This window comes from Halorhabdus sp. CUG00001, assembly GCF_009797925.1.
GTDB lineage: Archaea > Halobacteriota > Halobacteria > Halobacteriales > Haloarculaceae > Halorhabdus.
Map to the genome: position 1 here is coordinate 1,244,319 of NZ_VOLB01000001.1, position 115,343 is coordinate 1,359,661.

The window sequence follows — 115,343 nt, forward strand, 5'->3', positions numbered from 1 at the left end:
CTTTACAGCCTGTCCGATCGGCCCCGGGTCGATTCAGGCGAAGTCCTGCCGGTAGCTAAGGAATTCCGCCCGGTGGGCCTGTTCGTCCGCGAGCAGTTCCGTTGCCAGGTCCTCTGTAACGGGGTCGTTGGCTGCTTCGGCGGCCTCGATCAGTGCTTCGTAGGTCTCGATGGCATCTTCCTCGGCTTCGATAACGCCGTCGATGACCGTCAGGACGTCGCTCCCTTCGGCCGGGGGCTGAAGGGAGTCCTGGTTGGCCTCGAAATCGGCCGATGCCGGCGGCACTTCGCCGTAGTATCGGAGCCGGTAGCCGAGTTCTTCGGCGTGATGGAGTTCCTCTTCGACGTCCTCTTTGAGCGATTCGGCGACGATCTCACCACGGACCGTCTCGAGATAGGTCCCGTTGGCCAGGTAGTTCATCGCGGTCTCGATCTCGTCTACGTACGCTTTTCGCAGCAGGTCGACAACGTCGTCTGACATACAGGTAGAAAACAGGTCGAGCACATATAAATGGAAAGCGTCCGCTCCCAGCGACTGGGAACGACGAGGGCGGCGACAGAACACGTTCGGCCGCGGGGCCGACGGTCGAATCGACCGATAGCTCAGGGTGCGAATGCGATCAACGCCGAAAGTGTGATCGCCGAGGCCACTGTCGTGAGAAAGACGTTCACCGAAGCCAGACGACGATCACCACCCATCTCAGTGACGTAAATGAACGTCGAGACGGCCGTCGGCGCACCGAACATGACGACTACCGTCCGGAGTGTGGCAGGTGTGGCCCCGACGGCGAGCAAGACCAACCAAGCGACGGCAGGCATGGCGAGCAGTTTCAGCGCCAAGACGCGCCCGACGATCGAGCGATCGAAGTCGATCGATTCGAGTTCGATCGAGCCCCCGACACAGAGGAGCGCGATGGGCAGGGCCGCCTCGGCAACCAACGCGATACCCGCGGCAGGCCGGCCAGTGACGGCGAAGGGTGCTTGCGAGACTGCGAGTCCGACGAGCAACGCGATCAAGACTGGGTTCGTTACCAGTCGCCCGAGTTCATCCCGGACGTTCGTCCCAGCGCCAGTGATCCGGACGAGGAGCATGACCGTCAGCGGAATCTGGACCAGGGCACCGATCCCGAGGACGACACTGCCGATAGCCGCCGCCCGCTCGCCAAGCGCACTCGCCACGACCGGGAGGCCAATGTAGCCCAAATTGGTGTGATAGGACTGGACTGTGGCCGCCGCTCGTGCGGATGGCGAATCGAGTCGTCGATGGACCACCATCGCAATCACCGCCGTCACCGCCACGAGGGCGACCACGCCGACTAGCAGTCGCACCGAGATGATTTCGCCCAGGGGTTCGTCGTGGGTCGAATCGAACACCAGCGCTGGGAGGACGACGTAGAAAGCGACACTGTTGAGCCACCCGACGCGTCTCGCGGTCAAAATGTCACCTGTTCGCAATCCCACACCGACTGCAAGCAGCCCGATCATCACGACGAGCCGGGTCAGCACGTCCATCGAACAGCACTCGACGACGAAGACGCTTGGGCCTTGCCAGTTAGAGGCGACGTAAGTCGCACCACAGACCCGTCGCTGGCCGTTTGGCCCCTCACTCGGGGGGCCAGGCGTCGTAGCAGTCGTGGTCGAGGTCGAAGCGTTCGAGGACCTTCCCGACGACGTGATCGAGGAAGTCGGCTGGCTCCTGTGGATCGAAGTAAAATCCCAACACGGGGGGCACGACGTCGACGCCAAGCTCCGCGAGTTTCGTCAGGTTCTCCAGATGGCGCTGGCTCAGCGGCGTCTCCCGAGGCACGACGACGAGTCGACGGCGTTCCTTCAGCGTCACGTCGGCCGCCCGTGTCACCAGCGAGTCCGAACGACCGGTCGCGACGGCCGCGACAGTGTTCATCGAGGCCGGGACGACCACCATCCCGTCGGTATCGAACGAGCCCGAAGCGATCGGCGCCCCCACTTCGCTCTCCCCGTAGAGTTGCTCCGAGGCCGCTCGCAGCCGCCCCATCGTCGCCTCGCGGGACCCCGACTCCTGAGCCATCACCGACTCGGCAGCCTCGGTCACGACGGTGTGAACCGCGCCGTGTTCAGCCAGAGCCTCGACGGTCCGGACGGCGATCGGGATGCCCGAAGCACCCGTCACGCCGACGACGAAGCGCGTCTCGGTCATTGTCGACGTATCTCGCCCGCATCGGCGTCGACCTCGACTGTCTCGTCGTCTTCGAGCGTTTCGAGGGCCACCTCAGGCGAGTCCAGACAGGGAATCTCCCCGAGGATCGCGCCCGTGGCGACGATGGTCTCGGTCTCCTCGTTGACGATCGCAGCGGGCGCACAGCCGTTGTTCGCCAGCCCGTAGAGGACGTAGGAGCCGACCGTCGAACCCTTTCCGCGCGGGAAGACCAGCACTTTCCCCGCAATGTTCTCACCCTCAAGCGGGTGGCCATCCTCGATGAACTCACCGGTGTCGGGTTCGACCGCGCCGTAGAAACTGATCGGGACGGGCGAACGGAGGACTTCACCACGGCCGATTCCTTCAGTGATCGGTTCGGCGTCGATCGCACCGTCTGCCGTCTCGTTGGTCGATTCTGCTGTCATCACTCGGTCACCTCCGCGAGCAGCGTCTCCTTGTCGTTGAACGCTACGTCCTGGTTGCAAAAGCCGGGCAGATACGTCGCGGCCTTCGCGGAGTCGGTTGCGCTGGATTCATAGCCCAGTTCCTCGATCGGCGAGACGACGTTGCAGGTGTCGGCAAGCACTTTCCCACCGGCCGCTTCGATCGTCTCGGTCAGCCCATTCCGGTCGGCCCAGGTCTTGACCGAGGCGCTCGTACAGACCCACAGATCGCTCGTGAGGCTCTTGCCCTCGACGGTCGCCGCGACGTCCTGAATCTCCTCGGGCGAGCAGTGTGGACACCCGATGACCACAAGCTCCGGATCGTCCGCGGTCGTGAGTTCCGCGTACTCCTCGGTGAGTTCGCCCTCGCCGAAGGTCACTGTCTCGACGTTCTCCGGGGGCTCCATTTCGGTCGTCACGCCCTCGAGGAAGTGCAGCGCGACCGCGCCGGTGGCGGCCATCGCCGCACCCAGGGCCTTCAGATCGTCCGTCCCGCCCGAATCGACCCCAGTGAAGTACGGCTTGCCGTCCTCGACGAGTCGGCCCGTCCAGGAGCCAAGCGCTGCGAAGTCGGCCTGGCTCTCGATGTCGGCCTCGACATCGATGCGATAAGTCGGCTGGCGATTGTCTTCCAGGTGCAGACCGTACTTCGGTGTCCGCCCGGTGATCGCCGCGGCCAGCGCCGAGGGACCGCCCTCGCGGTTGGTTTTGGCGCCCACGACGCTGTTGACGAAGGAGACGGCCGAGGATTCGGCCCACGCGACGTGCTGGCCGCGCCGCGGGAGGTTGCCCGCGAGATACGGCGTACACGTAAACGAGAGGACGATCCCCATCTCCTTGAGGGCGTCACGAATACGCTGCTGTTTGTCGGCGAAAGCCTCGTCGATGCCCAGTTCCTCCCAGCGCTCGAAGTCCATCCCGGCGGGGTTGGCGAACGTCGGGACCGACGTTTCGGCACCCTCCTCGGCGAATCCCTCCAGAAACTCGACACCGGGGTCGCCGATCGACTTGTAGGAGATGCCCGAGGCCTGGGCGGACTCGATCTCGATCATCCCCTCGGCGCCGTAGATATCCCCGAGTTTGACGAGCAGTTCCATCGCCTTCCGGACGGCGTCGTTGTCCGATTCGAGTAAGTCTTCCTCGTGCTGTGTCAGATGCATGATTGTGTTGTCCGGTAGGTCACTGATAGTCGGCGAGATCGATCTCCTCAGCGCCAGGGACCGTCACCTCGGCGAAGTCCGCCCGGTCACGATTGCCTGGCACCGTCGCGTCGACGATCCACTTCGCAAGCGTTCCGCGATCGTAGTCCTGTGACGGATCGAGCGACGATCCCTTGGCGTTCTCGATCACGGTGATGTCCTCGTCGGGCTGCATCCGGGTCGCAGTCGCCCACTCGACGGCTGCCGGATCGGCCGGATCGATATCGCTGTCGACGACCGTGACCTTCTTCATCGAGGGGTGGGCCGCAAGCGCGGCCATCCCCGCGTTCTTTGGATCCCCCTCGCTGCGCTTTTCGAGCTGGACGACCCCGTGCAGCCACGAACACCCACCGGGCGTCAACACGACGTTCTGGACCGTCGGGACGGTGTTCTCGACGATCCGGTAGATCCGGGGCTCCTGTGGGATACCCATGAGGTGAGCATGCTCAGTTCGGCCGGGGACGATGATCCGCGCGTAGGGGTCGGGCCGCATGTAGAGGTCCGCGACCGTCACGACAGGTTGAGAGCGCGTGCGATCCCACGTCCGGGAGAGATCCACGAACGGCCCTTCCTCGGCCCGCTCGTCGGTGATCGTCGCCCGCATGACGATCTCGGCGTCGGCCGGCACTTCGATCCCGTCGACCGCAGCGGTCGCCAGGTCGCCATCGAGCAGGCGATTGGCCAGCGCGAGTTCGCTCTTCTCGGGCGCAAACGACGTGGCGGCCGCCAACTCGACCGCCGGATGGACACCCATCACGACCGCGACGTCGAGCCCGCCCTCGGTTCGGGAGTAGATGTCGTGGAGGTGGCGCTCGACCAGGCGCATGACGAGTCGATTCCCTTCCTCGAACATCATTCGGTGGAACGAGCAGTTGGTGACACCAGTCTCGGGATCCTCGCTGATCACGACCGAGGAGGCGAAGTACTGGCGTTCGTGCTCGTCGTAGAACACCGGAATCGGCACGTGTTCGTCGATGGTCGGCTCGCTCGCGACGTGCTCGAACGAGGGGGCGGCCGTCTCCTCGATGGAGAGCGGATCGTCCATCGCCGAGCCCATCGCGTCGACGATTGCCGAGGGCTCGACGTCGAGCGCCCGGCCGATCATCTCACGGGAAGCAAGCGTGTTGGCCACCGCGCGGACGTTCTGATACCCCTCGACGTCATCGAAGACGGTCGGCTGGGATTCCTCCTGGACAGCCAGCGCCGGGAGTTCGAACCGTGGATCGACTTGCTCAGTGAGGGTCGTCCGCTCTTCGTCGTTCAGAAAGGCTCGTAAACCCATAGTGAGCGGGCGTTGCATGCCAGCCTATTCATGTCCCCGGGCGCACTCCCGCAAAGTGAGAACGGGCCTAGACGACCGATGGGAGACTTACCCGCGGGAACGTTTGTAGGTTGGCCTCCCGAAGCAGGCCGTCTGACCGACCTGCGCTACTTGCCGGATACAGACGACATGACGGCACTCGAGGCGACGGTCGTCGATGTCCTGAAGGACCACAGCGACAGTCACCACGGGATCGACTTCGAGCCCGCTGACTTCGACATGTGTCCCTGTGGCGAGACTCATGTCGACCGGACGGCCGAGAACGGCCCGATCGAGAGAACGAACCGCTTGTCGAAGAGGGTTGACGTGGAGCGAATCGAGTTCGAGCTATGTGAGGTGTGACGAGCGTCAATCGGGGGCCAACCGCAAAACGACTAGCCGCTCGAAAGGGAAGGAGTCCTCGGCGACGATCGACGAGCCAAGGCCCTGCTCTCTAGCAAAATCGCGAACCTCCTCGATCCCGGTGAGGCTGCTGACGAGCAGGAACGCCCGTCCACCCTCCCGAAGCACCCGTGCGACATCTGTAAGGAATGGATCGACCACGGCACGCCCGTCTTCACCACCCGAGAGCGCCGTTTGCATCCAGTCGCCCCAGTCCGTGTCGGGGTCGGCCGGCAGATACGGCGGGTTGAACGCCACCACATCCACCGCATCGGCGGGGATCGGATCGAGCAGGTTCGCGCGCGCGACCGGAATCCCCACTTCGCGTGCCTGCTGACAGGCTGCCGGGTTCAGGTCCGTGCCAGCCACGTCGACGCCAGCCTCGGCGAGTGCAGCGGCGACATAGCCCGAGCCAGTCCCCACATCCAGAGCGCGCTCGCCCGCTTCGACCGCCTCGACGACGGCCTCCGCGAGCAGGTGGGAGTCCTCGCTTGCCCCGTAAACCGAATCGACGCTGCGCTGTTCGGCCAGGGCCGGGCGATCGTCGTCCCGTTCGGTCGACGCCTCGTCGTCAGTCATCGTTAAGGCCGACATCGTACGCCAGGGTTGCCAACTGGGCGAACTCGGCAGGCGGGAGCTTGCCGGCCCGTTTGCTCAGCAGTTCCTCGTCGGCGGCCTCGACGACCGCGCCGGGATCGTCCAACCCGGAAATGTGGGCCGTATTCCGGATCCCGTTCCGGACGGTCTTGCGTCGCTGGGTGAACACCGCCTTCACGAAGTCCAGGAAGAATGCGTCGTCGGGAACGGTGTAGTCGGGCTCGCCCGGGAGTGCCCGAACGATCGCGCTGTCGACGGCTGGTGGCGGCGAGAATGCTTCTGGCGGGACCGGCTCGACGAGTTCGACGTCGGCGTAGTGGCCCGCCGTCACCGACAGTCGGCCGTACTCGTCGGTTCCCGGCGCGGCGGCCATCCGCTCTCCGAACTCCTGTTGGACCATCGCGATCAGTGGGTTGCCGTCCGGGAGCAGCCTGAAGAGGATCTCACTGGAGGCACCGTAGGGCAGATTCGAGATCGACGCAGTGTATGCGGGCAGTTCGACCTCGAGGGCGTCGCCTTCGATGACCGTCAGCCGACCCTCGCCGATCGCGTCGGCGAACTCCTCGCGGAGAAACGCCGCCAGATCGGGGTCGCGCTCGATTGCCGTCACACGATCGGCGACGGCGAGTAGTCGATCGGTAAGTGCGCCATTCCCGGCGCCGATCTCCAGCACGTGCGAGCAATCGACAGCGGCCTCCCTCGCGTAGGTCGGAATCCGGTCGAGGACCCGATCGTCGACGAGGAAGTGCTGGTCGCGGTCGGGATTGCCAGCGGCCCCGGCGCGGGCGAGCAGCGCGTCCGGATCTCGGTGTCCGCTTGCCGCCGGATCGCTCTCGGTACCGTCGTTCATTCCTCGCGACGGGCGAACGTCCGATATTTGAGGTCTTCTTCACGAATCTCGTCCATGATCCGGTCAGCAAGTACCTCCTGTGGGTTGTGCAGACCGCCAACGCGGTCTGCCAGTTCCGCGAAGCTCTCGAATGGCTTGCGCTTTCGTTCATCGAGGATCGTGTTCCGGAGTTTCTTGCCGATCCCCGGCAGGAGGTTCAGCGCGTGAAGGCGGGTCGTGATCGGCTGGGCGTCGTTGAAGAAATCGACGAAGCGCTGCTCGTTGTCCTCGATGATCTCCTCGATGGCGTAGTCCAGTTCTGACTGTGCACCACCCGAGAGATCCTCGTACTCGACGTCCCGCATGACGTCGATCATATCCGTCTCGATGGAAATTCGGTCGCCGATCGAGAGGCTCGCGTCTGCGAGCAAGGTCAACTCGACCAGCCGGAAGTTCTCGGTAGTTACCGCGTAGGCGAGGGGTTGTTTCTGGTATTGGGGGCGGTCGTCTTCCGAACGACCGTGTGGGAGATGATCGAGAATCACGGCCCGGCCAGGATCCGAGTCGCTTCCGTCGGTACTCATGTCCCATCGCTACGGTGAGGGGGCACTTAAAATCACGCGGGCCTGCCGGGCATCGCGACGGCCGGATCCCGTTGCCGGCAGGGAATCAGACGTACTTTGCGACCACGTCGAGAATCGCGTCGAGTTCGTCGCCGTCCAGCGTGTATCGCTCTTGGGCGTAGATCGCACGGAGTTCGTCCCGGTCGCGTGGCTGGAGGTTGACGATCTTGTAGGCGGTCGGCTCGTCGACTTTCTCTAGGTCGAGCAACTCCTCGGCGAACTCTCGGGACTCCTCGGGATCGAGTGTCGCAAAGCGGTTGACGTGCTCGATCGCGCGGGTCAGCTCGTAGCGCATCTCCCGGTCTTCGTCGGCCGCACGCTCGTGCTCGATGTCTACGAGGAGTTCTTTCGCCTCGGCGAAGGTGAGAAACTCCTCGTTGAGCTTCTCCTTGAAGATCGTCATCCCTCAGTCCTCGGTCTGTGCGCGCAGGTGTGCGGGCTTGACGATGATGGTCTTGTCCTTGCCGCCGTCGTTGATCTGCACCTTGTAGGCTTTCCCCTGTTCACCGGTAACTTCGCCGGTATGGCCCGAGAATCGCGGGTTGAATCGGCCGTCAGCGACGCTGGGGTCGATCGCCAGGTGGACTTTCTGGCCGATGTCGAACGATTCGACAGCCTGGTCCGGCGGCGAGGTGCCGCGCTCTCGCGGGTCGTTTTTGAGCTTGTTACGCGTGCCTTCGAGTGGTCCGTTCGAACTGGGCATTCTTGGAGTTCGATAATCCGGTTGGACTTATAAAACGTGCGTTCCGGCCCTACAGGCGGCCGACGTCCTCGACGGAGACACTCTCGACGTCTTCGACGTCAGAGAAGGCCTCCTCGACGGCCTCGGTCCCGCCAGCGTCGTCAGGGACGACGACCGTCGGGATGAGCGCGACGAGGCCGAACGCGACGTCGTCGCGGTCGAACCCGTTGATCTTTGCGCCTTCGGGGAGGGACTGTTCGAGGCGGTCCTCGAGGGCGTCCAAATCGATTTCGGGACTTTCCGGCATCACCTTGATCGCGGCTGCTACTTTTCCCATGGGTATGACTTGCGGTAGGTAGTTATGTGCGTGTCGTTACGGGCCCGTGAACCCGCATTCGGGACATTCGTACAGCGTACTCTGCTTGCGACAGGTCGGACACCGGTAGATGCGGCGTCCGCAGTCGGGACAGTCGAACGCAGCGGCGTTGGTCCCCGAGATGTTGATCCCGCAGGAGACACACTTCTGCGTCCGTTTCTGTTGGCTCTCGCTCATACCGTCCTGTTTCCGGTCCCGACGTTTAACCCTTACCAAGCCGTCTCGATCCCCTGGAAGGCTCTCCCGGGCCGTCGAACCGCCCGCATCGGGTCAGCATTCGGTCCTGTAGCGTAACGTTGATGCGCGCGAGGCCGTAGGTTCGGGCATGGAACTACGGGTCATCGAAAAGGGCGACACCTCCCTATCGATCGAGGTCGCAGGCGAGGATCACACCTTCATGAACGTACTGAAAGGCGCGTTGCTCGAAACCGACGGCGTTGCCGCCGCGACCTACGACATGAATCCCGAGCAGTCCGGTGGACAGACCGATCCCATTCTCACGATCAAGACCGACGACGACACCGATGCCCTGGACGCCCTCGAGACGGGGGCCGAACGCGTCGTCGAGAAAGCCGACGCCCTCGAAACGGCCTACGACACTGCAGCGTAATTCAATTGTCGTCGACGTTCGGCTGGACGTCGGCTACTGACGGCCCAGCAGATTCTCCGGCGTGTTCTTGGAATCGAATCTGCCAGCCAGTCAGGCCCATCACGATCAACACGAGCGGTGAGAGAAAGCCGAGCAGATAGTACGGCGCGTATTCGAGCGTCGGGACGCCGAGCACGCCAGCCATATAGATACCCCCGGTCGTCCACGGGATCAGTGCGCTGGTCGTCGTGCCGGCCGCCTCGATCGCCCGGGAGAGGTTCGAACTGTCCAAGTTGTACTCGTCGTAGAGGTTTCGCAGCGTCAATCCCGGGACGACGATACTCATGTACTGTTCGGCCGCCAGCACGTTCATCGAGAACGCAGAGACGGCCGTCCCGATCGTGAGGCTCCCGACCCCGCGGATCGTTCGTGCGAGCCCGTGGGCGAGGACTGCCAAGATGCCGGTCCGTTCGAAGATGCCACCCAGCGACAGTGCAATCATCACCAGTGAAATGACCCACATCGCCCCCGAGAGGCCGTCAACTGCGAGCCGCTTGTCGATCGACTCGACGCCGGTCGCGGGCTCAGTCCCGAAGTGGATCGTCTGCCAGGCCTCGACCGGCGCGAGTCCCTGCACGACCACGGCCGTCCCAGCACCGACGAAGACACCAGCCAACAGCGCGGGGATCGCCGGATAGCCACGCAATGCGAGTGCAAACGCGACGACGAAGGGGACGAACGTCAGCGCAGAAATCGTATACGAGCCTTCGAGTCCCGTGATGATCGTCTCGAGTTGCCCGACTGGGATCTCACCCCCTGCTTGCAGGCCCAGCACGGCATAAGCGAGTACCGAGAGGCCGAATGCGACCCCGGTCCCGACACGCATCGCGCTGACGTGGTCCATGAGATCGGTGTTAGTTACGGCCGCCGCGAGGTTCGTCGTATCCGACAGCGGCGAAATCTTATCGCCAGTGTAGGCCCCACTGAGAACGGCCCCAGCCGTCATCGGTTCCGGGATACCCAGCCCGGTCCCGATCCCGATGAAGGCCACCCCGAGTGTCCCAGCGGTCGTCCAAGACGAGCCGACCGTAAACGCAGTTCCGAAGGCCAGCACGGCCGCGACAGGCAAAAACACCGACGGAGTGAGCACTTCTAACCCGTAGACGATCAGTGTCGGGATCGTCCCCGCTGCGATCCAGGATGCGATGAGCATGTAGACGATCATCAGGATCAAGATTGCCTGCATACCCATCTGGAGGCCGTCGATGATCCCCTCGTAGAGTTCCTCCCAACTGCGGTCGAACCAGTACCACCCGATCAGGCCAGTAAACGTGCCACTCCACAGCAGCGGCATGTGCGGACTGGGCTCTTCGATCGGGAGGAAAACCATCCACAGCGTGAGTAATCCCAGCATGACGCCGATCGGGACGAGCGCCTGGGTGAGAGTGGGTCGTCGATCGGGCGACAGTTCCTCGTACGTGACCGGTTCGTAAGATAACGACGGCATTCAGGCAACGTTTTCCGAAGTATTGTATGGATGTTTCTATTCGTTTGCACTCGGTCAGCCGATTGACCAGTTATATGTATTGCTAGTTTTTGCGTGTGACTTCGATGACTGGTTAACAGATAACCTGGGTAACGAAGAGCGTGCCATCCGGCGCGCGATGCATGTCGATACCCGTCCGACTCGCTGTTCGCTGGACGGTGCCAGCTTCATCTACCAGTCGGTCGGTAGCCAGCGTTTCACCGAGTGCTGCCGGCGAATCGACGGACGTCCAGTTCGGTTGGACCGGTCCGAGGGAGTAGATGCTTGCCCGACACTGGACAGCGAAGTTTGCCTCGAGTTCGTCACGTGCGGGTAGCGTGCCGTCCCCGTAGACGGACTTGACCCGGTGCTGGTTGTAGTACGTGGCGACCGCATCGAGCGTCGCGGCCCGCTCGAGCGGGGTACTCCCAGCGGCCCCACGGCGGTCGTTGAGTCCCGCCAGATACGCAGTCTCGACGTCCCCCAGAGACAGTCCGTCAGCCGCAGTGGCGTTGCCGGGTACGTTCTCGACGGTCGGCGGCCCCTGGGGCGTGAGTCCGGGCACCGTTACGACTCCGGTGATCGCAAGCGCGCCGACGGCGAGTAATCCGATCAGCACGCCAATGGCTGCTAGTTCCACCCGGCCGATCAGATCGAGGTAGCCACGCGTCGACAGATCGATCTCCTCGGCTTCGAGGGGCTGTTTCTCGAATATCCCGTGTCCACAGCGGGCACACGGTGGGTTGTTACGCTGGTGCTGTCGGCCACATTCCGCACAGACCCAGACAAACGATTCCCGGTCGCTGTTCGGTGCCTCGGGGACCACGGCCCGCTCGAAATTGTGATGTCCGCAGTTATCACACGGCGGATCGTTCCGCTCGTGTGGTTTGCCACACTGCGGACAGCGCCACTTCATGTCCGTACGGCCGACTTACACGTACAAAACTCTCGTGACTTCCACCCCAGCACCACCCTGTCTGTCGAGCCACTCGTTCACAGCCGGACCGGTACCTCGTGCTCGTCGAGGTACTGTTTGGTTTCCTCGATCGAGTATTCGCCAAAGTGAAAGATCGAAGCCGCGAGTCCCGCATCTGCGCCGGCCTCAGTGAATACCTCGTACATGTCTTCGGGTCCACCACAGCCCGAAGACGCGATCACCGGCGTGTCGACGGCGTCACAGACCGCCTGCGTCAGCGGGATGTCGTAGCCGTCCTTGGTCCCATCGGCGTCGATCGAGTTGACGAATAGCTCACCTGCACCGCGTTGTTCGGCTTCCCTGGCCCACTCGATAACATCGATTCCCGTCCCCTCGCGGCCGCCCTTGACAGTGGCCTCGAACCAGACGGACTCCCCATCGACTCGCTCGTAGTGTTCGCCCTGTTCGTCGTAGCGCCGCCTGGCATCGACGGAGATGACGATGCACTGGTTGCCAAAAGCGGTCGCCCCTTCCTCGATGAGACCCGGGTTCTCGATCGCACCGGTGTTGATCGATACCTTGTCCGCGCCGGCCCGCAGCGTCTCTTTGATGTCCCCACGAGTCCGAATCCCTCCGCCGACGGTCAAGGGGATGAACACTTCGTCGGCGACGTGCTCGACGGTTTCGAGCATCGTCGCCCGCCCCTCGGCACTGGCGGTGATGTCCAGAAAGACGAACTCGTCGGCACCCGCCTCGTTGTACCGCTTGGCCATCTCGACGGGATCGCCCGTATACTGGAGGTCTTCGAAGTTCACACCCGTATAGACGGCTGCATTGCCGTCCTCGTCGAGGTCGACATCGATACACGGGATGATCCGTTTGGTGAGCGTCATCTGGCTCGTGTTATACGGGGCACGGTCAAAAGTAATCCGCACGAACGCCCTCAGCTCGGTCTGAATAGGTTCACACGACATCCGATTGCTCACGACGAAGAAACCATCCCGACGTTGCTCGTTCCGGTAAGTCGAAGTGCTCGCTACGCGAAGGCAAACGTATGGCCGACGACCACGACGGAGACCGCCCGGCGTACGACCCGAACAACCCCACGCCCCCGGCACAAGAGCCACCGTACAGGAGTACTGCCCCCCAGAGTGCGTACACGACGAGCCAGGTCGCAATGGGATGGGCAGTCGCTATCGTCGGCCTCGTGTTGACGATCGGTCTCCCTGTGCTGGCCGCCTAAAGAGCACGGACGGTCTCGCTTGGGCCACTCCTCGGTAGTGTTAGATTCGATGCAACTGTTCAGTCTCCAGCGTATCGACGAACCCAACCGAATTCCCATCAGCGATAAGCGACCTGGAAACTGTCGATTCGCGGCAATGCCACCATTTACCGTCCACTTGGCCTCATCCCACTCGCATCATCGGAGATGAACGTCCAACTCCGCTCAGTAATGCTTCGCGGCCGATATACAACGATAGGCAATCTTGGGTGCCTTCTGTAGACGAAGCTGGTCGATTAGAGAAGGTATCCGACTTCGGGAGCAGTGGCGCTGATTGGGATAACTCCGTCGTTCGCTAGGTAAACCGACCACAATAGTTCGCCAGGATGAAAGGGCGTCATGGACTCGCCGGGATTTGAACCCGGGGCCTCTTCCTTGCGAAGGAAGCGATCTGCCACTGATCTACGAGCCCGCACTGAGAGTTCGCGGACGGGGATAGTTGAATGCGACGATCCCGCGTACGCGTGAGAGCGATTGACGTCCTCAAGACGGGCCGACTACGCCGATGGTGCCGGATCGCAGTCAGTCTTCGAGGACGATCTCGATGCTGACGTCGTTGGGGACCTGAATACGCATCAGCTGACGGAGTGCGCGCTCGTCGGCGTCGATGTCGATCAGCCGTTTGTGGACGCGCATCTCCCAGTGCTCCCACGTCGCAGTCCCCTCGCCGTCAGGTGACTTCCGCGCGGGAACCTCAAGCGTCTTCGTCGGTAGCGGGACGGGACCGGACAGCTCGACGCCAGTCTTGTTCGCGATTTCGCCAACTTCATCGCAGATGGCATCGAGATCCTCGGGACTCGTCCCCGCCAGACGGACGCGTGCCTGCTGCATTATTCGCGCTCGTCGACGCTGAGCACTTTGCCAGCCGCGATGGTCTGGCCCATGTCACGGATGGCGAAGCTGCCGAGCTCGGGAATCTCGCTCGACGGCTCGATGCTGAGTGGCTTTTGCGGTCGAACAGTGACGACCGCCGCATCACCCGACTGGATGAAGTCGGGGTTCTCCTCGGCGACTTCGCCGGAGGAGGGATCGATCTTCTTGTCGATAGACTCGATCGTACAAGCAACCTGTGCCGTGTGAGCGTGGAAGACCGGCGTATAGCCGGCGGTAATCACGCTCGGGTGCTGCATGACGACGACCTGCGCCTGGAAGGTCTCGGCGACCGACGGCGGCTCCTCAGCCGGGCCACAGACGTCGCCGCGACGGATGTCGTCCTTACCGATGCCACGAACGTTGAATCCGACGTTGTCGCCGGGGCCCGCACTGTCGACTTCCTCGTGGTGCATCTCGACGGTCTTGACCTCGCCGCCCACGTCGCTGGGCTGGAAGGTCACGTCGTCACCGGGGAACATCTCGCCGGTCTCGATTCGACCGACCGGGACAGTCCCGATGCCCGAGATGGTGTAGACGTCCTGGATCGGCAGCCGCAGCGGCGCATCCGTCGGCGGCTGGGGTTCGGGGAGGTCGTTGAGGGACTCCAGAATCGTCGGCCCGTCGTACCACGGCGTATTGTCGCTGAGGGTCTCGACGTTGTCGCCCTCGAAAGCCGACGTCGGGATGAAGCTGGCGTTGTCCGTGTTGAACTGGACCTGCTTGAGCAGCTGCGTGACCTCTTCGACGGTCTCCCGGTAGCGGGATTCCTCGTAGTCGACGAGGTCCATCTTGTTGACGGCGACGATGAGCTCGTCGATACCCAGCGTACGGGCCAGGAAGACGTGCTCCTGGGTCTGGGGCTGGACGCCGTCGTCGGCGGCGACCACGAGCACGGCGTTGTCGGCCTGGGACGCGCCCGTGATCATGTTCTTCACGAAGTCCCGGTGGCCGGGACAGTCGACGATCGTGAAGTTGTACTTGTCAGTGTCGAACTCTTGGTGGGCGATGTCGATGGTGACCCCGCGCTCGCGCTCCTCGGCGAGGTTGTCCATCACGTAGGCGAACTCGAAGCCGCCTTTGCCCTTCTCTTCGGCTTCTTCTCGATGCTGCTCGATGACGTGCTCCGGAACACTGCCGGTCTCGAACAGGAGGCGACCGACGAGAGTGGACTTCCCGTGGTCGACGTGTCCGATGATGGCGAGGTTCTGGTGCGCTATGTCCTCACTCATTGTAATCTCACGCGCAGAGGCGCTGTGTCGCAATCGTTCGGCAGAAGTAATTAAAACGGTTTCGATACGCCACAAATCGCGACCCGATTGTGTCGGGTAGTTTGCGAACGCGTCCCACGGTACGGGCCACAGTCGTTGGTCTGTTCGAGCCGGTGGCCCCGTCTGAAGCAAATGAGTGTCTTCTGATAATATCGATGATCGTCCTCTATCGAGCGTGTTCACTCGAGCCGGCCGACGTCCGAGAGAATGGCAGTCGCTGTCTCGGGACCGCCCGCGCCACGGCCCGAGAGGTTGAGCCGGCCTGCGTTTTCGGTCTCGAGTTGGACGATATTCGTCGTGCCCGTCACCGCGAGTTCGCTGTGCTCTGGGACGAGTCGCGGGCCAACGCGGACCTCGCCGTCGGCCACTTCGCCGACGAGCCGGATCGTCCGGCCGTCCTCGCGGGCGAGTTCGAGCGCGCTCCCTGGGACGTCTTTGATACCCTCGACAGTTGCATCCTCGAGCGTGTACGCTCGGTCGCCCTGCGCGAGGACGTTCGCCAGGATCACGCACTTCAGCGCGGCGTCAGTCCCCTCGACGTCGAAGGAAGGGTCCGTCTCGGCGACGCCAAGATCTTGGGCCTCGGCGAGGACGTGCTCGTAGTCCAGCCCCTCGGCGGCCATCCGCGAGAGGATGAAGTTCGCCGTTCCGTTGAGGATCCCCCGGACGGCCGTCATCGTGCCCGGCCCGTAATCCTCGATAGTCGAGAGGACGGGGATCGCGCCGGCGACGGTCGCCTCGAAGCGGACGCTGCCCGCGCTTTGCCGTTCGAGGGCGCGCACGTCGGCGTACCGTTCGGCCATCGGCCCCTTGTTGGCCAGCACGACGTGGTTGTCCTGCTCGAGAGCGGCTTCGACGTGGCTAAATCCGGGTTCGGCGTCGCCTAGCGTGACAGGCGTCACCTCGATCAGGGCGTCGTACTCGGCCGCCAGCAGCTCGTCGGGATCGCCCTCGCCAAGGTGGGCCATCCCATCGGTCCGCTGGCGATCGAGTGCCGCGGTGACGTCCACGCCGTCGGGGTCGATGGTTGCGGCATCGACGTTGGCCATCGCAGTGACCGTGTGGCCGTACTCGGCGGCGAGTTCGGCGACGGAACTACCGACCGTGCCGGTCCCCATAATCGCGAGGTCCATCAGGCCTCACCCCCGGGTGCGAGGGGCTCGACGACGCGCAAATCCTTCTCCTCGGCGACGGATCGCACCGCATTGAGGGTATCCTCGACAGCCCCCTGTTCGGTCTGTAACCGGAGTCGCGCGCTCGAAGCTTCCTCGACGCCCTCCGGCGCGGACAGCGAGAGGTCGGCCACGGCACCGTTCTCAGCCCGGAGTTGGGAGAGCGTATCTGAGAGGTCGGTGTCGACGAGGTGACCGACCAACAGGACCGTCAGTTCCTCGCTGTAACGCTCTTGGCCGGCCTCGATAACGTTCACACCGGCGTCCCGCAGAGCATCGACGATCCCGTCGAACCGATCGGGCGTCGCTTCCAGATCGACCTCGACGGGGATATGCCCACGCGGGGTGAGGTTCCCGCGCTCGTGGTAGATGCTGAGGAGATTCCCGCCGTGTTCGGCGATGGGCGACAGCGCCCGGAGGAGTTCTCCGGGTTCGTCGACGAGTTCGAGCCGAACTGTGTACGCCCGGACTTCGTCCTGGGGATCGCTCATCTGAGACTCACCTCGACTGGCGAAGACGCGTGTCTGGGCGCGTACATCGTATCCGATTCACAGGCGGGGAGGTATAAGTATCTCTTGAACACGACTGCTCGATCACGTTCACGGTGACTCTTTCGGTTCATCGACAGAATTTACACATATGACATCGAATAAACACTGTGGCAGACGACGAACAGACCGTCGAAGTGCCGGCAGAAACCCCCCACAGCGGCGACTCTACCTCCGCAACTACGGTCGACAGTGCTACTACCGAACGAACGGAATTCGAAAGCCCGACCAGCCCCACGAAAGGCGAGTCAGAAGCTGATGATGCCATTTCACGCTTCCACGAGTTGGACGAACATTTCGAGCGCCCACCTGGCGGCTCGTCTGACGAACCGCGACGCGCAGTCGTTACCGACGCAAAGCACGTCGAGGCCGGGGAGGTTCCCGAGACATACCCCCTCGAAGGCGACCCGTCAAAGGCAATCGCACTGACGCTGGACTTCGGGATGGAAACAGCCACCGCCTATCTTGCCTGGCCCACCGGCGATAGCGAGACAGGGCTGTCCAGGTTGCTCGACACACTCGACATCGAGTTACCGAACCTCTATGGCGAGACAGTCTTTGTCGAACGACAGGGCGTTCACGCTGTGGTTGTCACACCCGAGGAGACGCCCCGCGGGAGTGATCGCCGAGCGGAGATACTCGGTGGGATCGGCATCATTACCGGGTGCATCGGAATCCTGGCGACCGTCCCGAATGTGGAAACGATAGCCTGGCCGCTTTTCGTCCTCATGACGATCGGAATCTTTCCGTATTTCGTCTATACGGATGCTCGATACGTCAAGACTCACAGCGACTGGGACGGCGTGCCGTCAGTGTGGGCAACCTTGTCCGCCCTTCCGTTCTACAATCTGGGTATCGTGGGGGCCTACCTGTGGCGCCGTTCCCGAGCACAGTTTTTCAGCGAACAGCGCTCGCTGAGAGGTTCAATTGCCGCAAAAGTACGCTCGTTGCTGTGATCCGGTTTCATCCAGCCGCTTGGTCACTCGTGGCCGAACACCGGCACCGGCTCGTACGGCTCTTCGAGGTATTCGATATCTGAGTCACTCAGCGTAATGTCTAAGGCCTCAACTGCGTCTTCGAGATGGTCGATGCTGGAGACGCCGACGATCGGCGCGTCGACGTACTCGTTCTGGAACTGCCACGCCAGGGCGATCTGGGCCATCGAGACGCCCTTCTCGTCGGCAAGCTCCTCGACGCGGTTGTTGATCTCCTCGCTGCCCGGGCCTTCGTGATAGGGCGTTCCGTAATCGATCTCGTGCTCGCCGCGCGCGGTCTCGGTAAACTCGTCGTGCGGACGGGTGAGATACCCGGCTGCGAGTGGCGACCAGGGAATGACCCCGATGTTCTCGCGGTTCGTGATCGGGTACATCTCGCGTTCTTCCTCCCGATAGGTCAGATGATAGAGATCCTGCATCGTCTCGAAGCGAGCCAGCCCTTCACGGTCTGAGATATGGAGCGCGCGCTGGAACTGGTGGGCCCACATCGAGGAGGCCCCGATGTGTCGAATCTGCCCCCGTCGGACCGCATCGTCCAGTGCCCGCAGCGTCGTTTCGATGGGTGTGTCGTAATCCCAGCGGTGGATCTGATAGAGGTCGACGGTATCCATACCCAGCCGATCCAGCGAGTGGTCTAACTCCTGCTCGATGGTCTTCCGAGAGAGTCCCGCCGCATTCCGGTGGTCTTTGGCTCCAGAGAACCGGACCTTCGTTGCGACGACCTGTTCGTCACGGTCGTAATCAGCAAGGACGTCACCGAGAATCTCCTCACTCTCGCCCGACGAGTAGGTGTTTGCGGTATCGAAGAAGTTGATGCCCAGGTCGATCGCCCGCTCGACGAGTTCCCTGCCCTCTTCCGCATCCAGCATCCAGTCGTCCTGGCTGCCGAAACTCATACAGCCCAGCGCGATCTTTGAAACCTCCATCCCGGTCGAACCGAGTGTCGTGTACTCCATGCCATACGACACACGACGTCCGATGAAATATATCTACTGGCGTGAAAGGCGAGACAGGGACAGACAGTGGGGGTAGGGTCGAGTTTCAGCTTAATGGACGAAATGGCTGTCCTCAAGCATACGACGGCGCTTGCGCCGTCGTTTCGGCGAGCGCCTTCGGCGCTCGGAAGTTTTTGGTCCAGATTTTTGCGAGGTGGGTTCGCGCAGCGAACCCACCGAAGTAAAAAGGTGGAAACCAGGTGGTCTCTAGAAGTAGTTGATCGCTTCGGGCAGTTCGGTCTTCATGCCCTTGCGCTCGCGGATCTCGGTGATCTTCTCGGGCTGGAGATTGTCGGCCATGACGCGGAAACCGGCGTTCTCCGTGTTCCAGGAGGCCCGACCCTCGGTCGCGCTCCGAATGTCTGAGGAGAAGCCGATCATCTCCTCGACGGGTGCGATACCCTCGACGACCATCAGATCGCCTTCCTGGTACATATCGTCGACGCGGCCACGCCGACCCTGGACCTCGCCACTCGCCGCGCCCATGTGCTCGTTGGGCACGTCGATGCGGACGTCCTGAATCGGTTCGAGCAGCCGGATTTCGGCGTCGATCAGGGAATTGTGGATGGCCTGGCGGACTGCCGGGATGACTTGGGCCGGGCCGCGGTGGATGGCGTCCTCGTGGAGACGCGCGTCGTGGAGACGGATGAGCGTGCCCTGGACCGGCTCGGCCGCGAGTGGCCCGTCGTTGAGGGCGTCTTCCATCCCTTCGAGGACGAGTTCCATCGTCTCGTTCAAGTGCTGGATCCCCTTCGTGTCGTCGATGATCACGTTCGTGCCGTGGATGTGCTCGACGTTCTGGGACGTATCCTTGTCCATGCCGGCTTCCTGCAGGGCTTCACGGCGTTCGAGCTCGGGCATGTCCATGGAAGCCTCGCCGAGCTGGATCGCATCGACGATGTCCTCATCGAGCGGGTGAACCGTGATGTAGAAGCGGTTGTGGCGGTTCGGCGAGATGCCTTCGACCTCGCGGCTCTCCTCCTGGGGCGCTTCCCGGAAGACGACGATCGGTTCGCCGGTCGTGATCGGGATACCCTGGTTGCGCTCGATACGCTGGGTGACGACTTCGAGGTGGAGTTCGCCCTGCCCGGAGATGAGGTGCTCGCCAGTGTCCTCGTTGATCTCGATCTCGATCGTCGGGTCCTCCTTGCTGACCTGCTGGAGTGTCTCGATGAGCTTCGGCAGGTCGTCCATGCGCTGGGCCTCGACGCTCTTGGTGATGACCGGCTCGGAGATGTGCTCGATCGACTCGAAGGGCGTCATCTCCGTGCTGGAAACTGTCGAGCCAGCGATAGCGTCTTTTAGGCCCGTCACGGCGGCGATGTTGCCGGCGGGAACTTCCTCAACTTCCTCGCGCTCCCCGCCCATGTAGACCCCGACGCTCTGGACGCGGTTCTTGCCAACCGTCCCGGAGACGTACAGCTCTTGGCCTTCCTCGATCGTCCCGGAGAAGACACGACCCGCGGCGACCTCGCCAGCGTGGGGGTCGACACCGATGTCGGTGACCATCAGGACGACGTCGCCGTCCTCGTCGACTAACTGCATCTGCTCGGCAACCTCGCTGTCGGCGTCACCACGCCAGATCCGGGGGATACGACGGGGTTGGGCGTCGACGGGATTCGGGAAGTGCTCACACACCATGTCGAGCACGACGTTCGAGAGGGGCGTCCGTTCGTGGAGTTCCTGGCGGTTGTCGGCCCGTTCGAGTTCCATAATCTCGCCGAAGTCCATGCCGGTGCGCTGCATCGAGGGCATCGAGACACCCCACTTGTAGAGTGCGGATCCGAAGCCGACAGTCCCCTCCTCGACGGAGACCGTCCAGTCCTCGTCGATGTCGTCCATCTCCTCGGTCATCCCGCGGATGAGTTCGTTGACGTCCCGGATAACGCCCAGCAGACGCTCTTGCATCTCTTCGGGACCTTCCTGCAGTTCGGAAATGAGGCGGTCGACCTTGTTGATGAACAGGGTCGGCTTGACGCCCTCCCGGAGTGCCTGCCGGAGGACGGTCTCGGTCTGGGGCATCGCGCCCTCGACGGCGTCGACGACCACCAGTGCACCGTCGACGGCCCGCATCGCGCGGGTGACGTCCCCGCCGAAGTCGACGTGGCCCGGCGTGTCGATGAGATTGATGAGGTGGTTGGTTCCCTCGTACTCGTGGGTCATCGAGACGTTTGCCGCGTCGATGGTGATCCCACGTTCCTGCTCGTCCTCTTCGGTGTCCATCGCGAGCTGTTCGCCGGCCGTCTCGTCGGAGATCATGCCCGCGCCAGCGAGGAGATTGTCAGTGAGTGTCGTCTTCCCGTGGTCAACGTGAGCCGCGATGGCGATGTTCCGGATGTGCTCCGGTTTGTCCATCAGCGTCTCACATTCCTGTACGATTTTCTTGCGTCGGCCCATGATATCGGTCTCTACCGGTAGGTGCGGTAAAAGGGTAGTGTTTCCGTGTGAGCGTGCGAATAACAGACGAACACGGACGCTCGATAGACGACGACCGGTAAAGACCTTCCAACGGGATTTCGGCCGATAGCATATCGAAGACGCGCGAACGGCGAAACAGAGGAAATACCGACCGTAACAACAGTGCCAGGACATCAGAGTGAATCGGTGAGCGGTACGGAACTCGCTACCGGCCGCTGCCGGAGCCAGAAGAGTCATACGCCGCAAAAACATGTGAACAATACACATGGAATTGGTGGTCGAAGGTCCCGGCCCAGCCGAACCGTTCTACGGGGCGCGAGACATCTTTGAGAGCGAATACGGCCTCAACCAGCCCGTGTCCGTGTCGATTCACCGAGATCCCGACGAGCGGACGCGCGTCAGTCACGGTTCGGATGGCCACATCCTGAGTATCTCCCAGCAGGCAGCGACCAGTGTGATGGCACGGGAGCTGACGCTACACGAGTTTGCCCACATGCACCAACACGAGCAGCGACATCCATCACATACGCTTTCGACGGACGAAATCATCTTCCTCGCGCTTGCGGGTCGAAGCGTCGAGCGACGAACGCTCACCCAGTGCTATCAGATCATCAATCACGCCCGAGACATCTACGCTGACGACGTGTGGATCGACGTATCGCCGACAGCGAAGCTAGCGAGGTTCTTCGAATCCGGGCTTGCGGGGGCACTAATCGACCGGCCCAGCGAGCCTGTCGGGTGGGAACGGTCGAGCGGTAGCGACGATCCCGAGATCACCGCTGTCAACGCAGCGTTTGCGGTCGCACTGGTCGAGCGTCACGGACTGGCCGACCCGGACCATCGGATCTACGATTTGGCACAGGCGGCCGCCACAGATGCGCCAAACCTCGGGTTCGAGTACTTTCGAGAGCAATTTCGAGACCTCTCGACTGATCCGACTGAGAGTGAGTTTCGGTCTGCCCTGGTCGAATTGACACAAACGTACGTCACACAGGTGCGGTGCCGGCCGGATCAATCCGCTGGCGCTGACTGAGACGTACCCAACACAGTACCGAAGCGTGGCAGCGGAACGATCAGTGGGCTCGTTAGCCAGTCTCGAATACATTTATACTTCTACGACGCGATCCATGTGTACACTACCAATGAATCGCCGGGGGCTGATAGCGTCGAATGTGGGTGCAGATCGGGGTGTGTCCGAGTTACTCGGCTACGTCCTGTTGGTCGGCATCGTCATGACTGGGGCCGTTGCGATCGTGATATTTGGGGCGTCTGCAATCGGCGGGCTGCAGGAACAACAGGATGCGGAGGCGACCCAGACGATGATGCAGGAGGTCGACTCCCGGTTGGCAACGCTCTCGACCGCAAGCGAATCGCGCGCGGTCGGCTTTTCGTTCGCCGAAACAGACCAGACGGTCCAGCGATCGCCCGATCTGGTGCAAGACCAGGGATACGTCAATGTCACCGTCAACGGCAACGCGACGTGTTCGGCAAATATCTCACTCGATTCGATCCGGCTGGAAAACGAGGCTGGAGCGGTCATCGTCTACGAAGCGGGTGGTGTCTGGCGACTCTCTGAGGATGGGGCTGCCTCGATCGTCACGCCGCCGACCGTCTCGATCCAGGACGGACAGGTTAGCCTGTCGCTGACGAACATGACAGGCAGCGTCGCCGCCGAAGACAACCAGGCGATCTTGAACGCGACTTCGTCGGCGGCCGACTCGACTGCGGCGATGAATAAACTGTTACAGGGCTCTTGCATGCGCCCCGATAACGTCACGGTGCAGGTCCAGAGCGACATGTATCAGGCGTGGGGCGAACACCTGGCAGGCGAGACGGGATTGGATGTCCGCCCGTCGCCGCCGGCCGGGAATGGGAGTTACCTCGTCGTCGACGATAGTACGGAAACGGCAACGGTCTATCTCAACCAGAGCGCGTTGCCCGAGCGGACGAACGACGCCGAGAACAACGTCGTCGACGTGACTGGAGCCAGCTACATGGACGACGTGATGGTGACCAGTGACGGAATCTCCGTCAGCAAGGACGCGAACAATACATATACTGTCTACGCGGAACCGGTCGCAGACGACATCGAGATCGGGTCCGTCCAACGCATCGCGCAGGCAGACAACGTGACGCGGCCACCGCTCGACGTGGTGTTCGTCGTCGACGAGTCCGGGTCGATGGGGGATGATGGCCCCTCTGGACAAGAAAAACGAGAATCTGTTAAGGGATCTGCACGAAATTTCATTACATATTTGGATAGTGATATGGATCGCGTTGGACTAGTCGGATTTCAGGAAGTCCCGGACGTGTATGATGAGGATAATCCCTCTTCAACAGGGCGATTCCCCTATCCCCATCCTAACTTCGGACGCATCTATCGAACTAACGATTTGATGTTGACTAGCGACTTTAGTGCTTTCAATGACACGTCTGGAGGCACGTTGGAGCGTCTTCAAGCGGAGGGATGGACGTACTCTGCGGGGGGAATGAAGAAAGCCTACTCGCTACTAGATCTCAAAAGCAATGAGAATAGGAATAGAATCATCGTTCTGCTATCTGATGGTAAAAATAAGCATAATCACTACGAAGATTGGTGGGTCAGCGGCACGAAATACGAATCTTACCGATCGTATTTCTATAACGGTCATTTATACGATGGGGATGAAGCAGGAACAGACGCCGCTACTATCAAAGTCGCGCAGCTGGCCAGTAATTCGGGAATAACGAGCTATACAGTCGGATTTGGAAACAGTGCGAAGATTGACGAAGATCTCCTCTCAGATGTCGCAAAAGCCGGCACTGGTAAATACTACTATGCTAAAAACGCTTCTGCTCTTGAGGAGGCATTTTCTTCAATTGCTGAACGCGTTTCCAGCACCAAACAAGTCGGTCGTCTCCCGATGTCGACGAACCTCTCGGCGAATGGCTCTACCCATCCGCCCCAGATTACCGGTGACGTCACTCGAATAGCGAACGTGACCCAGGGCGGTGAGACGTTCCTCAACGTCAACGACCCGTTCGCGCCGTCGACGTTCAGTCACGCCTTCACCGTCTCCGACGGCGAGATGGTGAACTTCAGCGCGACGGTCTACGGGTGTGACCGGTGGGTGGCGACGAGTCAGACTGAGACGATCAACGGAAGCCAGTACCCTGTGACGCGCTGTGCGGCGATGAACAAGTCCGACGGCACCACTGTCGAAGACAACAACGTCAGCGTCTACACGAACGACGATTCCGCGGCGTTTACGTCGGATCTATCGGGGTGGGAGACGGCCGAGTGGCAGACGAATCTGACCGACGCACTCAACGAGAGCAACCTATACAATACGACGACGGATCAGCTCAACCTCGAAAGCAATCAGGTCCTCGTCGCATATGACTTCCCCCAACAGAGCGGGTCAGAGACCGACAACATCATGCTCATGCGCTATACGATCGGTCTAAGCGAGGAGAACGCCCGACCGAGCGGTATCATCGACGTCGACATCAACAACGTCAGAATCGAAAGCTGAGGGTGAGTGGAGCGGTGTATGAGGGCGCGTCGCGGTCGTCACCTGCCAAATTCGATCGTGATGTTCTGTCGACGGACGAAGGCCCGTTCGATCGGATCTGATGGACTGCCACACTGTGCTGTTGATCCAGACACGGTCCAGTTCTCTGCTCGGTCGAAGTGATCGAGCCATGCATCCTCACGTGGTGAGGTGAACGAGACGCTGATCCAATCGACGTCACTGACGCTCCCCTGGCCGGATTGATTGACTGGGTATAGCAGGTCCGTTCCGTTCGCACTCGCGGTCACTTCCAAGGCCCCGCCGCCGCCCGTGGACGTTTCCGGCGATTGAATCGTCACGAACGACAAGACAGCTACGTCGTCTGTACAGACGAGGCCCGGCTTGTGCTTGATTGTGCCGCCATTTTCCCGGCCGCGAAAGGTAGCCCCACTTTCATAGGAGATATTCGTTGCATCTTTCGAGTACACCAATGCGTTCAGTGGGACTGAGAACGATCTATCGGGGCTACTCGATCGATGGATCGTCACCGTAGCCGTGGACGATCGTTCGACCTCGATGGTACCTTGATACAGGTCCAGCGATTCCTGGCGGCTGATTGCGCCTCCTTCTTCAATCGAGTCGAAAGAGTTGGCGAAAATCTCGAACGCACTTTCGGCATTGTCGAGTTGTTGGTTTGTCTTGAAATCGTCGAGTTGCGCGAACCCGACCGTCGAAACCAGCACAACCGACGCCATGATGATCGAAAACGTGAGGATGAAACCGATCAGGTCGGAGACGGCCCGATCGTTGGTACGAATCTGAATCTGTGTCGGTAGTTGGTTTCCTGAATCGTTGTTTGATTGAGCGATCGAATTTGCCTCTGAGCGGGTATTTGTCCCCGATAACGCTATTTCGTTGTGACCCCTCATCTGGTCTTCTCTTTCCATCATGGGTCAGTCCCTTCGAACATTGTCCGGTGTGACTCTCCGTTAAGCCAATACCGAATCCCGATGACTACCGGGCTAGGATTTCCGTTCATCCCGTTGAACGTTACAGTAACACTCTCACCCGAGGGAATCTCAACCTGGCTGGGGTCTTCAATCGCGATTATCTTCCCGTCTGGTTTATCTTTGTCTTTGAAACTAATTTCACGATATTCCTCGTAGTATCCAGAATCCCACTGAACGACTACCTCTGGATACTTGTTCGAATCGATTTTCACTTCACCGCTTTTCGAAAACTCAGGGTTTACGAGGATGTGGCTGACGATGATTTCATCGGACCAAGTGTTCTCATAGGAGAACGAGACTGTCTTACCCCCACCACCACCTCCAGTGGCAACTGTGTAGTCCGAATTGTACTCCAATCCTGAAACTGAGACATTCCGCGTCACCCGCGCCGTCGCGTCGTCATCGTCGACGACTTTGAGTGTCACATTGTGTTCGCCCGGCGAGAGCGTTGTCTGGTAGGTCTCGCTGTCGACGCCGACGTCAATCCCGTCGACGAACCAGATATACTTTTCAATCGACCCGTCTGGATCGCGGCTCGCTGAGGCGTTAAATTTGACTGGCTCGTCACTGACAGGATACTCGGTTTCGACTTCGAACTTGGCAATCGGTGGTCGATTCGTCGGCCCAGAAGCGTTTCCGTAGTTGATTCGGCGCACATCTGCCCCCACGCCCACTCGCAAATCCTGCTCGACCGGGACGACGGCAGCATCAGTCGTCACGCCTGTTGTTCTGGTGGCCGATACGCCGAACGTGGATTGATCGACGCGATCGATCGAGAGCCGGACGTCAGAGCGATTTTGAACCGGAAATTCACGGACCGTGTTCTCCCCACTTCGGGTAATCTCCACCACCAGACACGCATTCGCCGCCATGCCGAGCGTGCACTCACCTGGCGATCGTAGCTCCACGGAGTAGGCGTTCGAGACGATATCTCGTGGCTGACTGACCTGCAACGAGGCTTGCTGGCTATTGCGGGCCAGTCTGCCGACGGTTTCCAGTTCCGTCGCCAGTTCAGTGCCGACACTCTCGATCACGGTATCGGCAGCATACTGCTTTTGGTCTGCCAGATAGCCGTTGGCGGCGATCAACAACCCCACGACGAGTACTGTCGTGATCCCGAGGGAGAGAGTGTGCGTGATCGGTGTCGAAAGTGCTCTGTCAGTATCCAGGCGGTGATGGCGGTTCGAATCTGATCGGTGCGATATCTGTGTGTCTTGCTGGTGGTCGTTCATGAGGTCCCCCCGTAGACGCTGACGTTACGTTGCTGGCTGAGTTGGACAGTCTCACTCAAATAAGTGAGATCGATCGAACCTTGCCAGACCGCTGGTGTGAGACATCGTTCTCCCCCAGGAGGAGTACACGTCGGAAGACCGTTCCAGGGAGTCCCGTCCCAGGTTCGATTGGTCACGATCGCGTACTGGCCAGTGATTTCAGTCCCGTTGTGGACATCGACGGTCATGGGCGCGTTGAGCGTCTCCTCGATGCCAGGGAACGTACACTCGCCGGTTGGGCTCGACCCACCATAGAGATCTACAAGAGCGCGCCCCCCGGACGACTGGCACGACACAGCGTCCAGCACGGATCCGGAGCCGTCAGTCACAATGACACTGAGATTATCATTGGCTGATTGGTTCAGTGTGTAGTTGAGCGTCTCACTCCCGTGAGTGACAGAAATCGTCGACTCGGTCGTCGACGTGTCTCGAACGTTCACGTTCAGTAGGAACCAACCGATGTCGCTCGTTGAACCGGGTACAACTCCCCAGTCCCCATTGGTCGGGTTACCTGGTTCCGAAAAGTTCCGGTCTTGCCACTGGACGATTCGCGTGCCATTTACCACAGTTCCACTGTAGGTAACGTTCGCGTAGACTGTTCCCGTCGTCGCGAACGAACGAGACAGGCCGTCGCTGTACTCCATGAGAGCCCGTGTCGTGTTGGCGTTGACGTCTGAGATCGACCGGTTGCGCTGGACGTGGTTCACCCGGAGCATGATCGAGCGAGCATTGCGGGTGGCTTCGTAGGTGAATTCGTCGACGTCGTTGATCTGGGTCGCTTCCTGCGCTGAGCCGACGTTTGCAGTGTACAGTACAGTGTTGATGACCAGTGCCAGGGCGACGATCGTGACGGCGATAAGCACTGCGCCGATCAAGAGCATCTGCCCACGGCTGGCCGCCTCGAAGCGCTCGCCCCGTGGCCCGATTCGATCAGTCACCATACGATCAGTCGCACCTCCAAAACGTTGTAGACAGGACCGTCGACGGCATTGGGCACCGGGTAGTACCCACTCTTGTTGCCCGGGTTACGCGTCGGGTGGGTATCGTACTCCCACAATTCCGCCGCTCCAGCCGACGGCGACGTAAGAGTCATATTGTCATAGAGGACGACCCGATGGGTCGCTACGACGGCACTCTCGGAGGGCGTTCCCTGTGAGGCGATCGTGACCGTTCCCGTTCCGTTCGACGGGTTCGACTCCAGATACGACATTTCGACGTTGTACAGCCGTCCCCGGGTAGCAAACGTATCGACCAAGAGGTCGCCAAACGGTCCCGGTATGCGTTGGGTCCCATAGCCGACGTCCGGATTGACAGCGCCTGCGAAAGTCCGACTTTGCTGTGACCAGTTTCGGACGAGCGTCGACAGACGCTCCCGTTCGGACTGTGAAGCCACCATCAACGTGTCATCGGCTTGCTGGCGGAGGTCTGCCCGGACTGCCGGGTCGACAGTGCCGCCAGTCGTCGGCGTGATGATGACGACCTGCATCGCGTACCACAGCGCCGTCAGAATGAGAATTGCACCGACGAGCCCTTCGAGTGTAAATGCCTGTCCGCGGTCATCGTCCCCCGTTCCCAATGTACGCGTTCGTTCCTGTCTCATGTTACCACGTCCGTACGACGAGTCGACAACCCGGATCACAGCCAGAGAACCCGGCATCGACAATCCGCACCGAGATGGCAGTCCGATCGTTCGTGACTGGATTGCCGGACGCGTTGAGATGTGCCATCCCATCCAGTCGCTGTAATGTTATGTTGAGTCCTGTATCACTCGGGAGTCCAAATTGCGACTTGAGGTCCGCAACCGACCGAGAATCGTTGAATACCGTCTGGTTCAGTCGTGTGGCGTTCAGGACGTTTGGCTCGGCGGGCTTCGAGAAGTTCGACACCATCTCCTCGGTGACGCGATCGGCTGCGGCCTCAGTATTGCCGTCAAGCGACGATTCAAACGGCGTCAACAACCCCGGAAACAGCGCCAACACGAACATGAAGCCAATCATGAAGATGCTAATTCCCAGAACGAAATCTTGCATCGTCTGGGCACGGTCCTGCTGGTCGGCCTCTCGCCAACCCTTCTCGTTCGCGTCCTTCGAATCCCGACGTATCATTGGCTCAACTCACAACGATCCAGACACTGAGCGTCACTGTCAACAATGCAACGGCATATTTGAGGCCGGCAACGAGACTCACGTTCCGAATGTAGCCGGCAATGATGGCCGAGGAGATGGCCTGCAGTGTCACGGCGTGCAGGAACAGCATCGAGAGGAGATCGGGACCGGGCATGTCAGAGCCGATACTCTGGACGGAACTGCCCCCGTCCGCACTCGAGGCCTGCTGAGAGAGTCCAGCCATCGTCTCGAAGAACTGCACTTTCAGCATCGCGATCACACCCAACAGCGTCAGGAACGTCATAATCACGATCACGACTTGCATCCGCGTCCGGGATTTCCGGTCGCGATCGATGTCGTCCTGATTTTCGCTTGCCTGTGCGGCCGTCGAGAGGACGTCCTGAATCTGGTTCGAGGCTTCCTGAGCCTCGCTGACAAGCTTGACTGTCCGGGCGAGTCGCGGAACGTGATACTTGTTGTTGAACTCCCGAAGCGCCTGTTTGAGACTCGTGCCGTACTGGACTTTCCGGTTCATGATCGTGAACTCATCGGCCAGTCGGCCCGACGAGGTGTTGGCGACGACTTTCAACGATTCGAGCAGCGTCATCCCAGTCTCGTTGGCACTAGAGAGTTTCCGGAGGTTCTCGGAGAGTTTGCCGATGATCGCCTTCCGATGACGGACGTTCCACTCGTGGAAGATCGCAAGCGGAATGAAATTGATGTAGGCCGGAACGTACAGCCAGAAGAACGTTCCCTGTAGTGGATCGCTCATCATCCCTTCTAGGGACGTCGGTGCCCACCCCATCAGGACGGAGATCACCAGGGCCGTCAGTGTCGCCGGGACAGTCAACGCGAGCACGTACAGTGGGTTGTCCCGGAAGAAGATGTGCGGAGACCGCATGATCTCGAGGGCTTGATGGGTCCCTTCACGGTCGTTAATCCGGTCGAAAACGCTGTACTCGCCCTTGTACCGTTCGATCAAGCCGAGATCGAAGAGGTTGGTCTGGCCCTCGATCAAGGCCTCTTTCTCGGGGTCGTCCGGCTGTAAGTACCCACTCGAACTCTCGTCGGACGTGACCGTCGACACCAGCACCAGGAAGGCGACGTTGATCAACGGAATCAGCCCGTAAACCGTGATATACATCAACTGTGTACTCGCGTTGCCCATCATCGACATCACGACGAGGATGATGATGAGCAAGAGGGGAAACAGCGAGAGCGTCATGTACATCTCGCCGAACAACTCCAGAGTCTCGAGCATGCGCTGTTGCTCCTGTTTGCTGGTGCGCATGTACTTGTCCTTCTGATCCTCGAGGAAGTCCGTCATGTTCCCCCCGGAGTCGACGATCGAGAGCATGTCCGTCAGGAACTGGCTCAACTCGTCGCTGGGCGTCCGGATCGCCTGGTTACGGATCGCCGTCCGATAGTCCGTATCGAAATACTCTGTTTCGAGGACGATACTTTGGAATTCCTTTGCTACTTCGCCGTAGGTGTCGTCGGCATCGGCGATCGATTCGAGAATGTCCAGTTGATTGAGGCCGCCAACCGACAGCGCGTACATGAACGAGACGGCATCGGAAAGCATGACGTTGATCTCCCGTTCCCGGGCGCTGGCCCGAAAGTACGGGATCGACACCAGCGAACCGAACCCGACCAGAAAGCCGATCGTCCCGAACACGAGCCCAGAGACGAACACGAGAAACGGCAGTTTCAGTGCCTGGACGATCGGGAGGATGCTTTCGGGAAGGCCGAGTCCGAGAAACGACGGTGCGCCACCGGCAAACAACGTCGTCACGAGCAGGTAGCCGAGCAACATGCCGACCAGCCAGAGCGACGTCCCGGCGATCGTCCCGACGGCAAGCGCCCGCGAGAGGAACATCTCGACGTTGTCGGCCATCCGCGACTCGCCCAGTTTCGTCTCGACGTTGGCAACGAAGTCCCCGTCTTCGTCGAACAGCCGGCGGAACAGTGGGTAGAAGGTATCCCCGAGGCTCCCGGCCTCACCGATCCGCGAGCCGGATTGGCGTCGTTCGAGGCTCATTCGTTCTCAGGTCCCTCGACACCCGCTTTGGGCACGAACTGACCGAAGTCGACGGTCCCGTCGTCTTCGTCTTCGGTCAACTCGTCGCCACTCACGTCCGCAAGTGCGTTTACGATGTCAGATCTGGCCTGGTCCTTGTACCGGTCGAACAACGGCTGGGCGTTGTCGATGACGCCTTGGGCTTCCTCGGCCAACTCGTCGGGTGGATCCGGTCGTGGCACCATCTCCTCTTTGGCCGGATCGACGGTAATCTGAACTGATTCCATCTCTCGGAGGTCTTCGAGACTCCGTTCGAGTTGGCCGTTGGCGATCAACGTCATGATCGTCTCGGGATCGTTGATGAACGCCTGGACCGTCGCGGCAACCTCGGTGTAGGTGTTCAGCCCCTGCTCGATGAGATGTGCGAGGACGACCTTGCGCATGAACAGTTCTTCGTCCAACGTGTCCTGGTCCCACCCACGGTCGAACTTGATGTCTTCGAGGGTCGACGAAGAGCCCATCTGCAGGAACTGGTCGGACTCGGCCTGCCACTGGTAGACGTCCCTGACGTTGATCTCGTCGTTCTCCGGGGTGTACTCGTTGATCTCGGTCAACGTCTTGTTCCGGCGAACCTTCCGACCCTGGACGCGCGTTTGGGTCTGGATCGAGACGAGATCCAGCGCCGTAAACAGCGTCTTCGAGACGTTGATCGGGTCGGTCGTGAATCGCTTGATCACCTCGCCGACGGTGTCGGCGTGGAACGTCGAGTACCCGGTGTGGCCGGTGGACATGACCTGGAACAGGTCACGCCCCTCTTCCCCACGAACCTCGCCCATGACGATGTAGTCCGGGCGCTGGCGGAGTGCGGCCTCCAACAGATCGAACTCGTCGATGTCGCCTTTCTCGTCGTCACCAAAGGAAGGCCGGGTCACGCTAGCCACCCAGTTTCGCTGTGGCAACTCGACCTCACGGGTGTCCTCGATGGAGACGATCTTGGAGTTGCTGGGGATGAACAGCGAAATCGCGTTCAGGCTGGTCGTCTTCCCCGAGGCCGTCCCGCCGGCGAAGATCATCGACTTGTTGTTCTCGATCGCCAACCAGAGGAACGCCATCTCGTCCAGCGAGAAGGTGTTCCAGTTGATCAGGTCGATCGGCGTAAAGGGGACGTCTTTGAACTGCCGGATCGTGTAGTTGGTCCCGTGATCGGAGACTTCCGTGCCGAGAGTCAACTGTGCGCGCGACCCATCGGGGAGGGTCGCGTCGACCTGTGGCTGCCGTTTGGAGATCCCTTTGCCCGAGCGCTGGGCGAGTTTGACGACGAAGTCGTCCAGATCACTCTCCCCGTGTTCGACGTTTGAGATCGTCTGCTCGTAGTCGGTGTGATAGACGAACACCCGGGAGTTGTACCCGTCACAGGAGATATCCTCGACGTTGATGTCGTGTTTGATCGGATCGATCTTGCCGTAGCCGATGTAGTCCCGCTTCAACAGGTACAGCAGTTTCTCGACCTGGTATTCGGTCAGAGTATCTGCGTCTTCTTCGAGGATTGCCGGCTCCGGTCGGGCCGCGATCCCGTCGAGTTCGGTGGACTGATCGAGCTGGTCGGGTTCGGCGGACTCCTCGCCCAGGCCGAGCAGCTGTTTTACCCAGTCACCCGTCGTTTGGCCCACACGATCCGTGTTCGGTTCGTCGTAGATATCGTACCGTTTGAGGAGCGCCTGGGCTTCGCGCTCGATGACCGCCGCCCGACCCTCGGCGTCGTCGCCAACAGCCACGCCCTCTTCGGCGTATTTGATCGCCGTCTTGAGTTTACTGCCGAGAAAGTCCTTGAGCTCGAGTTCGAGCGCGTTCAGCGTCGGCTCGACGACGTAGTACTTACGCTCGTTCTCCTTTATCGAATGGAACAAGATGACACAAGCGTAGGGTTTGTTGACCCAGTAGCGCTCGACTTCCTCGAAGTGGCGCTTTTTCTCCATCGGGACGGCTTTCTCCAGATCGTATCGATTGACGATCGTCGTGTGGCCCTCGACCGTCGAGAAGAACTCGTCTTCGTCCAGTTCCGGGTTGACGTCGACCGTCCGCTGATCGACGAGATCCACCAGTGCCTCCGCTTTGTCTTGGCCGTGGCTCAGTCGTCTTTCAGTCTCGTCGGGATCGAATCCGAGATGGGCGGCCCGATCGAACGGGATCTTTGTCCCGTCGTCCTCACGCGGTGGCGAGCCGTCCCCATCGTAGTAAAACTCCTGTTTGAAGTGCTCCCACCGATACTCACCTTTACGGACGGGCGTCGTTGCGGGGTCGATAAAATCCTGAAAATAGTCGTCGAGTTGGCGTGCGTTGCTCGAACACTCCCCGAGCAACTGCTCGGTGCGCTGTGGGTCGAATCCGAGATATTCGCTTCGGTCAAACTGTCCACCCTCGTGAAATTCACGCCGAAAATCGATCCACGTGTATCCGTCGGGTTCGTCGTCGTCACCTCCCTCTGGATCGCTATCCCCGTCGAATAAGGAACTCGCCCGCGACCGGAGCGAACCCTCGTCGCCACCCTCTTTATCATCAATTGCCATTGGTGTAGCATCATTCATTCAAGCGAAAAAAGGTTACGTCAGACGATCGTAAAGTCGTCGACTGCGACCATTCTATCACCGACGGCAACCCAAGAGACAGTACTGCACTCTGGGTCGAGATTACGAGATGAACGATTCGAACCGCGCCAGTGCTTCTTTGAGGTCACTGAGCCCAGTCGCATAGGAGACTCGGAGATGGCCGCTACCGCCGTCACCGAAGGCAGTCCCGGGCACGACGGCGACGCCCTCGGATTCGAGGAGTGCCTCGGCGAAGGCTTCGCTGTCGTCCCAGGGTGATTCGGGGAACGCATAGAAGGCTCCACTGGCCGGGAAACAGTCGACACCCATCTCCTCGAACCGTGAGAGCACAAAGCGCCGTCGCCGGTTGTACTGGTTGCGCATCTCCGCGACGTCGTCGGCACACCGGTCCAGAGCCTCGATAGCGGCGTGCTGTGGCGTCGTCGGGGCCGACAGCATCGTGTACTGGTGGATGCGGTTCATGGCCGTGATCACTTCCGGCGGCCCCATCGCGTAGCCCAGCCGCAGGCCAGTCATGGCGTAGGCTTTCGAGAAGCCGTTGAAGACGATCGTTCGCTCACGCATCCCGGGTAGCGTCGCGATCGAGGTGTGCTCGTGTTCGTAACTCAACTCCGAGTACACCTCGTCGCTCAATACGACGAGATCGTTCTCCCGTGCGAAGGCTGCGACCTCACGCAGTTCGTCTTCGGTCATGGTCGCGCCCGTCGGGTTGTTCGGGTAGTTCATCACCAGCGCGTCGGCCCCAGCCGCGCCGCTCGCTGCTAGCACTTCACGCGTAAGCTTGAACTCGTCTTCACGTCTGGTCGCCACCGCCAGTGGGTCGCCGCCAGCGAAGATCACGCCTGGTTTGTACGAGACGTACGCTGGCTGGGCTATCGCGACAGTATCATCCGGATCGACGATCGCTCGGAGGGCGAGATCGACCCCCTCGCTGACGCCGGTCGTCACCAGCACCTCTTGGGCGGGATCGTAATCCAGATCGTATCGCTGGTCGACATCCGCGGCGATCCGTTCCCGAAGTTCGAGTTTGCCCCGATTTGCCGTATACGACGTCTTGCCGGCCTCTAAAGAGGCGATCGCCGCTTCGCGGGCACTCCAGGGAGCCGAAAAGTCGGGCTCGCCGACACCAAGCGAGATGATGTCGTCCTGTTGTTCGGCGAGTTCGAAAAACCGGCGGATTCCCGACGGCGGGACTTGCTCGACGCGCTCGCTCGGCTCGATGGTCATGGTGAGATCGAGAGCCGATCGTCCTCGTCGCCGTCACCGAATTCGATGCCGTTCTCCTTGTAAGAGTCCATCACGTAATGGGTAACCGTCTGGGTGATCTCGGGGATCGGCGCGACCTTCTCGCTGATGAACCACGACACCTCGCTCATCGAGTCGCCCTCGACTTCCATGAGGAAATCGTAGTCACCGCTCATCAGCCGGAGGGTCGTTACCTCCGGGAACTTCGCGATCCGGTCGGCGATGTCGCCGTAGCTGGTCTCGCGGTCCAGCGTCACGTTGAGCTCGACCGTCGCTCGCACGCGCTCACGATCGAGTTCGTCCCAGTCGACGACAGCCTGGTAGCCTCGGAGAGCCCCAGCGGCTTCGAGATCTTCGAGTGCTTTCTCGACGCGTGGTTCCTCCATGTCGGCCAACCGCGCGAGTTCGGCCGTCGAGTAGCGGGCGTTTTCTCTCAACAGCTCCAGGAGTTCGTCGCGACTGTTCATATGCACCGGCGGGCGAGCGCGCACAATAAGGTTTGCTACCTGGCTGAACGAACCGAGAGACGGCATGCTCGATCGACACGTAGCATCGAGGGACCGCTACTGCTCGTCGCTGGCTAGCATCGGGCCTCGCGGTCGATTGGACCGCGCGCAGTCCCGTTTCCAACTACCCGATCGGTCCTGAACGGGATCCCTCGTCGACAGCACTGCCCGCATCGGCGACAGATTCACGTTCGATCGCGACGGCCGACTCGGCGACCCCGATGCGGCTGAACTGCGTTCGGAGGTGGTCCTTTGCCGCCTCGATCGCTCGAGCACGGTCTTCGAACCCTCGCGGGGCGGGCGTCTCGAAGGCGACGTTGACCTCGCGATCGTCGATCTGCTGGACGACCCCGCCACTCACGACCTCGTAGAAGGCATCACAGACCCAGACGTACGGCGCGTCCGCGTCGGGAGCCCCCTCGTAACTCGGAGGCGTCTCGCCGGGTTCGTACAGCGTCCCCGTCAGTGCGGTCCCGCCGGCCCGGCCACGGATGAGTAACATAGCAATACTACGTCCGCCAGCAACAAAAGCCAGCGGTCACACCCCGCGAGCAGAGCCAGCGGGATCGACGTCGACCAGCACCGGGAGATGATCAGATGGGAATGCCCCACTGTCGTCGAAGTCGGTACAGACACCGTGTTGCCCGACCGCAACGTCGTCGCTGACGAACACGTGATCGATCTTGCGATCCGGCAGCAGCGTCTCGAAGTCAGTCCGAGACGTCTTGGGCCCGTGGTGGGGCTGGGGAGACCGATCCATGGCGTTCGAGAGCGGCGAGACGGAGTCGGTCCCTTCTGCAAGGATCTCGTGGGCCGGCTCGCCCACGACGACATTGAAGTCCCCGGTCAAGACGATCGGATCGCCGTCGGCAATGTGGGGGAGACGGTCCAGCAACAGCCAGGCACTCTCTCGGCGTGCCTTCGGGCCGTCGTGGGAGAAGTGTGTGTTCGCCTGGAGGAACCGCGTCCCAGTCTGTCGATCACGGAGGCGCGCCCAGGTGACGATCCGGGGATAGCTGGCGTCCCAGCCGACACTCCCTGATTGCCCGGGCGTTTCTGAGAGCCAGAGCGTATCCGTGTCCTCACACTCGAGGCGATCGGTCCGGTAGCCGATCGGCGAGAACTCGCCGCCGCTGGCGCCATCTGAGCGGCCAACGCCGACCCACTCCAATTCCGGGACACGCTCGGCGATGTCCGCGAGCTGGTGGTCGAGTGGCTCCTGCAAGCCGATCACGTCGGGGGCGTGAAAACGGATCGTCCCCGCCACGCGATCTCGCCGGTGTTCCCAGGCGTGTTTGCCGTCCTCGGACGTATCGTACCGGACGTTGTAGGACATGGCCCGTAGCCAGTCGGACATTACACGGGGTTTCTCGGGCCAGCGTAAGGACGTTTCTGACTTGGACGAGCGAGTACCGAGTGCGATAGCGTGGGGAAACCGGTTTGGGCCTCGACCACCAGGCTTTGGCTATGTCCGATCTCGGGGACTTCACTGAATTCGACGGCGACCGCGAGGACGACGGGCGGGCCGATCGACCGTCCGATCAGACCGACGGCCAGCCAACGGACGCGGGCGCAGTGACCGACGACTTCGAATCCGTCTCGGTATCACCGGCCGGCGGGGAGCGTGGCATCGGCGTCCTCTCGGCGGCCCAGGGCCTGACCATCAGCGAGGATGGCGAAGACACGCGTCTGCGAGCCTACGTCACCGTCGGGAACCGCGCAGACGTCCGGATTGGGACGTATCTACTCGCGCCGTATCCCGACAGTGCGACCGACGAGCGGCTGTTCTGTCGGATTACCGCCCTGGAATACGCCCGGGAGTTCCGGGCCGACGACGCGACCGAGATCCACGCTCGGCGGGCGATGCGGTCCAGTGGGATCGACGAGCAAGACTTCAAGTTCATCGCGGAACTCGAACCGGTCGCGATTCTGTATAGTGAGGCGCCGAGTGCCCCGGATAGTCCAGTGGCGGAGCCGCGAGACAGCGACGACGGCGATCTCCAGCGGCGGATGACCGATCGCGTCCCGAAACCGGAGACGATCGTCAGCCACGCCGAGGAACGGTCCGCGATCAAGACCGGCCTGAAAATCCCCGAGGATGGGGTCTTCCTGGGCCATCTCTCGGTCGGTGGCCAGACGGTCGAGACAGCCGCCCAACCACCGACGATCGACTACCGACTCAAGGACGCTTACGACGCCGGCGACCCGCTTGTCTTCCGGCACACTCTCGTCGCCGGCGGAACGGGTTCGGGGAAGACCCACCTCGCGAAGAACGTTCTCCGGCAGTTCCTGGCGGAAGACCGGACCTACCCGGTTGCGACAGGGAGTGACCGGACGATCCAGCCCGCCGTCGTCCAGTTCGACCCCCAAGACGAGTACGCCCAGATGCACGACGACGGTGACCTCTCGGCGGCGTTCCGCGAGCGCTGTGAGCGCGAGGGAATCGCCTGTGGCGGCCACGACGACACGATCGCGTTCGTCCCGAAAGTCGGCGGCGCGACCTACGCGGCAGAGGGCCATCGCGCCGAGCAAGTGGCGTTCACGATCCCGTTCTCGCTGGTCTATGACAACCCCTGGCTGATCGCCGGCAGCGGCCTCAACGACAACCAGTACAATGCGCTTGTAAACGTCCTCCTCAAGCGGTTCAAAGAGCAGTACGGCCGAGAGGGGACCTACGACCAGTTCACGTCGTTCCTCGACGATCCTGCGTTGCGGGAAGAACTCGACGAGTCGGGAAAAGTCCACGAGAAGACCTTCGATGCCGTCAGCCGACGTGCAGTGGGTTTCGGAACCGTCTTCGACCAGGACGCCCGACCGATCACCGATCTCGTTCACGAGTTCGTCCGTCCGGGCGGGCTGACAGTCGTCCCGACCTACCACATCAACGATACGCGGGCCACGGAAACAGTGGTGCTCGCGCTGGCGTCGTTGCTCGTCGACGAGAAGCTCTCGAACGACCCGACCTTCGAGCGGATCGAAGAGACGCCGCTGGTCGTCGGGATGGACGAGGCCCACAACTTCCTGACCGACGCCGACAGCGTCCAGGCCCGGCAAGTCATCGGAAAGTTCACCGACGCCGCAAAGCAGGGCCGGAAAGAACGGCTCGGACTCTTCCTCATCACCCAGGACCCACAGGATATCGCCGATCCCGTCTTCAAGCAGATCAACACGACGGTCGTCCTCAATCTCGGCGACGAAGACGCCATCTCGGCGGTGAACATCCCCCGCCATCTGGAGGCGAAAGTACCCTACATGGAGCAAGGCCAGATGGTCGTCTACTCACCGGACAACTCAGAGCCCGTCGAGTTGATCGGCCTCCCGGAATGCGTGACCCGACACGGCCAAGGGTAACGGCGGGACCTCGAGAGTGTCACGCTAGCATACCGAACGTTGATGCCGGATGGCGAGAAACGTTGTCGTATGGGCAAGCAGATTCTTGTTCCGGTCGACGGCAGCGACCAGGCACGAACGGCTTGTGAGTTCGCGATCGAGGAATTTCCCGAAGCCGACCTGGTCCTGTTGCACGTCATCAACCCCGCAGACGCGGGTTACAGCGTCCAGGCGTCGATTCCGACGTTCTCCGAAGAGTGGTACGAGCGCCAGAAACAACAGGCCCAGGAGCGCTTCGACGAAATCGAGGCCGACGCGAACGAACGCGGGATCGACGTCGAGAGCGTCATCGAGGTCGGCAAGCCAACCCACGTGATCGTCGAGTACGTCGAAAACAACGACATCGACCAGATCGTCATGGGGAGTCACGGCCGCTCGGGCGTCTCCCGAATCCTGCTCGGCAGCGTCGCCGAGACGGTCGTCCGGCGCTCGCCCGTCCCCGTGACGGTCATCAGGTAGACGACAGAAGCTGCGGGACGATCTCAGGTGGCAGCTTCGACCGCGTCTTTGACTGTCTCTCGAACGTCTTCGAGCAGCGCCGTCGCATCGTCACTCTCGGCGTAGACGCGGATGTACGGTTCAGTCCCGCTTGGCCGGACGAGGAACCACGACGCGTCGGGAAGTTCGATCCGGACGCCGTAGTCGAGTGAGACCTCGCCGTCCGGGAACTGCTCGGGCAGGGTGGTCTCGAGGCGCTCCATGGCGTCGGCTTTCGCTTCTTCCGGGCAGTCGACCGGGTTCTTCTCTAGGGGTCGTTCGGTGACGGGTTCGAGCAAGGTGCCCAGTCCCTCCGCAGCGATGAGCCGCGTCAGGACGGCCGCCGTCGCGATACCGTCCGTCCAGATTCCCAGTTCAGGATGGATACACTTCCAGGGCTCGCCGGCGAAGGCGACAGCCGTCTGCTCGCCTTCGGCTTCGACCTCGGCGATTCCCTCGTGGAGGAGGCCAAGTGCGGTACGTTCGACGCGGCCCCCCGCCGCCCGGACCTGCTCGTCGACGCGGCCCGAAACGTTCGGCGTCGTCATGACGACCGGATCAGCGACGTCGCTCTGCTCGACGAAGTACGACGAGAGCACGGCCAAGATGGTGTCCTCGTGGACGATCGACCCGTCGGCATCGACCACGACAATCCGATCGGCGTCGCCGTCGTGAGCGATCCCAAGATCGACAGCCTCACGTTCGCGGACGTACTGGATCAGGTTCTCGATGTTCTCCGGCGTGGGCTTGCTCGGCCGGCCAGGGAAGTGTCCCGTGACGTTGGCGTGTAGCGTGTGGACCGTCGCACCGAGTCGCCGGAGCACTTCCGGCGTCCCGAGGGCGGAAACGCCGTTGCCAGCGTCGACAGCGATTGTCATATCTTCGAGGGGGGCTCCGTGCTCGCTCGCGTACTCGACAACAGCATCGAGGTACCCGTCGAGTGGCTCCTCACTGGTCTGGCGCCCCCACTCTTTCCAGGTCGCCGGTTCGACGTCGTTGGCGACGCCTTCCTCGATGCGCTCCTCGTCGGCAGTCGTATACTCGACGCCGTCGACGAAGAACTTGATTCCGTTGTCGGGGGATGGATTGTGGCTCGCAGTGATCATCACGCCGTGGCGACCGTAAGAGGCAAAGCCAAGCGCCGGCGTCGGGAGCATCCCAGCACGAACGACGTCTGCGCCAGCGCTCTCTAGTCCGGCTTCGAGCGCGGCAGCGATGGCGACTCCAGTCTCCCGGCCGTCTCGCGCGATCACGAATTCCTCACCGTGCTCGCCGGCAGCACGCCCGACCGACAGCGCGAGTTCGGGGGTCACTTTCGTCGCAACTGGCCCTCTGATTCCGGTCGTCCCGAAGAGATCCATAGTCATATCTATCCCTCGTAATTATTCGGTTAGTTCGAGGCCGGGGTGCCAGTGGTCGACGCCGGCTTCGGCCTTCACGCGATCCATCTTTGCGAGGAGTTTGGTCGCGAGCGAGGCGACCTCCGACGCACGCTGGTCGCTCTCGGTGCGGAACTCGCCGGTCACGCGATTCGCGTAGACAGCACAGACAGCACCCGCTCGCAGGCCGTAGACGTTGGCGATCGTCAAGATGGCACTGGCCTCCATCTCGATATTGGTGACGTTTGCCTCCTGGAGATCCTCGACGAGCCCGTCGGTGACGGGTGCTTCGTAGCCCTCGAATCCGGGACGGCCCTGTCCCGTGTAGAAGCTGTCCGCGCTCATCGTCGTCCCGAGGTGATAATTGTAGTCGAGGCGCTCGGCCGCGGCCATCAACGCACTGACGACTTCGTGATCAGCCGTTGCCGGGTAATCCTCCCGGACGTACTCTTTGCTGGTCCCTTCCTGTCTGACGGCCCCCGTCGTGATGACGAGGTCGCCGACTGATACGTCCTCGCGGATCGAGCCACACGAACCCACACGGATGAACGTGTCTGCCCCCACGCGTGCGAGCTCTTCGAGTGCAATTGCCGCTCCCGGCGAGCCGATTCCCGTCGAAGTCACCGAAATCGGGGCGTCGTCGTACGTCCCAGTGACTGTTCGGTACTCTCGGTGGTGGGCCTTCTCCTCGTGGTCGTCCCAGAACCGCACGATCTTCTCGATGCGCTCCGGATTCCCCGGTAGCAGAACCGTATCGGCGACATCTTCGGAACTTACGGCGAGGTGATACTGTTCGTCGTCGTTTGGATCTTCACTGTCTCCGGGCATCCTGGTTTCCTTTTTAAGCTGGATTTTTATATAATATTCGCCCTCGGATTGTTCCGGGTCATTGTGGCCAGTGACACCGTATAAATCCGCTTCACGCCGTTTTCGCCGAAGAGAGTTCCGTCAAACGGGCGTCGACAAATGTGGTTCTGCCCGAGCCAGCGTTGGGAGTAGACGCCAATAGCCAAGTCACTTCGGTTACAAGGCATGGCTGTCTTCGAAAATCAGAGCCAGAATATGGCTCGAACAGCGGTTGCGAGCGGTCAGTCCCACATATCCGTGACACGGTCGCCGAGAGACCAGTTTAAGTGAACCTGCCCTATTAAAAAGAAGAAAGCAGCAAAACTATTATCACTATTCAAGTCCCCATACAGAACTGTAATGTCACGTAACTACGATCGGCGGGCATTCATTAAAGGTATCGCTGCGAGCGGAGTCGGGGTCGCCCTCGCAGGCTGTGGTGGCAACGAGACCACGGAAGCAAACAACAACGACGATACGCCAGCGGAAGGGGACGACACGACCGAAGGGTCTGGTGGGGACCCCCACAACGTCGGCATGGTGTATTCGACGGGTGGCCTGGGCGACAACTCCTTCAACGACATGGCCAACAGGGGCATCAAGTCGGCCAAAGAGCAGTACAACGTCGAGTTCCAGAACGCCGAGCCGGAATCACCGAGCGAGTTCAGTACGTTCCAGCGCCAGTTCGCGACCTCCTCGAATCCGGAATACGATCAGATCTTTGCGATCGGGTTCTCGCAAAAGAGCGCCCTTCAGGAGGTCGCACCGAACTTCCCGGACATGAAGTTCACGTTCATTGACTCGGTTACAGAACTCGACAACGTCGCGAACTACGTCTTCAACGAGCACGAAGGGTCCTTCCAGGCTGGTATCCTGGCCGGAATGCTGACGAGCCAGGAGTTCTCCGCTGGCCCGAGCGAGACGAAGACCGACTCGAACAGGATCGGGTTCGTCGGCGGGAAAGAGACGGGACTCATCAAGAAGTTCGAGGCAGGTTACCGATTCGGCGCAAAGCGAGTCAACGAAGACGTCAAGATCAACGTGGCATACTCGGGCTCCTGGAGCGAACCGAGCAAAGGCCAGTCGATCGCCAACTCGATGATCGACGACGGCGCAGACGTGCTCTACCACGCCGCAGGTGGAACTGGTGTCGGCGTCCTCCAGGCCGCCTACGAGCGCGGTGTATTCGGAATCGGCGTCGACGCACGCCAGTCCAAGACGCTTACCGAATACAACGGAGCGATTCTCGGCAGTATGGTCAAGCAGGTCGACGAGGCAGTCGTTACCTCGGTCGACAACGCGATCAACGGCGAGTTCCGTGGCGGCGAGACGGTCACGCTCGGGCTCGAAGACGACGGCGTCGCGCTGCTGTACGGGACGGAAATCGGCGATCAGATCCCGCAGGAAATCAAAGACGAGATCGAGGCTCAGAGCCAGACGGTTGTCGACGGCGACGTGACGGTGCCGTCCCACCCCGACGACCTCTGATCTGACCCGGTCGCGCCGACTGTTGAAAATTATTTGATACGATGGCACAAACGAAACAACCACCGGAAGACGATACCGGAGGAGGCACAGACCCGGGCCCGGCAGTCAGGCTGGAGAACATCACCAAACGATTCCCGGGCGTCGTCGCGAACGATCAAGTAACCCTCGAGGTGGAGCGTGGCTCGGTCCACACGCTGTTGGGCGAGAACGGTGCGGGCAAGTCCACGCTGATGAACGTCCTCTACGGGCTCTACCAGCAGGAAGGGGGGACGGTCTACCTGAACGGCCAGGAGCGGACGTTCCAGACGCCCCAGGACGCGATCGACGCCGGGATCGGGATGATCCACCAGCACTTCATGCTGGTCGATACAATGACTGTCGCCGAGAACGTCACGCTCGGCAACGAACCACGCAAGTGGAATGGGCTTGCGTACGATGCAAAGAGCGCCCGCGAGGCAGTCCGCGAACTAAGTGATACGTACAATTTCGATCTCGATCCGACCGCAAAGATCGAAGACATCAGTGTGGGTGAGAAACAGCGCGTCGAGATCCTCAAGACGCTCTATCGCGGAGCCGACGTGTTGATCTTCGACGAGCCGACGGCCGTACTCACGCCCCAGGAGGTCGACGAACTGTTCCGGATCGTCGACGAGTTGACCGCCCAGGGGAAGACGCTAATCTTCATCACGCACAAACTCGACGAGGCGATGGAGATCTCCGACGACATCACCGTCCTCCGGGACGGCGAAAACGTCGGGACGGTCGACCCAGAGACGGCGACGCGAGAGAGTCTCGCGGAGCTGATGGTCGGCCGGCAAGTGATGCTCGAAGTCGAAAAAGAAGACAGTCAACCAGGGGAGTCTGCCCTGGGAATCTCCGACCTCGTTGTCGAGAACGACGACGGAGTGCGACAGGTAAACGAGGTCGATCTGACGGTCCACGAGGGCGAAGTTCTCGGGATCGCCGGCGTCGACGGCAACGGCCAGTCACAACTCGTCGACTCGGTCGTTGGCCTGGAAGTACCCGACGAAGGCACTGTCACGCTGAACGGAGAGGACGTGACCGAAATCTCCAGGCGTAAGCATATCGAGCGTGGGATGTCGTTCGTCCCCGAGGACCGCCAGGCGCGTGGACTCGTAATGGACTTCGATCTCGTCGAGAACGCGCTGCTTGGCAACCAGTACGATCCCGACTTCACGAGCGGCCCTCGCGTCGATTGGAAAGCGACCCGCGACCACGCTGAGACGATCATCGATCGATACGACGTACGGACCCCGGGCGCTGATACCGCCTCGGAGTCCCTTTCGGGCGGGAATCAACAGAAGGTCATCGTCGGCCGAGAGATCCTCCGGGATCCGGACGTGATCGTCGCGTCCCACCCGACCCGCGGGGTCGACGTCGGGAGTATCGAGTTCATCCACGACCAGTTGGTCGAGCTTCGCGACGAGGGCAAAGGCGTCCTGCTGGTCTCCTCGAAGCTGGACGAAGTCCAGCAGCTCTCCGATCGCCTAGCCGTCATCTACGAGGGCGAGATCATGGATATCGTCGACCCAGAGGAAGTGACCGACCGGGACGTCGGCCTGCTGATGGCCGGTGAGGTCCCCGACGAGTATGGAGGTGGCGAGGAATGAGCGATCGCCAGTACCCCGAACCGATACAGCGGTTCTTCCGGTTTTTCGTCGGCAATTCGGTCGCCGAGCGGATCCTGATCAGCATCGCCGCGCTGATTACGGCCGTTATCGTCAGCAGCCTCATCGTTCTCGTAGCAGGATATCTGTCCGGGGAAGCGTACAACCCCCTCGAAATCTTCGCTGTGCTGGTCAACGGGGCTTTCGGCTCGCCGTTCGACCTCGACTCAGCGCGGCTGTTCACCGAAGGGTGGTCACCGATCAACTTCTCGATGGGGACTACTCTGAAAGAGACGACACTGTTGATCTTCTCCGGACTCGCCGTCGCCGTGGCGTTCCGAGGTGACCTGTTCAACATCGGTGTTCAGGGTCAGCTCGTCCTTGGCGGGCTCGCGGCCGCACTCGCGCTCGTCTGGGTCGGACCGTTCGTGCCGGGTGGACTGGTCGGATCGATCCTGTTGATCCCGTTTGGTCTTCTCGTCGGCGCGATTGTCGGCGGGCTCTACGGGGCAATACCGGGGGCACTGAAGGCCTACGCCGACGCCAACGAGGTGATCACGACGATCATGCTCAACAGTATCGCGACGGGGATGGCCTTCTTCCTGGTTTCGTCGTATTTCGCCGATCCGACGCTACAGAGCGTCAAAACCAAGACGATCCCGGACAGCGCCCGGCTCAACGGGATCATCTTCCCGGAGGGCGGCCAGTTCACACTGGTGGCGCTCGTCCTCGCACTCCTTGCGACGGTGGGCATCTACTACCTCCTGCGGTACACGAGCTTCGGGTACGACCTGCGCGTCTCCGGAAAACAGGCCAAAGCAGCGCTGTATGGCGGTGCCAACGCCGAGAAGATGGTCGTCTCGACGATGTCGCTGTCGGGTGCCCTGGGCGGCATCGCCGGCGCGATGTGGTCGATGATGGTCATCGGCGCCTGGCGACAGGGCGTCCCCTCGATCGGGTTCGACGGCATTACCGTGTCGGTGCTGGCCGGGAACAACCCGGTCGGCGTGATTCCGGCGTCGCTGCTCTTTGGCGTCCTGAAGGGCGGTTCGAACGCTATCAACTTCCAGCTCGGCGTCCCGCCGGAGCTGGTCGCGGTCCTCCGAGGAATGATTATCCTGTTCATCGCGATGCCGGAAGCATTCCGGATGCTCGGCAACCGGCTGGGCGTCAAACCGGAGCCGGCTGCGGTGACTGGAGGTGGTGGCGATGAGTAACGCCCCCACCGACAGCGGTGCACTCGGAAGCGTTCGCAGCTGGGCCGCAAACATCGGGCGCATCCCGCGGCTCGTCTTTGGGACGTTGCTCGTCGCCGCGGTCTTCGGTGCGGTCATCAACATCACGATGCCAGGGACGCGTCCGGCCACCGTCGCCGGCCTGTTCAATGTCAACTTCGTCGAATCGACACTGCGAATCTCGGTCCCGCTCGTCTTCGCCGGGATTGGCGGTATCTTCGCCGAGAAAAGCGGCGTCATCAACATCGGTCTCGAAGGCCTGTTGATCATCTCGGCGTTTACCGCCGCCGCGGTCACACACCTGCTCGGCGGGGACGCCCAGTCGGCAGCCTGGATTGGGCTGTTCGCCGGTGTCCTCGCGAGTACGCTGCTGGCACTGGTCTTTGCCGTGCTCGTGATCGAGTTCAAGGCAGACCAGATCATCGCGGGCCTCGCCGTCTGGCTGGTCGGACTCGGCCTCGGGCCGTTCCTCAGCATCGTGATCTGGGGCTCGGTCAACAGCGCGAGTATCGCGACGCTGAATACGGTGACGGTCCCGGGACTCTCTCAAATCCCGGTCGTCGGCCCGATCATCTTCGACGCCAGCCCGATCGTCATCCTGATGCTGGTGACGATCGTCCTCTCGTGGTTCGTCCTCAACCGGACGAGCTTCGGCCGCTGGATCGAGGCAAGCGGGGAGAACCCCTCCGCGCTCGACACCGCCGGTATCGACGTCCACCGCGTCCGGTACGTCGGCGTTGTCCTCTCGGGGGTCCTCTCCGGGTTTGGCGGTGCGGGCCTGGTCGTCGGTCGCGCCGGTCGCTTCATCGGAAGTGGCCAGACGATGATCGCCGGGGACGGGTTCATCGCGATCACGACCTACCTGTTTGGCAACTACAACCCGCTCGGGACTGCCGCAGCGGGGATCCTGTTTGCGGGACTGGACGCCTTGCAGATCCGCCTCCAGCAAATCGCGTTCGTCCCAGTGCCGACGCAACTCATCCAGCTCGTGCCGTACGTCGCAGTCATCATCGTGCTCGCGTTCGTCGGGTACACCCGAATCCCGAGTGAAGTCGGCGAGCACTACGAATCCGGCGAAGAATAGTCGACCCGGATTTCCGAGAATTGCCGGTATTTATTTTGGATTGGTTTTTTTAGATAGTCCCAGTGAAGCAGCCACGGTCGAATAGAGTGAGGGCCGATAATTGAGATAAACGACAGAGGACCGCGTAATATAACATGCTGACACCTACATCTATCCCGATATTACATTTGAAATTAAAGTCCGTGTGCAACCAGAGGTACTTTTAAGTGACAGTCGCATATATATACCGATGGAATGGTCGATAAAGAACCATTACTGGCAGTATTATTCACGGTCATACTCGTAACGTCAGCGTTTGCAGGGAGTGGTGCTGCAAGCACTGTCGACGCCGAATCTGGAGCTGACACCCAATCAGTCCAGACATCGGCTGTCGCCAGCGAGCTGATGACATGTCAGTTGGAAAATAACTGTCCGCAACCGGACAGTACGGCGGATCTTAACAAGAGCGGAGCAGGTGTTAAGGTACTCATCGACGGGAGCCATCGTGGCTCCACGTTGACCACGTTCGCGAACGCACTCACCGAGCGTGGGTTCGACGTCACGACCAAGCAGGCCGGTTCAGGCGAAGGACTGACGACGACGGACCTCTCGAAGTACGACATCGTCGTCATTCCGGTGCCCCAACGGCCCTACACGGACGCGGAACTGGAAAAGATCCACGAGTACGTCGAAAACGGCGGCTCGCTTTTCGCCGTCGGGCAGTGGACTGACCCGTTCCGGGGCAAGGTGGCCGACATGAACGCCGTTGTCGAACCGTATGGGCTGCAGTTCAACGGCGAGACGAATACGTCGCTGCGGAACATTCAGGATCCGACAAACACGACAGTCGAAGGGTACGACTGGCGGATCCTCTTGCACAACACCGTCGATCACCCGATCACGCAGGGTGTCGACACCGTCGAGTACGACGGCGTCAGCCTCAACGTGAGTGACGACGGCATGGGCACACGATCGCCGTTGCTGTACGGCGACGAAGACACCTACGAGTTTACCTACTCGACAACCGAAGAGCGCTTCGAGCGCGGCAAAGAAATCGTCGGCGCGGCCGCCGCCTGGGACATCGGGCAAAACGGTCGTGTGGTAGCCTTCGGGAGTCAGAAGACGCTGACCTCCTACATCAAGGAGTCCTGGCAGGAGGAACACGTCCAGACGGACTCCCGTCGGTTCGCCATGCGGACGGTGAAGTGGCTCGCCACGTCGGGCCATCTCGAAAAGCCCGAGAAACCGGTCGCCGAACGCGGTCTCGCGGTCAAGGGTGGCGAGACGTCGACGAACGAATCAGTCGTCCTCCGTAACGAGGAGGTCGCGTTCACGATCGGCACCGAAACGAACGGTCCGTTCGGCGCGTTGCCGGGCGGAATCTACGACGGCGCTGCCTACGGGATGAGCACCGATCGCATCGGTGTCTCCGAATTCGCGGCGAACGACTTCGGGGCCTGGGCAGTCTACGAGTCGTTCGAACTCACGAACGCCTCCGGCCCAAACGGGGCCGCCGTCGTGACTGCTAAGGGGTACGTCAAGGAGAATCCCGATGTGTCGATCACCACCGAATACGTACTCGAAGCCGGTGCGAAGCACGTCTGGATCAACACCACGATGGAGAACACCGGCGACATGCGGTACCCCGCAAACGAAAGCGAACAACTCCTCAGCGGCCTCGCATTGAGTTCCGAAGGCCTCTCGGCGTGGATGCCCGGGATTGGCGATAACAGTGAAGGCCGGTACAATCTGAGCGGCAATCCCGCCCTCACCGAGCCGTGGGCCGCGCTGTCGGGTGATCGTGTGACCTACGGCGTCTGGGGTGCGTCGGGTTCGTTTGACGTCTACACCGCTTCGACGACGTGGGTCGACCCGTGGCTCCAGCACAGCCTCGATGCCGGTGAGACTACACAGGTCGATTACGCGTTCTACGTCGGTGCACACGGCGGAACGAGTCAGCTGAGCGAGTATTACGCCGAACAGCACGGGACGGACCTCGGCACCGTCTCCGGAACGATCGAGACGACCAAAGACGAAGCAGTCCCGAAAGCAGAAGTCGTCGTGAACCACGATGGCGACGCCTACACCTACACGGTCGGCAGCCAGGACGGGGAGTACAGCCTCAAGCTTCCCGCCGGCGAGTACACTCTCCAGGCGGACGCCGAGGGCTTCGCCGCCTCGGACTCCAAGACCGTCTCCGTCACGGCCGGCGAAACGTCGAACGTCCGGTTCAGTTCGCTCGAGGGACCGGCCCCGGTAAACGTGACCGCGATGCTGGAACACGACGGGACGACCGAGCCGACCGACGCGCGGATCACCGTCAAGTCCGAAAGCGGCTCGACGCTTCGGACGGTGTACACGAAACCGATCCCGGTCGGCCAGCAGTCGTTCCAGCTCCCGCCGGGTAACTACACGCTGGTATTTAACCACGGGACCAACTACGTCGCCGAACCGGTCACGAAGAACATCACGGTCCAGCCCGGGAACCCGGTGAACGTCACCGCGACGATCACCGAGGAACTCGATCCGAGCGAACGTGACTGGATCGGCGTCGAACCGCACGCCCACTCGGGAGTCAGTTTCGACGGCCGGACGCCGACCAACATGTTCATGGCTGTCCAGCTGTCCTCGGGCGTCGACATGGCGTTCATCTCCGATCACAACGCCATCGGTGCCTGGGGAACACTGAGTAGCCAGGCCGAGCAGCGCGGCCTCCAGCTCATCCGGAGCGAAGAGATCACGACCGGTGATCTCGGTCACTTCAACCCGTACCCGATGCACGGCGAGAACATGATCGACTCCGAAGGGACGCTGGTCGAGTTCATCCAGGAATCCCGCGAGCAGCACAACGCGACGGTCTTCCAGATCAACCACCCCGGCGATCGGTTCGTCGATCTCTCGGGGGCACCCGGCCAGCACATGCAGTACCTCGAGATGATCGACGCGATCGAGGCCTACAACGGGATCTACGATCCCGAGGACGCAAACAGCGTCAAAGGCCTGTTCAACCTCTGGAATAAGGGGTACGACCACATCGCTGCTACCGGAGTCAGCGACGATCACAACTGGAAAGCGTTCCCCACGAAGTACGGTACCGCCCGGACCCACGCCTACGTCGAGGGCGACGTGACGCCCGAGAAGTGGGCCCAGGCCGTCAAGGACGGTCACACGTACGCGACGTACGGTCCGGCAGTCGAGTTCGCCGTCGAGGGAGAGATCCCCGGTGCGACGATCACCGCGACCGCCGGTTCCTCTGTCGAGGCCTCTGCGACGGTCCGCAATCTGGACGAACTCGCGTACGCACACGTAATTCGGAACGGATCGGTCGTCGCAAACGTCACGCTCGACGGGACCGAGGACACGATCTCCCAACAGGTGGCTATCGAAGGTGAAAGCGACGCCTGGATCTCGTTGCGGGTCGTCGATACCGAAGGCGACCGAGCGCTGACCAGTCCGGTCTGGGTCGACGTGGAGGCGGCCGAGACACCGACCGAGACCGCTACTGAGACACCGACCGAGACCGCTACTGAGACACCGACCGAGACCGCTACTGAGACGCCGACCGAGACGACGACTAAAACGGACACGGAGACGACGACCACCAGCGGACCCGGATTCACGGCCGCAATCGCGCTGGTGGCACTGCTCGGCGCGGCGTTGCTCGCACTCCGCCGAAGAACGTGATCACACGATGAACAACAGCTCCCACCCGCCGACGCGCCGAGGCGTGTTGTCCACGATTGGAGCCGCGATCGTGGGGACGATCGCCGGCTGTAGCAGTTCCTCCGGCCAACGCGCCCCGACATCGGCAGATGGGGGCCGAACGACCGAGTACGCGTCACCGACGGCGACCACCACCGTCGATCGGTCCGGGACGTCGACTGTCGCGGACGCTGAGAGTGACGAGTACAACTACGACGAGCCGTTGTCGGCGTTCGAGCAGCTACTGGAGAAGGAGTTTTTGGTCCCAGTCACGTCGATTGATGTCGTCGACGATCGAGTGCAGTTGACCTACGTCGCGCGCAGCGAGCACGGCCACGAGGTTGCTGCCGGCATCGAGGCGATCGTCGTCTCGTTCATCCGGGTCTACAAACACGGCTGGGACGTCACGGCCGTCGACGCGACGATGATGGACCGACATGACCCAGACACGGAGATGGGGCGCTGGCGACTCGAAGCGCGCTGGGTCGAGAACACACTCGATGGCGAGAGGACCCGGACGAAGCTGCTGGAGCGAACGCTGGGGTCCTATCACGGCGATCCACTCAAGCAAGACGACGAGCATCACCACGACGGCAAAACGACCTCCGGCCATCACCACGACGACGAGACTGACACTCACCACCACGACGAATAAGGTGGACGGTCGTCCCGACCATGCGGTCTGACGGCACTTTTCCTCGCAGTCCGGCGGAGTGGTGAAAATCGACTTACCGTTCCTGCAGGTTCCCCGGTTTCATCGCGTCCGGGAGCAGTTCCCCGAGCGTGTACCGACGGATCTCGCCGTCGTCTTCGGTGATGATCTCAAAGGAGTCATCACAGAACTCGGCGAAGGTCTGTCGGCACATTCCACAGGGCGTGACACCGTCGTGTTCTGCCGAGACGACTGCGACCCGCTCGAAGTCGGTGACGCCGTCACGGATCGCGCCGGTGACAGCGAGTTCCTCGGCGTGGAAGCTGTTCGAGTAGTTGACAATCTCGACGTTGAAACCGCGATATATCTCACCATCCACTGTTTCAAGCGCCGCTCCGACCGGGTACTCGGAGTACGGAACGTAGGCATCCGTTCGGGCTTCGTGTGCGATCTCGATTAGTTGTTCGTCGTCCATGTCCGTCCCTAGGGAGTGGGTCCACAAATAAAACGATGGTTTATAAGAAATCAGGTATATAATACTCTTTTATCTCTCAAGCGTATAGAGCAGACAATGACAGCACCACCCACTGAGGAGGAGGGGGCGTCGAACGGGCCGGCTGTGCAAGCGGTGCTAAACGCCATGCCGATTCCGGCGTACATACTCGACAGCGACCACACAGTGATCCACTGGAGTGACGGGCTGGAGCCGCTGCTTGGCTTGTCCCGGGACGAGATGCTGGGGACCGACGAGTACTTCGGTCGGGACGAAGAGGGAAACCAGATCAAAGTACTCGCAAACCGCGTCATCGAGAATCCCTTTGAAGCCGAAACGCAGGAGCGAACTGAGCGGGTCGATTCAGAATATACAGACGCGCCGGTTTACGAATCCGTCCACTGGTTGGAAAACGACGCGGGTGAAGAGCGGTACATCCGGTTCAACGCGATGCCGATCTTCGAGGACGGAGAGCTCTCAGCGGTCATCCAACTCTGTCGAGACGAGACTGATCGCCAGCGTCGCCAGGAACATACAGAGGCACTCGTCGAAGAAGTAATCGACACGATGGCCGCCCTGAGCGAGGGATCGCTGGGGGCACGAGCGTCCTTCGAGGAAACCGACTACGTCGAACAGCACTTGCTGGCTGTTCTCAAGCAAGTAAACGAAACCGCGAGCCGACTGGAAACACTCGTCGAGCAGGTCGACAACCAAGCCGAATCACTGACCGAATCGGCCGGAGAAAGCGCTTCGGAAGCCAGTCGAATCACCGAACTCGTCGGGAACCAAGCCGACGACCTCGACGAGGCAGTCACCGAAATGGAAAACTTCAGTGCCAGGATGGAAGAAGTCGCGGCCAACGCCGACGAAGTGGCAACAGCCGCCGAGACGAGTCGTGAGACGGCAAAGCGGGGGCTCGAATCTGGAAAGCAGGCCCGTAAAAGCGCCAGTGAACTCGCCGAAACTGGAGAGGCACTCGCCCAGACGGTTGCCACCTTAGAAGAGCGGATGTCGGAGATCGGGACGATTGTCGAGATCATCCAAGACGTTGCCGACCAGACGAACATGCTCGCGCTGAACGCCTCCATCGAGGCTGCCCGCGCCGGTGAAGCGGGCGAAGGCTTCGAAGTCGTCGCCGACGAGGTCAAAGACCTCGCCGAGCAGACGACCAGAAACGCCGAAGAGATCGCGACACAGATCGACGACGTCGAAACACAGACCGATCGGACAGTCGAAGAGATCGAGCGGGCAACAGACGAAATCGAGGCGACGATCGAGGAGGTCGAAACAGCTCGGGACGCATTCGCCGACATCGAACACGAGATCGAGGACGTTTCGACTGGGATCAACGAAATCGCTGCAGCGAACGACGATCAAGCAGCGGCAATCGAAGAAGTGACGACGATGTTGGAGACGGTTCGCGACCGGGCCCAGCAAGCAAAAACTGCGAGCCGCGCGATCAGCGAGCAGACCGAACAGCAACGGCAATCGATCGAACGGCTCGCCGAGCTCGTCGAAGAACTGGATAGCGAATAGAACGGTGCTAAACGGCGTCAATCAGATGCCGAGGACGTCGAGCAGGTTGATACCGTAATCGAAGTAGTCCATGATACGGTACCCCAGGAAGATCCCGACGATCCCCATGACGCCAGCGAGACTCGGTGGAGCCGGAATGGGAACCTCCAAAAATCCGAAGACGAGGCCGGTAACGAGCCCGGTTAGCGTCGCGAGGCCGACGAGTGTCGCGTTCATGCGTCCTGATCACTCCGTGTGTTCGCGTCGACTGTGGGCTGGCTGTACTCGTTGTGGGCCGACCGCGGACGCTCGGAGTCGGCAGCCGTATCGTCACGGCGGGCGCCGTGAGTCGGCGAAGCTGACGCGATCCGAGAATGCGATCGGGGAGTCTGTGCAATTTTCGTCATGTACATGGCCGTTTAGCGGAATTTCACTGATAAACACTGCGATCCATTATAAGGACACTATCGCATAAAGGTAGCCGGGGCGAGTTAGAGCTGTGTCGCCGCGTCGAGCGCGATCTCGATCGCCCGTCCAACGTTGTTCTTGGCTTTGTCGGGGAGTTCGCGTTCGTCGGTTGCTCCCTTTTGGGTCCCTTCGACGAGGTTGCCGTCGACCGTACAGATCGCGCCTGCTCGGACATCTCGACGACGTGCGAGTGTGAATAGGGCCGAAGCTTCCATTTCGACCGAAAGGATGCCAGCCTCTTCCCAGGTCGTGATGATCTCTTCGGTCTCGTTGTAAAAGGCATCGTCCGTGGCGATCGGACCAACGTGGACCGCTTCGTCGTTTGCCTGGGCAGTGTCGACTAGCGTAGAGAGGACATCGTAGTCCGCGACGGCCGGGAACTCGGCCGCCTCGTAGCGGTCGCTCGTCCCCTCGTTTTTCGCCGCGGCGGTCGCGACGACCATATCGCCGATCTCGATCCCCCGCTGGAGGCCACCGGTCGTCCCGACCCGAATGAGCGTCTCGACGCCGACGTTGGCCAACTCCTCGATTGCGATGGCAGCCGACGGCGACCCGATTCCCGTCGAAGCGATCGTCAGCTGTCGACCCTCGTAGGTTGCGTTGACGACCTTGTACTCTCTGTTTGTCGCGACCGTCTCGACGTTCCGACAATAGGAAGCGATCCGGTCGACACGATCGGGGTCACCCGGCGTCAAAACGAGGTCGGATAGCTGATCCATCTCGATCTGCAGGTGGGACTGTTTCAGCATGTTCTCCCATTCTCGGTGGACGGACAAAAGACTATGTCCGATCGTGCGGGTTGCCGCCTCTCGTCGAAAAGAGTCCGCTGCGGGGACAGTCTCGTCTCCCGCTGCAGTTCCGAATCGGTCAGCGGTCGACGTACTCGGAGACGAGCGGCTCGACACGCTGGTAGGTTTCTTCGGGAATGGCCTCGGGTTCTGTGTTGACAGTCCCGGCAAGAGCACTGTGACAGTCACACGAGTGCCCGTCCGGGAAGGTCTCGACGGCGTGTTGGACGGCCTCTTTGAGGACGGATTCGTTTTTGGCCGCGTTTTCGAGGACTTCTTCGAGCGTGACTTCGGCATCGTCCTTCCAGACGTCCCAGTCGGTCACTCCAGTGATCGTCGCGTAGCTCAGCTCGGCCTCACGAGCGAGTTTGGCCTCCGGGATTGCAGTCATGCCGATGACATCCCAACCCTGTGCCCGATAGAACTCACTCTCGGCACGCGTCGAATACTGGGGGCCTTCGATGCAGACGTACGTGCCACCGCGGCGCGCAGTTTCGTCCGTGGCCTCGTCGACAGCATCGGCGAGGTGGCTGGCCAGGTCCGAACAGAACGGATCGGCGAACCCCTGATGGACGACGATCCCGTCCCCGAAGAAAGAATACTCCCGGTGGCGCGTACGATCGAACAGCTGGTCCGGGACGACGATGCTCCGGGGCGGGATATCCGTCGAAAGGCTTCCGACCGCGTTTGTCGCGATAACGTGGCTAACGCCGAGGTCTTTGAGCGCGTACATATTCGCCCGATAGGGGACCTCTGTCGGCGAGTACTCGTGGTTCCGGCCGTGGCGGGGAACGAACGCGAGTTCTCGGCCCGTCCCGTCGAGCGTCCCGATCGTGATCGGTGCGCTCGGCTCGCCAAACGGCGTCTCGACGTCGACAGTTCGTGTCTCCTCGAGGGGGAGTGCATCGTAGATACCGCTCCCACCGATAAATCCAATCGGCATACTGGAAGCTATCGTCGCCAATCATATAGCCGTTGCTGGCGAGCGCCGTTTGCGGGCGCACCCACAGGACGAAGACGGCGGATTCTTAGTGGTAGCGAGAGTGGTGTCACGTAATGACCCACCAGCGAGTCCGCTCGGTGTCGACGCAGATCGAAAACCGGGACATCCGTGGGGCCGCAACGATCGCTCGCGAAACGACGCAGGCACTACAGGCCCAAGCGGCGGATGCAGAGGCCGACAGCCCCGAGGCCTTCCGGGCGACGATGCGGGAAACTGCCAGAATTCTTCACGGGGCACGCCCTGAGGACGATAGTCTCTCGAACGCACTACGCTACGTCTTTCAGCGTATCGAGGGTGAGACCGTCGAAGAGTTGCGGGAATCGACGACGGCCGCAGCTCGAACCTTTCAAGAAAACATCGAGAACGCACGCGAGAAGCTCGGACAGATTGGTTCGCGGCGGCTTCGGGACGGCGACACGATCATGGTCCACTCCCATTCCGCGGACGCACTCGCGGCCATAGAGCGTGCACTGGCAGACGACAAGGAGATCGAGGCAATCGTCAAGGAGACTCGCCCCCGGAAACAGGGCCACATCGCCGCCCAGCAACTCCAAGAATGGGGGATCACGGTCACACTGATCGTCGACAGTGCGGCTCGGCGATACCTCGACGACGCCGATCACGTCATCGTGGGCGCAGATAGCATTGCCGCGGATGGCTCAGTCATCAATCAGATCGGAACGAGCGACCTGGCTGTCGTCGCCCGCGAACGTGGAGTGCCGGTCACCGTCGCCGCCCAGACGCTCCGCCTCCATCCGGACTCGCTGACTGGCCACAGCGTGGACATCCAGATGCGCGAAGACCGAGAAGTTCTCGACGAACCGACTCGCGAACAGATCGGTAAGATAGACGTCGAAAACCCTGCGTTCGACGTCACCCCGCCGCGGTACGTCGACGCGATCGTCACGGAACGCGGGCAGTATCCACCCGAGAGCATCGTGACGCTAATGAGAGAGCTCTACGGCGGCTCGACCAGAGACCCATGGCTCGAAAGCCACTAGGGGCACAGAGGGATGACTGAACAGGTCTTTTATATGCAAAGCCCTACTTAATAAGGACGTATGGATGACGTACCCTCCCGGATCGAGCACACCGTACTCGGCCCGGAAACGACACCCAACGACGTGCGGACACTGCTGGACGAGGCGAGTGAATACGGCTTGCGCGCGTGTATTCCACCGTGCTATCTGGAGATGGCCAGTGAGTACACTCCCGAGGTGGAACTTGCGACCGTGATCGGCTTCCCACACGGGAACAACACACCCGAAGTCAAGGCCCAAGAAGCAGTCGATGCGGTCGAAGCCGGTGCCGACGAGCTCGATATGGTGGTGAACGTCGGCCGACTCAAGGCAGGCGACGACGATGCAGTCCAGGAAGATATCGAGGCCGTCGTGGCAGCGACCACCCAGCCGGTGAAGGTGATCATCGAGACACCGCTGTTGACCGACGAGGAGAAACACCGCGCCAGTCAGCTCGTGGCTGAGGCCGGCGCAGACTTCCTCAAGACGGCGACCGGCTTCGGTGGCGGTGGGGCGACCGTCCCGGACGTCGAACTCATGAGCGAGTATCTCCCAGTCAAGGCCAGCGGCGGCGTCGGCTCCTGGGCGGACGCCGAGGCGATGTTCGAGGCCGGGGCCGCCCGCATCGGTGCCTCCAGTGGCGACAAGATCGCCCAGGAATACGTAGACCAGCGAGAAGAGTAGTACTCTACAGCGGGTCCGTTCCCTATCCGTTGCATCGCCCAGCGAAGCGAGACGGTTGCTACGCACGAGCATCGCGAGTGCGCAGCTACGTTTCCCACATTTTTGTGACGAGCGGGTTGGGGGTCGATGGCCCGCAACCGGATCACATAGCGGAGGAGACGGCGTTCGCCGTCTCCGGTCGGGACGGTTTCACTACCCGACCGCTACGCGGTTCGATCGCGACGGATGGATCGATCGGATCCGAGGCGGAAACAGTGACGCCTAGAAAATACTTGCCTGCTGGTAGACGTCGATACCATCGAGGGTGATGGCGTAGGGTTTGGTCTGTCGGGAGTGGTTGGCGTTGCGGATCTTCTGGATCTCGACAGCTAGACGCGTTTCCTGGGTATCTCCACGGACGTACTGAAGAACGAACACGGCATCAGTCAAGTACTCGATAATACCGTGCCGGGAGGCATAGGGATTGTCCTCGTTGGCCTCGCTTGTCAGCATCGTTGTCACGCCAGCCTCTTTCAACGAACGGGTAAAGTCGAACACTTCCGTCCGGCGCTTTGCCTGGTTGTCGTACATCATCTCAAGCAGCGAGACGGAATCGAGTACCAGCCGGTCGGCATCGAATTCCTGGACGAGTTCGGGAAACTCCGCGCGGATGTTCTTGAGGCTATTTGCCATCTCGACCGGATCGAGATCGACGATGGCGAGGTTCTCGTCTCGTTCGTATTGCCTGAAATCCCAGCCGCGTTCGTCGGCCGTGTCGAGGATACTCTCACGACTCTGCTCGAGAGTGATAAACACCGCATTCTCGCCGTTTACGAGTCCATGTTGAAGGAATTGCAGTCCAAAAGTGGTCTTGCCAGTCCCCGGCGAGCCGATAACGACCATCAGATGGCGCTGGGGAACACCGCCCTGGATCATCTCGTCGAGTCCTTCGATACCGAGATCGATCCGTGGGATCTCGGACTCGAAGCCTTCCTCGTCGAAGGTGTCCTCACCGCCGTCCGCACCACTGTCTTCGCCCGGCCCGCCCGCCGACTGCAGGGCACTCGCGAAGTCTTCGTCGAACAACGAGTCATCAGCTTCCGTCGCTACAGCTTCTTCACTGTCAGCCTCGTCTCCAAGCCACGCTTCCCCAGTCGAGTCAGCGTCAGGACGCTCTGCGTTCGCTGGGCTCTCCATCGGAGCGTCGGCTTCGTCGTCCCGATCGCTCTCGGAGAGGGCCTGTTCGAACCAGTCCTCGTCGTCTTCGCTCATCGAGCACGCCTCCGGCCCGCGACCATGAACTATCGTTAGGCCCAGGGTTCAATAACTCTATCCGTGCCACGCGAGGGATATGAGGCGATTTTATCTGTCGGGGCCGGCAAGTCGATGGCATGAAGCTCGGACTCGTTGGCCAAAAAGACAATCCGCGGGCCCGCTCGCTTGTCGAAGCTGTTCGCATGGAACTAGGTGACATCGATATCGTCGTCGACGACGTGACTGCCGAGGCACTCGCCACCGACCGCGAGGAAACCTATGGCGGCGTCGCCACGCCGGAACTGGACACCCCCAAGTGTGTTCCCGTCGCTGAGATGGCTAGCTGTGATCTCGTCGTCTCGATCGGCGGCGATGGGACCTTTCTGCACGCCGCCCGCGGGGCAGCCGGAACGCCGATCATGGGGGTCAATCTGGGAGAGGTTGGCTTTCTCAACGCCGTATCACCGAACGATGCCATCGAGACGATCCAAGACGTCGTCGCCGACCTCCGAGACGATGGCGAGACAGCGACCCGGAAGCTCCCCCGGTTGGAAGCCAGTGGTGACGACTGGACGTTACCGCCCGCACTCAACGAAGTCGTCGTCCAAGGCCCCCAGCGTGGCCACGGCAACGGCGTCGGCGTCACGATCCGGGCAGACGATGCCCTGTATACCAGCGGTCACGCCGACGGTGTCCTCATCGCTACGCCAACCGGCAGCACGGCCTACAATCTCAGCGAAGGCGGCCCGCTCGTCCATCCCAACGTTCCCGTCTGGGTTGTCACCGAGATGGCTGCCGAACGCCCGATGCCGCCTCTCGTCGTCGAAGACGACACGACGATCACGATCCGGATCGAGGACGCAACGAGTGCCTCTGTGGTCAGCGACGGGCGAACGACCCAGGAAATCGAACCACCGACACAGATTACACTACAGCGGGCCGCACAACCAGTCCACGTTGCCGGGCCTGCCCTCGAATTCTTCACTGCACTGGGCAAACTCGAATAACCGGCACTGCAGTTGGCAGGGCGTAGAAACTACCGTCCCCGGGGCTATCGAGCCCAACGAGAATACGCACTCACGAGCAGTCCACGAACGCGATCTAGACGTGGCCGGAGTGGTTATCGCCGTGCCGTCACGTACAACATTGGGGCAGCAAGCAACAAGACGAGACCGAAGAACTTGTATTGGATAACGGAGCCGAGCAGACTGCCATCGCCCGGTTCGAGTGCACCCCCCGGCGTGAGGACGAGCAGCAGACCGAACCCAAGCGCCTGCATCGAGAACACTTTCCGGGATCGCACCACGAGCGCGCCCAACACAGAGAGCCCGAGCAACAACAGCAACACGTCCCCCACGTTGTACTGCAGCAGGACGCTGTCGATTAGCTGCAACGGTAGGAGCCCGTTCATTCCTGTCCGTGATTGGCTCTGATACGGCCTTTAAACTTCCGCTACCCACCGGAATCGCCGCCACGCGGCGAGATGCCGGCCCCGAAGATCAGTTCCCGTCCAGATCCAGCGGACGCAACCAGCCATACCACAGGAGCACGATCGTGCCGAGATAGCCACCACCCCAGACGACCATGCCTGCCGTCGAGTAGCCTGCACTCGTGAGTGCGTAATCCGCGAGGCCGAACCCGACGATCCCGGCGAGTGCCACCGCGACGAAGGCGAGGCGTCCGTATCGCTTCGATCCAGCGGGCTGGAAAACACCTTGGTCCACAGGTCACCACTCCACACAAGAGGGACAGACCAGACCGTCCTCGGCGGCCCATCGACGCTGGGTGACCGTGCCACAGGCCTCACACTCGACGCCGCGTGGCGAATATGCATACGTGAGCGTCGCTGGTTGGATCGCTGGCGCTACCGTCGTATCAGTCGGTGGATCGTCGGCCACGGAGTGAAAGTCGTTCAGCGTCGCGTCTTCGCCCATACAGGATATGACGGCTGTACGCTCTTAGCCGTGACGGCGAAACGGCAGCGAAGGGAAACTGGAACCGGCAAGCGGGCGACCTAGAGCGAGCAATCAGTTGCTGGACCAGTGTCACACTCGTACGCAGTCTCGGTGCTGATCGTATCCAACGCGAAATAATGGCCAAACCGCTGTCGACCAGGGATACGTCCCTCGACGATGGGTGCCGGCCGCGTCGACTGGTGGTCACACGCTCGGAGGGTCTGCTCGACTGACATACCGACGTTGTAGGAGTGGTCGGTGAGCGCACTGCTAACGGCGTCGGCATCGAAGGTCCCGGCGCGTTCGACCGCCGCGGCGTACTGCATGACCTGTGAATAAGCCAGATGTGTCGGTCCCGCCGGGACGGCATCGTACTGGCCTTCGCCGGTGTATTCGTTCCCGTAGGCGTTAACCAACGTGCGAGACAGCGACGTCGGATCGAAGCGAGCCATGACGGGATCCCACGGTATCGTTCCCAAGACGCCAGTGATCTTCGAGCCAGCCGTTTCGGCGATGCGTCGAGTCAACCGCGGGACGACGATCGTCATGTCGTCGCCTAGCTTGTCTTTTGCTTGTGGGATAGCGGTCGCAGCGTCGAACCCCGGGAGATTGAGGAACAACACGTCGGGACTTTCCTGGTCGACCGTCTCCAGCATTGGCCCGAACTCTTGGGTTCCAACCATCACTTCCGCAGTCCCAGCCGAGTTCCAGCCCAGCTCTGCAAGCTCGGTCTGGATATGGGATTGCATCTCTCTGCCCCAGTCGTTGTTAGCGTGGATCTGGTGGAACCAGATGTCGTCGCTCCCGAGACGATCTGCTAACTCTGCCCGGAGCACTTTGGCCGTCGAATAGGAATTGAACATCTCGCGAAACGAGTACTGCGAGCACTCCCCGCTCGTGATCGCATCGATCTGGGCGCCCGTGACCATATGGATGCGTTCTCTGTTGGCTGCCACATCGGCCTGAGCGAGGGCTGGCTGGCCCGCAGTGCCCCCACAAAGCATGACCGCGTGGTCGGCATCGAACGCGTCCTGGGCCGCACTACGGGCTGTCTCAGGATCGCTTGCGGTGTTGCGGACGGCAACGTCGACAGTCTTCCCGAGTAAGCCATCCCCCGAAAGCTCATCGAAGAAGTCCTCTTCAACCCACCCTCCACCCTCGTTGATGTGTTTGACGGCCAGTTCCGCACCCCGACGCTCTTCTTCACCCTGGACGGCATACTCACCCGACGTCGCCACAGTAATCCCGATCGTCACGGTCTCGCCAGCCGCCGGTCCCGGCTGTGTCGTCGTCTCCGAACGCGAGCCAAGACACCCCGCCGTGGCGATCGCCCCGATACCCGTCGCCGCCTGAAGGAACGTGCGCCGCGACGGCTCGGCAGAATTCGAGTCGTTTCCTCGCCCCATGCCCAGGTATCCTATGGCAGCTTACATCAATGTTTGGAGTTATCTTACCGTCTAGGCTCGCCCGCACTCCAGTCAGGCTGGTCGCCGGTCTGATAGGAGAGAGACCAGCGGAGAAGAAACCTCGGACACCCAGAACGGCACAGCGGCAGTTCTCAAAGACAGAAGGCGATCGATTACGGTTCCTCCTCAGTGGACGGCGACCCAGGCCCAGTAGGGAAGTAAAACTCGTGTTCAGCTTCCGTTTCGAAACTCCCGAGGACGTCACCCAGTGGCCGAGCGTAGCGCGTGAGGTCCTCGGCCTGCTGTGAGACTTCACTGAGTTCTGCAGCCTGCTCTTCGGCCGCACCAGCAACGGTCTCGGCTTCGGCCATCGTCTGCTCAGTTAGCTCGGCGATGTCGTTGACGGTCTCGGCGACGTCCCGAAGTGCGGCAAGCTGGGCGGTAACGTCGATATCGTTGTCGTCAGCGACTGTTTCGAGTTGCTGAATCGTCTCGTCCATCGTTTCGGATAGCGTGTCGAGGCGATCCATCTCCTCGTGAGCATCGTCAGAGATTTTCTGGACCGAATCGGCGACCTGTTCGGAGGCGTCACGGACGCTTTCGGCGGATTGTTGGACCACGTCACCCGCGTCGTTGACCTCCTCGGCGAAGCGTTTGAGCTGGCCGGTCGTCTTCTCTAACTCGTCGATCATCCCGTTGAAATCCTCGGCGATGCGATCCATCGCCTCGTTCTCGCCGTCGGGTTCCATCCGTTGGGTGAGATCCCCCTTCGAGCACCGTTGCATGATAGCCGAGTATTCCTCAGCTTTGTCCTGAAGGTAGTTGCTCAGTTCCATCGCCTCAGCCCGGGACACTTCCGCTTCCTTCTGGGCCTGTTCGGCCTCCTGTATCTGCCGTGTGAGCGCATCACGCATGTTCTCGAAGCTATCGTAGAGGCGACCGATATCGTCGATCCGATTGGAGTGGATCGTGACATCGAGGTTCCCGGACTCCATCGCTTCAGCACGGTCCCGGAGCCGATTGATCGACCGAGACGTACTCACTCCGAGGGTCGCCCCGACGAGGGCGATGAGCAACACACCAGCCACGGTGGCGATCGTCCCCCAATTGGAGACAGTCTGGACGAGGCCGAAGACGCTACTTTTGGGGGCGTGAGATAAGACGTACCAGTCAACCCCTTCGACAGGCGCGTACCCGACGATGTACGGTTCGTCGATGACCGCAGTCGAGGCAGCCATGTCTGAGATCGCGCCGGCGCGTTGGGCGCCATCCAGACGGAGCTGCTTTGCGTTTTCGAGCGGGGCCAGCGTACGCTCGTTGGTCGCATACGGTGCTAACAGCCCCGAGGACCGCTCGGACATCTGTACGGCCCCGGAACCGTTGACAACTTCGGTGAATCCGCCCTCCGCACGCTCGGCGCCACGGAGTGTCGCCGCGATATCAGCGACGGACACTTCCACCAAGAGCAGTCGTTGCTGTGAGACGGTGACCGGACTCACGATACCGACGACGTGCTCACCGTCGACCTGATAGACGCCCGAGACCCTCGTCTCACTGGTTCGTCGAAACGAGAGATCGCTCACCCACCCTCTGTCGGCTTGCGTCACAGCTTGATCTGCCTCTGTCCCGGCACCGGCGGCGACGTAGCGTTCGCCCGTCGTGGCCCGGCGGTCGATAATCAAGATATCAGAGACAGCATCCAGATCAGACCGCTCGATCCGAAGATCCCGACGCAGATCTTCGGTCCTGTTGGCTCCCCACTCCGGGTTCGTCGAGAAGAGCTGGGTCGTCAACTTGTGACGATCCAGCTCGTTTGCGATCAAGTCGGCCTCCTGTGCGGCGAGATTTTCGTATTCGTTTGCGACGTTGTCCTGTACCTGATTCGTCAGCCCCTGCGTCGCAGCGATGCCGATAACGCCGACCGAGGCAGCCATCACGAGCAGGACGACAGCGAACTTCAATGCGAATCGCCGCCGAAGCACATTGGGAGTCACCGCCCGCAGGGCACGGACGAAGACGTTGCTAGTCGGTGCCTCCTCGTCGTCGCTCATCGCACACCACCCACAGGAGTCAGTAACGTCGAAGCCGAACGATCGCGGTCGCTGTACGATCGTAAGTTGCCACACCCAACATCAAGCACAATCGGTGCCCGATCGGATCGTCCCCGCTCGGGTCCCGCACTTCGCTCGCCCATACTGGTGAAGTGTCCCGGGATCCCACATAAGTGTTTACTGACAGTCTGCCCGCTCTAAGTGCTGGCCGGGGCGGAATCGGCCCGCTCTTGGAGCCACTCGGCAGTCTCCTCAGCCAGCACCTGCAGGTCTTCGTCGGTCGCGTCTGTGGCCAGGTCCGCGATCGAGTCGGCTGCATCGATCGCTCCGAGATTGCCCAGAGCACGAACCGCCCGGGCCTGAACGAAGACAGACTCGGTCGCTAATTGCTCCTCGATGACCGTCGGTGCGGCTTCGGGAACTGCATAACCCTGCTTTGCCAGTTCGCTGATAACGTCGATCGCCGCACCAGCGACGAGGGGATTGGATGCAGTCGTCGCCTCGAGGGCCACGTCCACGTGTTCTGACACGGCATCCGGCTGCTGGCGGGCGATTTCAACCAGGCTGTTAACTGCAACTTCCTTCGTGACGCTGTATTTCTGTTGTTCCTCCCTGTTGTGGGTTCGGAGGGTCTCCCGCTCAGACATGTCGAACACGTCGCCGGCTGCCTCGAAAATATCTGCATCGTGGGCCTCAGCAACCACGGTCGCAATCGCGTCGGTGTGAGCCGCCAGTGCCCCAGGGTGCTCGCTGGCAATTGCCGAATACGATTGGGCAGCGAGAACGCGGATCGTCCCGACCTGTGCGGTGAGAGCATCGATAAACGTCTCGATATCGTCGGTGAATTCGTCCGTGTACTCGGGGACGACGGCAGCTAACGCGGCGAGGGCCTGTTGACGGACGGCGATATAGTCGTCCGCTGCAAGGTCGAGCAACTGCGAGTTGTTCCGGAGGGCAACTTCCGGCTCTGCATCGACGAGTTCGGCCGCTGTTTCGGCCCCTCTCGCCCTGACGTCGTTGTTCTCGTGGGCCAAATACGGCTCAACATCCGCCCAGTCGACGTGGCTGGGATCTTCTCGGGCCGTCTCGAGGAGATCCTCAACGACATCCATGTCTTCGTGTCGCATGTGACTGCCTACCCAGGCAGTCTGGAAATACGTGACGGTTCGATCACTGTCTGCTACTGCATGCGACCAGGGAGAGAAGACTGCTGTGGCATATGTCGAGTACTACGCAGAAATCGATCTGCCATCGACGCCACAAGCCAGCCCCGGCGACACACCAACACTCGTCCGCCATCGCGACGAGAGGCGAAGGTTTCGAACAGACCGAATGCCCGTCGTGATGGGGCTATTCCATCGAGAGCGTGATATCGCCCTCGAAGTTGAGAATGATCTTCTGGGTGAGGTCACCGAACAGCGCCTTGCCGGTCGGCGATCGGCGCTGGCCGACGAGGAAGACGTGATCGCAGTCGTGTTCACGGGCAGCCGTAAGCACAACGTCTGCCCGATCGCTCTCGTCTTCGACCTGGACGGCAATCTCGTAGGGGACATCCATGTCACCGATCGCGTCTTCGACGATATCACGCGTGTTCTTGCGCAACCCCTCGAAGATCGCGTCGTCGTCGTAGCTCGTATGCTCGATCTCGCCGATGAGATCCATCGTCTCTGCGACGGAATCGTACTCCGAAGGCGAAACGACCGCCAGGACGGTAAGTGGGGCGTCCGAGCAGTCGCTAAAGGTGGCGGCTTGCTGTAAGAGTTCCTTCTCCGCGTCACTTTCGGACAACAAAACGGCTAATCCTCGTTCCATGAGACCTCTTCTAACGAAGGTCATGTGAATCTAGTGGTTTCTCCGACGATGACAACACCAGAAGTCGTCTTCGAGGTGAGCTTGCAGGGACAAACACGTCGATTCGAAGTGAGATTCCTGATGTTTATGAGACGGTACTGCCAAGCGTCACTATGGCCGAGGACAAGTGGTCGTACGTCTGTAGCCAGACGCAGTATCTCTACACACTCATCATCGCGTTGTTCATGGCGCTGTTGCTCACGTTGTTTGCGCTTTTCTTTGGCGAACCGGGCACGATGTCGTACACGATAGCGATCTTCGACCTCGTGCTTGTCGTGGTTGCTTTCGGGATCACCACGCTTGTCTACCGGAAGTGTCTACAGCGTGAAGACGTGACTGTCGGCTGATACAGCCACTGAAAGACGATCGAGCCTGATACCGTCGGTTCTCGAACGTGGCGCAAGATCCAACGAGCAACAGGACTGCAGTTCGTCGGGCAACAGCACCGACGACGGTACTGAGTTCGACAGAGGGCCAGGCCGGGTACTCAGTCCTGTAAGGGCTGGCTCTGCCAGTACTCGTGATCGTCGTACTCGCGGAAGCACGACGCCCAGTGTTCGATGTCCCCGTGTTCGATCGACTGGGGCTGGGGAGTCTCGTGTTTACACGCGTCACGTGCTTCCGGACACCGCGTGTGGAATCGACAGCCAGACGGCGGGTCGACCGGATCCGGAATATCGATCTTTCGCATCGGCATGTCCGTCGATTGCTCGTCGAGATTGAGATTCGGCGTCGCCCAGCGCAGCACCTCCGTGTACGGATGGCGCGGGTTTTGGGTCACCTGTTCGGGTGGGCCGACCTCGACGAGTTCGCCCAGATACATCCCACCGATGCGGCCGTCGCCGTGTTCGGTGAAGTACCGCGCGTTCGAGAGGTCGTGACTGATGAACAGGAACGACGTGCTGAACTGTTCTTGCAGGTCCAACATGAGATCCATCATCTCGACGCGCAAGGAGACGTCGAGGGCCGAAATGGCCTCATCAGCCAGGATCATGTCCGGATTCATCAACAGCGCCCGGCTCAGCGCAACGCGCTGTTTCTCGCCACCGGAGAGCTGGTGGGGATAGCGCTCGGCGTAGTCCGTTGCCGGCGTCATCCCGACGTGCTCTAGCAGGGAGTAAATGCGCTCCAACATTTCGTTGGTGCTCATCTCCGGGTGGGTCTGCTCGAGCGGGACTTGCAGGATCGATTTTACCCGTCGGTTGGGGTTCAGCGACGACCCGGGGTCCTGGTGAATGATCTGTAGGGAATTGCGGATCTCCGAGAAGGGGATATCGGCGTTGCCACGTCGTGCTTCCCAGATATCCGTACCGCGGAACTTCACACTGCCACCAGTCGGCTCCTGCAGGCCGATTGCGGTCTTGCCCAGCGTCGTTTTCCCGCAGCCGGATTCGCCGACCAGCGCCACGACGTCTTCCTCGTAGATGTCGAGGTTAACGCCGTCGACCGCTCGGACGATTTCCGGTTCGTCAAAGAGATCCAGGAAGCCGCCCTGGTTTTCGAAGTGGACCTCGACGTTCTCTAAGGAGAGTAACGGTTCCTCGGAGCTCATCAGTGCTCACCTCCACGTTCGTCGTCGGTGTCACGCACCTGCTTGCCGCTGTCGTCGCGTGCCTGCAGGTGGTTGAGTGACAGTCGCTCTTTGGCTTCCCGCCAATTGAAACACGCGACGCCGTGATCGGACTCTGGCAAGAAGTAGTTAGGTTCGGATTCGATACACTTCTCTTCGGCGAACGGACACCGCGGATGATAGGAACACCCTTCGGGGACGTTCACCGGATCCGGGCTCGAACCTTCGATGGACTGCATCTCGTCGAGAGGTGCATCTAGGTTCGGTGTCGAATTGAGAAGAGCGCGCGTGTACGGATGGGCGGGCTGTTCGAGCAACGCCCGGGTCGGACCGATTTCGACGAGTTGGAAGGCGTACATGATTGCCATCCGGTCGGCAAGGGAGGCCACCAGCGGCAGGTCGTGGGTGATAAACAGCATCGTCAGGTCGTAAGACTCCTGCAGCTCCTCCATCAGCATGAGGATCGACCGCTGCATCAGCAAGTCGAGGGCCGCCGTCGGCTCGTCCATCACCAGTACGTCCGGCTCCAGAACGACCGACAGCGCCAGCAACGCCCGCTGGCGCATACCACCGGACAACTCGTGCGGATAGGATTTGAGGACGCGCTCGGGCTGGAGGTACAGGTCAGAGAGGAGATCCCGCGCCCGTTGCATCCCCTCTTCGACGTCGTAATCGTGGGTTTCCAGGGTTTCCTTGAAGTGCGCTTTGACCGTCAACACCGGATTGAACGAACTCATCGCCCCCTGGAAGACCATCGAGATATCCGCCCAGCGAACCTGCCGTAGCTCCTCTTTCGAAAGGGACAGCAGATCGATCTGGTCGCGATCCTCGGGATTGTAGCGGATCTGGCCGGCCAACTTTCCAGGGTCCGGCACAGAGTCCAGCATCGCCGAGGCTAGCATCGACTTGCCCGAGCCCGATTCCCCCACGACACCGATGATCTCCTCACGTTCGAGTTCGAGGTGGACGTCGTCCAAGACGCGCGATTCCCCACGATCCATATCGTAGGTGACCCGCGCGTCGTGGATCTGCATGATCGGATCCTCGGCATCGAGACTCGTCACAGTCATGTCCATCTCGTCGTCAGTCGCCGTATCGTCGTAATCAGTACTCATCGTTACATAGCACCTCCGAAGGTGTCGACATCGTCTTCCTCAGCGTCACCTTCGACGGATTCTGACTCGCCGGCCAGCCGGGTCCGGACACGCGGGTTGAACACGCGGTCCATCCCCTGAGCGATGAGAATCAGCCCGAGCGACAGGAGCATGATCATCACGATCGGCGCCATGAGCCAGACGTACGAACCGCCGAGGATTGCGCCCTGAGTGTAGGCGTTGTTGAGGACAACACCCCAGTTCGCGTTCGTGTAGGGAAGGAACCCAAGGTAGTACAACCCGACCGAGAAGAAGATCACGGCTCGGCACGCGTTGACGAAGTTAACGGTAATGTACGGCATCAGGTTCGGGATGATATCCTTGAACATGATGCGGGGCGTGCTGACGCCCATTACTCGAGAGGCCTCCACGTAACTGTTCTCACGGATCGAGAGAGTCTGTGCTCGAATCGCTCGCGAGAGGCCGGCCCAGTAGTTGATCGTGATAATGATCCCGATGACAGCGGGATTCGTCGGCCGCAGCGTCGAGGTCAACACCAGCACGAGCGGGAGCCCCGGGATCGACATCCCGACGTCAGCGGCGAACATCAACGCGCTATCGACTCGCCCGCCTTTGAATCCAGCGAAGGTGCCGACGAGCACGGCGATGACGATCGCGAAGACTGCCCCAGAGACGATCATGATGAGCATCTCCGGGGTCGCGTGGATCATCAACGAGAGGATATCCTGGCCGATCGTGTTCGAGCCGAGGATTGCGGACCCTTCCTGGAAGGCCTGTAGCATCGGCATCTCCTGATTTGCCTCTGGCGGGCGGTAGAGATTGAACTGTGCGATCAGAGCGATAGCGAGATACAAGCCGACGATCGCGTAGCCGATCCGCGTTCGCCAGTCCGACCAGGCGACGAGGGCCGGCTTGTAGAGATACTCCTGATAATACTCACGTAGCTTCTCACGACGCGTCATCCCGACTTCTTGGGAGGCGTCGTAGGTCCATTCGAGTCCGTCTTCGGAATCAGTGTCAGAATGCTTCACTTTGATCACCCGTTTCGATGCGCGGATCGATCTTCCCGTAGGTCAGGTCGGCGACATAGATACCGACGACCAGTGCGACCGTGATCATGATGAACACGCCCATGATCACCGGATAGTCGCGGACTTCGAGCGCTTCGATAAACTTGAGCCCGATACCGGGATAGTTGAAGATCTCTTCGAGGATCACGGTGCCACCGAGCAGCCACCCGAGCGAGAGCAGAAAGCCCGTATACAGCGGCAAGATCGCGTTCCGTCCGACATACCAGAGCGCGATCCGGGAGTCGGACAAGCCACGCAGCCGGGCGACCCGAACGAAGTCCTCGCCGAGGATCTGGATACTGTTCCCACGGAACGACAGTGCGCGAACACCGTACTGGGTTATCACCATCGAGGCGATCGGCAACGCTCCGTGATAGATCACATCGAGGATGTACGTCACTGAGAGTCCTGGCTCGATGGCGTCCCCGTACCGGTTTCCGACCGGGAACAAGCTCATCTCGTACCCGAGGATCCAGACGAGCACGATGGCGAGCACGTAGAACGGGATCGACGTGAACACGATCGCGATAGCTGAATTCACCGTGTCGAACAGACTCCCCTCCCAGTAGGCCATCAGCGCACCGATTACGACAGCCATGATGTGGAAGAGAATGATAGACGAAATGACGATAAACAGCGTCCACGGGAGTGCCTCTGCCAGGATCTCTGTGACTGGGGTCTGGCGCTGGATAAAGACGGATTTGCCGAGGCTCCCCTCCAAGAAGATATTGCTCATGTAGCTTATGTACTGATCCAACAGCGGGGCGTCGGGATTGACACTGAGATACAGTTCGATACGCTGGGCGATGACTTCCGAGGGAACGTCTTCTTGCATCAACTGCGCTCGTAACGCCGTTGCGGGCCCCCCTGGGAGGAAACGCACCAGTGCGAATGCGATGGTAACGACGGCATAGAGCGTCACTACCATCTGTCCAGTCCGTTTTATGTAGTAATTTACCATGTGCAGCTAGTCAGTTTGTGGTATTTTAACGATTATAGTTAGTTCAGAACGCGGGCAGTGCGTTCTGTGTGATGCTAGTCTCCTTTGTAGGAGATGTCGCCCTGCTTTGGCAACCAACACGACGGCCACTTGACCCCGGCTTTCGTCGAGTCTTCGTCAGGCGCGGCCCACGTGTCACTCTGCTCGTACCACGACTGTTCGAGCTTCGTCGAGAGTGGCATGAACGGCTGATCGACGTTCAACACGCGGTGGAGGTCGCGCACCGTCTGCGTGAGTTCCTCTTCGTCAGTGATCCGTGGGAGACTGTCGACCAGTTCGACTGGGTTCGCAGACAGTTCGCCACCGTTACCGTCGGGCACGGTGATCTCTTGCCCGTCACCACCGTTCCAGCCAGGGTAGTTGTGGATGTTTCCAGCACCCCAGACGTAACCGACCTGACGTCGGGCCGAATAGTAGGGGAACGCACCGCGGGGTCCGCCGGACATCCAGGAGTAGGTGTGGATCTGGAACTTGCTGTTGGGCAAAATGTCGCCCCAGGCAGACCCACCGGGCACGGTGTTCAACGAGGCATCGAAGCCGAAGTCGTTGAGCTGGCTGACAATCGTCTGGGAGGCCGTCACCCAGTCAGACCAGCCAGCGAAGACGCTGACTTCGAGGGATGCAGCCTTGCCGTTTGAGTCTTTCCAGGTGCCGCTGTCTTTCGTATAGCCAGCTTCTTCGAGTAGCTCCGCACCGCGTTCCGGATCCTCAAAGCGGAGGTAGCTGTCCATGGTGTCACCGAGCCATTCTTCTTCAGGTCGGCCCGGACAGAGGGCACCCGGAGTTGCCGCCATCTCTTTGGTCCGCGGGCCAGCGTTTTGCTTTACGACACTGCGGTCGATCGCATGCTGGATTGCCTGGCGGACCTCCCGGTGTTCGACGTGCGGGCGCTCGTGGTTCGGCATGAGCCCGTACCCCAGTACGCCGGCGGACGTGCCTCTTCGAACTCGTCCGGCACGTTTGCCGCGATCCGTGGCGGGCAGTACAGACTCATTACACTGTTGACTTTGCCCGAAACCAGCTGGGACTGCTTGTGTTGGTTACCCGGCGAAGCGCCCCAGTAGTAGTTTGAAAAGTTGATGTTGTCGGCGTCGGGGTGTTCCTCGTTGCGCGACAGCCGAACGCCGTTGGCGTCACCGCTTTCGAACGTCCACGGCGCGGCCGTCATCGGCGGGCTCGAAGGCGAGAAGTTCGACACTTCCTCGCGGGTGGAGTCACTGACTCCGTCAACCCCGTTCTCTTGCATCTCGTTCCAAAGGGTCGCAAACGGGGTCCCATCCTTTGCGCGAATGTTCGTCTGGATGGCACCGATCTCGTGCTCCAGCGCTGTCGGGTTTGCAGCCTCGGGAAGCTCCAGAACCAGCGTCTTCTCGTCGGGCGTCTTGATGTTGTCCAGAGTTTCGATGTAGTCCCAGAGCCCACCACCGACGATGTAACTGGCAGCGATCTCCTGTTTGAGGTGCGTGGACGTATAATCCGTCCCGTCGGCCCACGCATAATCGCCCCGAATAGTGAGTTCTGCCCGCTGGGGTTCGATGGTGTACTCTTCGAGCGCGTAGGGTTGATACTCCCGCTCGTTGAAGTTGTACGCGATGAGGCGGTCGGTCAGGGTCCACGCGATCCAACCCGCATACGAGGAGCTGTTGAGATGGTTGTACTGTAGATCAGCGGTCGCCGCCGACTGGTTGAGGTTGTCGTATTCAGCGTCGTAAACCTGTGTCGAGGAATCGGACGTACCGTCGTCCGTCTCGCCACCGTCCGCCGGCGTGTCTTCTTGGCCGCCCCCTTCAGTGGTCGTATCGCCGCCACCACAACCCGCGAGGGCTGCCGCCCCGGTCGCTCCAGCGATCTGAGCGAACCGGCGGCGGCTGATCGTACTATAGTCGTCTAACTGCTGGTTGTCCACCATAGTCCACGTGGAACTCGTCCGCCGGACGGTATTAAGTATTTTGGCTGCGAACCAGCAGAGGGCGCCAAACAACCGGAAGAGCCTGTGTGTAGGCTCCTACTTCAGTTTTGAAAAGAAAAACAATCAATCATGAACAACAGATGCAGCGCCCAGATGGACTAGGGCTCGATCCGTTCGACACCCGTTTCGGTTCCCAGGTAGACGACGTCAGCGAGATCGAGGAAGAGTCCGTGTTCGACGACGCCAGGCAGCTCCGAGAGGGCTGAAGCAAGCGTCGCTGGATCGGTGAGCTCGCCAAAGTCACAGTCAAAGACGAGGTTTCCGTTATCGGTGACGACGGGACCGCTCTTGTGTTTAGCCCGGCGCAGTGTCGGTTCGCCATCGAGTGCACGAATTGCGTCGGCAGCGGTCCGGCGGGCATCAGGGAGGATCTCGACCGGGACCGCGGCGTCGAGGACGTCCGCTCGTTTCGTCGGGTCGACGACGATGACCAACTCTTGGGCTGCACTGTCCACGATTTTCTCACGAGCGTGGGCCGCGCCACCGCCTTTTATCAGATCGCCGCCCGCGAACTGATCGGCCCCATCGATCGCCACGTCGAGGCGGCCTGCTGTCTCTTCGAGGGTCGTCAATTCGATCCCAACGTCGGTTGCGACTTCCCGAGCCTGGAAGGAAGTCGGGACACCGACGATATCCAGGCCGTCTTCAACTTTATCCCCGAGCAGGCGAATCGCGTGTTCGGCCGTACTCCCGCTGCCAAGACCAACCATATCGCCGTCCGTGACGGCCTCGACAGCACGTTCACTGGCGCGTCGCTTCGCTGCCTTGCGTGTGGATTCGTCCATGTCTGGACGGATTTCGCGACGACTGAAATAGCTGCTGTTCCTGGCTATCGTTTCGATCCCCCGCTCGGGGGGAGAGTCCGCCGACGGGAACAGTTCTCAGACGGTCTCCGATTCGGTTTCCCGGTCTGCCGGGGAGGGAGTGGTATCGTCGTCCGGTGTCGTTGCCTGGCGGTCGGCTTCGAGTTCGTCGTCGATGTCGTCCGTCGCCAGGGCTGCCATCGATTCGACGGTGATGACGTTGCCGCCACCGGGGTCGACGACGATCACTTCTTGATCGACTGGGATCTCCTCGTCGAACGCACGGGCCCGGTAATACGGGTTGAAGCCACCACCGTCGAGTTTCACTTCCCCATCCGTGCTAGTGACACGTTCGGTCACACGGCCGGTCAGCCCCTTCAACGAGTCCGAGTCACTCGTCCGACCAGCACCTTTCCCGCCGTAAAAGTCGAACTGCCGGTAGACATACAGCGAGACGCTCCCCACGGCGATCACCACGCCGGCCATGAGCACCACCGACAGGACGCCCAGCGAGGAGGGAAGGGCAAGCCCAACCAGTCCCGCAGCCAGCAGCGCGATCCCGAGGACGATAAAGTGCGCTCCGGGCGCGAAGGCCTCGCCGATGATCAGCGACGCTCCGGCCAGCAACAGTAACAACGAGAGGTCCATGCCAAAGACCAGCGCCATACACGCGTTTCGGTCCGGGATGGGTTAACAGTTCGGGGCGATCACAGGACCAGTTGCCAGGCGAGAACGAGACCGAGCAGCAGGCCGATCGCGACGAAGGCGACGTTCTCCGGGTTCGGCGAGCCAGCTTCGACCTCTTCGTGCAGGCTCGACCACCCGCCCTCCTCGTCCCCAGCCACCGTTCCATCTTCGTCGACCTCGTCTACAGAGAACCGCCAGCCGCTATCGTCAGCAGCCGCTTGGGGGTCGTCGTCAGACGGCTCCTCGACCGCGCGGTCGCCAGCCGGTGGCTCTTCGAAGTCGTTGGTATCGTACTGCCACTCGTCGTCGGTCATACCTGCGTTAATCGAGCGGTCGGCTAAAGTGCTGTGGCACAACTCAGCGGATCTTCGACCCGAGCGGTGCATCTGCCTGGGTCGTCAACAGATCAGCTTCCTCGCCGGCAGCAAGCACCATGCCGTTGGACTCGTAGCCAAACAGTTCTGCTTTCTCCATGTTCGCCAGTAGGACGACCCGCGTCTCCGGAAGCGTTTCGACGTCGTGCAGTTGCTTGATCCCGGCGACAACTTGGCGCGTCTCTAGCCCGATATCGACGTCGAGCCGAACGAGATCGTCGCTGTCTTCGATCGGCTCGGCCTCGACGATCTGCCCGACGCGGATGTCCAACGCCTGGAAGTCGTCGAAGTCGATCCGTTCCTCGGCGAGTGGTTCGAGGTCCATAACGGTCCCGTCGTCTCCAGCCGTATCGTCGCTTTCGGTTTCCGCGTCTGCGGTGGTCGCTTGGACTCGCTGTTCGAGTTTCTCGTTGAGGTCCGCGACACGTTCGGCTGGGATTTTCTCGAAGAGTTCGGTCGGTTCACCGAAGGCGACGGGCGGCGCTTCCAGCGCGGCGTCGAGTGTAACCTCGGCGACCGACCCGTCTTCATCGAGCTGGTCCCAGAGCCGCCGTGCCGTCTCGGGCGTGGTCGGTTGCATGAGGACGGCGACAGCCTTGGCGATCTGAACACAGTCTCGAATGACCGGCGCGGCCGCCTCGTCGTCGAGATTCCAGGGTTCGTGGCGCTGGATGTACTCGTTGCCGAACGTCGCCAGTTCGACCGCGGCCTGCGTGGCTTTCCGGATCGAGTAATCGTTGACGCCGGCCTCGAAGTCGGCGATCGCGTCCGCGATCCGATCCTCGACTTCTGTGGACAGTTCGACGTCGGGTGTCCCCTCGAAGTTGCGGTAGGCAAAGAGGAGCGATCGGTAAGCGAAGTTGCCGACCGTCCCGACCAACTCGCCGTTGACGCGCTCGCGGAACCGATCCCACGAGAAGTCGATGTCGTCCTGAAAGCCACCGACAGTCGTCAGATAGTACCGCAAGAGATCGGGGTGGAACCCTTCATCGAGGTACTCCTCTGCCCAGATCGCCCGGTTTCGACTCGTCGAGAAGGCGTCGCCGTCCAGACTCATGAACCCGCTTGCGACGACGGCCCGTGGTTCGTTGTACTCGGCGACCTGGAGCATGGCGGGCCAGAAGATCGTGTGGTGCTGGATGATGTCCCGCCCGATGACGTGGACGATCTCGCCACTCTCCTTCCAGGTTTCGGCCCAGTCGTAGGTGTCGGGACCGACGCGCTCGGTGTATTGCTTCGTCGAGGCGATGTACTCGATCGGCGCATCGACCCAGACGTACAGGACGAGATCTTCGCTCTCGGCCTCGTCGCCGGGGTAGTCGAAGCCCCAATCGAGGTCCCGGGTGATACACCAGTCCTGCAACCCCTCTTCGATCCACTGGCGGGGCTGGTTCTGGGCGTTCGGCGTCCCCTCGAGACGGTCGAGGAACCCGGAGAGATAGTCGGCGAGTTCGGAGACTTTGAAGAACTTGTGGGTGCGCTCGCGATACTCGGCGGGGTTGCCCGAGATCTTCGAGACGGGGTCCTCGATCTCGCCGGGTTCGAGGTGGCGACCACAGCCCTCGTCACACTCGTCGCCCCGTGCTTGCTCACCGCAGTAGGGACAGGTCCCGACGACGTAGCGGTCGGGGAGTGGCTGGTCGTCTTCGGGGTCCCAGGCGACCTTGATCTGCTGTTCGTCGACGTAGCCCTCGGCTTCGAGGGCTTCGACGATCTCGTGGGTCAGCTCGCGGTTGGTCTCTTGGTGGGTGTGGCCGTAGTTATCGAAGTCGACCGAAAAGCGCGGGAACGTCTCCTCGTACTGTTGGTGGTACTCCAAGGCGAACGCTTCGGGGTCGATGTCGTCTTCGATCGCCTGGACGGCGATCGGCGTCCCGTGCATGTCAGACCCGGAGACGAAAGCCGTCTCCTGGCCGAGTTTCTCTAGGGCACGAGTCAACACGTCGCCGCCGACGTACGTCCGCAAGTGACCGATGTGCAGATCGCCGTTGGCGTAGGGCAACCCGCAGGTCACCACAGCCGGGTTGTCGGTCGGGAACTCGTCGTGGCTCATATCCACCAGTATCGCTATTCCAGCCTAAAACCCGCCGGTTTCCGGACGTCGCCGGCAGCCGAATGAAGGCGCCGCCCAACCAGTGTCGGTGACGCCGCCAGGGCATTTGGATGCTCGCTTGCCGGGGATGATGAAGACGACCCACAACGACGTATCAGCGCCGTGTTTCGGCGTTGTCCGGGTCGGTCGTTTCGGCCCGAGCAGGCACTGCTCACCGAACGTGAGCCCAGTACCGTCGAGGCAGGGCAGTCGTGTTTCCCCGTCAAAACAGCACGAAGACGCTACCGAAGGCCCCGATTGTCACCAGTAGCCGGCCAACGCTGCCCGCGAACGTCGCCAGCGCGAACTTGAAATAGTCCTCTTCGAGGATCGTGAACGCATAGATCGATATCGTATCGGGGAAAAACGGGACCGAAAGCGCCATCGCGAGACCGACGTACCCGAAACGGCGAGCGAGTTGGACGGTCTTCCGTTCGGACCACCCGATGACGTCGAATCGAGAAGCCTTGATTCGTCTGACGAGCGGGCCGTACTCCTTGGCCTCTTGCCCGATATGGAAGGCAAAGACACTGCCCGCTGCCTTCCCGATCCCGCTGACGAGGATGATCACCGCGAGCGTCGGCCCGTATGGGAGGCCGAGTTGCATCTGCCCAGCCGGCGCGAGGACGATCTCACTGGGAAGTGGGAGGACGAACGCGATCAAAAACGAGTAAATCGCGATGATGAGGAGGCCGAGTGGCCCTGTCGCTGATTGTACCGATCCCTCGAGCGCGCCATAGAGCCACGACAGGAAGTCCCCACCGGCTGCCAGAGCGTCCTGAAGCGGGCCAAGCAGGCCGATTGCGACGTCACCGAGGAGTGCAAACGAGAGAGGGACAGTCACGGATGCCCGGTTTAGCGCGTGTAGGGTAAACCTTCCTGTTTCCGTCCCACTGCAGCTACTCAAAACCAGTCCAGATCCGCGACGAACGTCTGCAACATCGAGCGCGTGACGTGGGGCATACAGACGACGCGCATTTCACCCGAGCCCGTTTTGGTAACCCGCCAGCCACGATCCCGGAGTTGTTCGACGAGTTCCAGGGAGACATCCGCAGCGAGGAGGGGTAGTTCCGGGCCGACGACGCTGTAGCCGCGCTCTTGGAAGCGCTCGGCAAGCCAGTGGGCGTTGTCCATCGAGGCCTGATACTGCTCGCGATAGCCCTCCGGCCACAGCGTTTCCATGGCCTCGACGGCACTGGCCACGCCGGCTCCGCTCCGGGTCCCGGTCAGGGTGAACTGTGACTCCGATTCGAGGTAGGGCGTATCGATGGTCAACTCGTCTAAGTAGTCCGTCGATCGCGCCAGAAAGCCCCCAGCCGGGACGGCCGCCTGACCGGCCTTGTGCGGATCGATCGTCATCGTATCGACACCGGCGTGGGCGAAGTTCCACTCGATGTCGGTGAAAGGCAAAAAGAACCCACCGAAGGCCGCATCGACGTGGAGGAGTGCGCCAGCGTCCGCGGCCAGGTCCGCCAGCGCAGGGATGGGATCGACGTGGCCGTACTCGGTCGTGCCCGCGACGGCGACGATCCCGACCGTTTGGTCGTCGAGGGCGTCAGCCACCGCATCCACGTCCGCCCGGTAGTCAGTCGTCGGCACGTCCCGAAGTTCGACATCGAGCATCTCCGCCGCCTTCCGGAAGCTGAAGTGTGCACTCTCTGGCACGACGACGTTCGGTTCGTCGGCGTCGGCGTAATTGCGGGCGATCCGGACAGCCTGGATGTTTGCCTCCGTGCCGCCGCTGGTGATGTATCCAGCCGGATCGTCAAGTGCCGTTATCTCGCCTAAGAGCTCGACTGCACGTTCTTCGAGCCTGGCGACCGTCTGATAGGTTCCCGGGTCGCCAGGGTTGGTCGCGAGGAACTGTTGGGCTGTCTCGCGAGCCGCTGGATGGGGCTCAGTACACATCGACGAGAGCACACGGTCGAAGTCCTGCGGCACGGCCCGCTGCATGCTCGTTGGATACGGGCTAGTCCGGTTTATCCGTTCCGCTCGCTGTGTGCGTCCTGGCACGTCCGGCGATCGTCACGCTTCGATGATCTCACTGTCTGCTGTCTCCGGGAGGGCGATCTGGCCCGAGAGCGTCGTCACCGCACGCCCACCGACACGGACGCCGTTGGCAGTCCGGACGCGAACACGCCCGGACCGATCGAGGAAATCACCCTGTTCACACCGAAACTCCGTTCCCTCCACGCCGCTGAATCGTCGCAGGTACGCCCCGACGGCACCGCTCGCGGTCCCCGTCACCGGATCCTCACTGACTCCCAGCGTCGGGGCGAACAGTCGTCCGTGAACCGTCGATTCACGATCCAGCGTGTCGAAGGTGAACGCGTAGATCCCGGCCGCGTCGTGGGCCTCGGCAAGCGCCTCGATCGCCGCTAGATCGGGCGAGACGTCCCCGAGTTGCTCGAAGTAGTTGACCGGAACGATCAGAAACGGCATGCCGGTCGAAGCGCGGGCGACCGGCAGGTCCTCGCCGACGCCGGCGAAGGCGGTCTCAGTGAGTCCCAGCGCGGCCGCGAGTTCGTCGTAATCGATGTCGACCGCCTCGACCGACGGCTCGGCCCCATCGAGCCAGACTGTCCCGTCAGACTCGACGTCGACCGACACTTTGCCGGCACCCGTCGCGACTGTCTCGGTGCCAGCCTCGACCGCCGCCCGGTCGAACAGACGGGCGTAGGCAGCGATCGTCGCGTGGCCACAGAGGTCGACCTCCTGTTCGGGTGTAAAATAGCGGAGCCGCCGATCGGCGTCCCCGGTCTCCTGAACGAAGACCGTCTCGCTGGCACCCATCTCGGCCGCGATCGCCTGCATCTGGTCGGCCTCGAGTCCGTCGGCGTCGGGGACGACCCCTGCCGGGTTGCCCGAAAACGGTTCGGTCGTGAACGCGTCGACGAGGTGTACCTCGCGTCGATCTTGGGCGGTCATACACGCTCTCGGGCCAGGGGACGAATATGCTTACCGACCATCGAGTGAATGCAAAGCGGTTCCGCGAGGACACAACTGCGATTAGCGAGTGATCCGCCTGCTCCAGGCGGCCAGATCTGCCACGACGGGTTCGGTGACGTGTCCCGACTCGGGGGCAGTACCAGTCGCCAGCGGTCCCGGACCGGTCGTCAAGAGATGGTTCACGCCCTCGTAGGTCTGGATCGTCACGGACGACCGATCGCCCAGCGCGTCCCGCCAGCGGGACAGTTCCGTGTCCGGGGGCACCTGTACGTCGTTCGATCCCTGCTGGATGAGCATGGGCACGTCCAGCTTTCGGGCCGTCGCGACCTGATCGTAAGCGGCCAGACTCCGCCAGTACGGCCGACCGCCACCCCAGACAGTCTCGTTTTCGCCGACGTCGCCAGCCCTCGCACGGTCGGCGATCGACTCGATGCGTTCGAGGCGCTCGCGTTCGCTATCCGAGAGGGGACCATCCCGCTGGAAGGCATACCGTCGCTGAGAGGCAATGAGGGTCGCCAACGAGCGGGCTGGTGGGGCAAGCATCGCGATGCCGGCCAGAGACGGATCTCGACGGGCGATTCTCGGCGCCAGCATGCCGCCGAGACTGTGCCCGGCAACGACTACATCCCCAGCGGCGACGCGATCGTGGTTACGGAGCCGATCGACTGCCGCCAGTGCGTCGTCGGTCACTTCGTCGTCGATCGTCAGTTCCGTGGCGTCGACCACGAGCGGGCAGGCGTACGTTCGCTTCTCGTAGCGGAGGACCGCGATCCCGCGACTCGCAAGCCCGACGGCAAGATCACGGTACAGTTGGACCGCTCCGACGGTGCCGTTCCGGTCGCTCGGGCCGGACCCATGGACGATGACGACACCGGGAGCGGTGTCCTCGCCGTCGGGAATCGTCAGCGTCGCCCCGAGATCGCAGTGCTCGGTCGCCTCGATCGATCTCGTCTCCGCAGTGTAGGCGTCGGCATCGGCGTAGGGAGGGAGATCGTCGTCAGTCGTCGCTGTCGTCCGCGTGCTTGTGGGAGTCGTCGTGACCGATGGATCGGGAACGCGTGGGGACCGTTCGGAGACAATCGAGTCGGCTGTCCTCTCTTCGGTTCCCGTACAGCCAGTAAGGGCGACCGTCGGAAGCGTCCCACAAACCTGGAGGAAGCGGCGGCGTCGCATCGGTACGAACGTTCGGACGCGACAACAAAAAGACCACTGTGTGACACGACGGGCCGTCGATGCGCATGTAAAACCCTAATTGTCGTCGTCACCAGGCTTCGATCGGTGACTACCTGATGGGCGATCTGCCGGAGGAGTTCCCCTGTACGATCACGAACTGGGAGTACATATACGGCCTCTGTCGGACGGTCAGTGACGACGTCAAAGCCGACGACTTCGAGCCGGACGTCGTCGTCGCGCTGGCCCGCGGGGGCTGGTTTGCCGGCCGGACGCTGTGTGACTTTCTGGGCCTGGACGACCTGACGAGCCTCAAGATCGAACACTACGTCGGGACCGCCGCCAAGGGCGACGAGCCAGAGGTCCGCTATCCGATGCCCGAAGGGTCGGTCGAAGGCAAGGACGTGCTGATCGTCGACGATATCGCCGACACCGGCCAATCGATCGCACACGCCTCCGAGTACGTCAACGAGCGCGATCCGAACGCCGTCCGAACCGCCACGCTACAGCTGTTACAGACCAGCGAGGTCGAACCCGACTTCGTCGGCGAGCGGCTCGAAGAGTGGACCTGGGTCGTCTACCCGTGGAACTTTATCGAGGACATGATCGAGCTGACCGAGAGCGTCATGGAGAAAGCTGACGCCCAGCAGTTCAGCGAAGACGACGTTCGCTCGCTGCTGCGCTCCTACCACGAGATCGATCCTATCGAGATGGAGATCGCACAGCCCGATCGCATCGAGGAAGTCCTGACAGAGATGGAGCGCCGCGGCGTGATCGAGTACGCCGGCGAAGATTGTTGGACGGTAGCCTGAGGAACATTTAATAGCCCGTCGTGTCGTCTATCGAAGACATGCCCACCAGTGGAGGCGATCGTCGGGCAGTCGGGTTCGCGACGGCGGTGGCCGGAGCGATCGCGTTCGGACACGTTGCTACCAGTGGCAGTGGGATTACCACCGCAACGAGTAACACGTTGGTCGTGGCGGTCGGCATCGCAGCCGTTCCCGCTGGCGTCGTCGTGGGGCTGTCGAGTCGCGAGTACGACCGTCATCTGATCGAGGGTGGCTTCGCTGCTATCTGTGGGACGGCAGCGGGTATCCTCGCGTGGGCCGTGCTCAAAGCGGCGATGCTCGACGGCCTCTCGCTCGCACAGCGGGCGGACGTCGTCTTCCTCGTCGTGGCGGTGAACAGCCCCATCTTCGTGGCAACGATCCCGTTCCTGTTTCTCGTCGGCGGGTACACGGCCGCGAAAGTGGGCGAGTGGCGCAGTCGGTCGATCGACGGCGACCTGACTGTTGGACTGTTCAGGAACGACGGATGACCACGGGACAGACATCAGCACAGCGATCTACTGGTTTTGGTTTAGTCACACGAGAGTGAGGATGGTATGGTTTCACGCCCCAAACTACTCTCGACGCTCGGCGAGAGTTCGGCCCTCCTCGCGGGCTGTTCGGTGCTTTCGTCCGAGCCGCCGGGCGTTGCGATCCAGAAGCGAGAGTTTCTGAACCGATTGAGTGAACGCCGGACAGTCGAATATCGGATCGACCGGGACGGTCAGTGATCGGACAGAGCATCCCGCTCTCCGGGCAGGATGTGGAAGACGAGAGCTTCAAAGAGTCTACCTACGAAAAAATCACTCACGAAGAACTACACGAGCGAGCTGTCTACACGGTCAGGTGGCGTCTCGCCGGAAGTGACGAATGGGACGGCCCCGCGATGTACGATGGGAAGTCGTTCACGTGTGTCGGCCTGAAGTTCGACGTTGTCGAGCGATCGGACGGCGATGCGGTGGCTCTGTTCAATGGCGACCTCGCGAACGAGCGCTGTCCCGCACTGACACTCACGACCGAAGGCGAATCTGACTGAATGAGAGGCCGATCGAGCGGTCAATATCGTCGACAGTAATGGACGAACCGTCGGTGAGATGGCAGTGGTTTGCGTTCGGAATCCGAGGCGATTGAGAGGCGAGGTGACCAACCCGGGGCGTGCCCGCCATCTCAGCTGACGGCCGACTGGTCGGAATCGCCATCGCGCTCGTGCTCAGCTCCGGCGTCGTCGTGCTGGAATTCGAGAACGAGACAGTCGCGCGTGTTCGTGCTTGCATGCGCTGGCCCGTCGGCCGTGACGCCGATCATTCTGCTGGGGGCGTTCAGCGGCCCTGCCGACGGTCCGGTTTCCCCCACGGAATTCGCGAGCAGCGCTATCCTCACCTCGACGCTGCTATCGATCCCAATACTGACGGTCCTGATCGCGCTCCGCGAAGCCGTCGTCTACGTCCCCCTCACCGCCCGTCGTCGTGAACGTACTCGAGTGCCGCGTAGTAGCGATTCCGGTCGAATCGATCGTCCAGTTCGGCCAGGCGCTCGCTGACACGTTCCGGGGTCATGCCGTGTGTGGGAGTAGCACGGCCAGAACCGTACTGATTCCTCACGAACTCAGTCGTCGGCAGCGGCCACGTCGCTTTGCTGGGTCACGTCGGGATTTCTGAGCCAGAGGTCGCCAAAGAGTGTGTCTTGCTGGAGTTCGACTCGGCCCGTATCGGCCAAAAAGAGGACACCGAGGAACGTCTCGATGCGGGAGCCGCCGACTGCCTCGACTTCAGCGAACAAGACCTCCTCGCGGCCGGCTTCGTAGTGAGATTCCAGTTTCTCGGCCACCGACTCGACCAGTTCCTCGACGTTCTCGCCGTGGGCCGTACCGGTTACGTCGGCCGCCGTCGGTTCTGAATCGTCCCGGAAGTCGTCGCTGGCTCGATAGTCCAGTTGCTGGGTGCCACGCTGGAACCCGCGCGGGGAGTCACTGGTGTCGTACTCTCTGGAATCTTTCCACCAAGTGTCGCGTTCGGCCTCGCGTAACTCCCTGACGAGTTCGTCCAGTGTCTGTGGCGTCCCGCGAGCACGCTTGCGATCGAGGCGCCGATCCATCTCGTCTTCCAACGCGTCGAACGGATCGCCATCCACGGTCTCGCCCGGCGCACCGACGAAGGGGTCGGGTTCCGGTTCGGGTTCTGGCTCGTCGTCGTCCTCCAGCAACGCGTCGCTTTTCATCCGGAGGAGGACACTCGCGTAAAACAGCGCCCGCCCGGAGGTGCGAAGATCTGCCTCGTCGAGACGGTCCAGGAATTTGTCCGTCACGACCACGACGTCGATGTCCCAGGGCTCGATCTCGCCCTCCTCAGCCATCGTCACCAGTACTTCGACCGGTTCGACGTCTGCCTCGTCGTCGATCGACGGCCCGTCGGTCGGCGGACTCGCGTCCGTCAGGACCTCCGTGCCGCCGTCCGGTCGCTCGCGTCCCTCGTGGCCAGCGATGTCGAGTGGGACGTCCTCTGTCATCGATTCGACCCTCCGTATGCTGTCTGTCCACAGCCAGCCCCGTCACGGTCAGTCATCGGCAGACACCTCCCCAGCGGTATCGCTCAGGTCGATCCCGGTGACGGCACTGACGTTATCTTCGCCCATCGTCACGCCGATGGCCCGCTCTGAGCGTTCGAGCATGGCCGAGCGATGGGAGACGACGACGAACTGGGCCTCACCCGCGAGGTCGTCGACCATTTCGCCAACGAGGTCGGCGTTGGCCGCATCCAGAAAGGCATCGACCTCGTCTAGGGCGTAGAACGGGGCCGGGTTGTGCCGCTGGATCGCGAAGATAAAGGCTAGTGCCGTCAGTGACTTCTCGCCGCCGCTCATCGCGGCGAGTCGCTGGATCGGCTTATCGCCCGGCTGGGCCTTCATCGTCAGCCCACCGTCGAAGGGATCGTCCTCGTTTTCGAGATGGAGCCGGCCCGTGCCGTTCGAGAGTCGTTCGAAGATGTCCTGGAAGTGCTCGTCGATCGCCTCGTAGGCGTCCATGAACGTCTCCTTCTTGCGGGCCTCGTAGGTCTCGATCCGCTCGCGGATCCCATCGGCCTCCGCGACCAGCGTCTCGCGTTTGGCCTGGAGGTCTTCGAGGTCCTCGTTGACCGCGTCGTACTCCTCGATCGCGAGCATGTTCACCGGCTCTAAGGCTTCCATCCGGGATTCGAGCTGGCCGATCCGCGTCTGGACGGTGTGATGATCGGGAATCTCGTCGGGATCGTACTCCCCGACCGCCGACGCCAGTTCCTCGATCTCCCACTGCAAGCGCTGTTGGGTCTCGCGCTCGCTCTCTAATTCGCTCTGGACGGCGTTGACGCGCTCTCGGTGCTCGTCGCGGGCCTCGCGAGCCGCTCGCACGTCCTCACGGAGCTCCTCGCGTTCGCCCTTCAGCTCGGCGAGTTCCGCTTCGAGTTCGGCGACTGCGTCCTCTTTGTCGGCCAGCAACGCCTCTTGTTCGTCGATTTCGCCCTCCAGCTCCTCGATGCGCTCGTCCTGCTCGGCCTTGCGATTCTGGGCCGACTCGATCTCGTCGTGGAGGTCCTCGATGGCCTCCTCGGCGTATTGGTTCTCGAGCTGGAGTTCGTTCAGCTGGGCGTCTAGATCTTCGAGTTCGTCCTCGCGCTCGTCGATCGCCGCCCGGATCGTCTCTGCCTCGTCGGTCAGGGCCGGCAGCTCGGAGTCTTCGATCTCGCTTTCAAGCTGGGCGATCGTCGCCTCGGCGTCTTCGATCTCGGCCTCGATAGCCTCGATCTCTGCCTCGATCTCGTCCATCTGTGCGGAGACGTCCTCGCGCTCTCTCTCGATTTCTTCCAGCTCGCTTTCCAGCGCTTCGATGCGCTCGTCGGCCTCCTCGCGTTCGCGTTCGCGGCGCTCGATCTCGGCCTGTATCTCCCGGAGTTGCTCGGCCGCCTCCGAGCGACGATCACGGGCATCCTCCAAGCGCTCCTCGACGTCACGCAACTCCTCGCGAACGGACGTACGTTCGTCCTCTAGGTCCGTGATCCGCTCGGCAACTCGCTTGAGGCGGCCTTCGCCACCCGAAAAGGAGTACCGGGACCCGCTCGAGGAGCCACCAGTCATCGCACCGCTCTTCTCGACGAGATCGCCGTCCAGGGTCACCAGGCGGAACTCGCCCATGAGGTCGCGGGCTGTCTCCATGTCTTCGACGACGAGCGTGTCGCCGAGGACGTAGCTGAACACGCCCGAATACTGCGCGTCGAAGTCGACGAGGTTGTACGCGAAATCGACGACGCCTGGCAAATCGGGCGGCGAGGGCAGCGACCGATCGTGCATCTCGGTCATCGGCAGGAAGGTTGCCCGCCCGGCGTTGCGGGACTTGAGGTGTTCGATGCAACGCTGCCCGACACCGTCGTCCTCGACGACGACGTTTGCCAGTCGCCCGCCTGCGGCTGTCTCACAGGCGTCTGCGTACTCGGGATCGACGCCACCGAGGTCGCCGACCGGCCCGTGAACGCCCGCGACGTCGGCCTTCTGGATCGTCGTGACCGCCCGGCCATAGGAGCCATCACCGGACTCCTCGGCGCGAGCTTCGAGTTCGGCGTACTCCTGACGGGCCGCCTCTAGGTCGTCTTCGATTTCCTCGATGTCGGCTTGCAGATCGCGTTTCTCGTCTTGAAGGTCTTCGACTACCTCGTCGATCGTCTCGCGGTTCTTCCGTGCCTTCCGGCGTTCGTCTTCGAGATCGTCGATCTCGGCATCGATTTCGGGAATCGACTCCCGCTGACTCTCGATGGTCGATTCGATCTCTCGTTGCTGGTTCGAGCGTCGCCGGGCCTCATCGAGCAGGCGGTCCTGCTCGCGCTGGCGGTCGTTCCGGCGCTCTTTTGCCTCCTCCAGATCGGCCTTCTTTGCGTCGAGTTCCGCGCGGACTTCCTCGTATTCAGCGCCGACTTCCTCGATCTCTTCCTCGACGGCCGCAAGGTCCGCCTGCAGGTCGTCGATCTCGGCTTTCACGGAGGATTTCTCGACTTTGGTCTCCCGGATCTCGGTCTCCAGGTCGTCGATAGTCTCCTGCTTGCGGTCGATCTGGACAAAAGCCTCACGGCGGTCGGTCTCGGCGGCCTCGCGTTTCTCGGTCGCACTCTCGACGGCGTCTTCGAGGCGGGCGATCTCGCCTTTGATCTCCTCGATCTCGCGTTTGAGTTGGAGTTGCTCGTCTTCGCCTTTCCGCTCGATCTCCGCGTTCAGGTCTTCTAGCTCCGCTTCGAGCCGGAGGACCTTGCCCTGGCGTTCGTCGAGTTCACGCTGGCGCTTTTCGAGGGTCGCCTCCAACTCGTCGATCTCGGCGTCGATCTCGGCCAGATCGTCGCGTTTGTCTTCCAGTTCGGCGGCCTTCTTGTAGGCCTCGTATTCGTCTTTCTCGTCTTTGAGTTCCTGGTATTCTAGGGCCGTCTCGCGCTCGTCTTCGAGTTGTTCGAGGCGTGTCTCCTTTTCTTCGATACGGAGTTCGGCCTCGTCGATACGGTCTTGGACGGTCTCCAGTTCCGCAAAGGCCTGCTCTTTTTTCTTGTCGAACTCCGCGACGCCGGCGATCTCGTCGATGATCTCCCGGCGAGCACCCGCGGTCATGTTGATGATCTCGGTGACGTCGCCCTGCATGACGACGTTGTACCCTTCCGGAGCCACCCCGGCCTGGGCGAGTAAGTCCTGAATATCTCCGAGATTGACAGACCGACCGTTGATGTAATAATACGAGTAGTAGTTGTCTTCGGTCTCTTTGACGCGGCGCCTGATCTCGATGTCCTCGATGTCACCGACGTTCTGGCTGCCGGCGGCGTTTTCGACCTGCGATCGGGAGAGGGTTCCGTCTGCGTTGTCTAAAACGACGGTGACGCTGGCTTCGCGCTCGCCGTCCGGTCGCTGTCCATCCTGATGACCGGGGTTGTAGATGAGATCAGTCAGTTTCTCGGCACGGATCCCCGACGTGCGGGCCAACCCGAGTGCAAAGAGAATCGCGTCGACGATATTGGACTTGCCCGAGCCGTTCGGGCCACTAATCGTCGTGAAGTCCTCGTAGAAGGGGATCCGTGTCTTGCGCCCGAAGCTCTTGAAATTGTCCAGGACGACCTCTGTGATGTGCATATGGTGAGACGACTCCTTCCGGCTGAGATCCGGGCACCCTGTCGGACCTCAGGCGATGATGATATCCGATTCTGTCTCGGCGTCGTCAGGGATGTCGTCCCCCTGGCCCTTATCGGCTTCGGCCGCATCCGACTCGGGGACTGACTCGTGTTCGATCTCGGCTGGCTCTTTGAAGCCAGTGTTGTCGTCGACGACGTTTTCGAGTTCCCGCAAGCGAACTTTGGACTCGACGAGTTCGTCTGTGAGTCCCTCGACGGTGGCTTCGAGATCCTTGACTTTCGCTTCCAGTTCCTCGACGCGATTGTCGCTCATACGTCCATCACCTGCCTCTGTCCGCTTAAACTTACGTCAGACATTCACATCCTTTCTGATACGTCTCAGCAGTGAGGTGCCGTGTGCCATTTTGAGGGACCGTTCGAACGAACGGGAAATCATTTTTGTGCCGGCCAGAGAAAATACGTATAGGTATGTGTCTGGGAAATAGGCGTCCACCATGATAGAGCGTGGGCCGATCCGCGTTCTCGTCGTCGACGACAGCGAGTTCTTCGCCGAGATGACTGCCAAGACCCTGGAGACAGAACATGGGTTCGAAACGTTCGCCCGAAAGAGTGCCCACGAAGGGATCGAATTCCTCGCGGACGAGCGGGTAGATTGTATCGTCAGCGATTACGAGATGCCCGAGCAGAACGGCCTCAAATTCCTCGAAACCGTCAGAGAGACGGTCGACGAGGAGATTCCGTTCCTCTTGCTCACTGGTCGCGGTGACGAGGAGGTCGCGAGCGAAGCGATCGCCTCGGGCGTCGATGACTACTTCCTGAAGCTCAAGGTCGTCGAAAACAAGGAGTATGGCCGACTTGCAAATCGCATCCGGAGCGTCGTCAGCGAGAACCGTGCCCAGCAAAAGTACGAGCTCCTGGTCACGTCCTCACCGGATGGCGTCGCCCACGTAGCCAGCGATGGGACGGTACTCACGGCGAACCCGTCACTTGCGGCTACTGTCGGCTCGGAACGCGAGACCGTCATCGGCAGTACCCTCCCGCAAGTCTTCGGCGATGTCGGCAACGAGCGTCTCGAGACGGGACGAGCCGTGATCGCAGATGGCAAACCGAAGCGAAGCGAGGACGTCTACGAGGGCAAGCACTTCCACAACATCTTCGTCCCGGTCGATTTCGATAGCGATCACGACACCTTTCAGCTCATCTCTCGGGACATCACCGAACGAAAGGAACGCGAGCGAGAGCTCCAACGCCAGAACGAACGGCTAGAGAAGTTTGCCAGCGTGGTCAGCCACGACCTCAGAAACCCACTGGAAGTGGCACGGGGGTCGGCGCAACTGATTGCCGATGAGTGTGACGAGACCGACGCAGTCGATCGGATGGATCGTGCACTGACCCGGATGGATCGGCTGATAGACGACGTTCTCACGCTCGCTCGACAGGGAAAGGCCGCCCATCAGCCCGACGCGGTCGATCTCGCTCATATCGCTGAAGAAGCCTGGGCGAGCGTCAGGACCGAGTCCGCCCGGATCGACATTGCCGATAGTGGAATGATCGAAGCGGACCCGGGCCGATTACAGGAACTGCTCGAAAACCTCTTCAACAACGCTGTCACGCACGGTGCAGAAGACGTGACGGTCCGTGTTGGCGTCGCTGATCGGGACGGGTTTTACGTCGAAGACGACGGCCCCGGCATTCCAAGCGACCGACGGGAAGAGGTGTTCGAACTGGGATACTCGACGGCGGACGACGGCACTGGCATGGGGCTGTCGATCGTCCAGCAGATCGCCTCCGCCCACGGGTGGGATAGTGAAATCACAGACGGACGCGACGGCGGAACTCGGTTCGTATTCACCGACGTCACGTTCTTGGAGTAACACGCGCCCGGTGACAATGGTCGTTATCTAATCCAGAGATCGACCCAAACACATCGCTGAGTCTGGGCACAGCTCGGTGAACGGTGACGTTTGTCGGATCGGCTCCGGAACTGCTTCCCGAGAAACTGGTTCGTATCCCTGATTTTCGAAGAAGCCGGTCGCTGTCGTCGTCAGGAGAGACAGTGTCTCGGCGCCCGTCGCGGCCGCCCGGGTCGTTAGCCTTTAGCCGCGGCGCTGACAATCGCGGGCAATGACTCCCCAAGCTACCCAAGAACACGAACACGCGGTCGTGATCGGGCTGGAAGTTCACGTCCAGCTCGAAACCGACACGAAGATCTTCTGTGGCTGTTCGACCGACCTCGCCGAGGCCGAGCCCAACACCCATACCTGCCCGGTCTGTCTTGGCCTCCCCGGCGCGTTGCCCGTCCTCAACGAAGCGGCCGTCGAGGCGGCCGTGCGAGTCGGCAAGGCCATCGATGCGTCGATTCCAGAGCAAACCCGCTTTCACCGGAAGAACTACTACTACCCCGACCTGCCGAAGAACTTCCAGATCAGCCAGTACGACGCGCCGATTTGCCAGGACGGCGAACTCGAATTCACTGTCGAGGGCGAGCGCCGCACGGTCGGGATCGAACGCGCTCACCTGGAGGAAGATCCGGGGAGCCTCCAACACCAGGGCGGGAACATCGACACCGCTGAGTACACGCTCGTCAACTACAACCGCGCCGGCGTCCCCCTGATGGAGGTCGTCACCGAGCCCGACTTCCGTGACGCGACGGAAGTCAGAGCTTTCCTCGCGAAGCTGGAGGAGGTCCTCGAATACTTGGGTATCTTCGACGCGACGCGGGACGGCTCGCTTCGAATCGACGCCAACCTCTCGCTGGTCGAGGCCGAAGAAGTCGACGAGGCTGGGGAGATCGACGACGACGTGCTGGCCGAGGCCAACCGGACGGAGGTCAAGAACATCTCCAGTCACAAGGGCGCAGAGAAGGCACTGGCCTACGAGGCCCAACGGCAGAAAAACGCCGTCCAGCGCGGCCGCGAGGTCGAGCAGGAGACCCGCCATTGGGACGAGTCCCGCGGGATCACCGTCTCGATGCGCTCGAAGGAAGAAGAAAAGGACTACCGCTACTTCCGGGAGGCCGACCTGCCGCCCCTGGAGGTCAGCCACTGGAAAGAAGAGCTATCGATCCCGGAGCTTCCGGACGCTCGGCGCGAACGCTTCGGCGAGGAGTACGGGCTCAACGAGGAGGCCGCCTCGAAGCTCACCACGACCAAGCAGGTCGCAGACTTCTATGAGGACCTGGCTGCGGAGTTCGATCCCGACCTCGTGGCGACCTGGGTCGCCGACGAACTGCTGGGCGAACTCAACTACCGCGACATGGCGATCACCGACGTGACCGAGCGACTCGACGAGATCGAGCGCCTGGTCGAACTCGTCGCTCGCGAGGAGATCACCGCCAAGAACGCTCGCGAGACCGTTCTCCGGGGAATGCTCGACGACGGCGAGGACCCCGACACGATCGTCGACCGGGAGGGCCTGGGCAAGACCGGCGGCGACGAACTCCGAGGTGCAGTCGAGGAGGCCATCGAGGAGAACCCCGATGCCGTCGCGGACTACCACGACGGCGATGGCGGCGCGATCAACTTCCTGGTCGGCCAGGTAATGCAAAAGACCGGCGGCAGTGCGGACCCCGGTGACGTGAACGCGTTGTTGCGAGAAGAGCTAGCGGAGTAACCGTGCCAGCCGAACCACGGTTTGAACTGTTTCTCGATCGAGCCGACGAATGGCGCTGGCGGCTCGTTGCGGCAAACGGGGAGATCATCGCCGACAGCGCCGAGGGATACGTCTCGAAACAAGGGGCAAAGCGCGGGATCGACAGCGTCAAGCGGGTCGCCGGGGGCGCGACCGTCGTCGATACCTCGGATCGGGAATGACTCACCATCAGAGCGGAGTGTCACGAGGATATCGCTGTGTCGGTCAGTATCGCCCATGTCGCGGCCCGAGACGGGAGATTCCTCGATAAGCCGACTGTTCGGGACATCCGTGCCGAGAACGCCCAAATGGCCGGAAAACGGACAGTACTGTCGAAATAGGTGATTTATTACTCCGACCGTCGTCTTGGGGAACGATTGTCGATGACCGAGCCAGGAAGCCACCGATCCACGTTTCGAGTTGTCTCCCCGATACGTCGCGCTACAACGAGCACCCACCAGCCAGCACCGGCCGTGAACCGCCACAGGCAGATCTGAAAGGACGATGAGCGACGCACACACGGAGACAGCCTGGCACAGCCAGCCCGGCGCGGATGTCCTCGATGCTGTGAATTCGGGTCCGGACGGGCTCAGCGAGGCCGAAGCCAGTCGTCGACGCGACGAATACGGCCCCAACGAGATCCGTGACGACGAAGAGATCTCGCCGTTGGCGATCTTCGTCGATCAGTTCCGGGACGTCCTGATCTACCTGCTGATTTTCGCCATGCTGATCTCGCTTGGCGTCGGGTTGCTCCCCGGTCACGAACCCGAATACATCGACGCGGCACTGATCGGCCTCATCCTATTGGCCAACGGGATATTCGGGTTCGTCCAAGACTACCAGGCAGAGAAGTCCATCGAGGCGCTGAAAGACCTCTCGACGCCAGACGCGACGGTCATCAGGGAGGGCGAACGTCACGTCGTCGACTCTTCGGAAGTCGTCCCAGGCGACGTCATCGTCGTCGAAGGCGGCGACGCGATCCCCGCCGACGCCCGCCTCATCGAGACCGCGAGCCTCGAAACCGACGAGTCGGCCCTGACCGGTGAGAGCGCCCAGGTCACGAAGGACATCGGTCCGACCGACGAAGACGCGCCGATCGCCGAACGGACCGGCATGGTGTACATGAACACCTCGGCCGTCCGGGGCCGAGGTCGGGCCGTCGTGACCGAGACCGGAATGGATACCGAGGTCGGGGCCATCGCCGAGCAACTCAGCGAGACCGAAGACACGCAGACGCCCTTCCAAAAGGAGGTCGACCGGCTCGGTCGGACGATCGCCCTCGGGATCATGGCGATCATCGTCTTGGTCGGGATCATCCAGTTGCTGTTTACGGGCGCCGGCCCGATCTCGACGCTGCTGGTGGCGATCACACTCGCTGTCGCCGCCGTGCCGGAAGGACTCCCTGCGGTCGTGACGCTAACCCTGGCGCTGGGTTCGCGGCGGCTACTCGACGACAACGCCCTCGTGCGGCGACTGCCAGTCGTCGAGAGTCTCGGGTCAGTCGACGTCATCCTGACGGACAAGACCGGAACACTGACCGAAGACGAGATGACCGTCCGGCGACTCTACACGGACGGGCGAGAGTACGACGTGACCGGGACGGGGACGACCCCGACCGGCGAATTCGAGCGCGACGACCAAGCAGTCGATACCGAACCCCTCGAAGCGATCCTGCGCTGCGGGACGGTGTGTAACAACGCCGAACGCGCGCCGGCCGAGGAAGACGAGGCCTTCTTCGGCGACCCAACTGAGGTCGCACTCAAGGTCTCGGCGGAGAAAGCCGGCATCGAATCCACTGGCGAGCGTGTCCGTGAGGTCCCCTTCTCCTCGGCACGCAAGCGGATGACCGTCGTGACTGACGACGAGACCGCCTACATGAAAGGGGCACCAGAGATCGTCCTCGAACGCTGTGACCGGATCCGCGAGGGCGGCGAGGTCGTGGAACTCACCGACGAGCGTCGCCAGGAAATCCTCGATCGCAACCAGTCTTTCGCGACCGACGCTCTGCGCGTCCTCGGGTTCGCCGAGAAGTCCAGGGCCGACCCTGAAGCCGAAGCCGACGAGATCGAGTCCGGCATGGTCTTTTTGGGCCTGCAGGGGATGATCGACCCCGCCCGCGCGGAGGTCCCCGACGCCGTCGCGGACTGCCGGAGCGCCGGGATCGACGTGATCATGGTCACTGGGGACAATCGCGAGACGGCCATCGCGATCGGCGAGGAAGTCGGGTTCGATCCGGCGGGCGCGATGACCGGCACGGAGGTCGAGGCCCTCTCGGACGAGGAACTTTCCGAGGCCGTCGAGGACGTCGAAATCTTCGCGCGGATGGCCCCCGACCAGAAAGTTCGGGTCCTCGAAGCCGTACTCGAAAACGACCACAACGTCGCGATGACCGGCGACGGCGTCAACGACGCCCCCGCCCTCAAACGCGCCGACGTCGGCGTCTCGATGGGCGAACGCGGGACCGACGTCGCCCAGCAATCCAGCGACATGGTGTTACTCGACGATAACTTCGCGTCGATCAGAGACGCGGTTGCCGAGGGTCGGGGCGTCTTCGACAACATCCGAAAGTTCGTCAACTTCCTGCTGTCGGCCAACGCCGGCGAGGTACTCGCGGTGTTCTTCGGCGTCCTGATCGGTAGTGCACTGTTTCCGTCCCAGTTTGCCAGCGAGTCCCAGGCACTGATCCTGACGCCCGTCATGCTGCTGTGGATCAACCTCGTGACCGACGGCCTTCCGGCGCTGGCACTCGGCGTCGACCCCAAGACCGACGGGATCATGGAGCGACCGCCACGTGGCGCGGACGAACCGGTGATCAATCGCCACAGCCTGGTTTTGATCGTGGCTTTCGGTCTGATCTACGCGGCGATTGGCCTGCCGCTGTTCTTCCACGGCCTCTCCGTGAGTGACGATCTCGTCGTCGCACAGACGCTGCTGTTCACCTTCATCGTCATCGGGGAGATTATCCAGGCCCAAATCCTGCGGTGGCCCTACGGCCTGTCGTTGTTCTCGAACAAATGGCTCGTCGGGGCACTTGCGAGTTCGATCGTCCTCCACCTGGGTGTGCTGTACACGCCCGTGAACACGTTCTTCAGCGTCGAGCCGCTGGGCTGGACCCACTGGCTGTGGATGACCGCAGCAGTCGGTGCGTTTACGATGCTCGGAACTGCACTGGTCTTGGGACTCGACCGGCTGTTCGACTCTTGAGGCAGGCCCAAGAGTAGCCCCCTGCCTGACCGCAAAGCCCCGACGACTCGTCGACACGGACTTCGTGGCCGTCCGAGCAAACTATCGCGGCTTCCCGGCACACCGCCCGTGAGCGAGGGGTTTCGTCGCGTTTGACGATCCAGTCAGTGATCGAGTCGAGGCTGTCGTCGTGTCACTCCAGGAGTGGGTCGTCTCTGCTCGGGGTGTCGTCTGCTGTCATATATCGATGGTTTCCAAACTAGATGGGTCTACAACCCGGTGCAAGCTACTGCTGATCGGCAGATCCGGCCGATGCAGAGTTGTCATAAAAGTGATAGAACTGATAAGGGAATCGCTTCTGATATTTAGAAGTGTGGAATTCACAGCTGGGCTACCAACGTGGATTTTACTCGTCGTCTCCGGTATCAATATAGGCATTGCGATTATCGCTGCGCGCCGGCAGGGAGTCCGGGGCGCGATCCCGTTTGCTGCCGTGATGGTCGCTATATCACTGTACACGCTAGGAGCCGGCGTCCGAGCAGCGAGTGAGACCCTTACACTGTATCGAGCTGGGACCGTCGTCAAATATGCCGGCATCCTTGGACTCGGACCCACGCAACTTTGGTTCGGCGTAACCTACACCGGGAGAGATTCGCTGCTCACCACGCGGCGGTGGATACTGTTGCTGGCGTGGCCAGCCATCGCCTTCGTCCTCGTCGTGACCGCACCGATGCACGACCTCCTGTGGACCGTAAAGGGATTCGCCACAACAGCACCATTTGCATCGGTCAACCGCGTCGACAGCCCACTCGTCTGGGTGAATATCGCATATACATACGTGTTGATCGTTGTGACGTATGGGCTGATAGCGGAAGTCGGACTCAACCGAGGCGGTCGGTATCGCACGCAAGTCCTGCTGATACTGTCTGGCGGCGCGGTGCCGTTCGTGGGTTCGATGATACTGTTGCTGTACGGGAACCCATCGGCAGCCTGGGATCCAACAGCGTTCGCGAGTACGATTACCGGTATCGTCGTCGCAATCGCACTGTTTCGGTTTGACTTCCTTGATTTGGTTCCCGTCGCGAGACACACGCTCGTCGACGAGATGAGCGATCCGGTTTTCGTCGTCGACATCGACGATCGTGTCATCGATATAAACAAAGCAGGGATAGAACTCTTGGGCACCCAAAAGCAGGACTTTCTCGGACAGCCCGCTGCTGAGGTCATTCCCTCGTTCGACTGCTTGCGTGACAGCGATGAGAATTCCAGTACTGACGTGACCGTCGAGACCGACGATACCGTCCGGTTTTTCGATAGTAGCCGGACGACACTGACCGACAGGACCGGCACACCGAGAGGGTCGATATTCATCTACCGTGACGTGACAGAGCGCCACGCTGTCGAGGAGCGATTCAAGCGACTCATCGAGCAGTCCTCGGATATGGTTGCGATTATCGACGGAGACGGAACAATAACACACGTCAGTCAATCGGTCGAGGAGATACTCGGGTACGAAACGGACGATTTGATCGGTGAAAACGTCGCCAAACGCGTCCATCCTGCTGATAGAGAGACGATCCGCTCGGATCTGGCCGAATACATCGACGAGGACGGATACACCAGTACGTACAGAGTGAGGGTCCGCAACTCGGCCGAGGAGTGGAGAGTTATCGAAGCACGAGCGAGAAACTTACTCGAGGACCCGTTTGTCGAAGGGGTCGTGCTAAATGTGCGGGATATAACGAAGACTCAACAGCAAAAGCGAAAACTCGAACGGCAGAACGAACGTCTCGATCAATTCGCCAGCATCGTCTCTCACGATCTCCGGAATCCGCTGAACGTCGCCACTGGGCGCCTCGAAATGCTCACGGCAGACGTTGGCGAGGGTCATTCGGACTCTATTGAGACGATCCAGCGCCAACTCGACCGCATGGAACAGATCATCGAGGATTCACTCACGCTGGCCCGATCCGGAGAGACGGTAACTGAGAGGACGCCCGTGGATCTCGAAACGCTCGCCCGTGACGCCTGGAGCAGTGTCGAAACCGCTAACGGAGCGCTCGTGATCGAACAGTCCCTGCAACTGAACGGAGACAAGAATCGTCTGCGCAACGTCTTCGAGAACCTCTTTCGAAACAGTATCGAGCATAATGAGTCGGCTAGTCTGACCGTCAGAGTTGGTCCCCTCTCCGAGGAACGTGGGTTCTACGTCGAAGACACTGGCAGCGGCGTTCCGAGCGAGGAGCGTGAAAGTGTATTCGAGCAAGGATACACGACGAGTCAAGACGGGACGGGCTTTGGTCTCGCTATCGTCTCGGACATCGTCCAGGCCCACGGCTGGCAGATTTCACTCGCGGAGAGCGAAAGCGGCGGCGCGAGGTTCGAAATCGAGTGCACACAGCCCCCGGTCGAGAGCGAACACACCAGCAGGTGAGGTTCCTGTGCGCGAGACGGCTATCTCGATGGAGTCGATCGACACCGATTATTGTGACGAGTTCACATCGGTCAACACGTCGACAGCGCATGCGCGCGAGTAACGCGTGCGCGTCTTGTCCCGCCGCAGTCGGGCGATTTTATCGCCGAAAGACATATGGGACGTTCTCCGCGTAGCGAGGCATAATGAGTGACCAGCCTGCCGGTGGTGATCGGCGGTGCGCCTGATCGTCACCGAGAAGGACAATGCCGCTCGGCGGATCGCCGAGATCCTCAGTGGCGAATCAGCGAACGCCGAGCGGCAAAACGGCGTCAACGTCTACCGATGGGGCGGCCAGCGTGTCGTCGGCCTCTCGGGACACGTCGTCGGCGTCGATTTCCCGCCCGAATACGAGGACTGGCGGGACGTCGAACCGGTCGAGTTGATCGACGCCGACGTCGTCACGACGCCAACCCGCGAGAACATCGTCGCGACGCTACGGAGTCTCGCGCGGACGGCCGAGGGGGTCGTCATCGCGACAGACTACGACCGCGAGGGCGAACTCATCGGCAAAGAAGCCTACGAGCTGATCCGCGAAGAGACTGAAGCACCCGTCGAACGCGTCCGCTTCTCCTCGATCACCGAGCGGGAAGTCCGTGAGGCCTTCGAGAACCCGGACGAGATCGACTTCGACCTCGCCGCGGCAGGGGAAGCCCGCCAAATCGTCGATCTGATCTGGGGAGCAGCACTGACGCGGTTTCTCTCCCTTTCAGCGAAGCAACTGGGGAACGACTTCATCTCCGTCGGCCGAGTCCAGAGCCCGACGCTGAAGATCCTCGTCGACCGCGAGCGCGAAATACAAGCGTTCGAGCCGGACGACTACTGGGAGATCGTCGCAGACCTCGCGAAAGACGGCGACGCCTTCGAGGCCCAGTACTTCTACGACGACAACGGCAGCGAGGCCGAACGCATCTGGGACGAATCGGCCGCCAAAGCGGCACACGCGGATCTCGCGGACACAGATCGGGTGACTGTCACGGAAGTCCGCCGACGGACGCGGACCGACGACCCGCCGGCCCCCTTCGATACGACCGCGTTCATTTCGGCGGCCGGCTCGCTGGGCTACTCTGCTCAACGCGCCATGTCGATCGCCGAAGAACTGTACACCGACGGGTACATGACCTACCCCCGGACGGACAACACGGTCTATCCGGACGATCTCGATCCCGAGGAGCTACTCGAAGCCTTCGAAGGCAACTACGAGTTCGGCGACGACGCCCAGAGCTTGCTCGAAAACGAGGACATCGAACCGACCCGCGGCGACAACGAGTCGACCGACCACCCGCCGATCCATCCGACCGGCGAGATCCCCGACCGCGACGAAATCGGTGCGGATGCCTGGGAAGTCTACGAACTCGTCGTCCGGCGGTTCTTCGCAACTGTCGCACAACCGGCCACCTGGGCACACCTCCGCGTCGTCGCCCAGTGCGAGGGGCGATCGCTGAAGGCAAACGGCAAGCGGCTGATCGAGGAGGGATACCACGCCGTCTACCCGTACTCCTCGGCCGGCGAGACGTTCGTCCCCGCCGTCGAGGAGGGCGACGAACTCGCGATCAGCGACGTCGAACTGGAAGCCAAGCAAACCCAGCCACCCCGGCGATACGGCCAATCACGGCTGATCGAGCGGATGGCCGATCTCGGCCTGGGGACGAAAGCCACGCGCCACAACATCATCGAGAAACTCTACGACCGCGGCTACGTCGAGGACGACCCACCCCGGCCGACGAAACTCGCAGAGGCGGTCGTCACGGCCGCCGAAGAGTACGCCGATCACGTCGTCAGCGACGAGATGACGGCCCAACTGGAGGCTGACATGACAGCGATTGCCGACGGTGACGTGGCCCTGGAAGACGTGACCGCCGAGTCCCGGGAGATGCTCCGGGAGATCTTCGAGGAACTTCGCGCCTCGCGCGAAGAGATCGGCGACTTCCTACAAGAGTCACTGAAGGCCGATCGGACCCTGGGCCCTTGTCCGGACTGTGGCGAGGACCTGCTCGTCCGGGAGAGTCGCCACGGCTCGCACTTCGTCGGTTGCGATGGGTTCCCCGAATGTCGATTCACCCTCCCGTTGCCGAGTTCGGGCGAGCCACAGGTGATAGACGAGACCTGCGAGGATCACGACCTCCAGCACGTCAAGATGCTCGCTGGTCGGGACACGTTCGTCCACGGCTGTCCGCGTTGCAAGGCCGAGGCAGCCGACGAGAGCGAGGACGAGGTGATTGGGACGTGTCCCGAGTGCGGGGCTAGCGGTGCTCCAGCGGAGCACCGGAACGGAGGCGGCGAAGCCGCCGAGACAGATGAGGGCGGCGAGTTGGCCATCAAACACCTTCGATCGGGCTCGCGCCTGGTCGGGTGTACGCGCTATCCCGACTGTGAGTACTCGCTGCCGCTGCCCCGCCGGGGGGAGATCGTCGTGACCGAGGCGACCTGCGAGGACCACGAGTTACCACACATCGAAGTCCACGACGACGGGGACGACGAGCCCTGGGAACTGGGGTGTCCGATCTGCAACTACGAAGAGTTCCAGGCCCGCAATGCCGTCGAAGAACTGGAGGACATCGACGGCATCGGCCCGGCGACTGCCGAAAAACTCGAAGACGTTGGCGTCGAAGCGCCCGAAGATCTCGAAGCTGTCGATCCCGACACGATCGCCGGTGACGTCCAGGGGGTCAGTGCGGATCGAATCCGGGAGTGGCAGACCGAGTTGTCCGCCTGAGTTCCGTTCTGGCACCCACGATCGTCAGTACACGATACGCTGGATGAGTCGCCCGATCAGTCCGGGCTGTCCGTCGCCTCCGGGGTGTAACACGAGCGCGTTTCCACGTTTCGCGACGTCGATCCCGGGACCAGTACGGAGGATCGCACCGCCCGTATCGGCAACGACGACGATATCGGCGTCGTCGGTCGCCCGAACGAGGGCGGCCGCGTCGTCGTCGCTCTCGACGATCGCCGATTCGGTCGGGACCGAACAGAGATCCGCCATCTCGGCGTGGTACTGGTCGACCGAAGCACGCCGTTCCTGGGTCGCATCCGGCGCGATCCCGTGGACGAGTTCGATCGTCGCCTCACGGGCCGTCGCGAGCAGGTTCGCGATCCGAACTTTCTCGGGGTCGAAGGGACCGCCGTCGTCGACTAGGGCGATGCGCTCGATGCCATCGAGGCTCTCGGCGTCGACGCCCAATACGTCGAACGAGCGGTTTGGGCCGAAGAGGACGTCCGAAAGACCCTCGGTGAACGTCGGGCCGGATTCGTCGACGACGAGAAGATCGTAGCCGTGGAGATCAGCGACGTTCGCCACCGCCCGGTCGACGTCGTGGCTGACGATCTCACCGTACTCGACGGGGACACCGGCGTTCTCTGCGAGGGTGGCTGTCCGTTCTTCGAACACCTGATCGGCTTCCGAGAGCGTCGACTCGGCGTACGACAGCGGCGTCTGGTCGGGCACCTGATCGAACTGGACGACCGTGACCGTCCCGTCTCGGGCGCGAGCGACCGGGACCGCCACGTCCAACAGTCGCTCCTCGGCGGCCGCCGTGGTGCCCTCGGTGAGCGCCACGAGGACGTCAGATTTATCGGCGTCGTGACAGACAGAGCGAGTCTCCTCGACGGCTCGCCTGTCGATGCCGCGTCGGATCGCATCAGTGAGTGCGCCTTCCCGGGCCACGTTGCGGTGAGCGTACGCGAAGTACCAGCCGACGCTACCGACGATGATAGCGATCGCACCGACAAACGGGATCAGTCCCATCTGGGTGAGCAAGACGAGCCCACCCAGGACGCCGAATCCCTGCAACCAGGGGTACAGCGGTGACTCGTAGCTGGGATCGTAGTCGATGTCACTCTCTCTGAATGCGACCAGAGCCACGTTGATCAACACGAACACGAGAATCTGGAACGCGCTCGCGAGTTTGGCGATATCCATAATCGGGACGAACGCGATCAGCCCCAGCATGACGAGACCCGTCAGGGCGATCGCCGTGACGGGCGTCCCGAACCGGTCGCTGACGTTGGCGAAGGTCGGCGGCGCGAGGTCGTCGCGGCTCATCGCGAAGGGGTAGCGCGACGAGGAGAGCAATCCGGCGTTGGCCGTACTAATCAGCGCGAAGATCGCCGCGATGACCACCGCGATGACGCCGGGCGTGGACATCGTCGCCTGAGCCACGTCGGCCACCGGCGTCTTCGAACCGACGATCCCTGACGGATCGACGCCGACGATCACTGCCACGACCAGGACGTATAGGAGTGTGGTGAAGCCAAGCGACCAGATCATCCCGCGGGGAATGATCCGATCGGGGTCCTCGATCTCCTCGGCGACGCTCGCGATCTTCGTCACCCCCGCATAGGAGACGAAGACGAACCCGGTCGCCTCCAGGATACCACCGGCTCCCGACCCCAGGAACCCGTCGAAGGAAGCAGTCTGGACCGACCCGAGACTCCCGCCGACGAACCAGGCCATCGCCGCGAGCATCACCCCGACGATAATGACCTGGAGACGTCCCGTCTGTTTTGCCCCAAAGAGGTTCACGAGGATGAGGACGGCTGCCAACGCGAGGGCGACCGGCTTGATCGGCAACTCGAAGTACAACAACAGGTACGGGACACCGCCGACGAGCGCGAGCGCGCCTTTGAACGAGAGGGCGAACCACGTCCCGATCCCCGCGATCGTCCCGAGGAGCGGTCCCATCCCACGTTCGATGTAGAGGTAGGTGCCCCCGGCTTCGGGCATCGCGGTCGCCATCTCTGCTTTGCTGAGTGCAGCCGGAAGGACGACCAGTGCGGCCAAAACGTACGCCAGTACCACCGCTGGGCCGGCCATCTTCAACGCGAGGGCCGGCAGGATGAAAATGCCACTGCCGACCATCGCGCCGATGCTGATTGCCAGTACTGATGCTAATCCGAGGTCTCGTTCCAGTTCTTTCGGCATTGTGAATTAAGCAGTCTCAAGCGAACGCTGAGCAGTGTACGCGAAGGGGTCGATCGGAGGAATCGTCGCTGCCGGGGTATCGTCGAACGCGGTCTCCTGGGCCGAATCGCCGACACGAGCGATCAGTCGGTCGACACCGTGGCCGGTGGGGAGCTGTCGGGCGGGGAGTGGTTTGATTGATGCACGCCGAGTCCCGAGGAAGGCGACCTCGGTCCGCAACTTCTCGCCATCGACCTCAGTCAGTTGCGCCGAGACACTGGCGCGCTCGGCCCATCGTTTCTGGTCGCCTCTGACGTCACTGGTCGATTCGACGGCGAGAACGTCTTCACGATCGATGCTACGCTGACTCATCCTGGCAGCCATGCTCCTGGGTCGTCTCGGAGGGCGATCACCGTCTTGTGTACACAGTCTCCTGTGCACGTCGAACCACGTTGCTGCATTCGGTTAGCCGTTATTCACGGAGCGTGATAAACTAGTCGCCTTTTTCGACGGTTCGTCAAATAAATCGGCAAATATGACTGAGGAGGGGCGTAACTCGATGGGAGACAGCGACGACGCTCAGGCAGAGCGGCCACCACGACGACGTTTCGATATCCGTCTACAGACCCCGACTGCGACGGGACGAAAACAGCCAGATCGTGAGGAAATGAACGGCAGGCCGGGCCACAGAGGCGTCCACCGACGGGACTAGTCTTCGACGGCAAACCCCTCGTAGGGCGTCTCGTACTCGTTGCGAATGATATCCTCGTCTTCGATCGTGAAGCCAATCTCGTCGAGTTCCCGACCGATACGGCTCAGGTCGTCGCCGTCCCGGCCGACAGCCTCGACGTGAACGTTTTCGTTGCCCGTCATCACTTCCCGGACGGCGACCACACCGTCGACTTCTTGGGCTTGGTTCGCGAGCCGCTCCCGTTGGGGAACCGGGGCCGTACAGAGAATGAGTGTGTGTAACTGTAATCCGGTTTGTTCGTAATTGATCTCTGCGTGGTACCCCGTCAACACCCCGTCGTCTTCGAGACATTTGATTCGGGTTCGGACCGTACTCGGCGCGACATCCATGCGTTCGGCGATCGTGCTCGTCGACATGTTCCTGGCGTCGTGTTGCAACGCGTAGATGATGGCCCGATCGAGGTCATCGAGGTCGTGAGTCGCCATTGGACTTCGTTTCGGGTGGACGAAAAGAAACGTTGTGGTCGTCGTCCCGCGAGGGCGTCTTACTGTTCGAAGACGTCGATGATTTGGTCTGTAGCGGCGTCGCTGTCCCAGTCGGTCATGAACGACGCAAAGGCGTCGAGCAGTTCGATACGCGTCTGGGTGGTGGCGCTGAGGCCATGGGCTATCGACTGGGGCTGGTCGCGGGCACGCTCGAGGGCGCTGGCCTGATCCTGTCCGAACGCCGAAAGGGCGTCCGTCGGGGCATCACTCCGGGCTGGGAGCGATCCCTTGGCCCGGGTGAACGCGACTTGGCCGTCGGGCGAACCGGTATACTCCAGAAACGGACGGATGAGGGCCATGTCTGCGGCTTTCGAGGGCGTCATCGCGTCGATGCTGACGACGTACATGTCTTCGGTCCCGGGGAACGCGACGCGTTGCCAGTCGTCCTCGTAGGTGAACTCCGTGGTCCCGACGAAGACGCCACCAGCCCAGTCACCCTGCTGGTAGAAGGGGGCATCACCGGCGATAAACCGCTCGTTGGCTTCGACCAGTGACGTGTAGACGGCATCGTCGGGTGCCGCGGCGGCGAACGTGGCCACGATGTCGAGCGAATCCACGATAGCGTCCCGGTTTGGACGAGCACGGCCACCGGTCACCGCCTCGAAGGTTTCGTGATCGTACTGCCCCAGCAAGACGAGTTCCCAAAGCTGCAAGACGAGCCACGGTTCTTTCATCGGCAGCAGAAACGCCGCGCCGTCGATATCAGCCTCAGCCACGAGTGTGGCAAACTCGCGGGGGGAATCGGGCGTCGACGGATCGATGCCCGCTGCTTTGGCCGCAGCGACGTTCACGTAGAGGTCGTTGATCCGATGCATCGAGTACGGAACCGCTCGATACACACCATCGACCTGGGCGGCGTCACGAGCCACGTCCCGGTAGTTGCGTTCCATCGCAGTCTCCGTGAACAGGTCTGTCACGTCCGCGAGCACGTTCGCCTGGTCGTAAGCCCGGAGATTCGCCCCAGCCCACCCGGTCCAGACATCCGGTGGGTCACCGTCCAGAATACGACTTTTGACCTGAAGGCGCGTATTGTCGTAACTTATTGGGTCGATGGCCGTCGTGTGGGTTCGCCGATATTCCTCCAGAAACGCCTCGAGTGCGCGCTCACCGTCGCCACCAACGTGATAGTGAACGAGCTCGATCGTCCCGGCCTGGGGTTCACCCATTTTGGGTGCCATATACCTGATCTTTCATGAGAGAGCGACTTAAATACATTTGTTCGTCGGTCCGGTTCGCGCCGCTGGTATCGCAACGAAATCGAGGAGGTGGGCGATATCACGACACCATTGCGGGGCGAGTCAGGATAAGTGGAGTTTAATCCCCGGCGGCAAAATACGGGGGCATGCACGATCGGACGTACGCTGCTGTAGCCGAATCAGGAGAGGCCGCGACCGTCGCGGGCTGGGTACACGAGATCCGAGACCTCGGCGGGATCGCGTTCCTGATCCTCCGTGACCAGACCGGAAAGATCCAGATCAAAATCGAGAAAGACGAACTGCCCGAGGAAATCGTCGAGAGTGCACTCGACGTCCATCGGGAGAGTGTCGTCCGCGTGGTCGGACCAGTCGAAGACGAGGAACGCGCGCCGACCGGTGTCGAGATCACGCCCGAGGAGTTCGACGTGATCGCGCCCGCCGATCCCGAACTCCCACTGGACCCGTCGGGCAAGGTCGACGCCGAACTCCCGACTCGCCTGGACAACCGGACGCTCGACCTCCGCAAGTCCGAGGTCAAGGCCATCTTCGAGATCCGCGCGGAGATCCTTCGCTCCGTCCGGGAGGCGTTCCGCAGCCTGGACGCCACGGAGATCAACACGCCGAAAATCGTCGCGACCGGGACCGAGGGCGGAACCGAATTGTTCCCGATCACGTACTTCGGCCAAGAGGCGTTCATGAATCAGAGCCCCCAGCTGTTCAAGCAGCTGATGGTCGGCTCCGGCCTCGAACGCGTCTTCGAGATCGGCCCGATCTTCCGTGCCGAAGAGCACAACACGCCCCGGCACCTCAACGAAGCCACCTCGATCGACTTCGAGTCGGCCTTCTACGACCACACCGAGGCGATGGACGCTTGCGAGACAGTCGTGAAAGCTGCCTACGAAGGCGTCGCACAGAACTGCGCCGAGGAACTCGAAACGCTCGGCCTGGCCGAGGACTTCGAAGTTCCCGGGGGCGACTTCCCGCGGCTCACCTACGAGGAGGCCATCGAGCGCGTCAACGCCACTGGCGAACTCGATGACGTGCTGGTGTGGGGCGACGACCTCTCGACGGAGGCCGAACACGCCCTCGGCCAGGCTGTCGGCGAGCACTACTTCATCACCGACTGGCCCAGCGAGATCAAGCCCTTCTACATCAAGGATCACGACGACGATCCCGAACTCTCGACGGGCTTCGACATGATGCACCCCTCGATGGAACTCGTCTCGGGCGGGCAGCGTGAACACCGCCACGACCACCTCGTCGACGGCTTCGAACAGCAGGGCCTGGACCCGTCAGCCTTCGAGTACTACACCAAGATGTTCAAGTACGGCATGCCGCCACACGCTGGCTGGGGCCTTGGCGGCGAGCGCCTGGTCATGACGATGCTCGGGCTGGAGAACATCCGCGAAGCGGTGCTGTTCCCGCGAGACAGGCAACGGCTCTCGCCGTAGGCGAGAACGTTCCTGTCGGCGGAGGCTCGGAAGTCACAGCCCGCGTGGCCGGCGCAGCCGGTCACGTTCCTAAAGGTCGGCAAAGCCGACCTTTCGCGCAGTCGAGCGGAGCGAGGCGAGCAGGACCGGCTTCCGGCGTTCCCGCGAGATCGTCAGCGACTCTCCCCGTAGAGTCGCCCGATCTCGTAGCGGCCAGAGACCGACAGCGGCTGAGCCCCTAGCGAGGTCGAAGGAAGTGTAGCCTCGAAACACGAGCGGTGAAGACGGTGGGGCCAGTGACACACTCCGTCGAGCGCTTGTGTAGCCAGGAGTCAGAGATCCCCAATTGCCTGGGCGCGGAGTGCACCCGTCAAGTGCAACCCGTGGCTGTCGATCCGGCGAGCGATCCGCTTTGCCTGGGTGGTCTTGAGGTACTTGTCCTCGCTTGCGGCCCGGACCACGACGCCAAAGGTCCCAGTGACTGTCGCTCCGAGGCCGTCGGCGATGGTCCGAAACGGGCGATCGTCGGTGACGAGCCCGATTGCCGACGCCTCGTCGCCGTCCATCGCTGCCAAAATCGGTTCCAACAGCCGACTCTCGACAACGGGCTCAGAGACGCCAACGATTGTCTGGGCCTGCTCGGCGTACTCGGTATCGATGGGTTCGATCGTCGCGCCGCCGTCGTCGACGAACTTCGCTAGGTTCGTCTTGGCTGGCTCGGTCGAGACCGCCTCGGCGACCAGTTGCGGGACGACGATGTCGCCGTCGAAGGCACCAAGCAGTTTTGTCTCCCCGACAATCCCCAGATCGACCAGTGGCACCGGCCCGACGAAGATCCGAGTCATAGGTCTCTGGCCGCCTCGACCTCACGCTCGATGTCCTCCCGCGTCAGTTGGACCGTCAAATTTCGATCGCGGGCGATCGCCAGCCACTCGCCGACGGTGACGTTCGCCAGCCTGGCCGCCTCGGCGACGCCGACGTCACCGGACTGATAGCGCTCGACAGCGAGCCGAACCCGCAGGTCAGACAGGCCCTCGCGAAGGGCCTTACGGATCGTCGTACTGCGGTCTTCCTCCAGTAACTCGGCCACTGATTCGAGTTCGGCCTTCTCCTCGTCGGGCAAGCGAACGCTGACTGACGGCATGTGTATACAATCAGAGACAGCGTAAACACACATCAATCTGGCGACCGCCGGAACGGTCTCGAAGGGTTCTACCGGACGGCCATCGAAGAGCCGTCGATGACCGACGAGGCGAAAGCGTTCGTGCCGGGGCACGTGACGGGATTTTTCGCCGTCGAGCGGACCGACGATCCGACGACGACAGGCTCGCGTGGAGGCGGGCTGACGCTTTCCGACGGCGTGACAGTGACGGTCAGGCCCGATACGGAGACCGAGATACTCCTCGACGACGTGAGCGTTGACATCGGGGCTGTCGAGGGTGTTCTGGAAGCTCTCGGGATCGAGGCGACGGTGATCGGCGAGACCGACCTGCCGCTCGGTTCGGGCTTTGGCGTCTCCGGGGCGATGGCACTGGGAACGGCACTGGCAGCGACTGACGAATTCGATCTCGAACTCTCGATGGCCGAACTCACGACCGTCGCCCACGGCGCAGAGGTCCAGGCCGGGACCGGTCTGGGTGACGTGGTCGCACAGGCCCGCGGGGGCATGGTGTTACGGCTCGAAGCGGGTGGGCCTCGGGCGAACGAACTGGACGGGCTACCGGCCCGCCCTCGCGTGGAATATCTGACACTTGGCGAACTCGACACGAGCGACGTGATCGGCGGCGACACCGAGCGCCTCTCGGCAGCCGGCGACGACGCCCTCTCACGGGTCGTCGAGCAACCGACCGTCGAACGGTTCATGTACGCCTCGCGGCGTTTCGCCCGCGAAGCTGGGCTCCTGACACCCGACGTCAAGGACGTGATCATGGACGTAACAGAGGCCGGTGGCGAAGCGTCGATGGCGATGCTCGGCGAGACGGTGTTCGCACTCGGGACCGGCCTCTCGGACGCCGGATACGACCCGCACGTCTGTCGTGTCGATCCCACAGGTGCGACAGTACTCGGAGGCAGTCATCGCGACCAGGCTGAGCTGCAACCACACGCCAGCGACGGGAAGTAACAGGCCAGCAGGGCGGCCGCCCCGGCGACGGCGAGTTGCCGACGTTTTTCACCGACGGGACCCGACCGAGTGGTATGAGCGATGTCGAGGTCCCGGAGAGTCACCCACGCTACGAGTCGCTGTTGACCCGCCACCGTATCGAGGCAGGGGTCGAGAAAGGGATCACGAGCCAGCAAGGGCTGATCGCCCAGGGCCGCGGCGAAGCCTTCGATTACCTGCTGGGCGAGCGGACGATCGACAGCGCCGAAGCGGCCGAACGCGCCGCGGCCGCACATCTGCTGTTGGCCGACCATCCCGTGCTCTCGATCAACGGCAACGTCGCCGCCCTCGTTCCCGGGGAAGTCGTGGAACTCGCCGCGGCGACGGGTGCCGACCTGGAGGTCAACCTGTTCAACCGGACCGAGCAACGCATCCAGGCGATCGCCAAGCACCTCCGTGAACACGGTGCCGAGTCAGTCAAAGGCCTCGCGGCGGACGAACGGATCCCGGGCCTGGACCACGAGCGGGCGAAAGTCGACGCCGACGGGATCTACGACGCCGATGTGGTCGTCGTCCCCCTAGAAGACGGCGACCGCGCCCAAGCACTGGGTGAGATGGACAAAACCGAAATCGTGATCGACCTCAATCCGCTGTCCCGATCGGCCCAGGCCGCCACAGTCCCGATTATCGACAACGTGATCCGGGCCATCCCGAACATGACGGCCCACGCCCGTCAGTTACGAGCCCACGACGACGAGCAATTGCGCGCGATCGTCGCGGACTTCGACACCGAGGTGACTCTCGCCGCCGCCGAGCAAGCGATCAGAAGCGGCGACAGCGAGTAGCGCTGGGGCGACCGCCGGGAATGGCGGAGTACTTACGTAGCCGCGCCGGGTAGAGAGGGCCATGAGTCTGGAAGTGGACATCCGGAAACTCGATCTTTTCAACAAGATCGCACGGGAGGGGTCCGAAAAGGTCTCGGCCCACCTCGATCAAATGGCTGGTCTGCAGACGGAGATTGCCGTCTCGAAGATCAACTTCCTCGATATCGAGGACGTCCGCACCCACATGGGCGAGGGCGACCGTGTTGGTATCTACGTCGAATTGACCGAACCGCCCCACGGCTACGTCCTGTTCATGCTCGAATCCGACGACGCCAAAGAACTGGCGAGCCTGCTGGTCGGCGACATCGGCAGTGACGACAGCGAGGGCTTTTCTGACATGGAACGGTCGGCGATTCAAGAGGTCGGCAACATCATGACCTCCGGCTACATCGACGGGTGGGCGAACGTACTGGACACGACGATCGGGATGTCGACACCATCGTTCGCGTATGGGCCGGCCAGCGGCATCGTCGACAAGATGGGTGGCTGGCCCGAGGAGGACATCGCGTTCGTCATCGACTCAGAGTTGACCGCGAGCGAGGGTGACGTCGGGCTGACGATCTACACCTTCCCCAAACTTGTCGAACTGGTCGATCTGATCCAGGATATCGACGTCGAAACCGTCGTCGGCGAAGACACGATCGCCTCCACAGACATCGCCGACAACGCCTGAGACGGATTGCGCTCACTGTTTTCCGTGACGACCGCCCGACTGCAGGTGGTCGATATAGTACTGACGTGGCGCAATCCGTTGAGGGCGCTTTCGGACGCGTATGCCGACGCTTAGCGCGAAGCGGAGAGTTCGTCGAGAATCGACCGGAGCCCTCTCGCCTCCTCGGCGAGTTCGCTCACGGTTTCGGTCATGTCCGTGATCGCGGCGGTCTGTTCCTCGGTGGACGCCGAGACCGACTGGGCTTCGTCGGCGGTGTCGTCGCCGATCTCGGCGATGTGTTCGATCGACTGATCGACGTTCTCGGTGGTCTGTGCCTGGCTGTCGGTCGCCTCGTCGATCTCCTGGATGCCGGCGTTGACCTCCTCGATCCGTTCGACCACGTTTTCGATCGCACTCATGGCCGCTTCGATGGTTTCGCCACCGGTCTCGACTCGCGATTCCATGTCCCCCATGCGTTCGACCGCGGTATCGGCCTGGCTCCGCATCTCCTCGATCAGTGTCTCGACCTCGCGGGTCGCCGCCTGGGTGTCCTCGGCGAGACTTTTGACCTCGCCGGCGACGACGGCGAACCCGGACCCGGCCTCGCCGGCGCGTGCGGCTTCGATCGATGCGTTCAGCGCGAGGGTGTTCGTCTGATCGGCGATGTCATCGATCAAATCGACGATCTCGTCGACTTCCTCGATCCGCGCATCGAGTGACTGCACCTCCTCGGCAGTGGCACCGGCTTCCGTCCGGATGGCCTCGACCTCCTCGACCGCCGTTTCCGCGTCGGCGCGCGCCGATCGAGCAGTGTCGGTCACGTCCTGGGTGGTCCCGGCCACGTCGGCGGCCGAGGCGGCGATCTCCTCGATCGTCGCCGAAAGATCGTTCGTCTGGGCCGCGGCATCGCCGAGACGATCGCGCTGGTCGTCGACACCGGATGCGATCCGTTCCATCGACTCGCTGATGTCGTCGCTTACCCGGACGATCTCGTCGCCGCTGGCGGCGGCGTCGCCGCTAACCGTCGCGACGCGGTCGGCAAACTCCGTCACGTCCAGCACAGTCCGCTCCAAGGAGTCGAGCATCTCGTTGAACGATTCGGCAATCTCGCCCATTGCCTCGCTCTGGACAGCAGTGTCCAGGCGGCGGGTGAGATCACCGGACGCGACGGCATCCATGACAGTGCTGTACGCGCGGGCCTGTTCTCTGAGTTGGGCTGTCGTCTGCTCGGCCTCCTCCTTTGCAGCTTCGGCGCGCTCGCGCTCCCGTTGGGCCGTCTCGGTGGCCTCTTTGGCCTCTGCGATCCGTGTCTGGAGATCCCCGGCCGTCGTTTCGATCCCGCGATAGACCTCGTCGATCCCGTCCGTGCGCGTTTCGGCGATCTCGATGTCGTACTCGCCCTCGCTGATCGATCCCATCGCGGACTGGAGGGTCTCGATGATGACGTACATCTCGCCGTAGATCCCGCCACCGACACCGAAGGTGACCAGGAGGATCGCGGCGGCTGTCAGCCACGCACCCTCGTACACCGCCAGGAGTGCCGGCAAAAGCACAGATGCCCCGGCAAACAGCCACAACTGTCCGTTCAACGTCGATCGAAGTTCACCGGGAACGAAACGCTTCAGCGATTTCGAGACCGTCGCCATCACCGCCCACAGCCTGGCCGTCCCCGAGGGTGTCGGCGAGATGACCCGTGCGTCGCTCGCCGCTGTCGTCTGCTCGCCGGTACTCATGTGCCACAATCAGCCAGTCCCGCTGATAACTGTTCACCACCAATTTTCACGACCAATAACGTCGGGTGGGTCTGCCGGGCCCCATATCGGCTCGTCGAAGGGATAGCCTTGCCCCTGCTGTCGGGGACGGGCAGTCCTCGGAGGCGAGCGGAGGGCTCTTTAGGGTCGCTTGCCTGCTCGAAGACAGTGCTTGCCGAACTGCTCGATTCCGCGTTGCTTGACCCCTTCGCGGTGATGAACACGATCGGCCTCGTCGCGTTCGCCCTCGTCGGATCGGCCAAGGGCATCCGCGAGGAGTTCGACGTTTTCGGCATCGGTGTGGTCGGCCTGGTGACGGCCTTTGGCGGCGGTGCGACGCGTGACGTGCTGATCGGGCGGACGCCGCTGGCGCTCCAGAATCTCGGCGAGATGGGGCTGGGAATCCTGGGTGTCTCGCTGGCGCTGGGGCTGAGCGTCCTGCTCGAATCGCCGGACGAACATCCGATCACGCTCGTCGCCGACGCGGTGGGGCTCGCGGCGTTCGCCACCGCCGGGTCGATCGTCGCGACCGAGGCCGGCGTCAACGCCTTCGGCGTCGTCGCGGTCGCGACCATCAACGCCGCTGGCGGCGGTGCCTACGCCGATGTCCTGCTCGATCGCTCGCCGTTCATCCTCTTCGATGACTTCTATGCGAGCTGTGCGGTCCTGGGCGGAACCACCTACTGGCTGTTGACAGTGGCGGGCGTCTCGCCCGGCCTCACCGCCGGGGGCTGTGCGGCGATGACCGTCGGTTCGCGACTGCTCGCGGTCAACTACGGCTGGGAACTCCCGACGGCCCAGATGCTCGGCCTCGCCCAGAAACGGGTCGACTAGCCAGCCGTGTGCTTCCCGACAAACGCTCCCCAACCCAGCAGTGAAAACTGTCTCCGCCATCGAAACACACTTGTTTTACCCAGTGATACCACCAGGTGGTATGAGCGATTCAGAGTTCGACGAGTTCAGCGATGTCGGCGAGGCAGAGGTAACACGTGCGATCGGCCAGGAGTGGACCGAAGAGTTCATGGATTTCTCCGACTCCGACGTGATCATCGTCGGTGGCGGCCCCTCCGGCTTGATGGCCGCCAAGGAACTCTCCGAACGCGGGGTTCAGACGATGGTCGTCGAGAAGAACAACTATCTCGGGGGCGGCTTCTGGCTCGGTGGCTTCCTGATGAACAAAGTCACCGTCCGGGACCCGGCCCAGCAGGTGCTCGAGGACCTGGACGTCGACTTCAAGCGCTCCCAGGACAGCGAAGGGCTGTACGTCGCAAACGGCCCCGAGGCCTGTTCGGGTCTGATCAAGGCCGCCTGTGACGCCGGCGCGAAGATGCAGAACATGACGGAGTTCACCGACATCGTGATCCGCGAGGACCACCGCGTCGGTGGCATCGTCATGAACTGGACGCCGGTCCACGCCCTGCCCCGCGAGATTACCTGCGTCGACCCGATCGCCGTCGAGGCCGATCTGGTGATCGACGCGACGGGTCACGACGCCATGGCCGTCAAGAAACTCGACGAGCGCGGCGTCCTCAACGCGCCGGGCCTCGAAGACGAAGCCAGCGGCATGGACCAGACCGGCGAGGATACCTACGGTGCACCCGGCCACGACTCGCCCGGTCACGACTCGATGTGGGTCGGCGAGAGCGAGGACGCGGTTGTCGAACACACTGGTCTCGTCCACGACGGTCTCATCACGACGGGCATGGCCACGGCGACGACCTACGGCCTCCCGCGCATGGGGCCGACCTTCGGTGCCATGCTGCTGTCGGGCAAGCGCGGGGCGCAGGTCGCCCTGGACGAACTCGGCGTCGACGCCGAGCCGGTCGATATGACGACGCGCGCACCCGCTGACGACTGACGCGATCAAGTGCCCTCCGTAGACTCCGCCCGCAGTCGCGGCGAGCAACGACGTTAACACGGCCCCGGCCGAGCAATGGACATGAACGTCCTCGTCACCGGCGCGACGGGTGGCATCGGAAGCTGGGTCCTCGACAGTCTCGCGGCCGACGGCCACGCTGTCGTCGGCGTGGACCTGCGTCGGCCACCGGGCGAGCGTACCAACGCGCGCTTTCTCGGGGCCGATCTGACCGATCACGGCCAGGCGCGCGAATTGATCCAGACGACCCGACCGGACGCGGTGGTCCACTGTGCGGGCATCCCCAGAATGGGCGAGCGGCCGGGATCGGAGACGTTCCGCGTGAACGTGATGGCCGCTTACAACGTGTTCGTGGCCGCCGGCACCGTCGACGCCGACGTGGTATACACCTCAAGCGAGAGTCTTTACGGGATGCCCTACGCCGACCCGCCGTTCCTGCCGGACTATCTGCCCATCGACGAAGCGCACCCAAAGCGCCCCGAAGACCCGTATGGCATCTCGAAGTTCGTGAGCGAACACCTCGCTCGCATGGCCGTCCGGAAGTACGGTATCTCGGTCGCCTCGCTGCGGCCGTCGTGGGTGAACTACCCCGGCGATTACGACCTGACAGCAGTCCGTGACGGGTTCGGCCCAGAGACGGCAGACCGATCTGGCAACTTCTGGTCGTACATCGATATCCGTGACGTCGTCTCGCTCGTCGAAGCGGCGCTTGAAGCCGACATCGACGGCCACGAGGCCTACCTCGCCGTGGCGGCGGAGAACTACCTCGGTCGACCGACGACCGAAACCATCGAGACCGTGTTCGGTGACCTGCCGGACCGCTGTGCGCTGGAGGGCGAGGAATCCGCGTTCTCGACCGCGAAGGCCCGGACAGATCTGGGCTGGGAACCCGCCCACTCCTGGCGTGAGGCCGAAGACGCAGAGCCCATCGGTCCGGCGTTCGTCTGACAGGAGCAGTCGTCGGTTCCGGACCGAAACGACGCAACCACCCCGCCACGACGGACCGTCGGATCGAATCGATCACGTCACGCGCCCCTGAGAGAAACGATGGCCGGTCCGCAACTCGTTTTACCCAGTGGTACCACCAAAAAATATGGTCGAAGAGGTCACCTTATACCGCGCTCCGACGACCGTCGCTGACGCCGACTCGATCGCCGAGTGGCTGGCCGAACGGATCGATGCCAGCGTCAGCGTCCGGGACCGATTCCTCTCGCGATTTGCCGACGACACCCTTCCGGAGGCGTTCGCGGCGGCCAGGGTGCTCGATCCGTCCGATCCCGAGACTGGTAACACGATGCTCGGGATCGTCCGCTACGAGCAGCGCGCACTCGAACACCCCGAGCGGGCTGGGGGCGTCCTCTACGACGGTCTGGCTGTTCAGCAGGCACTGTGGGGCCGGCTCCCCGCCGAGGAGCGCAGCCTCGACCATCTCCACGTCCCGTTGGTCGATCGCGTCCTCGGCACGTGGGGCGATCACGACGGGCGCTGGCACAAGCGCGTGAACGTCCTCGGCCAGCCCACGCTGCTCTCCGTGCCCGGTCTCTACGAGGCCCCCGCAAAGCCCGAACAGTACTACAAAGAAAAGCAGAAACACGCCCTACTGTCCGGGGATGCCCCGCCGCGAGAAGTCCTCGAAAACGAGGTCGACGGGGACTTTCTGGTGGCAGACGATCCCCGGACGACCGACGCACTGAAGGGGTACGTCCTCCAGGCCGTCGACTATCTCGAAACCGGCGAGGGGTTCTGTGACGACGATCGCTGTCGGCTGTCGAACCCACATCGCCAGCCAGGTGTCGTCGAGGCACAACTTCGTGAGCCAGAATTTTGCCCGGAACACGCCCACTACGAGTGAGAACGTTGGCGGTGCTACTGACCGACGTCGACGGCGACCGTCTCGCCGGTACGGTGCTGGTGTGACCGTCGAACTGTCAGTTTCGGTCCCGAGCAACCCCGTACGGCCAGCGGCAGCGACCGAGAGACTGTCAAGGCACAGACGGACGATCTGAGACGCCATCCGCAGGTAGATTGGACGGCCGAGAGATGAAGCATTCAGATGTTGGCAACGAACGGGATAGCACGGCGAACAGTTTCGTCTCCGCACTGGCGCAGTCTCACTCGATCCGTCCACTCGACTGGCGGACCAAGCCGAGCGCGCGTCGGCTGGATTCGCCGTCATGCGACCGTTCGAGGACTCGATCGTGAGCGTCTCGGACCCTGCGGGCCAGGGTTACGGCCGGTGACACGCGGTCGCCGCGACTCGAGGGGGCGGACAATCGAGTGAACGCCCTGAAACCCAGGTTCAACGGCCGCCCGGCCAGCCGGTCGCTGAGCGTCCCGTCGAGCAATCCGAGCCGACCCCCGCCCGCAAGCAGGGCAAACCAGGCCTCGACGACGGCGACCGGATCGTCGAACAGTCCGACGACGAACGTCCCGAGCACGGCGTCGACACCACCCTCGATCGGCGGGTCCCGGGCGTCCCCGGTCAGG

At 61.8% G+C, this 115,343-nt stretch carries 109 protein-coding genes and 1 tRNA gene (1 of these 110 only partly in view); 37 read left to right on the forward strand and 73 right to left on the reverse strand.

Annotated features, from left to right (window positions below):
- Nucleotides 1-33 precede the first annotated feature (33 nt).
- The 6 genes from FR699_RS06210 to FR699_RS06235 all read right to left on the reverse strand — a co-directional run bounded on the left by FR699_RS06210 (nt 34) and on the right by FR699_RS06235 (nt 5,099).
- Nucleotides 34-480, reverse strand: coding sequence for a ferritin-like domain-containing protein (locus FR699_RS06210; protein WP_154551270.1), 447 nt, complete (start codon nt 478-480; stop codon nt 34-36).
- 122 nt (nt 481-602) lie between these two features.
- Nucleotides 603-1,511 (reverse strand): AEC family transporter, encoded by a 909-nt coding sequence (locus FR699_RS06215; RefSeq protein WP_158854759.1) that lies wholly within the window; start codon nt 1,509-1,511, stop codon nt 603-605.
- Nucleotides 1,512-1,602: 91 nt separating this feature from the next.
- Nucleotides 1,603-2,175, reverse strand: a complete 573-nt coding sequence (locus tag FR699_RS06220; protein WP_158854761.1) for a UbiX family flavin prenyltransferase — start codon at nt 2,173-2,175, stop codon at nt 1,603-1,605.
- Nucleotides 2,172-2,600 (reverse strand): aconitase X swivel domain-containing protein, encoded by a 429-nt coding sequence (locus FR699_RS06225; RefSeq protein ID WP_158854763.1) that lies wholly within the window; start codon nt 2,598-2,600, stop codon nt 2,172-2,174. Before FR699_RS06225 ends, FR699_RS06220 begins: the two co-directional genes overlap by 4 nt.
- The gene (locus tag FR699_RS06230) at nt 2,600-3,778 is read right to left on the reverse strand and encodes an aconitase X catalytic domain-containing protein (RefSeq protein ID WP_158854766.1); all 1,179 of its coding nucleotides are present in this window, start codon (nt 3,776-3,778) and stop codon (nt 2,600-2,602) included. Before FR699_RS06230 ends, FR699_RS06225 begins: the two co-directional genes overlap by 1 nt.
- Nucleotides 3,779-3,797: 19 nt before the next feature.
- Nucleotides 3,798-5,099: a UbiD family decarboxylase gene (locus tag FR699_RS06235; protein ID WP_158854768.1), complete on the reverse strand. Its 1,302-nt coding sequence runs from the start codon at nt 5,097-5,099 to the stop codon at nt 3,798-3,800.
- Between the two features lie 78 nt (nt 5,100-5,177).
- Here FR699_RS06235 and FR699_RS13135 point away from each other — a divergent pair, with 78 nt between their 5' ends.
- On the forward strand, nt 5,178-5,480 hold the full coding sequence (locus FR699_RS13135; protein ID WP_199268292.1) for a hypothetical protein: 303 nt from the start codon (nt 5,178-5,180) through the stop codon (nt 5,478-5,480).
- Between the two features lie 6 nt (nt 5,481-5,486).
- Here FR699_RS13135 and FR699_RS06245 read toward each other — a convergent pair whose 3' ends face one another.
- The 7 genes from FR699_RS06245 to FR699_RS06275 form a co-directional block, all read right to left on the reverse strand.
- Complete coding sequence (locus tag FR699_RS06245) at nt 5,487-6,098, reverse strand: HemK2/MTQ2 family protein methyltransferase (RefSeq protein WP_154551264.1); 612 nt, start codon at nt 6,096-6,098, stop codon at nt 5,487-5,489.
- Entirely contained in the window at nt 6,091-6,966 is an 876-nt protein-coding gene (locus tag FR699_RS06250; RefSeq protein ID WP_158854770.1) for a 16S ribosomal RNA methyltransferase A, read from the reverse strand. Before FR699_RS06250 ends, FR699_RS06245 begins: the two co-directional genes overlap by 8 nt.
- Nucleotides 6,963-7,529 (reverse strand): DUF655 domain-containing protein, encoded by a 567-nt coding sequence (locus FR699_RS06255; protein ID WP_158854772.1) that lies wholly within the window; start codon nt 7,527-7,529, stop codon nt 6,963-6,965. The genes FR699_RS06250 and FR699_RS06255 overlap by 4 nt, the downstream gene beginning before the upstream one ends.
- Nucleotides 7,530-7,614: 85 nt before the next feature.
- Nucleotides 7,615-7,971: an RNA polymerase Rpb4 family protein gene (locus tag FR699_RS06260; RefSeq protein ID WP_154551261.1), complete on the reverse strand. Its 357-nt coding sequence runs from the start codon at nt 7,969-7,971 to the stop codon at nt 7,615-7,617.
- A gap of 3 nt (nt 7,972-7,974) precedes the next feature.
- Nucleotides 7,975-8,271, reverse strand: a complete 297-nt coding sequence (locus FR699_RS06265) for a 50S ribosomal protein L21e (protein WP_154551260.1) — start codon at nt 8,269-8,271, stop codon at nt 7,975-7,977.
- 49 nt (nt 8,272-8,320) lie between these two features.
- Complete coding sequence (locus FR699_RS06270) at nt 8,321-8,587, reverse strand: elongation factor 1-beta (protein ID WP_154551259.1); 267 nt, start codon at nt 8,585-8,587, stop codon at nt 8,321-8,323.
- A 36-nt stretch (nt 8,588-8,623) separates the two neighbouring features.
- Nucleotides 8,624-8,803: an HVO_2753 family zinc finger protein gene (locus FR699_RS06275; RefSeq protein WP_154551258.1), complete on the reverse strand. Its 180-nt coding sequence runs from the start codon at nt 8,801-8,803 to the stop codon at nt 8,624-8,626.
- A 148-nt stretch (nt 8,804-8,951) separates the two neighbouring features.
- Between FR699_RS06275 and FR699_RS06280 the strand changes: the two genes are divergently transcribed.
- Entirely contained in the window at nt 8,952-9,236 is a 285-nt protein-coding gene (locus FR699_RS06280; protein ID WP_154551257.1) for a DNA-directed RNA polymerase subunit L, read from the forward strand.
- Between the two features lies 1 nt (nt 9,237).
- Here FR699_RS06280 and nhaC read toward each other — a convergent pair whose 3' ends face one another.
- The 3 genes from nhaC to hisF all read right to left on the reverse strand — a co-directional run bounded on the left by nhaC (nt 9,238) and on the right by hisF (nt 12,549).
- Entirely contained in the window at nt 9,238-10,722 is a 1,485-nt protein-coding gene (nhaC, locus tag FR699_RS06285; RefSeq protein ID WP_158854774.1) for a Na+/H+ antiporter NhaC, read from the reverse strand.
- A gap of 112 nt (nt 10,723-10,834) precedes the next feature.
- Complete coding sequence (locus tag FR699_RS06290) at nt 10,835-11,656, reverse strand: hypothetical protein (protein WP_158854776.1); 822 nt, start codon at nt 11,654-11,656, stop codon at nt 10,835-10,837.
- Nucleotides 11,657-11,733: 77 nt separating this feature from the next.
- Nucleotides 11,734-12,549: an imidazole glycerol phosphate synthase subunit HisF gene (gene hisF / locus FR699_RS06295; RefSeq protein WP_154551254.1), complete on the reverse strand. Its 816-nt coding sequence runs from the start codon at nt 12,547-12,549 to the stop codon at nt 11,734-11,736.
- A gap of 161 nt (nt 12,550-12,710) precedes the next feature.
- Here hisF and FR699_RS06300 point away from each other — a divergent pair, with 161 nt between their 5' ends.
- Nucleotides 12,711-12,899, forward strand: coding sequence for a hypothetical protein (locus tag FR699_RS06300; protein ID WP_154551253.1), 189 nt, complete (start codon nt 12,711-12,713; stop codon nt 12,897-12,899).
- A gap of 379 nt (nt 12,900-13,278) precedes the next feature.
- Here the strand turns inward: FR699_RS06300 and FR699_RS06305 are convergent.
- The 5 genes from FR699_RS06305 to FR699_RS06325 all read right to left on the reverse strand — a co-directional run bounded on the left by FR699_RS06305 (nt 13,279) and on the right by FR699_RS06325 (nt 16,742).
- Nucleotides 13,279-13,350: transfer RNA gene (locus tag FR699_RS06305), tRNA-Ala, on the reverse strand.
- Nucleotides 13,351-13,460: 110 nt separating this feature from the next.
- On the reverse strand, nt 13,461-13,772 hold the full coding sequence (rpsJ, locus tag FR699_RS06310) for a 30S ribosomal protein S10 (protein ID WP_199268329.1): 312 nt from the start codon (nt 13,770-13,772) through the stop codon (nt 13,461-13,463).
- Entirely contained in the window at nt 13,769-15,040 is a 1,272-nt protein-coding gene (gene tuf, locus FR699_RS06315) for a translation elongation factor EF-1 subunit alpha (RefSeq protein WP_154551251.1), read from the reverse strand. Before tuf ends, rpsJ begins: the two co-directional genes overlap by 4 nt.
- A 218-nt stretch (nt 15,041-15,258) precedes the next feature.
- Nucleotides 15,259-16,212, reverse strand: a complete 954-nt coding sequence (locus FR699_RS06320; protein ID WP_158854778.1) for a homoserine dehydrogenase — start codon at nt 16,210-16,212, stop codon at nt 15,259-15,261.
- A complete protein-coding gene (locus FR699_RS06325; protein WP_154551249.1) occupies nt 16,212-16,742 on the reverse strand; it encodes an amino acid-binding protein in 531 nt (176 codons plus the stop codon). Before FR699_RS06325 ends, FR699_RS06320 begins: the two co-directional genes overlap by 1 nt.
- Before the next feature lie 167 nt (nt 16,743-16,909).
- On the opposite strand from FR699_RS06325, the gene FR699_RS06330 reads away from it, so the two are divergent.
- Nucleotides 16,910-17,755: a hypothetical protein gene (locus FR699_RS06330; RefSeq protein ID WP_158854780.1), complete on the forward strand. Its 846-nt coding sequence runs from the start codon at nt 16,910-16,912 to the stop codon at nt 17,753-17,755.
- A 23-nt stretch (nt 17,756-17,778) separates the two neighbouring features.
- Here the strand turns inward: FR699_RS06330 and FR699_RS06335 are convergent, their stop codons facing one another.
- A complete protein-coding gene (locus FR699_RS06335) occupies nt 17,779-18,750 on the reverse strand; it encodes an aldo/keto reductase (protein ID WP_154551247.1) in 972 nt (323 codons plus the stop codon).
- Nucleotides 18,751-18,996: 246 nt separating this feature from the next.
- The gene (locus tag FR699_RS06340) at nt 18,997-21,186 is read right to left on the reverse strand and encodes an elongation factor EF-2 (RefSeq protein ID WP_154551246.1); all 2,190 of its coding nucleotides are present in this window, start codon (nt 21,184-21,186) and stop codon (nt 18,997-18,999) included.
- Between the two features lie 286 nt (nt 21,187-21,472).
- Between FR699_RS06340 and FR699_RS06345 the strand changes: the two genes are divergently transcribed.
- Nucleotides 21,473-22,240 carry a DUF5781 family protein gene (locus tag FR699_RS06345; RefSeq protein WP_154551245.1) on the forward strand — a complete coding sequence of 256 codons (768 nt, stop codon included), beginning with the start codon at nt 21,473-21,475 and terminating at the stop codon, nt 22,238-22,240.
- Between the two features lie 157 nt (nt 22,241-22,397).
- Nucleotides 22,398-24,722, forward strand: a complete 2,325-nt coding sequence (locus FR699_RS06350; protein WP_158854782.1) for a vWA domain-containing protein — start codon at nt 22,398-22,400, stop codon at nt 24,720-24,722.
- 38 nt (nt 24,723-24,760) lie between these two features.
- On the opposite strand, the gene FR699_RS06355 is transcribed toward FR699_RS06350, so the two are convergent.
- The 11 genes from FR699_RS06355 to FR699_RS06405 form a co-directional block, all read right to left on the reverse strand.
- Nucleotides 24,761-25,456 (reverse strand): hypothetical protein, encoded by a 696-nt coding sequence (locus FR699_RS06355; protein ID WP_158854784.1) that lies wholly within the window; start codon nt 25,454-25,456, stop codon nt 24,761-24,763.
- Nucleotides 25,457-25,647: 191 nt separating this feature from the next.
- Nucleotides 25,648-26,583: a PKD domain-containing protein gene (locus tag FR699_RS06360; protein ID WP_158854786.1), complete on the reverse strand. Its 936-nt coding sequence runs from the start codon at nt 26,581-26,583 to the stop codon at nt 25,648-25,650.
- 356 nt (nt 26,584-26,939) lie between these two features.
- Entirely contained in the window at nt 26,940-27,923 is a 984-nt protein-coding gene (locus FR699_RS06365; protein ID WP_158854788.1) for a hypothetical protein, read from the reverse strand.
- Nucleotides 27,917-28,582 (reverse strand): hypothetical protein, encoded by a 666-nt coding sequence (locus FR699_RS06370; protein ID WP_158854790.1) that lies wholly within the window; start codon nt 28,580-28,582, stop codon nt 27,917-27,919. The genes FR699_RS06365 and FR699_RS06370 overlap by 7 nt, the downstream gene beginning before the upstream one ends.
- A gap of 1 nt (nt 28,583) precedes the next feature.
- Nucleotides 28,584-29,087, reverse strand: coding sequence for a hypothetical protein (locus FR699_RS06375; protein WP_158854792.1), 504 nt, complete (start codon nt 29,085-29,087; stop codon nt 28,584-28,586).
- 4 nt (nt 29,088-29,091) lie between these two features.
- On the reverse strand, nt 29,092-31,128 hold the full coding sequence (locus FR699_RS06380) for a type II secretion system F family protein (protein ID WP_158854794.1): 2,037 nt from the start codon (nt 31,126-31,128) through the stop codon (nt 29,092-29,094).
- Nucleotides 31,125-33,674 carry a type II/IV secretion system ATPase subunit gene (locus FR699_RS06385; RefSeq protein ID WP_154551238.1) on the reverse strand — a complete coding sequence of 850 codons (2,550 nt, stop codon included), beginning with the start codon at nt 33,672-33,674 and terminating at the stop codon, nt 31,125-31,127. Before FR699_RS06385 ends, FR699_RS06380 begins: the two co-directional genes overlap by 4 nt.
- A gap of 120 nt (nt 33,675-33,794) precedes the next feature.
- The gene (locus FR699_RS06390; protein WP_154551237.1) at nt 33,795-34,940 is read right to left on the reverse strand and encodes a pyridoxal phosphate-dependent aminotransferase; all 1,146 of its coding nucleotides are present in this window, start codon (nt 34,938-34,940) and stop codon (nt 33,795-33,797) included.
- Nucleotides 34,937-35,425: an Lrp/AsnC family transcriptional regulator gene (locus FR699_RS06395; RefSeq protein ID WP_158854796.1), complete on the reverse strand. Its 489-nt coding sequence runs from the start codon at nt 35,423-35,425 to the stop codon at nt 34,937-34,939. Before FR699_RS06395 ends, FR699_RS06390 begins: the two co-directional genes overlap by 4 nt.
- Nucleotides 35,426-35,588: 163 nt before the next feature.
- The gene (locus FR699_RS06400; RefSeq protein ID WP_158854798.1) at nt 35,589-35,966 is read right to left on the reverse strand and encodes a hypothetical protein; all 378 of its coding nucleotides are present in this window, start codon (nt 35,964-35,966) and stop codon (nt 35,589-35,591) included.
- A 36-nt stretch (nt 35,967-36,002) separates the two neighbouring features.
- Nucleotides 36,003-36,821, reverse strand: a complete 819-nt coding sequence (locus FR699_RS06405; RefSeq protein ID WP_154551234.1) for an endonuclease/exonuclease/phosphatase family protein — start codon at nt 36,819-36,821, stop codon at nt 36,003-36,005.
- Between the two features lie 110 nt (nt 36,822-36,931).
- On the opposite strand from FR699_RS06405, the gene FR699_RS06410 reads away from it, so the two are divergent.
- Both FR699_RS06410 and FR699_RS06415 read left to right on the forward strand, forming a co-directional pair.
- On the forward strand, nt 36,932-38,815 hold the full coding sequence (locus tag FR699_RS06410) for an ATP-binding protein (protein ID WP_158854800.1): 1,884 nt from the start codon (nt 36,932-36,934) through the stop codon (nt 38,813-38,815).
- Between the two features lie 69 nt (nt 38,816-38,884).
- Nucleotides 38,885-39,313, forward strand: coding sequence for a universal stress protein (locus tag FR699_RS06415; protein WP_154551232.1), 429 nt, complete (start codon nt 38,885-38,887; stop codon nt 39,311-39,313).
- 23 nt (nt 39,314-39,336) lie between these two features.
- Here the strand turns inward: FR699_RS06415 and FR699_RS06420 are convergent, their stop codons facing one another.
- A complete protein-coding gene (locus FR699_RS06420; protein WP_154553174.1) occupies nt 39,337-40,692 on the reverse strand; it encodes a phosphomannomutase in 1,356 nt (451 codons plus the stop codon).
- Between the two features lie 21 nt (nt 40,693-40,713).
- Nucleotides 40,714-41,538 (reverse strand): nucleoside phosphorylase, encoded by an 825-nt coding sequence (locus FR699_RS06425; protein ID WP_158854802.1) that lies wholly within the window; start codon nt 41,536-41,538, stop codon nt 40,714-40,716.
- 378 nt (nt 41,539-41,916) lie between these two features.
- On the opposite strand from FR699_RS06425, the gene FR699_RS06430 reads away from it, so the two are divergent.
- The 6 genes from FR699_RS06430 to FR699_RS06455 all read left to right on the forward strand — a co-directional run bounded on the left by FR699_RS06430 (nt 41,917) and on the right by FR699_RS06455 (nt 51,327).
- Entirely contained in the window at nt 41,917-43,044 is a 1,128-nt protein-coding gene (locus tag FR699_RS06430) for a BMP family protein (protein ID WP_154551231.1), read from the forward strand.
- A gap of 41 nt (nt 43,045-43,085) precedes the next feature.
- Nucleotides 43,086-44,675, forward strand: a complete 1,590-nt coding sequence (locus FR699_RS06435; protein WP_154551230.1) for an ABC transporter ATP-binding protein — start codon at nt 43,086-43,088, stop codon at nt 44,673-44,675.
- The gene (locus FR699_RS06440) at nt 44,672-45,889 is read left to right on the forward strand and encodes an ABC transporter permease (RefSeq protein WP_199268293.1); all 1,218 of its coding nucleotides are present in this window, start codon (nt 44,672-44,674) and stop codon (nt 45,887-45,889) included. The genes FR699_RS06435 and FR699_RS06440 overlap by 4 nt, the downstream gene beginning before the upstream one ends.
- Nucleotides 45,882-46,991: an ABC transporter permease gene (locus tag FR699_RS06445; protein ID WP_158854804.1), complete on the forward strand. Its 1,110-nt coding sequence runs from the start codon at nt 45,882-45,884 to the stop codon at nt 46,989-46,991. The genes FR699_RS06440 and FR699_RS06445 overlap by 8 nt, the downstream gene beginning before the upstream one ends.
- 495 nt (nt 46,992-47,486) lie before the next feature.
- Nucleotides 47,487-50,654 (forward strand): CehA/McbA family metallohydrolase, encoded by a 3,168-nt coding sequence (locus FR699_RS06450; RefSeq protein ID WP_370515550.1) that lies wholly within the window; start codon nt 47,487-47,489, stop codon nt 50,652-50,654.
- Nucleotides 50,655-50,661: 7 nt separating this feature from the next.
- Nucleotides 50,662-51,327: a hypothetical protein gene (locus FR699_RS06455; RefSeq protein WP_158854808.1), complete on the forward strand. Its 666-nt coding sequence runs from the start codon at nt 50,662-50,664 to the stop codon at nt 51,325-51,327.
- Nucleotides 51,328-51,400: 73 nt separating this feature from the next.
- On the opposite strand, the gene cdd is transcribed toward FR699_RS06455, so the two are convergent.
- Nucleotides 51,401-51,799 (reverse strand): cytidine deaminase, encoded by a 399-nt coding sequence (gene cdd, locus FR699_RS06460; RefSeq protein ID WP_158854810.1) that lies wholly within the window; start codon nt 51,797-51,799, stop codon nt 51,401-51,403.
- 96 nt (nt 51,800-51,895) lie between these two features.
- Here cdd and FR699_RS06465 point away from each other — a divergent pair, with 96 nt between their 5' ends.
- Nucleotides 51,896-53,353 carry a methyl-accepting chemotaxis protein gene (locus FR699_RS06465; RefSeq protein WP_158854812.1) on the forward strand — a complete coding sequence of 486 codons (1,458 nt, stop codon included), beginning with the start codon at nt 51,896-51,898 and terminating at the stop codon, nt 53,351-53,353.
- A gap of 21 nt (nt 53,354-53,374) precedes the next feature.
- Here the strand turns inward: FR699_RS06465 and FR699_RS06470 are convergent, their stop codons facing one another.
- From FR699_RS06470 to mtnP, 3 genes are all read right to left on the reverse strand, one after another.
- Nucleotides 53,375-53,569, reverse strand: a complete 195-nt coding sequence (locus FR699_RS06470) for a XapX domain-containing protein (RefSeq protein ID WP_158854814.1) — start codon at nt 53,567-53,569, stop codon at nt 53,375-53,377.
- Between the two features lie 254 nt (nt 53,570-53,823).
- On the reverse strand, nt 53,824-54,549 hold the full coding sequence (locus FR699_RS06475; RefSeq protein WP_158854816.1) for a nucleoside phosphorylase: 726 nt from the start codon (nt 54,547-54,549) through the stop codon (nt 53,824-53,826).
- Nucleotides 54,550-54,667: 118 nt separating this feature from the next.
- Nucleotides 54,668-55,531, reverse strand: coding sequence for an S-methyl-5'-thioadenosine phosphorylase (gene mtnP / locus FR699_RS06480; RefSeq protein ID WP_154551225.1), 864 nt, complete (start codon nt 55,529-55,531; stop codon nt 54,668-54,670).
- A 113-nt stretch (nt 55,532-55,644) separates the two neighbouring features.
- On the opposite strand from mtnP, the gene FR699_RS06485 reads away from it, so the two are divergent.
- Both FR699_RS06485 and deoC read left to right on the forward strand, forming a co-directional pair.
- Nucleotides 55,645-56,592, forward strand: a complete 948-nt coding sequence (locus tag FR699_RS06485; protein ID WP_154551224.1) for a ribose 1,5-bisphosphate isomerase — start codon at nt 55,645-55,647, stop codon at nt 56,590-56,592.
- A 60-nt stretch (nt 56,593-56,652) separates the two neighbouring features.
- Nucleotides 56,653-57,294 carry a deoxyribose-phosphate aldolase gene (deoC, locus tag FR699_RS06490; protein WP_158854818.1) on the forward strand — a complete coding sequence of 214 codons (642 nt, stop codon included), beginning with the start codon at nt 56,653-56,655 and terminating at the stop codon, nt 57,292-57,294.
- Nucleotides 57,295-57,555: 261 nt separating this feature from the next.
- Here deoC and FR699_RS06495 read toward each other — a convergent pair whose 3' ends face one another.
- Complete coding sequence (locus tag FR699_RS06495) at nt 57,556-58,545, reverse strand: KaiC domain-containing protein (protein ID WP_154551222.1); 990 nt, start codon at nt 58,543-58,545, stop codon at nt 57,556-57,558.
- Between the two features lie 119 nt (nt 58,546-58,664).
- On the opposite strand from FR699_RS06495, the gene FR699_RS06500 reads away from it, so the two are divergent.
- Nucleotides 58,665-59,534: an NAD(+)/NADH kinase gene (locus FR699_RS06500; protein ID WP_158854820.1), complete on the forward strand. Its 870-nt coding sequence runs from the start codon at nt 58,665-58,667 to the stop codon at nt 59,532-59,534.
- Between the two features lie 113 nt (nt 59,535-59,647).
- On the opposite strand, the gene FR699_RS06505 is transcribed toward FR699_RS06500, so the two are convergent.
- The 7 genes from FR699_RS06505 to FR699_RS06535 all read right to left on the reverse strand — a co-directional run bounded on the left by FR699_RS06505 (nt 59,648) and on the right by FR699_RS06535 (nt 65,751).
- Nucleotides 59,648-59,938: a hypothetical protein gene (locus FR699_RS06505; RefSeq protein WP_154551220.1), complete on the reverse strand. Its 291-nt coding sequence runs from the start codon at nt 59,936-59,938 to the stop codon at nt 59,648-59,650.
- An 88-nt stretch (nt 59,939-60,026) separates the two neighbouring features.
- The gene (locus FR699_RS06510; RefSeq protein WP_154551219.1) at nt 60,027-60,251 is read right to left on the reverse strand and encodes a hypothetical protein; all 225 of its coding nucleotides are present in this window, start codon (nt 60,249-60,251) and stop codon (nt 60,027-60,029) included.
- A gap of 3 nt (nt 60,252-60,254) precedes the next feature.
- Entirely contained in the window at nt 60,255-60,461 is a 207-nt protein-coding gene (locus tag FR699_RS06515) for a hypothetical protein (RefSeq protein ID WP_154551218.1), read from the reverse strand.
- A gap of 80 nt (nt 60,462-60,541) precedes the next feature.
- A complete protein-coding gene (locus FR699_RS06520) occupies nt 60,542-61,888 on the reverse strand; it encodes an ABC transporter substrate-binding protein (protein WP_158854822.1) in 1,347 nt (448 codons plus the stop codon).
- 173 nt (nt 61,889-62,061) lie between these two features.
- Entirely contained in the window at nt 62,062-63,939 is a 1,878-nt protein-coding gene (locus FR699_RS06525; RefSeq protein WP_154551216.1) for a HAMP domain-containing protein, read from the reverse strand.
- A 197-nt stretch (nt 63,940-64,136) separates the two neighbouring features.
- A complete protein-coding gene (locus FR699_RS06530) occupies nt 64,137-65,066 on the reverse strand; it encodes a hypothetical protein (RefSeq protein ID WP_158854824.1) in 930 nt (309 codons plus the stop codon).
- 223 nt (nt 65,067-65,289) lie between these two features.
- On the reverse strand, nt 65,290-65,751 hold the full coding sequence (locus tag FR699_RS06535) for a universal stress protein (protein WP_158854826.1): 462 nt from the start codon (nt 65,749-65,751) through the stop codon (nt 65,290-65,292).
- A gap of 152 nt (nt 65,752-65,903) precedes the next feature.
- Between FR699_RS06535 and FR699_RS06540 the strand changes: the two genes are divergently transcribed.
- Nucleotides 65,904-66,137, forward strand: a complete 234-nt coding sequence (locus FR699_RS06540; protein WP_154551213.1) for a hypothetical protein — start codon at nt 65,904-65,906, stop codon at nt 66,135-66,137.
- A gap of 140 nt (nt 66,138-66,277) precedes the next feature.
- Here the strand turns inward: FR699_RS06540 and FR699_RS06545 are convergent, their stop codons facing one another.
- The 14 genes from FR699_RS06545 to FR699_RS06610 all read right to left on the reverse strand — a co-directional run bounded on the left by FR699_RS06545 (nt 66,278) and on the right by FR699_RS06610 (nt 80,592).
- Complete coding sequence (locus FR699_RS06545) at nt 66,278-67,342, reverse strand: ABC transporter ATP-binding protein (protein ID WP_154551212.1); 1,065 nt, start codon at nt 67,340-67,342, stop codon at nt 66,278-66,280.
- A complete protein-coding gene (locus tag FR699_RS06550) occupies nt 67,342-68,475 on the reverse strand; it encodes an ABC transporter ATP-binding protein (RefSeq protein ID WP_229770513.1) in 1,134 nt (377 codons plus the stop codon). Before FR699_RS06550 ends, FR699_RS06545 begins: the two co-directional genes overlap by 1 nt.
- A gap of 2 nt (nt 68,476-68,477) precedes the next feature.
- A complete protein-coding gene (locus FR699_RS06555) occupies nt 68,478-69,506 on the reverse strand; it encodes an ABC transporter permease (RefSeq protein WP_154551211.1) in 1,029 nt (342 codons plus the stop codon).
- Complete coding sequence (locus FR699_RS06560) at nt 69,493-70,506, reverse strand: ABC transporter permease (protein ID WP_154551210.1); 1,014 nt, start codon at nt 70,504-70,506, stop codon at nt 69,493-69,495. The genes FR699_RS06555 and FR699_RS06560 overlap by 14 nt, the downstream gene beginning before the upstream one ends.
- A gap of 74 nt (nt 70,507-70,580) precedes the next feature.
- On the reverse strand, nt 70,581-71,465 hold the full coding sequence (locus FR699_RS06565) for an ABC transporter substrate-binding protein (RefSeq protein ID WP_370515567.1): 885 nt from the start codon (nt 71,463-71,465) through the stop codon (nt 70,581-70,583).
- Nucleotides 71,369-72,454 carry a hypothetical protein gene (locus FR699_RS06570; protein WP_158854830.1) on the reverse strand — a complete coding sequence of 362 codons (1,086 nt, stop codon included), beginning with the start codon at nt 72,452-72,454 and terminating at the stop codon, nt 71,369-71,371. The genes FR699_RS06565 and FR699_RS06570 overlap by 97 nt, the downstream gene beginning before the upstream one ends.
- Nucleotides 72,455-72,612: 158 nt before the next feature.
- Complete coding sequence (rpiA, locus tag FR699_RS06575) at nt 72,613-73,299, reverse strand: ribose-5-phosphate isomerase RpiA (RefSeq protein WP_158854832.1); 687 nt, start codon at nt 73,297-73,299, stop codon at nt 72,613-72,615.
- A gap of 96 nt (nt 73,300-73,395) precedes the next feature.
- Complete coding sequence (locus FR699_RS06580; protein WP_154551207.1) at nt 73,396-73,983, reverse strand: NfeD family protein; 588 nt, start codon at nt 73,981-73,983, stop codon at nt 73,396-73,398.
- 41 nt (nt 73,984-74,024) lie between these two features.
- A complete protein-coding gene (locus FR699_RS13140; RefSeq protein WP_199268294.1) occupies nt 74,025-74,318 on the reverse strand; it encodes a hypothetical protein in 294 nt (97 codons plus the stop codon).
- A 43-nt stretch (nt 74,319-74,361) separates the two neighbouring features.
- A complete protein-coding gene (metG, locus tag FR699_RS06590; protein ID WP_158854834.1) occupies nt 74,362-76,431 on the reverse strand; it encodes a methionine--tRNA ligase in 2,070 nt (689 codons plus the stop codon).
- A 262-nt stretch (nt 76,432-76,693) separates the two neighbouring features.
- A complete protein-coding gene (locus FR699_RS06595; protein WP_229770586.1) occupies nt 76,694-77,242 on the reverse strand; it encodes a YqaA family protein in 549 nt (182 codons plus the stop codon).
- 131 nt (nt 77,243-77,373) lie between these two features.
- Nucleotides 77,374-78,423: a tyrosine decarboxylase MfnA gene (mfnA, locus tag FR699_RS06600; RefSeq protein ID WP_158854836.1), complete on the reverse strand. Its 1,050-nt coding sequence runs from the start codon at nt 78,421-78,423 to the stop codon at nt 77,374-77,376.
- Nucleotides 78,424-78,495: 72 nt separating this feature from the next.
- The gene (locus FR699_RS06605) at nt 78,496-79,398 is read right to left on the reverse strand and encodes a PhzF family phenazine biosynthesis protein (RefSeq protein ID WP_158854838.1); all 903 of its coding nucleotides are present in this window, start codon (nt 79,396-79,398) and stop codon (nt 78,496-78,498) included.
- A gap of 81 nt (nt 79,399-79,479) precedes the next feature.
- Entirely contained in the window at nt 79,480-80,592 is a 1,113-nt protein-coding gene (locus FR699_RS06610) for a S9 family peptidase (protein WP_158854840.1), read from the reverse strand.
- Between the two features lie 116 nt (nt 80,593-80,708).
- Between FR699_RS06610 and FR699_RS06615 the strand changes: the two genes are divergently transcribed.
- The 4 genes from FR699_RS06615 (at nt 80,709) to FR699_RS06630 (ending at nt 82,452) form a co-directional block, all read left to right on the forward strand.
- Nucleotides 80,709-81,401, forward strand: coding sequence for a phosphoribosyltransferase (locus FR699_RS06615; RefSeq protein WP_154551202.1), 693 nt, complete (start codon nt 80,709-80,711; stop codon nt 81,399-81,401).
- A 38-nt stretch (nt 81,402-81,439) separates the two neighbouring features.
- Nucleotides 81,440-81,907 carry a hypothetical protein gene (locus FR699_RS06620; RefSeq protein WP_158854842.1) on the forward strand — a complete coding sequence of 156 codons (468 nt, stop codon included), beginning with the start codon at nt 81,440-81,442 and terminating at the stop codon, nt 81,905-81,907.
- A 66-nt stretch (nt 81,908-81,973) separates the two neighbouring features.
- Nucleotides 81,974-82,147 carry a hypothetical protein gene (locus FR699_RS06625; protein WP_154551200.1) on the forward strand — a complete coding sequence of 58 codons (174 nt, stop codon included), beginning with the start codon at nt 81,974-81,976 and terminating at the stop codon, nt 82,145-82,147.
- Complete coding sequence (locus FR699_RS06630) at nt 82,144-82,452, forward strand: hypothetical protein (protein WP_158854844.1); 309 nt, start codon at nt 82,144-82,146, stop codon at nt 82,450-82,452. Before FR699_RS06625 ends, FR699_RS06630 begins: the two co-directional genes overlap by 4 nt.
- Nucleotides 82,453-83,021: 569 nt before the next feature.
- Here FR699_RS06630 and FR699_RS06635 read toward each other — a convergent pair.
- From FR699_RS06635 to FR699_RS06645, 3 genes are read right to left on the reverse strand one after another with little or no spacing between them, the layout of a single operon-like run.
- Nucleotides 83,022-83,921 carry a ScpA family protein gene (locus FR699_RS06635; protein ID WP_158854846.1) on the reverse strand — a complete coding sequence of 300 codons (900 nt, stop codon included), beginning with the start codon at nt 83,919-83,921 and terminating at the stop codon, nt 83,022-83,024.
- A gap of 48 nt (nt 83,922-83,969) precedes the next feature.
- Nucleotides 83,970-87,545 carry a chromosome segregation protein SMC gene (gene smc / locus FR699_RS06640; protein ID WP_158854848.1) on the reverse strand — a complete coding sequence of 1,192 codons (3,576 nt, stop codon included), beginning with the start codon at nt 87,543-87,545 and terminating at the stop codon, nt 83,970-83,972.
- Nucleotides 87,546-87,593: 48 nt separating this feature from the next.
- On the reverse strand, nt 87,594-87,857 hold the full coding sequence (locus FR699_RS06645; RefSeq protein ID WP_154551195.1) for a bZIP transcription factor: 264 nt from the start codon (nt 87,855-87,857) through the stop codon (nt 87,594-87,596).
- Nucleotides 87,858-88,038: 181 nt separating this feature from the next.
- Between FR699_RS06645 and FR699_RS06650 the strand changes: the two genes are divergently transcribed.
- The 6 genes from FR699_RS06650 to FR699_RS06675 all read left to right on the forward strand — a co-directional run bounded on the left by FR699_RS06650 (nt 88,039) and on the right by FR699_RS06675 (nt 99,546).
- Nucleotides 88,039-89,418, forward strand: coding sequence for an ATP-binding protein (locus FR699_RS06650; RefSeq protein ID WP_158854858.1), 1,380 nt, complete (start codon nt 88,039-88,041; stop codon nt 89,416-89,418).
- 250 nt (nt 89,419-89,668) lie between these two features.
- Nucleotides 89,669-91,156, forward strand: coding sequence for an Asp-tRNA(Asn)/Glu-tRNA(Gln) amidotransferase subunit GatB (gatB, locus tag FR699_RS06655; RefSeq protein WP_158854860.1), 1,488 nt, complete (start codon nt 89,669-89,671; stop codon nt 91,154-91,156).
- Nucleotides 91,157-91,158: 2 nt separating this feature from the next.
- On the forward strand, nt 91,159-91,356 hold the full coding sequence (locus FR699_RS06660; RefSeq protein ID WP_154551192.1) for an HVO_2922 family protein: 198 nt from the start codon (nt 91,159-91,161) through the stop codon (nt 91,354-91,356).
- A gap of 322 nt (nt 91,357-91,678) precedes the next feature.
- Complete coding sequence (locus FR699_RS06665; RefSeq protein WP_158854862.1) at nt 91,679-94,378, forward strand: cation-transporting P-type ATPase; 2,700 nt, start codon at nt 91,679-91,681, stop codon at nt 94,376-94,378.
- A 352-nt stretch (nt 94,379-94,730) separates the two neighbouring features.
- Nucleotides 94,731-96,791, forward strand: coding sequence for a histidine kinase N-terminal 7TM domain-containing protein (locus FR699_RS06670; RefSeq protein WP_158854864.1), 2,061 nt, complete (start codon nt 94,731-94,733; stop codon nt 96,789-96,791).
- 217 nt (nt 96,792-97,008) lie between these two features.
- Nucleotides 97,009-99,546 (forward strand): DNA topoisomerase I, encoded by a 2,538-nt coding sequence (locus FR699_RS06675; RefSeq protein WP_158854866.1) that lies wholly within the window; start codon nt 97,009-97,011, stop codon nt 99,544-99,546.
- Nucleotides 99,547-99,570: 24 nt separating this feature from the next.
- Here the strand turns inward: FR699_RS06675 and FR699_RS06680 are convergent, their stop codons facing one another.
- The 4 genes from FR699_RS06680 to FR699_RS06695 form a co-directional block, all read right to left on the reverse strand.
- Entirely contained in the window at nt 99,571-101,751 is a 2,181-nt protein-coding gene (locus FR699_RS06680) for an amino acid permease (RefSeq protein ID WP_158854868.1), read from the reverse strand.
- 6 nt (nt 101,752-101,757) lie between these two features.
- A complete protein-coding gene (locus FR699_RS06685; protein WP_158854870.1) occupies nt 101,758-102,114 on the reverse strand; it encodes a hypothetical protein in 357 nt (118 codons plus the stop codon).
- Nucleotides 102,115-102,438: 324 nt separating this feature from the next.
- Nucleotides 102,439-102,906, reverse strand: coding sequence for an Lrp/AsnC family transcriptional regulator (locus tag FR699_RS06690; protein WP_154551188.1), 468 nt, complete (start codon nt 102,904-102,906; stop codon nt 102,439-102,441).
- Between the two features lie 59 nt (nt 102,907-102,965).
- On the reverse strand, nt 102,966-104,144 hold the full coding sequence (locus FR699_RS06695) for an ABC transporter substrate-binding protein (RefSeq protein WP_154551187.1): 1,179 nt from the start codon (nt 104,142-104,144) through the stop codon (nt 102,966-102,968).
- Between the two features lie 164 nt (nt 104,145-104,308).
- Between FR699_RS06695 and aspS the strand changes: the two genes are divergently transcribed.
- Nucleotides 104,309-105,613 (forward strand): aspartate--tRNA(Asn) ligase, encoded by a 1,305-nt coding sequence (gene aspS / locus FR699_RS06700; RefSeq protein WP_158854872.1) that lies wholly within the window; start codon nt 104,309-104,311, stop codon nt 105,611-105,613.
- 311 nt (nt 105,614-105,924) lie between these two features.
- Here the strand turns inward: aspS and FR699_RS06705 are convergent, their stop codons facing one another.
- Nucleotides 105,925-106,437, reverse strand: coding sequence for a hypothetical protein (locus tag FR699_RS06705; protein ID WP_158854874.1), 513 nt, complete (start codon nt 106,435-106,437; stop codon nt 105,925-105,927).
- Nucleotides 106,434-106,736, reverse strand: coding sequence for a UPF0175 family protein (locus tag FR699_RS06710; RefSeq protein ID WP_154551184.1), 303 nt, complete (start codon nt 106,734-106,736; stop codon nt 106,434-106,436). The genes FR699_RS06705 and FR699_RS06710 overlap by 4 nt, the downstream gene beginning before the upstream one ends.
- 96 nt (nt 106,737-106,832) lie before the next feature.
- Between FR699_RS06710 and FR699_RS06715 the strand changes: the two genes are divergently transcribed.
- The 3 genes from FR699_RS06715 to FR699_RS06725 all read left to right on the forward strand — a co-directional run bounded on the left by FR699_RS06715 (nt 106,833) and on the right by FR699_RS06725 (nt 109,250).
- Nucleotides 106,833-107,714, forward strand: a complete 882-nt coding sequence (locus FR699_RS06715; RefSeq protein ID WP_158854876.1) for a pantoate kinase — start codon at nt 106,833-106,835, stop codon at nt 107,712-107,714.
- 74 nt (nt 107,715-107,788) lie between these two features.
- Complete coding sequence (locus FR699_RS06720) at nt 107,789-108,538, forward strand: 4-phosphopantoate--beta-alanine ligase (protein WP_158854878.1); 750 nt, start codon at nt 107,789-107,791, stop codon at nt 108,536-108,538.
- Nucleotides 108,539-108,599: 61 nt separating this feature from the next.
- The gene (locus tag FR699_RS06725) at nt 108,600-109,250 is read left to right on the forward strand and encodes a chemotaxis protein CheC (RefSeq protein ID WP_154551181.1); all 651 of its coding nucleotides are present in this window, start codon (nt 108,600-108,602) and stop codon (nt 109,248-109,250) included.
- A gap of 110 nt (nt 109,251-109,360) precedes the next feature.
- Here the strand turns inward: FR699_RS06725 and FR699_RS06730 are convergent, their stop codons facing one another.
- Nucleotides 109,361-110,962 carry a methyl-accepting chemotaxis protein gene (locus FR699_RS06730; protein WP_158854880.1) on the reverse strand — a complete coding sequence of 534 codons (1,602 nt, stop codon included), beginning with the start codon at nt 110,960-110,962 and terminating at the stop codon, nt 109,361-109,363.
- A gap of 234 nt (nt 110,963-111,196) precedes the next feature.
- Here FR699_RS06730 and FR699_RS06735 point away from each other — a divergent pair, with 234 nt between their 5' ends.
- The 4 genes from FR699_RS06735 (at nt 111,197) to FR699_RS06750 (ending at nt 114,708) form a co-directional block, all read left to right on the forward strand.
- Entirely contained in the window at nt 111,197-111,814 is a 618-nt protein-coding gene (locus tag FR699_RS06735; protein ID WP_199268332.1) for a trimeric intracellular cation channel family protein, read from the forward strand.
- Nucleotides 111,815-111,914: 100 nt separating this feature from the next.
- Nucleotides 111,915-112,838: a sulfide-dependent adenosine diphosphate thiazole synthase gene (locus FR699_RS06740; RefSeq protein ID WP_158854884.1), complete on the forward strand. Its 924-nt coding sequence runs from the start codon at nt 111,915-111,917 to the stop codon at nt 112,836-112,838.
- 81 nt (nt 112,839-112,919) lie between these two features.
- Nucleotides 112,920-113,804: an NAD(P)-dependent oxidoreductase gene (locus FR699_RS06745; RefSeq protein ID WP_158854886.1), complete on the forward strand. Its 885-nt coding sequence runs from the start codon at nt 112,920-112,922 to the stop codon at nt 113,802-113,804.
- Between the two features lie 145 nt (nt 113,805-113,949).
- Nucleotides 113,950-114,708 (forward strand): DUF6775 family putative metallopeptidase, encoded by a 759-nt coding sequence (locus FR699_RS06750; protein ID WP_158854888.1) that lies wholly within the window; start codon nt 113,950-113,952, stop codon nt 114,706-114,708.
- 259 nt (nt 114,709-114,967) lie between these two features.
- On the opposite strand, the gene FR699_RS06755 is transcribed toward FR699_RS06750, so the two are convergent.
- Nucleotides 114,968-115,343, reverse strand: partial view of a class I SAM-dependent methyltransferase gene (locus tag FR699_RS06755; RefSeq protein ID WP_154551176.1) — the 3' portion only. The gene runs 293 nt beyond the window's last position; the window shows 376 of its 669 coding nt (coding positions 294-669); its start codon lies beyond the right edge, outside the window; the stop codon is at nt 114,968-114,970.

Coding starts and splice junctions, on each gene's coding strand:
- FR699_RS06725 (WP_154551181.1), top strand. CDS start 108,600: ATGAGTCTGGAAGTGGACATCCGGAAACTCGATCTTTTCAACAAGATC.
- FR699_RS06230 (WP_158854766.1), bottom strand. CDS start 3,778: ATGCATCTGACACAGCACGAGGAAGACTTACTCGAATCGGACAACGAC.
- FR699_RS06425 (WP_158854802.1), bottom strand. CDS start 41,538: ATGCCCGGAGACAGTGAAGATCCAAACGACGACGAACAGTATCACCTC.
- FR699_RS06610 (WP_158854840.1), bottom strand. CDS start 80,592: ATGCGACGCCGCCGCTTCCTCCAGGTTTGTGGGACGCTTCCGACGGTC.
- FR699_RS06335 (WP_154551247.1), bottom strand. CDS start 18,750: ATGGAGTACACGACACTCGGTTCGACCGGGATGGAGGTTTCAAAGATC.
- aspS (WP_158854872.1), top strand. CDS start 104,309: ATGCACGATCGGACGTACGCTGCTGTAGCCGAATCAGGAGAGGCCGCG.
- FR699_RS06325 (WP_154551249.1), bottom strand. CDS start 16,742: ATGAGCGATCCCCAGGACGAAGTCCGGGCGTACACAGTTCGGCTCGAA.
- tuf (WP_154551251.1), bottom strand. CDS start 15,040: ATGAGTGAGGACATAGCGCACCAGAACCTCGCCATCATCGGACACGTC.
- metG (WP_158854834.1), bottom strand. CDS start 76,431: ATGAGCCACGACGAGTTCCCGACCGACAACCCGGCTGTGGTGACCTGC.
- FR699_RS06290 (WP_158854776.1), bottom strand. CDS start 11,656: ATGAAGTGGCGCTGTCCGCAGTGTGGCAAACCACACGAGCGGAACGAT.
- FR699_RS06710 (WP_154551184.1), bottom strand. CDS start 106,736: ATGCCGTCAGTCAGCGTTCGCTTGCCCGACGAGGAGAAGGCCGAACTC.
- mtnP (WP_154551225.1), bottom strand. CDS start 55,531: ATGCCGATTGGATTTATCGGTGGGAGCGGTATCTACGATGCACTCCCC.
- FR699_RS06685 (WP_158854870.1), bottom strand. CDS start 102,114: ATGGCTGCCAGGATGAGTCAGCGTAGCATCGATCGTGAAGACGTTCTC.
- FR699_RS06365 (WP_158854788.1), bottom strand. CDS start 27,923: ATGGTGACTGATCGAATCGGGCCACGGGGCGAGCGCTTCGAGGCGGCC.
- FR699_RS06360 (WP_158854786.1), bottom strand. CDS start 26,583: ATGGCGGCGAATGCGTGTCTGGTGGTGGAGATTACCCGAAGTGGGGAG.
- FR699_RS13135 (WP_199268292.1), top strand. CDS start 5,178: ATGGGAGACTTACCCGCGGGAACGTTTGTAGGTTGGCCTCCCGAAGCA.
- FR699_RS06400 (WP_158854798.1), bottom strand. CDS start 35,966: ATGTTACTCATCCGTGGCCGGGCCGGCGGGACCGCACTGACGGGGACG.
- gatB (WP_158854860.1), top strand. CDS start 89,669: ATGACTCCCCAAGCTACCCAAGAACACGAACACGCGGTCGTGATCGGG.
- mfnA (WP_158854836.1), bottom strand. CDS start 78,423: ATGCAGCGGGCCGTGCCGCAGGACTTCGACCGTGTGCTCTCGTCGATG.
- nhaC (WP_158854774.1), bottom strand. CDS start 10,722: ATGCCGTCGTTATCTTACGAACCGGTCACGTACGAGGAACTGTCGCCC.
- FR699_RS06645 (WP_154551195.1), bottom strand. CDS start 87,857: ATGAGCGACAATCGCGTCGAGGAACTGGAAGCGAAAGTCAAGGATCTC.
- FR699_RS06515 (WP_154551218.1), bottom strand. CDS start 60,461: ATGGGCGAAGACGCGACGCTGAACGACTTTCACTCCGTGGCCGACGAT.
- FR699_RS06605 (WP_158854838.1), bottom strand. CDS start 79,398: ATGACCGCCCAAGATCGACGCGAGGTACACCTCGTCGACGCGTTCACG.
- FR699_RS06370 (WP_158854790.1), bottom strand. CDS start 28,582: ATGAGACAGGAACGAACGCGTACATTGGGAACGGGGGACGATGACCGC.
- FR699_RS06665 (WP_158854862.1), top strand. CDS start 91,679: ATGAGCGACGCACACACGGAGACAGCCTGGCACAGCCAGCCCGGCGCG.
- cdd (WP_158854810.1), bottom strand. CDS start 51,799: ATGGACGACGAACAACTAATCGAGATCGCACACGAAGCCCGAACGGAT.
- FR699_RS06525 (WP_154551216.1), bottom strand. CDS start 63,939: ATGAGCGACGACGAGGAGGCACCGACTAGCAACGTCTTCGTCCGTGCC.
- FR699_RS06735 (WP_199268332.1), top strand. CDS start 111,197: ATGAACACGATCGGCCTCGTCGCGTTCGCCCTCGTCGGATCGGCCAAG.
- FR699_RS06485 (WP_154551224.1), top strand. CDS start 55,645: ATGACCCACCAGCGAGTCCGCTCGGTGTCGACGCAGATCGAAAACCGG.
- FR699_RS06475 (WP_158854816.1), bottom strand. CDS start 54,549: ATGCTGAAACAGTCCCACCTGCAGATCGAGATGGATCAGCTATCCGAC.
- FR699_RS06440 (WP_199268293.1), top strand. CDS start 44,672: ATGAGCGATCGCCAGTACCCCGAACCGATACAGCGGTTCTTCCGGTTT.
- FR699_RS06220 (WP_158854761.1), bottom strand. CDS start 2,175: ATGACCGAGACGCGCTTCGTCGTCGGCGTGACGGGTGCTTCGGGCATC.
- FR699_RS06410 (WP_158854800.1), top strand. CDS start 36,932: ATGTCCGATCTCGGGGACTTCACTGAATTCGACGGCGACCGCGAGGAC.
- FR699_RS06255 (WP_158854772.1), bottom strand. CDS start 7,529: ATGAGTACCGACGGAAGCGACTCGGATCCTGGCCGGGCCGTGATTCTC.
- FR699_RS06615 (WP_154551202.1), top strand. CDS start 80,709: ATGGGCGATCTGCCGGAGGAGTTCCCCTGTACGATCACGAACTGGGAG.
- FR699_RS06715 (WP_158854876.1), top strand. CDS start 106,833: ATGACCGACGAGGCGAAAGCGTTCGTGCCGGGGCACGTGACGGGATTT.
- FR699_RS06690 (WP_154551188.1), bottom strand. CDS start 102,906: ATGGCGACTCACGACCTCGATGACCTCGATCGGGCCATCATCTACGCG.
- FR699_RS06395 (WP_158854796.1), bottom strand. CDS start 35,425: ATGAACAGTCGCGACGAACTCCTGGAGCTGTTGAGAGAAAACGCCCGC.
- FR699_RS06345 (WP_154551245.1), top strand. CDS start 21,473: ATGGAATTGGTGGTCGAAGGTCCCGGCCCAGCCGAACCGTTCTACGGG.
- FR699_RS06260 (WP_154551261.1), bottom strand. CDS start 7,971: ATGACGATCTTCAAGGAGAAGCTCAACGAGGAGTTTCTCACCTTCGCC.
- FR699_RS06215 (WP_158854759.1), bottom strand. CDS start 1,511: ATGGACGTGCTGACCCGGCTCGTCGTGATGATCGGGCTGCTTGCAGTC.
- FR699_RS06225 (WP_158854763.1), bottom strand. CDS start 2,600: ATGACAGCAGAATCGACCAACGAGACGGCAGACGGTGCGATCGACGCC.
- FR699_RS06570 (WP_158854830.1), bottom strand. CDS start 72,454: ATGGTGGACAACCAGCAGTTAGACGACTATAGTACGATCAGCCGCCGC.
- FR699_RS06445 (WP_158854804.1), top strand. CDS start 45,882: ATGAGTAACGCCCCCACCGACAGCGGTGCACTCGGAAGCGTTCGCAGC.
- FR699_RS06560 (WP_154551210.1), bottom strand. CDS start 70,506: ATGGTAAATTACTACATAAAACGGACTGGACAGATGGTAGTGACGCTC.
- FR699_RS06720 (WP_158854878.1), top strand. CDS start 107,789: ATGAGCGATGTCGAGGTCCCGGAGAGTCACCCACGCTACGAGTCGCTG.
- FR699_RS06245 (WP_154551264.1), bottom strand. CDS start 6,098: ATGACTGACGACGAGGCGTCGACCGAACGGGACGACGATCGCCCGGCC.
- FR699_RS06415 (WP_154551232.1), top strand. CDS start 38,885: ATGGGCAAGCAGATTCTTGTTCCGGTCGACGGCAGCGACCAGGCACGA.
- FR699_RS06550 (WP_229770513.1), bottom strand. CDS start 68,475: ATGAGTACTGATTACGACGATACGGCGACTGACGACGAGATGGACATG.
- FR699_RS06500 (WP_158854820.1), top strand. CDS start 58,665: ATGAAGCTCGGACTCGTTGGCCAAAAAGACAATCCGCGGGCCCGCTCG.
- FR699_RS06535 (WP_158854826.1), bottom strand. CDS start 65,751: ATGGAACGAGGATTAGCCGTTTTGTTGTCCGAAAGTGACGCGGAGAAG.
- FR699_RS06375 (WP_158854792.1), bottom strand. CDS start 29,087: ATGATACGTCGGGATTCGAAGGACGCGAACGAGAAGGGTTGGCGAGAG.
- FR699_RS06390 (WP_154551237.1), bottom strand. CDS start 34,940: ATGACCATCGAGCCGAGCGAGCGCGTCGAGCAAGTCCCGCCGTCGGGA.
- smc (WP_158854848.1), bottom strand. CDS start 87,545: ATGCACATCACAGAGGTCGTCCTGGACAATTTCAAGAGCTTCGGGCGC.
- FR699_RS06355 (WP_158854784.1), bottom strand. CDS start 25,456: ATGGCGTCGGTTGTGCTGGTTTCGACGGTCGGGTTCGCGCAACTCGAC.
- FR699_RS06635 (WP_158854846.1), bottom strand. CDS start 83,921: ATGACAGAGGACGTCCCACTCGACATCGCTGGCCACGAGGGACGCGAG.
- FR699_RS06520 (WP_158854822.1), bottom strand. CDS start 61,888: ATGGGGCGAGGAAACGACTCGAATTCTGCCGAGCCGTCGCGGCGCACG.
- hisF (WP_154551254.1), bottom strand. CDS start 12,549: ATGACGCTCACCAAACGGATCATCCCGTGTATCGATGTCGACCTCGAC.
- FR699_RS06265 (WP_154551260.1), bottom strand. CDS start 8,271: ATGCCCAGTTCGAACGGACCACTCGAAGGCACGCGTAACAAGCTCAAA.
- FR699_RS06545 (WP_154551212.1), bottom strand. CDS start 67,342: ATGAGCTCCGAGGAACCGTTACTCTCCTTAGAGAACGTCGAGGTCCAC.
- FR699_RS06540 (WP_154551213.1), top strand. CDS start 65,904: ATGGCCGAGGACAAGTGGTCGTACGTCTGTAGCCAGACGCAGTATCTC.
- deoC (WP_158854818.1), top strand. CDS start 56,653: ATGGATGACGTACCCTCCCGGATCGAGCACACCGTACTCGGCCCGGAA.
- FR699_RS06750 (WP_158854888.1), top strand. CDS start 113,950: ATGGTCGAAGAGGTCACCTTATACCGCGCTCCGACGACCGTCGCTGAC.
- FR699_RS06300 (WP_154551253.1), top strand. CDS start 12,711: ATGGCCGACGACCACGACGGAGACCGCCCGGCGTACGACCCGAACAAC.
- FR699_RS06275 (WP_154551258.1), bottom strand. CDS start 8,803: ATGAGCGAGAGCCAACAGAAACGGACGCAGAAGTGTGTCTCCTGCGGG.
- FR699_RS06420 (WP_154553174.1), bottom strand. CDS start 40,692: ATGGATCTCTTCGGGACGACCGGAATCAGAGGGCCAGTTGCGACGAAA.
- FR699_RS06385 (WP_154551238.1), bottom strand. CDS start 33,674: ATGGCAATTGATGATAAAGAGGGTGGCGACGAGGGTTCGCTCCGGTCG.
- FR699_RS06495 (WP_154551222.1), bottom strand. CDS start 58,545: ATGAGCGAAGACGACGAGGACTGGTTCGAACAGGCCCTCTCCGAGAGC.
- FR699_RS06625 (WP_154551200.1), top strand. CDS start 81,974: ATGGTTTCACGCCCCAAACTACTCTCGACGCTCGGCGAGAGTTCGGCC.
- FR699_RS06405 (WP_154551234.1), bottom strand. CDS start 36,821: ATGTCCGACTGGCTACGGGCCATGTCCTACAACGTCCGGTACGATACG.
- FR699_RS06210 (WP_154551270.1), bottom strand. CDS start 480: ATGTCAGACGACGTTGTCGACCTGCTGCGAAAAGCGTACGTAGACGAG.
- FR699_RS06505 (WP_154551220.1), bottom strand. CDS start 59,938: ATGAACGGGCTCCTACCGTTGCAGCTAATCGACAGCGTCCTGCTGCAG.
- FR699_RS06250 (WP_158854770.1), bottom strand. CDS start 6,966: ATGAACGACGGTACCGAGAGCGATCCGGCGGCAAGCGGACACCGAGAT.
- FR699_RS06340 (WP_154551246.1), bottom strand. CDS start 21,186: ATGGGCCGACGCAAGAAAATCGTACAGGAATGTGAGACGCTGATGGAC.
- FR699_RS06320 (WP_158854778.1), bottom strand. CDS start 16,212: ATGGACCTCGCGATTATGGGGACCGGCACGGTCGGTAGTTCCGTCGCC.
- FR699_RS06465 (WP_158854812.1), top strand. CDS start 51,896: ATGACAGCACCACCCACTGAGGAGGAGGGGGCGTCGAACGGGCCGGCT.
- FR699_RS06280 (WP_154551257.1), top strand. CDS start 8,952: ATGGAACTACGGGTCATCGAAAAGGGCGACACCTCCCTATCGATCGAG.
- FR699_RS06470 (WP_158854814.1), bottom strand. CDS start 53,569: ATGAACGCGACACTCGTCGGCCTCGCGACGCTAACCGGGCTCGTTACC.
- FR699_RS06455 (WP_158854808.1), top strand. CDS start 50,662: ATGAACAACAGCTCCCACCCGCCGACGCGCCGAGGCGTGTTGTCCACG.
- FR699_RS06435 (WP_154551230.1), top strand. CDS start 43,086: ATGGCACAAACGAAACAACCACCGGAAGACGATACCGGAGGAGGCACA.
- FR699_RS06730 (WP_158854880.1), bottom strand. CDS start 110,962: ATGAGTACCGGCGAGCAGACGACAGCGGCGAGCGACGCACGGGTCATC.
- FR699_RS06430 (WP_154551231.1), top strand. CDS start 41,917: ATGTCACGTAACTACGATCGGCGGGCATTCATTAAAGGTATCGCTGCG.
- FR699_RS06705 (WP_158854874.1), bottom strand. CDS start 106,437: ATGACTCGGATCTTCGTCGGGCCGGTGCCACTGGTCGATCTGGGGATT.
- FR699_RS06650 (WP_158854858.1), top strand. CDS start 88,039: ATGATAGAGCGTGGGCCGATCCGCGTTCTCGTCGTCGACGACAGCGAG.
- rpiA (WP_158854832.1), bottom strand. CDS start 73,299: ATGGACGAATCCACACGCAAGGCAGCGAAGCGACGCGCCAGTGAACGT.
- FR699_RS06530 (WP_158854824.1), bottom strand. CDS start 65,066: ATGCGACACGAAGACATGGATGTCGTTGAGGATCTCCTCGAGACGGCC.
- FR699_RS06680 (WP_158854868.1), bottom strand. CDS start 101,751: ATGCCGAAAGAACTGGAACGAGACCTCGGATTAGCATCAGTACTGGCA.
- FR699_RS06620 (WP_158854842.1), top strand. CDS start 81,440: ATGCCCACCAGTGGAGGCGATCGTCGGGCAGTCGGGTTCGCGACGGCG.
- FR699_RS13140 (WP_199268294.1), bottom strand. CDS start 74,318: ATGACCGACGACGAGTGGCAGTACGATACCAACGACTTCGAAGAGCCA.
- FR699_RS06695 (WP_154551187.1), bottom strand. CDS start 104,144: ATGGCACCCAAAATGGGTGAACCCCAGGCCGGGACGATCGAGCTCGTT.
- FR699_RS06740 (WP_158854884.1), top strand. CDS start 111,915: ATGAGCGATTCAGAGTTCGACGAGTTCAGCGATGTCGGCGAGGCAGAG.
- FR699_RS06380 (WP_158854794.1), bottom strand. CDS start 31,128: ATGAGCCTCGAACGACGCCAATCCGGCTCGCGGATCGGTGAGGCCGGG.
- FR699_RS06270 (WP_154551259.1), bottom strand. CDS start 8,587: ATGGGAAAAGTAGCAGCCGCGATCAAGGTGATGCCGGAAAGTCCCGAA.
- FR699_RS06580 (WP_154551207.1), bottom strand. CDS start 73,983: ATGGCGCTGGTCTTTGGCATGGACCTCTCGTTGTTACTGTTGCTGGCC.
- FR699_RS06745 (WP_158854886.1), top strand. CDS start 112,920: ATGAACGTCCTCGTCACCGGCGCGACGGGTGGCATCGGAAGCTGGGTC.
- FR699_RS06235 (WP_158854768.1), bottom strand. CDS start 5,099: ATGGGTTTACGAGCCTTTCTGAACGACGAAGAGCGGACGACCCTCACT.